Source organism: Polynucleobacter sinensis, from assembly GCF_001595985.1.
GTDB classification, from domain to species: Bacteria; Pseudomonadota; Gammaproteobacteria; order Burkholderiales; family Burkholderiaceae; genus Polynucleobacter; species Polynucleobacter sinensis.
This window is the reverse complement of the sequence record NZ_LOJJ01000018.1, coordinates 1-115343: the sequence shown is the minus strand read 5'-3', so window position 1 is coordinate 115343 and position 115343 is coordinate 1. Positions and strand designations below refer to the sequence as shown.

General features: G+C 43.5%; 118 protein-coding genes and 3 pseudogenes (1 of these 121 running past the window's edge). 39 read left to right on the top strand and 82 right to left on the bottom strand.

What is annotated here, in order from left to right:
• The 4 genes from AOB49_RS10490 to AOB49_RS10475 all read left to right on the top strand — a co-directional run.
• A protein-coding gene (locus AOB49_RS10490; RefSeq protein WP_062310857.1) for a sensor histidine kinase crosses the window boundary here: on the top strand, positions 1 to 1075 show its 3' portion. The gene continues 353 nt to the left of window position 1, outside the view; only the last 1075 of its 1428 coding nucleotides appear in the window; its start codon lies beyond the left edge, outside the window; its stop codon occupies positions 1073 to 1075.
• A 115-nt stretch (positions 1076 to 1190) separates the two neighbouring features.
• Entirely contained in the window at positions 1191 to 2006 is an 816-nt protein-coding gene (locus tag AOB49_RS10485) for a hypothetical protein (protein WP_216634738.1), read from the top strand.
• A 37-nt stretch (positions 2007 to 2043) separates the two neighbouring features.
• Positions 2044 to 2412, top strand: a complete 369-nt coding sequence (locus AOB49_RS10480; RefSeq protein WP_062310855.1) for a Rap1a/Tai family immunity protein — start codon at positions 2044 to 2046, stop codon at positions 2410 to 2412.
• A 49-nt stretch (positions 2413 to 2461) separates the two neighbouring features.
• On the top strand, positions 2462 to 2749 hold the full coding sequence (locus AOB49_RS10475) for a membrane lipoprotein lipid attachment site-containing protein (RefSeq protein ID WP_062310853.1): 288 nt from the start codon (positions 2462 to 2464) through the stop codon (positions 2747 to 2749).
• Between the two features lie 83 nt (positions 2750 to 2832).
• Here AOB49_RS10475 and AOB49_RS10470 read toward each other — a convergent pair whose 3' ends face one another.
• The 6 genes from AOB49_RS10470 to AOB49_RS10445 all read right to left on the bottom strand — a co-directional run bounded on the left by AOB49_RS10470 (position 2833) and on the right by AOB49_RS10445 (position 6851).
• Positions 2833 to 3483, bottom strand: coding sequence for a cupin domain-containing protein (locus AOB49_RS10470; protein WP_062310851.1), 651 nt, complete (start codon positions 3481 to 3483; stop codon positions 2833 to 2835).
• Positions 3484 to 3503: 20 nt separating this feature from the next.
• A complete protein-coding gene (locus AOB49_RS10465) occupies positions 3504 to 4202 on the bottom strand; it encodes a molybdate ABC transporter substrate-binding protein (protein ID WP_062310849.1) in 699 nt (232 codons plus the stop codon).
• 38 nt (positions 4203 to 4240) lie between these two features.
• Entirely contained in the window at positions 4241 to 5200 is a 960-nt protein-coding gene (locus AOB49_RS10460; RefSeq protein ID WP_062310847.1) for a tripartite tricarboxylate transporter substrate binding protein, read from the bottom strand.
• A 138-nt stretch (positions 5201 to 5338) separates the two neighbouring features.
• Complete coding sequence (locus AOB49_RS10455) at positions 5339 to 5887, bottom strand: DUF3833 domain-containing protein (protein WP_062310845.1); 549 nt, start codon at positions 5885 to 5887, stop codon at positions 5339 to 5341.
• On the bottom strand, positions 5884 to 6441 hold the full coding sequence (locus AOB49_RS10450; RefSeq protein ID WP_062310843.1) for a chalcone isomerase family protein: 558 nt from the start codon (positions 6439 to 6441) through the stop codon (positions 5884 to 5886). Before AOB49_RS10450 ends, AOB49_RS10455 begins: the two co-directional genes overlap by 4 nt.
• Positions 6438 to 6851, bottom strand: a complete 414-nt coding sequence (locus AOB49_RS10445) for a thiol-disulfide oxidoreductase DCC family protein (protein WP_062311322.1) — start codon at positions 6849 to 6851, stop codon at positions 6438 to 6440. The genes AOB49_RS10450 and AOB49_RS10445 overlap by 4 nt, the downstream gene beginning before the upstream one ends.
• A gap of 19 nt (positions 6852 to 6870) precedes the next feature.
• Here AOB49_RS10445 and AOB49_RS10440 point away from each other — a divergent pair, with 19 nt between their 5' ends.
• A complete protein-coding gene (locus AOB49_RS10440; protein WP_245640671.1) occupies positions 6871 to 7608 on the top strand; it encodes an SDR family NAD(P)-dependent oxidoreductase in 738 nt (245 codons plus the stop codon).
• Between the two features lie 18 nt (positions 7609 to 7626).
• Here the strand turns inward: AOB49_RS10440 and AOB49_RS11940 are convergent, their stop codons facing one another.
• Genes AOB49_RS11940 through AOB49_RS10430 form a run of 3 tightly spaced genes read right to left on the bottom strand, consistent with a single transcriptional unit; the run spans position 7627 to position 9598 of the window.
• Positions 7627 to 7785 carry a DUF2256 domain-containing protein gene (locus tag AOB49_RS11940; RefSeq protein ID WP_082784151.1) on the bottom strand — a complete coding sequence of 53 codons (159 nt, stop codon included), beginning with the start codon at positions 7783 to 7785 and terminating at the stop codon, positions 7627 to 7629.
• An 8-nt stretch (positions 7786 to 7793) separates the two neighbouring features.
• Positions 7794 to 9329, bottom strand: coding sequence for a cryptochrome/photolyase family protein (locus AOB49_RS10435; RefSeq protein ID WP_062310840.1), 1536 nt, complete (start codon positions 9327 to 9329; stop codon positions 7794 to 7796).
• On the bottom strand, positions 9326 to 9598 hold the full coding sequence (locus AOB49_RS10430) for a TIGR03643 family protein (protein ID WP_062310838.1): 273 nt from the start codon (positions 9596 to 9598) through the stop codon (positions 9326 to 9328). Before AOB49_RS10430 ends, AOB49_RS10435 begins: the two co-directional genes overlap by 4 nt.
• 93 nt (positions 9599 to 9691) lie before the next feature.
• Here AOB49_RS10430 and AOB49_RS10425 point away from each other — a divergent pair, with 93 nt between their 5' ends.
• The gene (locus tag AOB49_RS10425; RefSeq protein WP_062310836.1) at positions 9692 to 10033 is read left to right on the top strand and encodes an HNH endonuclease; all 342 of its coding nucleotides are present in this window, start codon (positions 9692 to 9694) and stop codon (positions 10031 to 10033) included.
• A 108-nt stretch (positions 10034 to 10141) separates the two neighbouring features.
• On the opposite strand, the gene AOB49_RS10420 is transcribed toward AOB49_RS10425, so the two are convergent.
• The 3 genes from AOB49_RS10420 to AOB49_RS10410 are packed head-to-tail and all read right to left on the bottom strand — an operon-like array spanning position 10142 to position 13513.
• Positions 10142 to 11845 (bottom strand): amidohydrolase, encoded by a 1704-nt coding sequence (locus AOB49_RS10420; protein WP_062310834.1) that lies wholly within the window; start codon positions 11843 to 11845, stop codon positions 10142 to 10144.
• Between the two features lie 23 nt (positions 11846 to 11868).
• Positions 11869 to 12702 (bottom strand): transporter, encoded by an 834-nt coding sequence (locus AOB49_RS10415; protein WP_172793431.1) that lies wholly within the window; start codon positions 12700 to 12702, stop codon positions 11869 to 11871.
• Between the two features lie 19 nt (positions 12703 to 12721).
• Positions 12722 to 13513 carry a hypothetical protein gene (locus AOB49_RS10410; protein WP_062310830.1) on the bottom strand — a complete coding sequence of 264 codons (792 nt, stop codon included), beginning with the start codon at positions 13511 to 13513 and terminating at the stop codon, positions 12722 to 12724.
• Positions 13514 to 13828: 315 nt separating this feature from the next.
• Here AOB49_RS10410 and AOB49_RS10405 point away from each other — a divergent pair, with 315 nt between their 5' ends.
• The 4 genes from AOB49_RS10405 (at position 13829) to AOB49_RS10390 (ending at position 17744) form a co-directional block, all read left to right on the top strand.
• Positions 13829 to 15559 carry an amidohydrolase gene (locus tag AOB49_RS10405; protein ID WP_062310829.1) on the top strand — a complete coding sequence of 577 codons (1731 nt, stop codon included), beginning with the start codon at positions 13829 to 13831 and terminating at the stop codon, positions 15557 to 15559.
• Between the two features lie 164 nt (positions 15560 to 15723).
• The gene (locus AOB49_RS10400; protein ID WP_062310827.1) at positions 15724 to 15936 is read left to right on the top strand and encodes a hypothetical protein; all 213 of its coding nucleotides are present in this window, start codon (positions 15724 to 15726) and stop codon (positions 15934 to 15936) included.
• Between the two features lie 93 nt (positions 15937 to 16029).
• Positions 16030 to 16500: a VOC family protein gene (locus AOB49_RS10395; RefSeq protein ID WP_062310825.1), complete on the top strand. Its 471-nt coding sequence runs from the start codon at positions 16030 to 16032 to the stop codon at positions 16498 to 16500.
• A gap of 2 nt (positions 16501 to 16502) precedes the next feature.
• Positions 16503 to 17744, top strand: a complete 1242-nt coding sequence (locus AOB49_RS10390) for an FAD binding domain-containing protein (protein WP_062310823.1) — start codon at positions 16503 to 16505, stop codon at positions 17742 to 17744.
• Between the two features lie 14 nt (positions 17745 to 17758).
• Here the strand turns inward: AOB49_RS10390 and AOB49_RS10385 are convergent, their stop codons facing one another.
• From AOB49_RS10385 to AOB49_RS10370, 4 genes are all read right to left on the bottom strand, one after another.
• On the bottom strand, positions 17759 to 18931 hold the full coding sequence (locus tag AOB49_RS10385; RefSeq protein ID WP_062310821.1) for an alpha/beta hydrolase family protein: 1173 nt from the start codon (positions 18929 to 18931) through the stop codon (positions 17759 to 17761).
• Positions 18932 to 19005: 74 nt separating this feature from the next.
• Positions 19006 to 19293 carry a cupin domain-containing protein gene (locus AOB49_RS10380; RefSeq protein WP_062310819.1) on the bottom strand — a complete coding sequence of 96 codons (288 nt, stop codon included), beginning with the start codon at positions 19291 to 19293 and terminating at the stop codon, positions 19006 to 19008.
• 39 nt (positions 19294 to 19332) lie between these two features.
• Positions 19333 to 20319, bottom strand: a complete 987-nt coding sequence (locus AOB49_RS10375; RefSeq protein WP_082784150.1) for a Bug family tripartite tricarboxylate transporter substrate binding protein — start codon at positions 20317 to 20319, stop codon at positions 19333 to 19335.
• 23 nt (positions 20320 to 20342) lie between these two features.
• Positions 20343 to 22088 carry a CocE/NonD family hydrolase gene (locus AOB49_RS10370; RefSeq protein WP_062310815.1) on the bottom strand — a complete coding sequence of 582 codons (1746 nt, stop codon included), beginning with the start codon at positions 22086 to 22088 and terminating at the stop codon, positions 20343 to 20345.
• Between the two features lie 133 nt (positions 22089 to 22221).
• Here AOB49_RS10370 and AOB49_RS10365 point away from each other — a divergent pair, with 133 nt between their 5' ends.
• The 6 genes from AOB49_RS10365 to AOB49_RS10340 all read left to right on the top strand — a co-directional run bounded on the left by AOB49_RS10365 (position 22222) and on the right by AOB49_RS10340 (position 27722).
• Entirely contained in the window at positions 22222 to 22875 is a 654-nt protein-coding gene (locus AOB49_RS10365) for a flavin reductase family protein (RefSeq protein ID WP_062310813.1), read from the top strand.
• Between the two features lie 231 nt (positions 22876 to 23106).
• Positions 23107 to 24354 (top strand): ABC transporter substrate-binding protein, encoded by a 1248-nt coding sequence (locus AOB49_RS10360; protein ID WP_062310811.1) that lies wholly within the window; start codon positions 23107 to 23109, stop codon positions 24352 to 24354.
• A 56-nt stretch (positions 24355 to 24410) separates the two neighbouring features.
• Positions 24411 to 25187: an ABC transporter ATP-binding protein gene (locus AOB49_RS10355; protein WP_062310808.1), complete on the top strand. Its 777-nt coding sequence runs from the start codon at positions 24411 to 24413 to the stop codon at positions 25185 to 25187.
• Positions 25180 to 25872: an ABC transporter ATP-binding protein gene (locus tag AOB49_RS10350; RefSeq protein WP_062310806.1), complete on the top strand. Its 693-nt coding sequence runs from the start codon at positions 25180 to 25182 to the stop codon at positions 25870 to 25872. The genes AOB49_RS10355 and AOB49_RS10350 overlap by 8 nt, the downstream gene beginning before the upstream one ends.
• Before the next feature lie 9 nt (positions 25873 to 25881).
• Positions 25882 to 26856 (top strand): branched-chain amino acid ABC transporter permease, encoded by a 975-nt coding sequence (locus AOB49_RS10345; RefSeq protein WP_062310805.1) that lies wholly within the window; start codon positions 25882 to 25884, stop codon positions 26854 to 26856.
• Positions 26856 to 27722 (top strand): branched-chain amino acid ABC transporter permease, encoded by an 867-nt coding sequence (locus AOB49_RS10340; protein WP_062310803.1) that lies wholly within the window; start codon positions 26856 to 26858, stop codon positions 27720 to 27722. The genes AOB49_RS10345 and AOB49_RS10340 overlap by 1 nt, the downstream gene beginning before the upstream one ends.
• A gap of 11 nt (positions 27723 to 27733) precedes the next feature.
• On the opposite strand, the gene AOB49_RS10335 is transcribed toward AOB49_RS10340, so the two are convergent.
• Both AOB49_RS10335 and AOB49_RS10330 read right to left on the bottom strand, forming a co-directional pair.
• A complete protein-coding gene (locus AOB49_RS10335; protein ID WP_062310801.1) occupies positions 27734 to 28222 on the bottom strand; it encodes a VOC family protein in 489 nt (162 codons plus the stop codon).
• 26 nt (positions 28223 to 28248) lie between these two features.
• Entirely contained in the window at positions 28249 to 29136 is an 888-nt protein-coding gene (locus tag AOB49_RS10330; RefSeq protein ID WP_062310799.1) for a polysaccharide deacetylase family protein, read from the bottom strand.
• Between the two features lie 83 nt (positions 29137 to 29219).
• Between AOB49_RS10330 and AOB49_RS10325 the strand changes: the two genes are divergently transcribed.
• Positions 29220 to 30440, top strand: a complete 1221-nt coding sequence (locus AOB49_RS10325) for an amidase (RefSeq protein WP_082784149.1) — start codon at positions 29220 to 29222, stop codon at positions 30438 to 30440.
• A gap of 48 nt (positions 30441 to 30488) precedes the next feature.
• Here the strand turns inward: AOB49_RS10325 and AOB49_RS10320 are convergent, their stop codons facing one another.
• From AOB49_RS10320 to AOB49_RS10275, 10 genes are all read right to left on the bottom strand, one after another.
• Complete coding sequence (locus AOB49_RS10320) at positions 30489 to 31361, bottom strand: fumarylacetoacetate hydrolase family protein (RefSeq protein ID WP_062310797.1); 873 nt, start codon at positions 31359 to 31361, stop codon at positions 30489 to 30491.
• 66 nt (positions 31362 to 31427) lie between these two features.
• Positions 31428 to 32426, bottom strand: coding sequence for a tripartite tricarboxylate transporter substrate binding protein (locus tag AOB49_RS10315; protein ID WP_062310795.1), 999 nt, complete (start codon positions 32424 to 32426; stop codon positions 31428 to 31430).
• A 35-nt stretch (positions 32427 to 32461) separates the two neighbouring features.
• Positions 32462 to 32812, bottom strand: a complete 351-nt coding sequence (locus AOB49_RS10310; protein ID WP_062310793.1) for a cupin domain-containing protein — start codon at positions 32810 to 32812, stop codon at positions 32462 to 32464.
• A gap of 26 nt (positions 32813 to 32838) precedes the next feature.
• On the bottom strand, positions 32839 to 33837 hold the full coding sequence (locus AOB49_RS10305) for a quinone oxidoreductase family protein (protein WP_062310791.1): 999 nt from the start codon (positions 33835 to 33837) through the stop codon (positions 32839 to 32841).
• Positions 33838 to 33869: 32 nt separating this feature from the next.
• Positions 33870 to 34631: an SDR family NAD(P)-dependent oxidoreductase gene (locus tag AOB49_RS10300; RefSeq protein WP_062310789.1), complete on the bottom strand. Its 762-nt coding sequence runs from the start codon at positions 34629 to 34631 to the stop codon at positions 33870 to 33872.
• A 7-nt stretch (positions 34632 to 34638) separates the two neighbouring features.
• Positions 34639 to 35505 (bottom strand): dioxygenase family protein, encoded by an 867-nt coding sequence (locus AOB49_RS10295; protein ID WP_062310787.1) that lies wholly within the window; start codon positions 35503 to 35505, stop codon positions 34639 to 34641.
• A gap of 93 nt (positions 35506 to 35598) precedes the next feature.
• Positions 35599 to 36762 (bottom strand): enolase C-terminal domain-like protein, encoded by a 1164-nt coding sequence (locus AOB49_RS10290; RefSeq protein ID WP_062310785.1) that lies wholly within the window; start codon positions 36760 to 36762, stop codon positions 35599 to 35601.
• Positions 36763 to 36781: 19 nt separating this feature from the next.
• Positions 36782 to 37756: a Bug family tripartite tricarboxylate transporter substrate binding protein gene (locus AOB49_RS10285; protein WP_062310783.1), complete on the bottom strand. Its 975-nt coding sequence runs from the start codon at positions 37754 to 37756 to the stop codon at positions 36782 to 36784.
• A gap of 8 nt (positions 37757 to 37764) precedes the next feature.
• Positions 37765 to 38337, bottom strand: coding sequence for a cupin domain-containing protein (locus AOB49_RS10280; protein ID WP_062310781.1), 573 nt, complete (start codon positions 38335 to 38337; stop codon positions 37765 to 37767).
• Between the two features lie 9 nt (positions 38338 to 38346).
• On the bottom strand, positions 38347 to 39231 hold the full coding sequence (locus AOB49_RS10275) for a BKACE family enzyme (RefSeq protein WP_062310779.1): 885 nt from the start codon (positions 39229 to 39231) through the stop codon (positions 38347 to 38349).
• A 44-nt stretch (positions 39232 to 39275) separates the two neighbouring features.
• Here AOB49_RS10275 and AOB49_RS10270 point away from each other — a divergent pair, with 44 nt between their 5' ends.
• Positions 39276 to 39935 carry a TetR/AcrR family transcriptional regulator gene (locus tag AOB49_RS10270; RefSeq protein WP_062310777.1) on the top strand — a complete coding sequence of 220 codons (660 nt, stop codon included), beginning with the start codon at positions 39276 to 39278 and terminating at the stop codon, positions 39933 to 39935.
• Here the strand turns inward: AOB49_RS10270 and AOB49_RS10265 are convergent.
• From AOB49_RS10265 to AOB49_RS10255, 3 genes are all read right to left on the bottom strand, one after another.
• Positions 39922 to 40917 carry a Bug family tripartite tricarboxylate transporter substrate binding protein gene (locus AOB49_RS10265; RefSeq protein ID WP_062310774.1) on the bottom strand — a complete coding sequence of 332 codons (996 nt, stop codon included), beginning with the start codon at positions 40915 to 40917 and terminating at the stop codon, positions 39922 to 39924. The genes AOB49_RS10270 and AOB49_RS10265 overlap by 14 nt on opposite strands.
• Positions 40918 to 40975: 58 nt before the next feature.
• Positions 40976 to 41941: a cyclase family protein gene (locus tag AOB49_RS10260; RefSeq protein WP_062310772.1), complete on the bottom strand. Its 966-nt coding sequence runs from the start codon at positions 41939 to 41941 to the stop codon at positions 40976 to 40978.
• Between the two features lie 162 nt (positions 41942 to 42103).
• Positions 42104 to 43003 carry a LysR family transcriptional regulator gene (locus AOB49_RS10255; protein ID WP_062310770.1) on the bottom strand — a complete coding sequence of 300 codons (900 nt, stop codon included), beginning with the start codon at positions 43001 to 43003 and terminating at the stop codon, positions 42104 to 42106.
• A gap of 126 nt (positions 43004 to 43129) precedes the next feature.
• Between AOB49_RS10255 and AOB49_RS10250 the strand changes: the two genes are divergently transcribed.
• From AOB49_RS10250 to AOB49_RS10225, 6 genes are all read left to right on the top strand, one after another.
• The gene (locus AOB49_RS10250; protein WP_062310768.1) at positions 43130 to 44098 is read left to right on the top strand and encodes a Bug family tripartite tricarboxylate transporter substrate binding protein; all 969 of its coding nucleotides are present in this window, start codon (positions 43130 to 43132) and stop codon (positions 44096 to 44098) included.
• Positions 44099 to 45223 (top strand): TRAP transporter substrate-binding protein, encoded by a 1125-nt coding sequence (locus AOB49_RS10245; protein ID WP_062310766.1) that lies wholly within the window; start codon positions 44099 to 44101, stop codon positions 45221 to 45223. It begins immediately after the preceding gene.
• Positions 45224 to 45230: 7 nt separating this feature from the next.
• On the top strand, positions 45231 to 46115 hold the full coding sequence (locus tag AOB49_RS10240; protein ID WP_062310765.1) for an NAD(P)-dependent oxidoreductase: 885 nt from the start codon (positions 45231 to 45233) through the stop codon (positions 46113 to 46115).
• The gene (locus tag AOB49_RS10235; protein ID WP_062310763.1) at positions 46112 to 47218 is read left to right on the top strand and encodes a mandelate racemase/muconate lactonizing enzyme family protein; all 1107 of its coding nucleotides are present in this window, start codon (positions 46112 to 46114) and stop codon (positions 47216 to 47218) included. The genes AOB49_RS10240 and AOB49_RS10235 overlap by 4 nt, the downstream gene beginning before the upstream one ends.
• A 20-nt stretch (positions 47219 to 47238) precedes the next feature.
• On the top strand, positions 47239 to 48219 hold the full coding sequence (locus AOB49_RS10230; RefSeq protein WP_062310761.1) for a Gfo/Idh/MocA family protein: 981 nt from the start codon (positions 47239 to 47241) through the stop codon (positions 48217 to 48219).
• Between the two features lie 191 nt (positions 48220 to 48410).
• Entirely contained in the window at positions 48411 to 49391 is a 981-nt protein-coding gene (locus AOB49_RS10225) for a Bug family tripartite tricarboxylate transporter substrate binding protein (RefSeq protein ID WP_172793430.1), read from the top strand.
• 70 nt (positions 49392 to 49461) lie between these two features.
• Here AOB49_RS10225 and AOB49_RS10220 read toward each other — a convergent pair whose 3' ends face one another.
• From AOB49_RS10220 to AOB49_RS10180, 9 genes are all read right to left on the bottom strand, one after another.
• Positions 49462 to 50448, bottom strand: a complete 987-nt coding sequence (locus AOB49_RS10220; protein WP_062310757.1) for a Bug family tripartite tricarboxylate transporter substrate binding protein — start codon at positions 50446 to 50448, stop codon at positions 49462 to 49464.
• 68 nt (positions 50449 to 50516) lie between these two features.
• Positions 50517 to 51515: a Bug family tripartite tricarboxylate transporter substrate binding protein gene (locus AOB49_RS10215; RefSeq protein ID WP_062310755.1), complete on the bottom strand. Its 999-nt coding sequence runs from the start codon at positions 51513 to 51515 to the stop codon at positions 50517 to 50519.
• A gap of 29 nt (positions 51516 to 51544) precedes the next feature.
• Positions 51545 to 52657: a Gfo/Idh/MocA family protein gene (locus AOB49_RS10210; protein ID WP_062310754.1), complete on the bottom strand. Its 1113-nt coding sequence runs from the start codon at positions 52655 to 52657 to the stop codon at positions 51545 to 51547.
• Between the two features lie 2 nt (positions 52658 to 52659).
• A complete protein-coding gene (locus AOB49_RS10205; RefSeq protein WP_062310752.1) occupies positions 52660 to 53724 on the bottom strand; it encodes a Gfo/Idh/MocA family protein in 1065 nt (354 codons plus the stop codon).
• A 35-nt stretch (positions 53725 to 53759) separates the two neighbouring features.
• Entirely contained in the window at positions 53760 to 54854 is a 1095-nt protein-coding gene (locus AOB49_RS10200; RefSeq protein ID WP_245640670.1) for an LLM class flavin-dependent oxidoreductase, read from the bottom strand.
• Positions 54855 to 54901: 47 nt separating this feature from the next.
• Positions 54902 to 55402 (bottom strand): flavin reductase family protein, encoded by a 501-nt coding sequence (locus tag AOB49_RS10195; RefSeq protein ID WP_062310748.1) that lies wholly within the window; start codon positions 55400 to 55402, stop codon positions 54902 to 54904.
• A 120-nt stretch (positions 55403 to 55522) separates the two neighbouring features.
• Positions 55523 to 56212 (bottom strand): TetR/AcrR family transcriptional regulator, encoded by a 690-nt coding sequence (locus AOB49_RS10190; RefSeq protein ID WP_062310746.1) that lies wholly within the window; start codon positions 56210 to 56212, stop codon positions 55523 to 55525.
• A 3-nt stretch (positions 56213 to 56215) separates the two neighbouring features.
• Entirely contained in the window at positions 56216 to 57241 is a 1026-nt protein-coding gene (locus AOB49_RS10185; RefSeq protein ID WP_062310745.1) for a Gfo/Idh/MocA family protein, read from the bottom strand.
• Positions 57242 to 57279: 38 nt separating this feature from the next.
• Positions 57280 to 58098 carry an alpha/beta fold hydrolase gene (locus tag AOB49_RS10180; RefSeq protein WP_062310743.1) on the bottom strand — a complete coding sequence of 273 codons (819 nt, stop codon included), beginning with the start codon at positions 58096 to 58098 and terminating at the stop codon, positions 57280 to 57282.
• Between the two features lie 205 nt (positions 58099 to 58303).
• Here AOB49_RS10180 and AOB49_RS10175 point away from each other — a divergent pair, with 205 nt between their 5' ends.
• Positions 58304 to 59065 carry a substrate-binding domain-containing protein gene (locus tag AOB49_RS10175; protein ID WP_062310741.1) on the top strand — a complete coding sequence of 254 codons (762 nt, stop codon included), beginning with the start codon at positions 58304 to 58306 and terminating at the stop codon, positions 59063 to 59065.
• A gap of 32 nt (positions 59066 to 59097) precedes the next feature.
• Here the strand turns inward: AOB49_RS10175 and AOB49_RS10170 are convergent, their stop codons facing one another.
• Complete coding sequence (locus AOB49_RS10170) at positions 59098 to 60489, bottom strand: DHA2 family efflux MFS transporter permease subunit (RefSeq protein ID WP_062310739.1); 1392 nt, start codon at positions 60487 to 60489, stop codon at positions 59098 to 59100.
• Positions 60490 to 60668: 179 nt separating this feature from the next.
• On the opposite strand from AOB49_RS10170, the gene AOB49_RS10165 reads away from it, so the two are divergent.
• On the top strand, positions 60669 to 61904 hold the full coding sequence (locus AOB49_RS10165) for an amidohydrolase family protein (protein WP_062310737.1): 1236 nt from the start codon (positions 60669 to 60671) through the stop codon (positions 61902 to 61904).
• Positions 61905 to 61929: 25 nt separating this feature from the next.
• Here the strand turns inward: AOB49_RS10165 and AOB49_RS10160 are convergent, their stop codons facing one another.
• Together AOB49_RS10160 and AOB49_RS10155 are read right to left on the bottom strand one after the other, a co-directional pair.
• Positions 61930 to 62919 carry a Bug family tripartite tricarboxylate transporter substrate binding protein gene (locus AOB49_RS10160; protein ID WP_062310735.1) on the bottom strand — a complete coding sequence of 330 codons (990 nt, stop codon included), beginning with the start codon at positions 62917 to 62919 and terminating at the stop codon, positions 61930 to 61932.
• Between the two features lie 149 nt (positions 62920 to 63068).
• Entirely contained in the window at positions 63069 to 63959 is an 891-nt protein-coding gene (locus AOB49_RS10155) for an NAD(P)-dependent oxidoreductase (RefSeq protein ID WP_082784147.1), read from the bottom strand.
• Between the two features lie 197 nt (positions 63960 to 64156).
• Here AOB49_RS10155 and AOB49_RS10150 point away from each other — a divergent pair, with 197 nt between their 5' ends.
• Positions 64157 to 65086: an NAD(P)-dependent oxidoreductase gene (locus AOB49_RS10150; protein ID WP_062310731.1), complete on the top strand. Its 930-nt coding sequence runs from the start codon at positions 64157 to 64159 to the stop codon at positions 65084 to 65086.
• A 53-nt stretch (positions 65087 to 65139) separates the two neighbouring features.
• On the opposite strand, the gene AOB49_RS10145 is transcribed toward AOB49_RS10150, so the two are convergent.
• Positions 65140 to 65595: a GlcG/HbpS family heme-binding protein gene (locus AOB49_RS10145; protein WP_062310730.1), complete on the bottom strand. Its 456-nt coding sequence runs from the start codon at positions 65593 to 65595 to the stop codon at positions 65140 to 65142.
• A 659-nt stretch (positions 65596 to 66254) separates the two neighbouring features.
• On the opposite strand from AOB49_RS10145, the gene AOB49_RS10140 reads away from it, so the two are divergent.
• The gene (locus tag AOB49_RS10140) at positions 66255 to 67199 is read left to right on the top strand and encodes a Bug family tripartite tricarboxylate transporter substrate binding protein (protein WP_245640682.1); all 945 of its coding nucleotides are present in this window, start codon (positions 66255 to 66257) and stop codon (positions 67197 to 67199) included.
• A gap of 72 nt (positions 67200 to 67271) precedes the next feature.
• On the opposite strand, the gene AOB49_RS10135 is transcribed toward AOB49_RS10140, so the two are convergent.
• The 3 genes from AOB49_RS10135 to AOB49_RS10125 form a co-directional block, all read right to left on the bottom strand.
• The gene (locus tag AOB49_RS10135) at positions 67272 to 68930 is read right to left on the bottom strand and encodes a thiamine pyrophosphate-binding protein (RefSeq protein WP_062310726.1); all 1659 of its coding nucleotides are present in this window, start codon (positions 68928 to 68930) and stop codon (positions 67272 to 67274) included.
• Between the two features lie 123 nt (positions 68931 to 69053).
• The gene (locus tag AOB49_RS10130; RefSeq protein WP_062310724.1) at positions 69054 to 69572 is read right to left on the bottom strand and encodes a carboxymuconolactone decarboxylase family protein; all 519 of its coding nucleotides are present in this window, start codon (positions 69570 to 69572) and stop codon (positions 69054 to 69056) included.
• A 133-nt stretch (positions 69573 to 69705) separates the two neighbouring features.
• Positions 69706 to 71010 (bottom strand): lipase family protein, encoded by a 1305-nt coding sequence (locus AOB49_RS10125; protein WP_062310723.1) that lies wholly within the window; start codon positions 71008 to 71010, stop codon positions 69706 to 69708.
• A gap of 374 nt (positions 71011 to 71384) precedes the next feature.
• On the opposite strand from AOB49_RS10125, the gene AOB49_RS10120 reads away from it, so the two are divergent.
• The gene (locus AOB49_RS10120) at positions 71385 to 72209 is read left to right on the top strand and encodes a bestrophin-like domain (RefSeq protein ID WP_172793429.1); all 825 of its coding nucleotides are present in this window, start codon (positions 71385 to 71387) and stop codon (positions 72207 to 72209) included.
• 378 nt (positions 72210 to 72587) lie between these two features.
• Here the strand turns inward: AOB49_RS10120 and AOB49_RS10115 are convergent, their stop codons facing one another.
• Genes AOB49_RS10115 through AOB49_RS10100 form a run of 4 tightly spaced genes read right to left on the bottom strand, consistent with a single transcriptional unit; the run spans position 72588 to position 75357 of the window.
• On the bottom strand, positions 72588 to 73091 hold the full coding sequence (locus AOB49_RS10115; RefSeq protein ID WP_062310720.1) for a hypothetical protein: 504 nt from the start codon (positions 73089 to 73091) through the stop codon (positions 72588 to 72590).
• A 43-nt stretch (positions 73092 to 73134) separates the two neighbouring features.
• A complete protein-coding gene (locus AOB49_RS10110) occupies positions 73135 to 73662 on the bottom strand; it encodes a hypothetical protein (protein WP_156471413.1) in 528 nt (175 codons plus the stop codon).
• 10 nt (positions 73663 to 73672) lie between these two features.
• On the bottom strand, positions 73673 to 74473 hold the full coding sequence (locus AOB49_RS10105) for an ATP-binding protein (RefSeq protein WP_062310717.1): 801 nt from the start codon (positions 74471 to 74473) through the stop codon (positions 73673 to 73675).
• Positions 74474 to 74493: 20 nt separating this feature from the next.
• Positions 74494 to 75357 (bottom strand): hypothetical protein, encoded by an 864-nt coding sequence (locus tag AOB49_RS10100; protein WP_062310715.1) that lies wholly within the window; start codon positions 75355 to 75357, stop codon positions 74494 to 74496.
• Between the two features lie 110 nt (positions 75358 to 75467).
• On the opposite strand from AOB49_RS10100, the gene AOB49_RS10095 reads away from it, so the two are divergent.
• Entirely contained in the window at positions 75468 to 76421 is a 954-nt protein-coding gene (locus AOB49_RS10095; RefSeq protein WP_062310713.1) for a hypothetical protein, read from the top strand.
• On the opposite strand, the gene AOB49_RS10090 is transcribed toward AOB49_RS10095, so the two are convergent.
• From AOB49_RS10090 to AOB49_RS10080, 3 genes are all read right to left on the bottom strand, one after another.
• On the bottom strand, positions 76414 to 76986 hold the full coding sequence (locus AOB49_RS10090; RefSeq protein ID WP_062310712.1) for a tyrosine-type recombinase/integrase: 573 nt from the start codon (positions 76984 to 76986) through the stop codon (positions 76414 to 76416). The genes AOB49_RS10095 and AOB49_RS10090 overlap by 8 nt on opposite strands.
• A gap of 215 nt (positions 76987 to 77201) precedes the next feature.
• Positions 77202 to 77537, bottom strand: coding sequence for a hypothetical protein (locus tag AOB49_RS10085; RefSeq protein ID WP_062310710.1), 336 nt, complete (start codon positions 77535 to 77537; stop codon positions 77202 to 77204).
• 385 nt (positions 77538 to 77922) lie between these two features.
• Complete coding sequence (locus tag AOB49_RS10080; RefSeq protein ID WP_062310709.1) at positions 77923 to 78201, bottom strand: hypothetical protein; 279 nt, start codon at positions 78199 to 78201, stop codon at positions 77923 to 77925.
• 155 nt (positions 78202 to 78356) lie between these two features.
• Here AOB49_RS10080 and AOB49_RS10075 point away from each other — a divergent pair, with 155 nt between their 5' ends.
• The 3 genes from AOB49_RS10075 to AOB49_RS10065 all read left to right on the top strand — a co-directional run bounded on the left by AOB49_RS10075 (position 78357) and on the right by AOB49_RS10065 (position 80180).
• Positions 78357 to 78800, top strand: a complete 444-nt coding sequence (locus tag AOB49_RS10075; RefSeq protein ID WP_062310707.1) for a DUF6641 family protein — start codon at positions 78357 to 78359, stop codon at positions 78798 to 78800.
• A gap of 229 nt (positions 78801 to 79029) precedes the next feature.
• Positions 79030 to 79374 carry a hypothetical protein gene (locus AOB49_RS10070; protein WP_062310705.1) on the top strand — a complete coding sequence of 115 codons (345 nt, stop codon included), beginning with the start codon at positions 79030 to 79032 and terminating at the stop codon, positions 79372 to 79374.
• A 149-nt stretch (positions 79375 to 79523) separates the two neighbouring features.
• The gene (locus AOB49_RS10065) at positions 79524 to 80180 is read left to right on the top strand and encodes a putative quorum-sensing-regulated virulence factor (protein ID WP_062310703.1); all 657 of its coding nucleotides are present in this window, start codon (positions 79524 to 79526) and stop codon (positions 80178 to 80180) included.
• 404 nt (positions 80181 to 80584) lie between these two features.
• Here the strand turns inward: AOB49_RS10065 and AOB49_RS10060 are convergent, their stop codons facing one another.
• From AOB49_RS10060 to AOB49_RS10015, 11 genes are read right to left on the bottom strand one after another with little or no spacing between them, the layout of a single operon-like run.
• Positions 80585 to 81547 carry a Bug family tripartite tricarboxylate transporter substrate binding protein gene (locus AOB49_RS10060; RefSeq protein WP_062310701.1) on the bottom strand — a complete coding sequence of 321 codons (963 nt, stop codon included), beginning with the start codon at positions 81545 to 81547 and terminating at the stop codon, positions 80585 to 80587.
• A 6-nt stretch (positions 81548 to 81553) separates the two neighbouring features.
• Positions 81554 to 82411, bottom strand: coding sequence for an HpcH/HpaI aldolase/citrate lyase family protein (locus AOB49_RS10055; RefSeq protein ID WP_062310699.1), 858 nt, complete (start codon positions 82409 to 82411; stop codon positions 81554 to 81556).
• On the bottom strand, positions 82411 to 83592 hold the full coding sequence (locus AOB49_RS10050; protein WP_062310698.1) for a CaiB/BaiF CoA transferase family protein: 1182 nt from the start codon (positions 83590 to 83592) through the stop codon (positions 82411 to 82413). The genes AOB49_RS10055 and AOB49_RS10050 overlap by 1 nt, the downstream gene beginning before the upstream one ends.
• A 46-nt stretch (positions 83593 to 83638) precedes the next feature.
• Complete coding sequence (locus AOB49_RS10045; protein WP_245640668.1) at positions 83639 to 84583, bottom strand: Bug family tripartite tricarboxylate transporter substrate binding protein; 945 nt, start codon at positions 84581 to 84583, stop codon at positions 83639 to 83641.
• 52 nt (positions 84584 to 84635) lie between these two features.
• Positions 84636 to 85028 (bottom strand): VOC family protein, encoded by a 393-nt coding sequence (locus tag AOB49_RS10040; RefSeq protein WP_062310696.1) that lies wholly within the window; start codon positions 85026 to 85028, stop codon positions 84636 to 84638.
• 10 nt (positions 85029 to 85038) lie between these two features.
• A complete protein-coding gene (locus AOB49_RS10035; protein WP_062310695.1) occupies positions 85039 to 86022 on the bottom strand; it encodes a 2-hydroxyacid dehydrogenase in 984 nt (327 codons plus the stop codon).
• A gap of 4 nt (positions 86023 to 86026) precedes the next feature.
• Positions 86027 to 86563, bottom strand: coding sequence for an MOFRL family protein (locus tag AOB49_RS12335; RefSeq protein WP_245640667.1), 537 nt, complete (start codon positions 86561 to 86563; stop codon positions 86027 to 86029).
• Positions 86560 to 87330 carry a glycerate kinase type-2 family protein gene (locus AOB49_RS12330; protein ID WP_245640666.1) on the bottom strand — a complete coding sequence of 257 codons (771 nt, stop codon included), beginning with the start codon at positions 87328 to 87330 and terminating at the stop codon, positions 86560 to 86562. Before AOB49_RS12330 ends, AOB49_RS12335 begins: the two co-directional genes overlap by 4 nt.
• Positions 87331 to 87335: 5 nt before the next feature.
• Entirely contained in the window at positions 87336 to 90140 is a 2805-nt protein-coding gene (gene ppc, locus AOB49_RS10025) for a phosphoenolpyruvate carboxylase (RefSeq protein WP_062310693.1), read from the bottom strand.
• A 19-nt stretch (positions 90141 to 90159) separates the two neighbouring features.
• Positions 90160 to 91095, bottom strand: a complete 936-nt coding sequence (locus AOB49_RS10020; protein WP_062310691.1) for a hydroxymethylglutaryl-CoA lyase — start codon at positions 91093 to 91095, stop codon at positions 90160 to 90162.
• 14 nt (positions 91096 to 91109) lie between these two features.
• Complete coding sequence (locus AOB49_RS10015) at positions 91110 to 92303, bottom strand: CaiB/BaiF CoA transferase family protein (protein WP_062310689.1); 1194 nt, start codon at positions 92301 to 92303, stop codon at positions 91110 to 91112.
• A 111-nt stretch (positions 92304 to 92414) separates the two neighbouring features.
• On the opposite strand from AOB49_RS10015, the gene AOB49_RS10010 reads away from it, so the two are divergent.
• The 4 genes from AOB49_RS10010 (at position 92415) to AOB49_RS09995 (ending at position 96914) form a co-directional block, all read left to right on the top strand.
• Positions 92415 to 93323 (top strand): LysR family transcriptional regulator, encoded by a 909-nt coding sequence (locus AOB49_RS10010; RefSeq protein ID WP_062310687.1) that lies wholly within the window; start codon positions 92415 to 92417, stop codon positions 93321 to 93323.
• Positions 93324 to 93562: 239 nt separating this feature from the next.
• Positions 93563 to 94525, top strand: coding sequence for an SMP-30/gluconolactonase/LRE family protein (locus tag AOB49_RS10005; protein WP_062310686.1), 963 nt, complete (start codon positions 93563 to 93565; stop codon positions 94523 to 94525).
• 35 nt (positions 94526 to 94560) lie between these two features.
• Positions 94561 to 95904 (top strand): MFS transporter, encoded by a 1344-nt coding sequence (locus tag AOB49_RS10000; RefSeq protein WP_082784145.1) that lies wholly within the window; start codon positions 94561 to 94563, stop codon positions 95902 to 95904.
• A gap of 221 nt (positions 95905 to 96125) precedes the next feature.
• On the top strand, positions 96126 to 96914 hold the full coding sequence (locus AOB49_RS09995; RefSeq protein WP_062310682.1) for an N-acyl homoserine lactonase family protein: 789 nt from the start codon (positions 96126 to 96128) through the stop codon (positions 96912 to 96914).
• 303 nt (positions 96915 to 97217) lie between these two features.
• On the opposite strand, the gene AOB49_RS12100 is transcribed toward AOB49_RS09995, so the two are convergent.
• The 4 genes and pseudogenes from AOB49_RS12100 to AOB49_RS09975 form a co-directional block, all read right to left on the bottom strand.
• Positions 97218 to 97679 (bottom strand): hypothetical protein, encoded by a 462-nt coding sequence (locus tag AOB49_RS12100; RefSeq protein ID WP_156471412.1) that lies wholly within the window; start codon positions 97677 to 97679, stop codon positions 97218 to 97220.
• Complete coding sequence (locus tag AOB49_RS09985; protein ID WP_062310678.1) at positions 97651 to 97881, bottom strand: type 2 periplasmic-binding domain-containing protein; 231 nt, start codon at positions 97879 to 97881, stop codon at positions 97651 to 97653. The genes AOB49_RS12100 and AOB49_RS09985 overlap by 29 nt, the downstream gene beginning before the upstream one ends.
• 14 nt (positions 97882 to 97895) lie before the next feature.
• On the bottom strand, positions 97896 to 100535 hold the full coding sequence (gene mdeB, locus AOB49_RS09980; protein WP_062310675.1) for an alpha-ketoglutarate dehydrogenase: 2640 nt from the start codon (positions 100533 to 100535) through the stop codon (positions 97896 to 97898).
• Between the two features lie 34 nt (positions 100536 to 100569).
• Positions 100570 to 101472: pseudogene (locus AOB49_RS09975) on the bottom strand (2-oxo acid dehydrogenase subunit E2); the annotation flags it as partial.
• A 213-nt stretch (positions 101473 to 101685) separates the two neighbouring features.
• Between AOB49_RS09975 and AOB49_RS09970 the strand changes: the two are divergent.
• A complete protein-coding gene (locus AOB49_RS09970) occupies positions 101686 to 102150 on the top strand; it encodes an Lrp/AsnC family transcriptional regulator (protein WP_062310669.1) in 465 nt (154 codons plus the stop codon).
• A gap of 407 nt (positions 102151 to 102557) precedes the next feature.
• Here AOB49_RS09970 and AOB49_RS09965 read toward each other — a convergent pair.
• The 11 genes and pseudogenes from AOB49_RS09965 to AOB49_RS09915 all read right to left on the bottom strand — a co-directional run.
• Positions 102558 to 103307: pseudogene (locus tag AOB49_RS09965) on the bottom strand (IS30 family transposase); the annotation flags it as partial.
• A 264-nt stretch (positions 103308 to 103571) separates the two neighbouring features.
• Complete coding sequence (locus AOB49_RS09960; protein ID WP_062310666.1) at positions 103572 to 104501, bottom strand: branched-chain amino acid ABC transporter permease; 930 nt, start codon at positions 104499 to 104501, stop codon at positions 103572 to 103574.
• Positions 104502 to 105422: a branched-chain amino acid ABC transporter permease gene (locus tag AOB49_RS09955; RefSeq protein ID WP_062310663.1), complete on the bottom strand. Its 921-nt coding sequence runs from the start codon at positions 105420 to 105422 to the stop codon at positions 104502 to 104504.
• Positions 105423 to 105440: 18 nt separating this feature from the next.
• Positions 105441 to 106145, bottom strand: coding sequence for an ABC transporter ATP-binding protein (locus tag AOB49_RS09950; protein ID WP_062310660.1), 705 nt, complete (start codon positions 106143 to 106145; stop codon positions 105441 to 105443).
• Positions 106142 to 106900 (bottom strand): ABC transporter ATP-binding protein, encoded by a 759-nt coding sequence (locus AOB49_RS09945; RefSeq protein WP_062310657.1) that lies wholly within the window; start codon positions 106898 to 106900, stop codon positions 106142 to 106144. Before AOB49_RS09945 ends, AOB49_RS09950 begins: the two co-directional genes overlap by 4 nt.
• Positions 106901 to 108265 carry an amidase gene (locus tag AOB49_RS09940; RefSeq protein WP_062310654.1) on the bottom strand — a complete coding sequence of 455 codons (1365 nt, stop codon included), beginning with the start codon at positions 108263 to 108265 and terminating at the stop codon, positions 106901 to 106903.
• Positions 108266 to 108273: 8 nt separating this feature from the next.
• A complete protein-coding gene (locus AOB49_RS09935; protein WP_062310651.1) occupies positions 108274 to 108660 on the bottom strand; it encodes a cupin domain-containing protein in 387 nt (128 codons plus the stop codon).
• 17 nt (positions 108661 to 108677) lie between these two features.
• Positions 108678 to 109352 carry a DUF2848 domain-containing protein gene (locus AOB49_RS09930; RefSeq protein WP_062311317.1) on the bottom strand — a complete coding sequence of 225 codons (675 nt, stop codon included), beginning with the start codon at positions 109350 to 109352 and terminating at the stop codon, positions 108678 to 108680.
• A 17-nt stretch (positions 109353 to 109369) separates the two neighbouring features.
• Positions 109370 to 109915, bottom strand: a complete 546-nt coding sequence (locus AOB49_RS09925; RefSeq protein WP_062310648.1) for a flavin reductase family protein — start codon at positions 109913 to 109915, stop codon at positions 109370 to 109372.
• A 24-nt stretch (positions 109916 to 109939) separates the two neighbouring features.
• Positions 109940 to 111421, bottom strand: a complete 1482-nt coding sequence (locus AOB49_RS09920; RefSeq protein ID WP_062310645.1) for a 4-hydroxyphenylacetate 3-hydroxylase family protein — start codon at positions 111419 to 111421, stop codon at positions 109940 to 109942.
• Between the two features lie 25 nt (positions 111422 to 111446).
• Positions 111447 to 112670 carry an ABC transporter substrate-binding protein gene (locus AOB49_RS09915; protein WP_062310642.1) on the bottom strand — a complete coding sequence of 408 codons (1224 nt, stop codon included), beginning with the start codon at positions 112668 to 112670 and terminating at the stop codon, positions 111447 to 111449.
• A gap of 109 nt (positions 112671 to 112779) precedes the next feature.
• On the opposite strand from AOB49_RS09915, the gene AOB49_RS09910 reads away from it, so the two are divergent.
• Positions 112780 to 113376 (top strand): MarR family winged helix-turn-helix transcriptional regulator, encoded by a 597-nt coding sequence (locus AOB49_RS09910; protein WP_156471411.1) that lies wholly within the window; start codon positions 112780 to 112782, stop codon positions 113374 to 113376.
• A 436-nt stretch (positions 113377 to 113812) separates the two neighbouring features.
• Here the strand turns inward: AOB49_RS09910 and AOB49_RS09905 are convergent, their stop codons facing one another.
• Both AOB49_RS09905 and AOB49_RS12095 read right to left on the bottom strand, forming a co-directional pair.
• Entirely contained in the window at positions 113813 to 115084 is a 1272-nt protein-coding gene (locus AOB49_RS09905) for a sensor domain-containing protein (RefSeq protein ID WP_062310637.1), read from the bottom strand.
• A 140-nt stretch (positions 115085 to 115224) separates the two neighbouring features.
• Positions 115225 to 115343: pseudogene (locus AOB49_RS12095) on the bottom strand (IS30 family transposase); the annotation flags it as partial.

Sequence of the window (115343 nt, the reverse complement as noted above, 5' to 3'; positions counted from 1 at the left end):
AGGGCAAGTTACCTCTGAAATTTCGGCCCTATCCACTTTCATGTTTGGTATTGCTAATATATTTTGCGTATATCAAGCAAGAAAAACTGCTAAAGAATTCTCCAACAGAATCTTCTTTAACTTTTTGGCAATCGTCTTTGCGCTAGCAAGTTTTCTGTACTTCATGAGAGTAATCAACGTCTTCTCTGGCTATAGCGGATTCACCTTTGACCTCAAAACATATAACTTAGTCATTTGGTTTGCTCTATCACTCCTCAACTCCATTCGGAACTTAACTTATATTGTTTTAAGACTCCATTTAGGGTTTAGCGAGCACAGTAGACTCAATAATATGAATTTGCGACTCTCTAATGCACTAGATGAGCGCAACGAAATGATTATGTCATTGCAAAAACTCAATCGACATGCTTCCGTTAACGCTTTAGCCTCAACCATCTCTCACGAAATCAATCAACCTCTAGCTGCAACTCGGCTCAATGCGCAATTTGCAGAGATGAAGCTTCAATCAGATCCGAGCGATACAGTCATATTAAAAGAGATCATAAAAAATATATTGGATGACATTAATAGAGCCTCAAATATTGTCAAAAATTTATCAAGGCTTGCATCAAATAAGAGAAATTACTCATCAAAAGTGAGCCTACTTGAATCCATTAATGAAGTCATCGAAATATCCAAAAGTAAATTACGAGCTTCAAAAATAGATTTAGAGCTCAATTTAGTCACAGATTACCAAATTCAAATCAATATGAGTGAATGGCAGCAGGTGCTTATTAACTTGCTCAATAATGCCGTGGAAGCCTTAGATGAGAGCAGTATCGAACGGAAAAAAATTACGATTTCTATAGCCAGAGAGTTAGATTCAATCACAATATCCATTCAAGATAATGGGCATGGAATTAGAGATGGGCAAGAGTCTAAAATTTTCGAACTACTAGTTAGCAATAAAGAGGCAGGCTCTGGAATTGGATTATGGCTATCTAAAAATATTATGAATCGATTTGGCGGAGATATTGTGGCCAAAAATAGCCCTAGCGGTGGCGCATGCTTCACCATCACGGTACCAGCTGCATAAAGCTCTGTAGAATGTGAGGGATACCCTCTAAACCCAAAACCGCAACCGCAGTGCATCTTCCAAAAAATATGTTCATTGCAGTAAATACCAAGAGTCAGCTTCAATATTGCAGATCATGAATCTCAAGCTATTGATTGCATTCACATCGCTCTTATTGGTGAGTACATTTTCATGGGCCAATGAAAATGAAGATAAATTTTCAAGCTACTTTCAAAATGTATCTGGCGAGTATTCCAGAGACCATATTTTAGAATTTTGGGGCTACCATGACTCAGATGGCGCTCAAAACTATCTAGACACCATTCGACTTCGCTACTATCAGCCTTTAGATTTCGAGCAATTTAAGGGCACTCTTCGATTAGATACTGCTTATGTAGCGCCTTATGGCCCAAGTACGGCCAATAGCTCTCCAGGTCAATATAGCGCCGGAAATACTATGCTCACTTTTTGGGGCAATCATCCCAATTTTCTTCCAAGCTGGGGTGCTAATTTGGGAGCTCGAGTTGTCTTTCCATTTGGCAACCATGGTCAATGGGCCATCGGACCTCAAGTTGGAGCTAGCTTTAGGCCTAGCGGAGAAAACCCATTAAAAATATCCGACTTCTCACCACTAGCCAGATATATGTATGGATTCGATCCCAAGAATAATTCCATGCAAATAAACCCAAACCAACCGCCCCTTATCAGAAATCTACAACTTTTCCCCACATTAGGGTTTCAACTATCACCCAGCACACAATTGCGCCTTTGGGATGAGAACGGCATAGTCTATAACTCTGCAGGTGGGGGATGGTTTGTACCCCTAGATGGCATGGTTACTCACCGTTTAACAAAGAACCTCCTGTTTGCCGTTGGCGCCAGCAAGCAGGTAATTCAAACTTACAACCAATATAACTGGTCTGTTTACGGCAAGATCTCTCTTAATTTTTAGTATCATCAATCTACCGAGCCCCCTCCAAGGAAAACCTATGAAAACACACATTTCTTTACTCGCTGCGAGCGTACTTCTCACCGCCTCAGTTGGCGCCTATGCTGCAGAAAAAATTCCCGTCTTGAGCACAAAGGAGCTTGTGGATGTATGCAAATTTCCTTCAAGCCCAGAGTCACGTAGTTTTTGTATAGGCTACACAACGGCAATTTATGACACTTATCTGGCTACGCGCCACCCACAACGTGCAAAACCTTATATCTGTGTAAAACAGCCCGCACCAAAACGTGACGAAGTCATTGCAGATTATGTTCAGTTCGCCCAATCCACTCCGCAGTTAAGCAATGAACCAGCATCAGGTACGGTATTGGGATTCTTAGCCATGCGCTTTCCTTGTGGAAAAAAATAATTACATCATTTAGACGCTTCTATCTAAACCAACATTAGGATCACCTCATATGAAAAAAATTATCACTATTACTGTTGCCACCATAGCAATTGCAGGCTGCTCCAACATGAGCAATACCGAGCAACGTACTTTATCTGGCGCCGGCATTGGTGCGGCGGCTGGCGCAGTAGGCACCGCCATTTTCCACGGCAATCCCATTTGGGGCGCAGTGGGTGGTGCGGCTGTTGGTGCGGCCTCTGGTTATGCTTATGATGCATATAAGAAAAATCAAGCTGCGGAATATAACGCCGGCTACAACGCTGGAAAAAATAATCAGCCAGCTAAAGCACCAAATTAATTAGACTTTAATTACTTGCTCCAAATAAAAATACCAACCCACAGGTTGGTATTTTTATTTCTACCTAACAACAATTTCGACATCTATAAAAGATGGCCTGTCTTTACAAATATGGTGCAGCCTTCCTTGCTAAATGGTTGATGCAAGCTCATATGAGGACTTCGGATCCAGGATCCCGCTGGATAGCGTCCATGCTCGTCTTCAAACACCCCATCAATCACAAAAATTTCCTCGCCGCCGTAATGCCTATGTGGATTAAAGTAAGTTTGAGGAGCCCATCGCACCAGGGTAGAACCTGAGCCTTGCCTCATGAGGGGCATAACTGTCAATCCTGGAACCATACCCTGAAACCACTCTGCAGAGTTAGTGTCAACCACCTCTCGCTCAATCTGGTCAGAGCCAAGATGCCTTAACTTTACAAAAAGTGTGCAACCTGACTTACTAAATGGAGCATGCGTTGACCCTGGCGGATTCATAATATAAGTACCAGCTGGGTAATCACCCGTCTCATCACTGAACGTACCATCTAGAACAAATATTTCCTCTCCATACTCATGCACATGGGCATGAAACCGAGAGCCTGGTTGATAGCGAACCACAGAGGTAGCTTTGGCAAGCTCATCACCGATACGCTCTAGCATGCGCCTCTCTACCCCAGACTCGGGGCTGGAAATCCAAGGCAAATCATGGTGACTGGTTACGACTCGCTGACTATAGTCAGAATGAATGTTCATCTATCTTGCCTTGAACCAACTCAATTCAGCTCAAATCCAATTTTCTGACGCAAGGTGGCTGCACTTTCTCCCACAAGCATCTTCGCAAAATCAAAGGCCAGCTGAGGATTTTGAGCTGCAGAACAAACCCCCAAGCAATAGTCAGTAGCCAATTCAAATTCTTTTGGAAGCATTCCAATCAACTGAACACCAGGGGTAATATTAATTTCAGTCACTTGGGTGCTTCCAATCAATCCTGATTCGGAGGATGCGGCCATTGCAGCCATTGCAGTTGCGCCATTTGGAAAAATTCGCAACTCCTTCTCCTTAACCTTCTCAAGACCTAATTGTTTTAAGACGTTATAAACGTGAATACCTGCGGTTGCTTTTTCTGGATCCGGAAAATAAATTCCGTGTGCTTGACTAAATGCATTGAACAACTCCTCCCGAGTCGCAATTTTAGGAACTGGGTCCCCAGTCTTTATCGCCACTCCAGTACGAACAATACCCAAAGAAGCTAATGAATCCTCGATTACCTGACCCCCCTTCATTAACCCCTCCACCATAGCTCTAGTTAATATCACTAGATCACATGGCTCACCCGCCAACAGGAGATCGCGCATTGCACCAACGGCGCTAAAGTTAGCGTGTATCTGGCAAGAATACTTTTTCTCAAACTCCCCCTGAAGCCCCTGCACAACGCCAGCAGCGGCGCCTCCACTTAAAATCGATAATTTCATACTATGCTTTCAAAATAATATTTACACCAAAATATCAGTTACTGCGCTTTGATGCCGGCAGTTTTAACAATATTTGCCCACTTCTGAATATCCGCATTCAAGTAAGCAGTAAATTGACTAGGGTTCATGATTAGCGCTGTGGCACCCTGCTTAGCCCACAACTCTTGCACCTCTGGATTACGCTGAATTTTGACTATGGCTTTATTCAGTGAGTCAACTATATCCTTAGGAGTTCCAGCAGGCGCCATGATCCCTAACCAAATTGATGTTTCAAATTTAGGAACACCAGATTCAGCAATGGTGGGGACGTTTGGCAAAATCGTTGAGCGTGTTAAACCCGTAGTCCCCATTGCCCGAACTTGATTTGATTTGACATATTCCGACATCGTTGTGACGGCATCAAACATCATATTTACTTGACCGCCCAAAACATCCGTTCTAGCGCCCGAACTTCCTTTATAGGGTACATGTAAGATTTTGACGCCTGCCATCGAATTAAAAAGTTCGCCAGCAAAATGGTAAGGGGTGCCAGTGCCAGAAGAAGCGTAGGTCAATGCATTTGGATTCGCTTTAGCATATTGAATCAACTCCCCTAAATTCTTGTAAGGAAGCGATGGGTTGATGACGAGCACTAAGTCTGAGTAATTGATCGGTGCAACCGCAACAAAGTCACGCATTAAATTAAACGGCTTATTCTCAACAAGGGATTCATTTACCGTCTGAGTATTGGACATCATCAATAGGGTGTATCCATCAGGAGCTGACTTTGCGACAAAGTCGGTTCCAATAATGGAACCTGCGCCTGGTTTGTTTTCTACAACAAATGGCGATTTAAATTCATCCCCAAGGCGTTGCGCAATAAAGCGTGCGTAGTTGTCAGCTGGGCCACCAGCTGCAAACGGCACAATAATTTTGACAGGCTTATTGGGGTAAGTTTGAGCAAGACAGGGTAAGGCAATTGCAAGGAAAAGAAATATTGCTGACTTTATAAATTTCATTTACGTCTCCAATTTTCACTGGGTCTCTTGGCTAAGAACCCTATTTTTATTAACTTCTAGCCCTCAATGTATCACGATCATTTTGAAGTTGTTTACACCCCTTTTTGATCAGCCTAGGAAGCGCAGAACCTCTATAAGCTAGCGCTTATAAAAGCTGAGAGTGACCTCACCTAGGTGAATACCAAACTTACTCATATCAGCCTTATTGAGCATTACTTTTGGAGAAACCAAGTACATCCAATCATCAAACTGGACGTTGTAGACGGTACCATCTACTGGTAGCGCTAGGGTATAGGACCAATTTAGCGCATTCCCTGCTGATGTACCATTTGCCTCACCCACCACATCATCCGCTCTCCCTATGTACTTGCCAGGGGAGACCTCTGTGATCGTCCAAACGCGCTTTTGCTTAGTACCATCAGAGTAATCAAAGCTTTCGTCCAAGGTACCAACCTTTTTGCCGTCAACAAGCTTCCAATTTGCTTGGATCAAAACGGTAAAGCGCTTAACCACCGAACCACTTCGATCAGTAAAAATTCCATACGCGTCAATTGTTCCTGAAAAATATTCACTAAGATCCAAGATAGGCTTCTCATTTGCATATTGACTTAACTGAGGCCCAGAGCAGCCCAGCAAAAAGGATGCGCAAAACGTAAAAGCAATGAATTTACCGATGAGATTTCTCATTGATTACAAGTCTCCTGAAAAAGTGGTGGCGGACAACTTTGTCCCAACAATTGCTCACGCAATTTAGGCGCGCTAGTTTTAGGATCTAGCCAAATTCCAAAAAACGCCTTTGGAAATTCGGCGCCTGAAATTTGGGCTAATGGCTTTCCTTCAAAGTAGAAAGTGGTTCCTTGCTTAGGCGCATAAATTGCAGTTAAATTCTGACCAGGTTCAACATTGGGCAGAAATGTCGCTAATTGCTTCCCCCAGTTTTGCGCCTGCGCCTCTGGAACTCCTAATTTCCTCATCTCCTCCACCGAGCGATCCGCAATAGCGGTACCGCTAAAGGATTTTCGATAACGTAAATCTAGGGCAAACTCCGTTGAATTCATATTGGAGGCTCGATAGAAAGCAGCATCATAAATATGAAATCCCCACCACGTTAATTTACCGCTACCCTGAAGCTTTGCTGTATTAAGGGCCGTATCAATGTATGCCAACTCCCGCGCAAATCCTGTGGAACTGAACAATGAAATAGATGCACAAAGCCACATGAAAAAGAATGTCGTTTTCATAATGCACTCCTCCCGCTTCCTCTATTGACTAAACGCAATGCCATCGGACCTAAAGCACGTGAAATAGCATGGCGATTTCTTGCAAATATCGTATAAGAAAACTGCACTAGTGGTTTAAGCATCTTCCTGGAAAAAAGCCAAGCTAGAAAAGGTAGGTTTGCCCTCCGATACGCCTCAGGAAATACTGCAGCGCCACTAATTAATACCCCATCAGCATACTGACCATACATGGCAGCCAAGGCCTGCTCACAAGATACTCCGGTTGCTAATGGGTCATAGAAATCCGAATTGATATCAATGAAATCAAGCAGTCCGGCTTGATTGCGCCCGGAAAGAAACAATATCTCCGCCTGGCACAAGGGACATGCGCCATCGTAAAACAAGGTTAATTTTTGAAGTTCTAAAGCCATCAAGCAAGTGTAAGACTTATTGAATAAACTGTTTGGAAGCACACCAACTTTGAAATCCACCTTGACCCTACTTCCAAGCCCTTTTCGCGCATTAGTCATAGGCTCTTCTGGCACTATTGGGGCAGCTTTTGTGGAACTCCTAAGCAATGACCCTGCGTGTGCAGGGGTTGTTGGGGTTCACCGCCACTCAGATCCAAGTCTTGATTATCAATATTCAGATTCAATCGAGGCCTGCGCGACCGCACTTGCCTCTCAGGGGCCGTTTCAATTCATTATCAACACAGTTGGGGTGCTGCATTCAGATAGCTGGATGCCTGAGAAGCGGTTAGAAGACTTAAATGCTGAGCAACTCTCAGAGCTCATGAAAATCAATACTATTGGTCCAGCCTTAACCATTCGTCACTTCTCAAAACTTCTCGACCCCAAAAGCAGCATCATGGTAACCCTCTCGGCCAAAGTGGGTAGCATTGAAGACAATCGACTTGGTGGTTGGTACAGCTACAGAGCATCTAAAGCCGCACTCAACATGATCATTAAAACCGCATCAATTGAGTTTGCCCGGACAAAATCCAACACAGCCTTAATCGCCATGCACCCAGGAACCGTTAACTCAAGGCTGTCAAAACCATTTCGAGGCGAACAAATTGGTAGACCCGCCAGTGTCGCAGCATCCGATATGTGGCGAGTCATTCAGAATCTAAAGTCAGAGGACTCAGGTAGCTTTCTAAGTTACTCAGGCGAAAATTTACCCTGGTGAAGGTCTAGTTAAACCCCATCAATTTGACTTAGAGCCCTTCTTTCGACATGCATCAGAGCAATATTTGACCGAATCCCAATTCTTGGCCCAAGACCTTCTCCAAACCATTTCTCGGTGACAAGCTACACAAATCTTGCTCGGCAAAAAACTTTTGTTACCTTTAAATGATGTTCCCATAAGCAACCCTAGAGATCATCCAAGTGGTTCAAAATATGCTGAGCATGTAGAACAATCGATGCCTGGTCTTCTTCGCTAATTCGCTTTAAGTTTGCTGTCATCAAACGGGTGCGAGGGCTTGCCTCAAACTGATCACGATGCTTAATGAGGAAATTCCAATAGAGATTTGTTACTGGGCAAGCCCTCTCGCCAAAGCGAATGTCAGGCTTATATTGGCACGCTTCACAGTAATTACTCATGCGCTTAATGTAGGCGCCGCTAGCAATGTATGGCTTACTAGTAAACCGTCCGCCATTAGCAAATAAAGCCATGCCCGCTGTGTTAGGAAGCTCCACCCACTCAATAGCGTCTACATAAATCGCCAAATACCAATCACACACCTCTGCCGGCAAAATTTCCGCAAGCAGTGCGAAGTTACCAGTAACCATCAACCTTTGAATGTGATGGGCATAGCCATACTGTAGAGTTTGACCAATAGCATCGGCCATGCAAGCCATTTGAGTTTGACCAGACCAGTACCACTTTGGCAATGATCTTTGATGATCGTAATAATTATCCTGAGCCATCTTTGGCATATCCAAGTAATACATACCTCTCACAAACTCTCGCCAACCCAAGATTTGACGTATAAATCCTTCGATCGTCGATAAATCTAGAGAGTATTTTTTCCAGGCAAGTAAAGCTGCGGCTATCACTTCACGAGGATTGAGCAACTTCAAATTAAGAGAGCTTGAGAGAATGGAATGCCAACCAAACGGAGTATCAGTCCACATTGCATCCTGAAAAATGCCAAAGTTTCTTAAGCGATATTCGACAAAGTAATGAAGCCCCTCCAGGGCCTCCTTACGTGTTACGGGCCAAGCAAACCTGTCTAATGACCCTGGGTGATTGGCATAAGCCTTCTGAACAAACGCAATCACCTCCTGCGTAATGGCATCGGGAGTAAATTCAACCGGCGCCTCAATTATTCCAGGCCCCTTTTTAGAATAAGGTTTGCGATTATCCTGATCAAAATTCCATTGCCCACCTTCAGGATTACCTTCAGCGTCTACTAAAATATGATGTCTTTTGCGCATCAAGCGATAAAAATATTCCAACCGTAGCTCTTTTTTATCTGCAACCCAATCGATAAACTCTGAGTGCGAACAAAAGAAATGATTATCTTCACGCATATCAAGCTCAATCTGCAACTCGCTTGCTAAGAGTTCAATTTGCTGCCTTAAGCGCCACTCCCCAGGCTCTGTACAAACTAAATGAGTAATGCCGCCTTTTCGGATCTCCTCCCTCAAAGATTCCACTATCGACAGCAGCGAATGCTCGATATAAATCACCGGATAGCCAAGGGCTTTTAAAGACTGCGAAAAATGCCTCATCGCGGATAAAAAAAGAGCAATTTTGGCTTTATGCGACCAAACGTGCTGAGCCTCGGGCGCCGATTCAATCATGATGACTTGATCGGTCTTAAAGTTAAAGTCTTTAAGAGTTGCGCTTTCTAGGTCTAGCTGATCGCCTAGCACCAAGACAAGTCTTTTGGGCACGCTCATTTATGCTTATATTGGGTTGGGCAATAAGCACGATCAACTAACTTGCTACGCAAGGCAACATGCTTAGTTACCCTTCCAGTCACCCGCTTACGCCATAACTCAAAGGAGCCACGCTTGAGCTCATGCCGCATTAATTGAATTACCTGAGATTCTGAGAGGCCAAACGATTTTTCGATCGCATCAAAGGGGGTTCGATCCTCCCAAGCCATTTCAATCAAGCGGGATATATCTGAAGCCGAGAGCAGTTTTGGGGAGAATTTTGACACCATGCAAGTTTAAGACTTTTTTACTAAACTGGTGCTAGCCCATTCATTGGGAAATGCATTTTTGACCAAGAGCGAGTATTTGAGTTTAAGCATCCCATGATTGGAAAAATTCGTCAGAAGCTCATTTCACTTGAGCCTAGTCTCCATTCAAAAATCCCAGACACAATCTGCCCTATCTGTGAACGCCCCATTCCAGAGGCACAAAAGGATGCGCATCACTTAATTCCTAAATCCAAAGGTGGAAAAACAACCGAATACCTTCACCGCATCTGTCATAGACAAATACACGCCCTCTTTAGTGAAAATGAGCTAGCTCGCGAATTCAATAACGCGTCGCACCTCAAGGAACATCCCGAGATGGCTAAATTTATCGCTTGGGTCAGAACTAAACCCCATCATTTTTATGAGAAGGTTCGAAAAAGCACGCGCTTGAAATAATAAATCCACGAAGCGGCCTGAGATTAAGGGCAAAAAAACACCAACCGAGGGGCTGGTGTTTTTAATGAGGAATCCACCCTCAAAAGAGAAGGCGGAGAAAACGGCATATTACAAAATCTGCTTTTTGCCATCTACCCAAGTCTCTTTCACCTTAATATTACGAATTTCCGCTGGGGGAGTCTTGCGTGGGTTCTTTTCGAGAATCACCAAGTCGGCTTGCTTACCAACTTCAAGGCTGCCAACAATATTGTCGGCAAAAATTTGATAGGCGGCATCAATGGTGACAGCACGAATAGCATCATCAACAGAAACGGATTGATCGGGCCCCAACACCTTTTGTGGAGGCAGTTGCCATAAACGCGTTACCTCTTCGCTAATGTAATTTAGAGGTCCAACATTAGAAACTGGGGTGTCGCTATGAAGCGTAAACTTTGCACCAGCGCGTTTAAAGTCGCCCGCAGGGTCAATACGCTTTGCGCGCTCTGGTCCAATAATATGATCATTAAAGGCAGCACCCCAATAATCTACGTGGCCAATAGTAAAACTTGGTACCACCCCCAACTGAACAGCCTTTTTCACCTGAGACTCATTATTCACCGTGAAATGCTCAATACGCAAACGACGCTCTTGCGGCTTAGGGTTGCCCGCCAACAGCTTGGAGTAACTACCAAGAGCCTGATCAATGGCCTTATCACCATTGGAGTGTGTAGAAATTTGCCAGCCTTGATCAAAGTAAGACTTCATGGAGGCATAAATATCAGCATCTTTGAAATTCAGAGCACCGGTCCACTTTGAATTTTTTGGATAGGTATAAGGATCTTTCAAAGCCGCAGTCAAACCTTGAGTTGAGCCATCAGAAATATATTTGATGCCAATGAAACGCAATTGGTCATCACCTTCATTGGGCTTAATGGCGTTATATCCAGCAGGTAAAGTTTCGCTGAATAAGTAACCGCGAACTCTAATAGGAGATTGATTCTTTGCAAAAATCGCCTTATAGATTGCAACTTCCTTATCAACGCCAAAATTACCGCCAACACTCATATCCGAGGCAGTTGTCACTCCTGTCGACGCAATTTTCTTCATTGTTCCCTGAATGGCGCCAAACAATTGGGCTTCAGTTGGATTGGGCATCTTTGCCATAAATGGCAAATAAGAAGGTGGCTCTACTAACTTACCAGTAAGCCTGCCTTTAGCATCCTTAACGAAAATACCGCCACCTGGGGGATTAGGCGTCTTATCAGTCACTCCCGCAAGCTCTAAAGCTTTATGATTCACATAGCCAATATGGCCAGATTGATTAACGATGAAAATGGGAACATCTTTAGATACCTGATCTAAATCGTCCGCAGTTAACTCTGCCATAAAAGGGCTTGTGCGCGACGGATCCACACCAAATCCAAACAGCCAACCTCCCTGTGGAATTGTTTTGAGGTGTGCCTTCATCTTTGCAATCAAGGTCGCCTTCGTGTCATAGGGCAATGTAAAGTTACTCAGGTTCAAACCCAAGCCCTCAAATACTGAAGTCACAATAATGTGGACATGTGGCTCTACGAAACCAGGCATTAGAGTCTGACCTTGCAGATCAATCACTTTGGTGGTGGCAGCCTGCCAATCTTTAGTCACAGCATCTTTTGAACCAACAGCTACGATCTTGCCGTTCTGAACTGCAAGCGCCTGAACTTCTTCGTTCTTCGCATTCACAGTAACAATAGGGCCGCCATAAAAAATAGTATCAGCATTGCCTTTGGCAAAAGTTATCGCGCACTGGGCCATTAATAATGTGGCCAGTAATTTTGGTGTGAATTTCATATCAATTCCTTAGTGAAAATGGATTACTTCAGAATGACTACAGTAGCTGTCGCACGAGCGCCCCAGCCCGAAGGTCCGCCAGGGGTATTGCTTACGTAATACATGGGGCCCGCACCAAAAGAAACGGGCACCCCATCAAACTCTACTAATTTAGAAACGCCAACATAGAGAGGGTTTGAAGTGCGGCGTGCGTCGTAGTTATAGAGTGCTTGCATATTGGCGGTATAGGTCCAGGCATCTTTATTGGTGTATGCCACGAATGGCTGACCATATAGATTATTTTGCGTACCGAATGCTGGATTACCGCCCATGCTCCATGACTGATAACCCAATAAACCGTAAGTCCAAGGACCGCTACGATTTAAAACAACGCCTGTGACACCTGCACCCGTTTGTTGTGAGCCGAACTTACCGCTATTACCAGAAGGTGATTGCGCATAAGGACCAACACCCCAAATCCAAGAAGAATTGGTATTGGGCGCATAAAAAGATTCAATAGTGACACTAGCAACTCCATATCCTGAGTAACCATTGACATTCACCTCCCTGGCACCAGCAACGATGGGACGAACAATAAAAGTATCACCACCACTTAAGTTAAATGGCATCACGGGCTGAAACAGGAGTGTTTGCATTGATCCCGCTTGGTTAAACCCGGTCCCACGACTAAATTGATACTGGAGCGGCACAGAAATCATATTGGCAATCGGATTAGCCAATTTCTTAGCAATATCCTGCGGAGTTTCTGCCGGCTGGGTAGCAGGGTTAGAACTAGCTGCAGTACTCTGAGCAAAGACCAGGGCGGGCAAATAACTAGACAACAGTAGGAGAAAAACCCATCTTGAAACTTTGCTCATATACATAATAAGGTCCTACTTAAAATTTAAATGTAACGGCAACTTGCGGCCCGAGCATGGTCGTCTTTTGCAAAACGCCGCCATCTTTCATGTCGTAATACAAGGCACGATATGTTAAGGAAGCATCAATCAATTGATTGAATGTTTTCCCGATGCCGGCCATTGCTTGCCAAGTTAAGTTTGTAGTGCCGCCCCCACTACCAATATCTGCATAGAAAGGCAAATACCAAGTCGAGTCTGCAATGCGATAGCGACCTTTTGCTCCAACAATTGGATCAACTGTAGAACTGGTCTTGGCGATTGAGGCCTTGTAAGGAGTGCCTACCACGTTTACATTGACAGTCGCTGTAGCGTAAATTGCGCGCACACCAAGCAAGGCATCGACATACGCATCTTTATTATTAAGAACGGTATAAGTAGCAAGGCCAGTTAAGATTGTTTGTTGCAAGGTAACCTTATCGCCGAGAGTAGCAGTACCGCCCTGAACTGGAATTGCACCTGATTTTTGCAATGTGGCCGAGACTATATCTCCCATCAGACCCCATTGACCCTTGTGCGCTTCAGCCGAAATCATGCCGCCCGACTTCAGATTATTAACCACATCAGTTGATGTGAAATCAGCCGATTTAGCTAAGCCATTATCTAAACCCAGGGTACCTTTAATACCAGGCGCCCAAAGATAGGGGGTGACCTCGAAACGCCATGCCTCCGAAACTGCGGGGATGGGATTTGATTCATCGGCAGCCTGAGCAAACCCTGCTGATGTCAGCATTACAAATAAGGAAGCAATTACTAAAAAGATATTTTTCATATTAACTAGGGTTATAAATTGGTATAGAGGCTCATTTTATAGTTTTATCAACCCAAATAAGCTATCGCAATCCCCAATAATGCGAAAGCCCCCACCATTGCTGATGGGGGCCTGCCTTTAGAAAACCTAGGATCGGCACTGAATTCAATCCGCGACAGCTTTTTAGGCCTATATAGACAAAAACCGCTCCTTAGAAAAACCATCGCATCGTGATCAAAAAGTAGATACTGTTATCCATGATGAAACTGTGCCAAAGTAGGGGGTAAGATTCAAAGTAAGTTGATCTGCACACTTCCCAAAAAAGAGGTTTATCTCATGACTGGCAAATCAAGAAAAATCACACTACTCATTTCCATGAGCCTATATTCGTGTTTGCTATTTTTTTGTCAGTCAATTTATGCTGGCGAGAAAGCGGATGTCGTTTTCATTAATGGGCAAATTGAAACACTGAACCAACGACAACCCAAAGCGAACGCTGTCGCCGTAAAGAATGAGAAATTCATTGCTATAGGATCTGATCAAAAAATCAAATCCTTTATAGGTCCCGATACCAAAGTAGTTAACCTGAATCAACAATTAGTGGTGCCGGGTTTTGTTGATGCGCATACACATCCAATGGAAACTATTTGGCTTAAAGAGGTTTGGGTCGATGCTCGCTACCCAGGCACGCCATCAGTCAAACAGGCATTGGAAAATATCGCAAAGCGTGTTCAATCAACGCCGCGTGATCAATGGATTTATGTGGCAGGCGTTTCAGCTAGCGAAAATAAGTTCTCCGAAAAACGTCTGCCAAGCAAAGCTGAATTAGATCAAGTGGCGCCAAATAACCCGGTGATCATGGCTAATGGCGCACACATGGCCATTGCCAATAGCGCCGCTCTAGCAAAGATGGGAGTTAAAAAAGGGGTGACAAAACTGCCTCATGGCGCTGGCGTACTCGCCGATAAAAATGGTGAGCCCAATGGCGTCATTACCGACGGCATGGGCGATATTCCAGGTAGCCCTACGCCTCAAGAGATTGCTCGATACTATGCAACTGATATCGCCAAATTCTGGAACTCTTATGGCTTCACCTCAGTAATGGCAATTACTCCAGCGGCAGCCATACCCATCATGCAAAGTGTTTCGCTTAGCACCCCCACTCCCAATATTCGATATACAGCATCGGTTTGGGCTGCCCCAAACGGTGCGGGCATGCCTCAAGACTTAAGTGTTTTTGAGATGCCTGCTAAAGCGAATTCTGCTTACTACCGCTTTGGCGCTATTAAGGCCTGGGTTGATGGTGAAAATGATTGTCGCACCGGCTATATGTATGAGCCCTACGTTGGCGTCATGGATACAGACCCGCCAGGAGGTAGAGGCACTCTGGTGACCGATCAAGCTTTGGCCAATCAATTTTCTAAATTGGCAAATCAAAACAACAAAGTCAGTATGCTGCATTGCTCCGGAGATGCCGCTATAGATATTGGCCTCAATGCTTATGAAGCCCTATCGAAAAATCAACAAACCAATACGATTAAACGTATCGAGCACTTTGGCATGTTTCAACTTAGTCCAGAACAATTAAAAAGAGGGCAAGTACTTAAAAAATCACGCTTTCATTTTTCAACCCAACCAATTTGGCTTTTAGAACTCGTTAATGCGGACTATGAAAATATGGGTGTACAGCGTGCCAAGACTGGCTACCAATTCAAGACCTTAATAAATGCAGGTTTAGAACCCGCAGCCAGCACAGATATGACCGGAATTTATCTGGGAAACATTGATCCCTTCAAGGCGATGTACGCAACGGTGACTCGACAGTCTGATATGGGAATCTTTGAACCCCAAGAGGCTATCTCAGTTCGGGATGCCTTGCGGATGTGGACTATCTGGCCAGCTAAGGCTATTGGCGAAGATCAACAAAAAGGCAGCATTGAAGTTGGCAAATATGCTGACATGACAGTTCTCTCCCAGAATATCTTCCAGATACCCAAAGAAAATCTCAAGGATATAAAGGCTCTCAAAACAATCGTTGGCGGCAGAGAAGTCTATACATCAAACTAATCTGACTTGAGCCCAAGTGGGAGTCAATCTTAAATTTGGGGGAATGATTTCCGTCCCCGAAAAAAAACGATCAATAACTATCCTAAGGTGGGCATTGTTTAATTCAAAAAAACAAAACTAAACGTTATTTCAACCAATAGGGTAAGCTATCATTTACTAAATTAATGGCGCCAAAAGACAAGCTAAAAATGCCTACCGATATCCACAATATCACCCACCTAGCTCAAATCGCTCTAATGTCAGCCTTTCTTTTATCAGGTCGAGCTATTGTGGCTGCTTTATCGACCCATCTAATCAGCACTATCTATATTAGAGAAATCTACTTAGTTCAGAGGTCGCCAGGATTCTTATCGGCCGGCTATTTGCCGCATCCATAAGCGCGCTCAATGCATCTAAATCAGAACATAGGATTAAGGCTATCGAATCAACTGAATACAAGATTTTGTCTTTAACTTCACTACAAATTGATAATGAATACACTCAGCCTAAATCACTTTTCTATCCGAAGTTTGGAGATTGAAAAAACAACGCAATTTTTTACTCAATTACTTGGTTTAACGGTAGGCCCAAGACCTGAATTTCCCTTTCCAGGAGTATGGCTATATAACGGCCCAGAAGATGAGTGGTCAAATGCAGTGCTGCATTTAATTGCTATTGATAAAAACGATCCAAATGGATTAAAGCAATACCTTGGGGAGCGTGACCCTGAAACCCTCAAGGGCTCTGGTGCGGTCGATCACATTGCCTTTTTTGCAACTGGATTAGAAGAAAAATTACAGCAATTGAAAGCACTCAATATTCCCTATCAAGAACGAACAGTTCCAGTGATTAAATTACATCAAATTTTTCTTGTGGACCCTAATGGAATAGTAATTGAGTTGAACTATCCCGCCCATGAAAAAGCAGCATTAGATGCAAAACAACGTGAGCAGCTAAAGTAAATATGTCTAAAATTATCGTTGTCGGCGGCTCCCTTGGTGGCCTATTTGTGGCTAATATTTTGCTACAACAAGGGCATGATGTAACTTTATTGGAGAGGGCTGCGGGATTACTAGATGGGCGAGGTGCAGGCATTGTGACGCATGATGCACTAGCTGATGCACTGCGTGAGGCAGGCATCAAGGTGGATGACTCACTGGGCGTTTTAGTCAAAAAACGTGTCACGCTCGGACCTGATGGTGAACGCGTTGCTGATATAGATCTTCCCCAAACACTTACCTCATGGAGTCGCCTGTATCAGCTGCTTAAAACAAACTTCCCTGAGCAGCGCTATCTTCAGGGAAAACATGTTAATCAAATTACACAAGATGAGCATGCAGTTCATGTGAGCTGCGAGGATGGTAGCAGCTATACCGCCGACATCCTGATTGCCTCCGATGGTATTCGCTCAACAGTCCGCGCCCAACTGGCACCCAACATCAAACCTGAATACGCTGGTTATGTAGCTTGGCGCGGGGTCTGTGACGAAGACTGCCTCTCAAGATTTACTTTAAATACCCTATTTGATTATTTTGGGTTTTGTTTACCCCAGGGCGAGCAAATGCTAGGGTATCCAGTCGCTGGGGCAGGTAATGATTTAAGGCCTGGAAAGCGGCGCTATAACTTTGTTTGGTACAGAGCGGCCCCTGAATCAGACGAGCTGATTGAGCTACTGACAGATGATGACGGCATTTTGCATCCGACTGGCATCCCGCCCTTGAAGGTTTCTTGGAGAAATATCCACAATGTGCGCGAAGCTGCTCGAACCCTTTTAGCACCTCAATTCGCTGAAATTCTGGAAAAAACTGCAACCCCGTTTCTGCAGCCCATCTATGATGTTAGATCTGAGCAAACCGTCTTTGGTAGGGTTGCCCTAATGGGAGATGCCGCCTTTGTTGGACGCCCACATGTTGGGATGGGAGTAACCAAAGCTGGCGATGAAGCAATGGCAATAGCCAAACATATCCATGCCTTAGGCGCCACCCCCAGCGCATTACAAGCCTATAGCAATGAACGTCTTAAGCTGGGACAAGATGTTGTGGCAAGAGCGCAATATTTAGGCCGCTACATGCAATCTCAAGGCAACAAAACCGCTCAAGAACAAGACAGCCTCAAAAGAAGCGCCAATACCGTAATGGCTGAAACAGCGGTGGATATCAGCGCTCTACTGGCAACTGGCAAAGCAGTACCAGAAGAAATGAGTTAGTCCAATATCACCGCTTATGTAAATAATTTACGCTGGTCGATCCCAAATATATCGGCCAACCAGTCAATCATAATCTCCTGCCCTAAGGTTGGATTGTCATGCTGACAATGTTCTGCGCCAGTCTCCTCGGCAGAGGTAAGGCGCAATGTCACATTCACTCCTTTTGATTTCGCATAATCATGAACTAGCTTCACCGTCTCTACGCCCAGCACATCATGCCCGCCATGCAAAACTAGGTATGGACATTGCATATGATCCAACACACCTTCCAGCTTAAATTTCTTTGCCTTGACTACCGCTTCAGCCATATTATCAGAGCCAATTACCCATTTCATATGCCCAGCAAGAGCGTGATTTTCACCACGATCAGCAAATCTTTTTTCTATATCCCAAATAGCGCCATGAGATATACAGGCAGCTAAGCGATGTTCCATTGAACCAGCCCTAGCGGCATAGTAGCCACCCATACTTGAACCGCTGACAGCAATCCGCTTAGGATCTATATCGGTTCGCTTTTCTAGCCAATCAATACATTTACCAACAGGAACTTCATAGTCATATCTAGACACGATACCCTGGCGCCTTAATGCACCACCCTGACCAGGGCCATCTACTAAAAGAACAGAAATGCCACGCTGCACCGCTCCACGTCCAGTCATGAACCATAATTCATCTTTAAATGAATCAAGTCCACCAAAAGAAATTAATACCGGTTGACGATCCCCACCTTTAGGAGACTTAATGAAGTACGCAGGCAATGTCTTACCGTCCTCGTATGGAATTTCCACAACCTCACCAGGCAAATACTTCAACCACTTATGGGACGCATTTTCACATTTTGTAAAAGTAGGAAGCCTTCTTGGGTCATTAGCATCCAACCAAAACTCTGCTGAACGATAGTATTCGGTTGCTCTTAGCCAGCAATTCATTGCGGTTTGAATATGCCCCTGCCTCTCAGCCTCATCTCCCTTTGCATCATTTCTATCGGCAATTTTCAGCCACTCCTCATGCCAACTATTTAAGTCACCGGGAATCATCCTGCTGGCAGCCTGAAAACATTCGCTTACTGCCCCGCCGCCCTCTTGAGTCTCGCCTAGAGTCCGCCTAAACTGATAGGACATAAAAAAATGATCTGGCCAATGATGCCAGCCAAAGGGTTCATATCTTCCAGGTGTTCCAGTATTCATAGAAATTAACTTATATCAAGATATTAAATAGTAGGTAGTACCAGCTCAATTGATAAGACGCACCCAGATTACATTTAAATTTTTGAGAATCGTCTTGCGGCCCAATAGATAGTTCCATTGGGCCCATATTTTTCAGAATGGGGCGTATCTGAATCCATCGTGAAGGTGTCCCCAACCTGTAAGTGTTGCGTTCCCTCGGCGCGAGTAAGCCACATCTCACCCTGCACCACAACTGCGTGGACAGCAAATTCATGCGTATGGGTCTGACTAATGGTATTAGCGGCCCACTCGCGAATAGATACACCCTCGTATCCATCGGCCTTAGTCTTATCCGTAAACTCTTCAAGTGAATATAAAGGCATTTACACTCCGATATTTTTTACAAAGTAGCGTTTACTAAATTAGCGAGGCTCATAACCAATATCTTTAACGAGCTTGCCATATCGCTCATAGTCAGCCCTGAGCACTTTATCAAAATATTCGGGCGGCTCTGAAATCACTTCTAATCCATATGACTTGAGTTGCTCCAGCACTTCGGGAGAATTCATTGCTCGATTAATCTCGACATTCAGCTTATTTACAACGTCCTTATTCATCCCAGCGGGGCCCGAATATCCAAACCAGCCATTCGAAGTCCAGCCTGGGACTGTCTCCGATACTGTTGGAGTATTTGGCCACTCGGATACTTTTGTCTTATTTGAGATTGCTAGCAAACGAATTGCTCCTGAGCGAATATGTGGCGCCGGACCACTGACGCCATCAACAGAAGACATTACCTGACCACCAATCATATCCGTGACAATCTGCGCAGTGCCTTTATAAGGCACGTGTGTAAATGTAATGCCTGCATTTTTAGCGAGACTTTCAAATACAAGATGCGGAAATCCCCCTTCACCATTTGAAGCTACAGTCATCTTCCCAGGATTGGCTTTGGCCCACTCAATCATTTGGGGAAAAGTTTTAAAGGGCGCTTGATTACTCGCTGTGATGACCTGATAGTTTAGGGTGGACAAAGCGATAGGAGTGAAGTCAGTAATGGGATTGTAGGATACATTTTTGTTGGTATGCGGCAGTACCACCATGTTGCCTCCTTGCGATGCAACGATGGTGTATCCGTCAGGCTTAGATTTAGCAACATAATCCATGCCAACTATGCCCGATCCTCCGGGCTTATTCTCAACAACAATCGCTTGACCCAAACGCTCTTGCAGTTTCGGAGCAATCAAACGCGTCATGATGTCGGTAGTGTTACCAGGCGGAAACGGGATAATGATCTTAATCGGTCGATTAGGGAACGATCCAGTTTGAGCGCTAACAAATTGACTAAACAAGCCAATCGACAACGCCAAAACTGTAGCCATTGAATAACTCTTTAAACGATAGTTCATGAAGCCCCCTTACTTTGTCAAACTTATTTTTTCTTTGGAATAACCGGCACCAATAGTCTTGCCTGATGCTTTGGCCCCATATGTAAAGTTACCTTGCCACCAAAAATAGCTGGTGGTCGATCTTGCTCATCGTCATGCGTAAAGGGCCCACAACCTTTCATGGGATGCTTCATATTCGACAGCACAGCGGCGGCATCATCATGCTCATAATCACGACCTCGAATCGAGAGCGCAATACTGTAGCCTTTTGGCACAACAATACAGGTAGGCCAAATTTCTACATCTAACTCATAAATCTCGCCTGGAGTTAATGGCTGCTTTTCATCATGACTGTGCCACGGACGATAGGGTAGGCTTTTCTTCTTATCCAGCTTGCGGTGTGAAGCTCTTAGCCAGCCTTGTGCAATAGGAGTCTTTGGATCAAGCGCCCCATGAAATAAGACCTCTTTTCCCTGAGGATCAAACACACGCACGATTGCAAAAATATCAGCATCTACAGTTGAGGAAGAAATAAACAACTTCAGAGCCATCGGGCCCGTTAATTCAACCTCTTGAGTCTGGGGTGGAAAGGCGAATGTAACGCCATTACCCATCATGTCATATTGAACTTTTGCCTCTTGCTTTAAAGGAAACTGAGAAAATGTTTTCTGACTAGGATCAAGATATAAAGAGGTCCACTGCGTTCTCTTTAGCGGCCACTCATTTTCATAGCGAAGGGTAAATTTTTCTCCAGGGCTTCTCACCAATAGGGATACGGGTGGCGTTTTGTTCCAACCATTTTTTTTGCCTTTAAGATAAAAGTCAAAAAACCGCTTCTGCAAAGCAACGCCATAATCCGTATAGAAAGGCGCCCAATGCGATCCACCATGTACTTCCAACCACTTATTCTTGGATTTTGAGCGCACGAAGCCTTCAAAGTTACCGCGCGTATGGAGTCCTTGACCACCCCAATTTGCGGCACTTAAGACTGGTACGTCTACTTTGTCTAAGTTCGCGGTACGCTCGACATACCAATCAGAGACCATCTCGTTCTCGATAACACGCTTCCAAACATCATCCACATTCTTGCGCAACTCATCATCAGATAAGGTCTCCGGTCCACAGACAGTTTCTCCGGTAATAGCGCTTCTTTTTCCTCTATCACCCACACCATGCTGAACGGTTTTGATTTGCATCTCCAGCCAATTTTTTCTGAAGGAGCAGGCAATTCCACCATGACGGCTTGATTCTCTATAGTTGTCATTCCAGCCCTCCCATACGCAGATAGCAGCTAAATGCTTTGGCTTGCTTGCTGCGGCTCGCCATTGATTGCTTCCGTAATAGGAAATACCGTTCATGCCTACACGCCCGTTACTCCATTTTTGCTTAGCCGCCCATTCAATGCACAAATGAATGTCTCGGGTCTCGCGGGCATTGTTGTGATCCATAAAACCTGGCGATCTTCCCGCACCACGTGAGTCGATCCTAATACATACATAATCATCAGGGACCCATTTCTCCGGATCAACTACCTCCCAATTCTGATATTTGTTACTAGAGCCCCGAAGCACATCAGGATTTTCACGCTCCATAATTTCCCAGGCAGTTTTATAGCCCTCTTGAAAGGCGAGCCCCTTTCCATATGGGCCATAAGACAAAATCACAGGAAATTTACCAGCTCGAATAGGGCGGAAAATATCAGCACGCAGAACAAGACCATCGTCCATCACGATAGGCATATCCCAATCAATACGCATGCCATCCCGAATCTCTGATTTCAGAGCATCCATCTTTGTCTCCTACAAGTTAGTTTTTATTTTGAAAATCAATATATATCTTTTTCAGAGGGTTGCATAGGAAAATATGGTGCTAACCTAATAAACTTTTCAGCCTCAAAATAACCCAACATCAGGAGTCTTGCAGATGGACTTATTGCTAGAAGATTTAAGCACTCAAGAGCGGTATAAGTTTTTATCAGCCGTAGTCATACCAAGGCCCGTAGCGCTTGTCACCAGCAAAGATCACAGTGGTTTATGCAATGCCGCACCCTTTAGTTTTTTTAATGTTTTCTCTGAGGATCCTGCAATTGCAATACTAGGAATCGGGGCAAAGTCTAATGGGGGATCTAAAGATACGCTGCAAAACATAAAGGACACAAAAGAATTCGTGATCAATATGGTCGACTCCTCCATTATTGGTGCAATGCACATTGCCTCTGCTGAAATTCCATCTAATGAGAGTGAAATTGATTACGCTGGCGTTACTTTAGTAGATAGCAAGACGGTTGGTGTTCAAAGAATAGCGGAAGCGCCTGCCTGCTTAGAATGTGAGCTTTTTCAGATTATCGAGTTAACCGAAAGAAGAGCGCTAGTACTTGGAAGGATAAAAGCGATTCATATTAAAGATGAACTCATAGACCCACTCACCAAGCGCATCATTCCTGAAAAATACTCCCCAATCGCTCGCCTCTTTGGCGATCATTACGCTTGGCTAGGCGAGCGCTATACCAAAGCCATACCCAGCATGGAAGATATTCAGCGCCTAGGCTTAAAGGCTGGAGAGATAGAGGCCAATTAAGTTAAGAATGGGCCGATCTCTAAAAAGATCGGCTCGATCTATTGATAAATAGATGCAGCCACGTTTTGATGCAGCTGCAATAAATATTTGTACACCTCCTACTGTGATCCCACTAACGAGGTAGCATTTTTTTGTCAAAACCTAGGGTTTATAAGTACTCATAGATTTTTAGTTATGCATTAATCTTTTTGTGTTGAACCCAATAAATATTCTTAAAAAGATAAGGTGACTATGAACAAATTTCTGTTAAAAACACTCTCGTTAGCGCTCTTTACAGCATTTGCCACAAACACCAGCCTTGCTGCCGACCCTCCCCCTATTAAAGTGGGCATTCTTCTACCCCTAACTGGAACTTTCGCGGCAGTTGCCGAGACCCAAAGAGATGGCGCGCTATTGGCTATTGACGTTATCAATAAACGTGGCGGCTTGAATATGCCAAACGGTAAAGTCAAAGTAGAAGGTGTTGTTGCGGATGATGAGGCCAAGCAAGATGTTGGCGTCCGCCGCTACCGCTATATGGTTGATGAAGGCGTTAAAGGCTTAGGAGGTCAGACTTTTGCCCCTCTAGCCTACGCAATTAATGCTATGGTTCAAAAAAATCCTTTACCCTATTTTCCAGTTTGCGTGATGGCAAAAGAGGCCTTTGAAAAAGGAAAGCTTTCCCCGACTACTTTTGCTACAGCTTATAGCCCATGGACCGTTGGTTATATGGCTGGACAAGCTGCCATCAAAACATTAGGCAAGAAGAAAATTTTCTTCTTAGCACGCGCCGATAGTTTTGGCTGGGACATTCGCGATGGCGTGTATGCCGCAGCTAAAGAATATGGTGCAGAGATTGTGGGCTACGATGAATTATCACTAGGCACAGCCGACTACACCACCGTACTACAAAAGGTTAAAGCCGCTAAGCCTGATGTATTCATTGCCTCACAATTTGCTGCAGATGCTGTTGCGCTTCTTAAGCAAGCCAATCAAATGGGCTTGAATAAAGAAATGACTATTTTTAATGCATTTATTACCAATACTGTTGCTAAAGGCTTGCCACCCGAGGCTTTAGAGGGTGTCTATGCAATGCACTATTTCTACTACGACTTAGATAATTTCCCAGATAAGGAAGTGGCTAAGAGTGCAAAGGAATTTACCAATCTCTATCGCGCTAAGTATGGACGTCCACCAGATGCCTATGCTGCCATTGCCTACATCGCCTATTTAGAAATGTTCCGTGGTTTTGAGCTATCCAAGTCCTTCGACCCTATCAAATCATCTGCCGCAATTCAGGCGAATGGTGGTGCATTTAATACAAATGTTAAAGGTCCAGCACTTTGGAGAGAAGATCATGCGGCCGAATATAAATATGCAGCCTTCCTAGTTAAAGGTAAAGGCGCCAAAGAACAAAAAAATGAATGGGATTTATTTTCAGTGATTGGTTCTGCTGGCGGAAATCAAGTAATGCCTTCGCTAAAGTCTTTGGGTTACTAATACCTCAATACAATCCCCCGTCTTAATCGGCGGGGGATTTTTATATATAAAACCGCATGAGTAATGTGATATTGCAAACGCAAGGCGTTACGAAACGCTTTGGAAATCTCGTGGCTGTCAATAACGTTGACTTTACCGTCAATGAATTTGAGGTAGTCGGAATTCTGGGGTCAAATGGGGCTGGAAAGACTACCTTTTTCAATTTGTTAACAGGCCTCTTCTTTCCGGATGAGGGAACCATCACTTATCGTGGAGCTGACATCACAAAGATGTCCGCTCAGGATAGGGTTGCAGAGGGCTTAACCAGAACCTTCCAGCTCACCTCTACTTTTGATAACTTAAGCGTTACCGATAATCTTCTGTTGGTGTATTTTCGCAAAAATCATGCATCCTCAATCAAGGACTTATTGCTCACTACTCGTAAATCACACTATCAAAATCCTAAAATTCTAGACACCCTCAAAACCTTTGATTTAGAAAATGTTAAAGATCGTCTAGTGCAGCACCTTAGTCTTGGCGAAAAACGTCGTTTAGAAATTGCAATGGCGGTGCTAGCGGAACCAAAAGTATTACTGCTAGACGAACCTCTTGCAGGATTAGCTGAATCAGAAATCAAAGGTGTGCTTGATGTTTTACGCCAGCATATCGGCAAGCAAACCATTATCTTGGTTGAACACAAGATTTCTCACATTGAAAATTTTGTTGAGCGCCTTATCGTAATGCATGAAGGCCGCGTAATTGCTGAAGGTGGTTACGAGGAATGCCTCAATCATCCAGAAGTCAGAAAGAGTTATTGGCAGATTGAGTCCGAGGGGGATACTGGCAATGCATAAGCCGACCACTTTAGAGGTAGTAGGGTTAAATACAGCCTATGGAGAATCCAAAGTTCTCTTTGACGTTAACCTAAAGCTGCACGCAAATGAAATCGTTTCTTGCGTTGGGCGGAATGGGTCTGGCAAAACCACCCTACTTAAATCAATTTCAGGCTTTTTACATCCCACCTCCGGAGAAGTGAAAACGCCTGACCATCAGCTCATCGGCATGAGACCCTATCAGATTGCGCAACATGGTGTCAAATACGTGCCTCAAGATAAAAAGGTTTTTTCTGATCTAACTGTTCGTGAGAATTTAGAGTTAGGCAGCTATGCCAGCGGTGATTACAACTGGGATCCAGTATTCGATTACTTCCCAAAATTAAAAATACTCATTGATCGCAAAGCGGGATTCTTAAGTGGTGGCGAAAGGCAAATGCTTATGATTGGCCGCGCAATATTAGGCGCTCCAAAAGTATTACTGATTGATGAGCCTACAGAAGGTTTGGCGCCCAGCATTGTTAGCCATCTACGTCATGTCTTTAAGGACCTCAGTCAACGCGCCTCATTAATTATTGTCGAGCAAAATTTACCACTCGTATGCGCAATCTCCAACCGTGTTTATGCCATCCGAGAAGGTCAAGTCGTTGCGGAACTTAAGACTCCCGATGAAATTAACCCAAGTAACTGTGAGCAATATCTCTAGGATCAATCAATGTTAGACACATGGCGCTGGTGGCGCGGAATACTTATCGCATTCGGGCTGGTAGCATTTAGTCGCTTATTTGTTCCACTGCCATTCTTAAATGAAGTCCTTATTTTTTCTATCTACACGATAGGCTGCAACTTCTTACTCGGTAGAGTTGGCTTTATTTCATTTGGTCAACCCGCCTACTTAGCAATAGGCGCGTATGGAACAGCTTTTTATTTATTTTACTTTGGTACCAACCCGTATATTGGCATCTTGGTTGGAGTAGTAAGTGGATTTATTTTCGCAACGCTTGTAGCGCCCATGTTTGTGAGGCTACGGAGCGATTACTTCGCACTAGTCAATTTAGCCCTTGCTGTCATCATTTTTTACATGATGCAAAAGGTATTTGCCGATATCACCAAAGGTGATAATGGCTTATGGTTCCTGGCAAGGATCGCATCAACGCCAATACTAGATCTCACGAAACCAAGCGACTTTTTTATCTTTAGTCTGCTAATAGCAATCGCACTTTGGGCCTTCTACAAATATATCGATAGCACTATTTTTGGCGCTTGCTGCTTAGCTACCAAAATCAATGAGACTAAGCTGCAATTCTTAGGCTACAGCAACTTCCGCATTCGTTTAATTGCTTTTGTTATCGCCAATACCAGCACAGCGCTAGCGGGATCTCTATACGCCGTCTACCTAGGATCGGTAAGCCCAGAAATTACCAGTCCAGCACGAACCGCCGATCCAGTAGTGGTAACCATTCTAGGGGGTGTTGGCAGCCTATTTGGGCCTTTAGTTGGCACAATCGCCTACACCGGCCTAAGGGACGTCATCAGCAAACTCATTGGCAACTGGGAATTCTTTATCGGCGTTATTTTGGTATTGATTATGCTAACCAACTCAAGCGGACTCTATGGCGGCGCTGAATCCATCATTAAAAAATGGATCGCAAAATGGAAATCTCCAACTCACAATCAGGATATTAAATAATGGATGGGCAATTACTTATATCTGGGATTATCTTTGGCTTTAGCCTGGCTAGTATTTATTTTCTAATTTCCATTGGCTTATCCCTTTGTTTTGGTCTGATGCGAATCATCAGCCTTGATCAACTCCTCTACTACTCATTTGGCGCCTATATTACCTACACAGTCACCACTGTGACGGGAAGTTTTTGGCTGGGAGTTGCTTGTGGCGTTATTGTTGGCGGACTATTGGCATTTTTTGTTGAACGCGTAATCTTTCGCAGAATCTATGAACGCGAGCTAACCTTTAGCATGATTACTTCTTTTGGAGTCCTACTAGGCGGTATTGGCTTAATCAAATTTATTTGGGGAGTTGTACCAAGACCCGTAAAAACACCCTTTACTGATCAAATGATGCTGCTTGGCACAGAGGTTCCAGCGTATCGCCTCCTTGTCATTTTGATCGCAGCCTTAGTCTACTTAGGAATCTGGGTATTTTTAAACAAAACCATTATTGGCAAGGCGATTAGGGCTGGTATTGAGGACATGGACCACGTAGAAGGTCTTGGGATTAATGTCACAAGTCTATTCACAATAACGTTTGTACTAGCTGCTAGCCTTTCGGCACTGGGTGGAGCGCTTTATGCCCCTCTCATTATTGTTGAGCCAAATATGGGGTTAGAAGTGCTGGCCTTTGCCTTCATGGTGGTCATTATTGGAGGTCTTGGAAGCATTAAAGGTACGATGGTTTCATCGATTATTGTTGGCCAAGTTGTTTCTATTGGCTCGCTAATTTACGCCCCCCTAGCGATCATGGCGCCATTTGCCATGATGCTAGTCATTCTATTGATTAAACCTACTGGATTATTTGGCGGAAAACTCAGCAAGTAAGCTAAGTAAACTTACTTGCTTGCTCCAGTATCGGTCCAAGTAGGCACCCTTCCTGAGCGCGCCGCTTCTTCCGCTGAAAAATTTAACTCGACCTTGATCCCATTGATTGGCTCACGCATAAATAGCTGATACAAGTTCGAGTTATGCGCTTTGCGCTCATTAAACTCTACGCCGTTTTTATTAAGTCGCTCAACAAACTCATTAATGCCCTCGCAGTTAAAGCAGACATGGTCAATCCGTCCGCTTCCCATGGCACCTGCAGCTGAATAATCTTGATCGCCACGATCACTAGGGGTCTTCAAATAGGTATCTTGATGCTCGGAAAACTTAGCCTTCCCAATATGGACTACATCTTGATCACCAATATAGAGCCAATAAACCGGAAAGCCAAAATCAGGATGATCGCCACTACGGAAGCCTAAATTTGTACAGAACCAATCTCTCGTTCCCTCAGGGTCGTGAGTCAGTATTAGGATATGTTCCATAAACTTAAGGCCCATAGCGTGATTCCTTTCAGTAATGAAAATTAATTATTGGGGGCCGGCACTTGAGCGCGATACCAATCAGAAATCCACTCACCCGTCTTAATTAAGACGCCTTCTTTTTTCTGAATATGGTCTAGCAATTTTTCAAAATAACCAATGCGATGGGGTGCACCAGTAATATAGGGATGCACACTTAATGCCATAACTCGCGGGATCGTAGCGCTCTCAGACCAGAGGCGCTCAAACTGCTCAACACCACGCGATAACATTTCTTCTCCACGATTGCTTTGCAACAACATCATTGGAATGTCATTCAATTCAACGGTATATGGTACTGATAGCACAGGCTTAGGCTTTGCGTTAATCCAAACAGGCTGATCATCTAAAACCCAATCAGCCACATACTCAATCCCAGCTTTAGATAAGCAATCAATCGTCGCATCATTTTCGGTCAAACCAGGACTTTCCCAGCCGACGGGAGCTTTACCGCTAAAACGCTTAATCGCATCAACCGTCTGCTCGACTGCCTCCAGCTGATTGGGAATCTTATGCATTGGTCCTTGAATATAACCATGCCCCATCATCTCCCATCCTTTATTTAAGCCTGCCTCAGCAACCCTTGGATAAGATGTACAAACAATCCCATTAGTAGCCAATGTTGGAATAATATTGCGCTGATTCAGCGCATCGAAGATGCGCCAAAAACCTACGCGCATTCCATATTCGTGCCAAGCCCAATTGGGAAGATCGGGCTGCAGAGGCTGCCCCATTGGTGGAGACAGGACGGTTCTTGGCATAGGGTTTTCCATCGACCAATGCTCAATATTAACGATTAGCCAAACAACCATTCGCGCAGAGTCTGGCAAGATCAATTTTGGTCTGTCGACAATCGCAGAAAAAGGCACTCGAGCACTAAGCAGGTCATTCATATGTTTGTCCCCTAATATGGTTTAATAAAACCGAATATTTTTTATTAGCACAATCTTAACCCTCGACCCCTTGAATGTAAACCGTGGAAATACAAAGCCAATCTAATATTTTTGAGCTAGATACAGTAGCTGCATTTTGTCGGCATGCACCAGTCAATATTCCCGCCAGTCAGGAAGGTCCCTTGAGTGGACTATCTTATGGACTCAAGGATATATATGATGTCGCCGGCATTCCTACAGCTTTTGGTAGTCCGGCATGGCTTAAATCCCATCCGATTCCAACAGTAAGCGCCGCATTTATTGAAACACTCTCAAATGCCGGTGCAAGTCTACTTGGCAAGACGCATACCGATGAGCTTACTTACAGCATTTTGGGGATGAATGCGCATTACGGTACTCCCATTAATAGCGCCTCACCCGAGCGCGTTCCTGGTGGCTCCTCAAGCGGCTCAGCCGCTGCAGTTGCAGCCGGTCTAGTCGATTTTGCAATTGGCTCAGACACTGGCGGCTCAGTACGTGCTCCAGCAAGCTTCTGCGGAATCTATGGCATCAGAACATCCCATGGTCGCATATCGCTTGCACATGCTCGACCTCTCGCAAAAAGCTTTGATTCGCTAGGTTGGTTTGCAAAAGATCCAGATATTTTGATCAAAGTTGGTGAAACTTTACTTGGAGAAAGCGCCTCAAATCTTCGTAAAAAGCCGAAGTACTACCTATTAAAAGAGACCTTTCAATTAGTTCCCGATACTATTGCAGCATGCTTAAAGAAAAAGATCTTGACTCTTTTTTCAAAAGAATCAGTGGGGGAGGTATCCATTTCTCCAGAGACTCTAGCGCAGTGGGCTGAAACTTTTCGCATTGTTCAAGCCTCAGAAATCTGGAAAGAGCATGGTCAATGGGCGGAGCAACATCTCACTGAATTTGGCCCTGGCATCAAAGAACGGTTCGAGATTGCAAAATCGTTGAATCCCCAGGTCATTGCAGTAGCGCAGGCAGAGAAAAACCGCATCGAAAAATATCTTAGAGATCTACTCAACAGTTTGAGCGATGAAAACACTGAGGCCATTCTTATCCTACCTAGCACAGGATGTGTAGCCCCCTTACTTACATCAACTGCCGCTGAATTAGAGCAAGTCAGAAAGCAATTATTTCAACTGCTTTGCATTGCGGGTCTTGGCGGCTTACCTCAGGTAAGTTTGCCGATCTCCCAATATGAGGGGGCGCCACTTGGCCTATCCTTGATTGCGAATACTCAACAAGATTTGTTCTTGTTGAGTATTGCAAAGGGGCTCTCTATTAAATAGTCGAGCGCAGCAAGGGACTAAAGATAAAAATCTTAGTCCGTCTTACTATTACGCTTGATCCTCAATTGAATTTCTTAAGATACCGATATTCTCGATTTCAATTTCACAAATATCGCCAGGCTTCATGAATACTGGTGGCGTTCTTGCATAACCCACTCCTGCAGGCGTTCCAGTAATTACCACATCACCTGGCTCTAAAGTCATGCATTCAGTAATCAATACAATAGTCTCAGCAACATCCCATAAAAAATCTTTGGTGTTAGCATTTTGCATAACCGACCCATTCAAGCGGGATTGAATTTGAAGACCATGCGCGCCCTTAGGTAACTCATCTGGCGTGACCAACCATGGCCCAAATCCACCAGTTTGATCAAAGTTTTTACCAATCGTCCATTGGGTGGTCTTGCGCTGATAATCCCTTAAGCTGCCATCGTTAAAAATGCTGTAGCCCGCTATGCAGTCAAGCGCATTTTCTCTAGTTAAATTGCGGACTCTCTTACCCACAACAAATGCCAGCTCAGCTTCGTAATCTAATTTATCCGATACCTTCGGCCTAATAAGAGGAGCGCCATGGGGAGCGAGCGAGCTAGGGACTCGCATAAAAAAACTTGGGTATTCCGGGCGTGCGTTTCCACCCTCTTTTGCATGATCTGCATAATTCAGACCCATGCAGACAATCTTGCTTGGGCGATCAATTAAAACATCAAACTCAACCTCTGAAAGATTCTTAATAACAGCCTTGGGGCTAGAGAGAGCATTCTTAGCTTTACTAAACTGCGGATCAATTGCAATCAGGCTATATAAATCCGCTGGTATGCTCGGATCTGTAGCACATAAATCAACAAACTCGTTCGAATCTTTCTTGCAAAGTACGCCAATGCTTTTTTTATTATTTTGATCGCGATAACTAAATAGTCTCATAACATCTTTCTAAGTTATTATTTTTGAAATTCAAGGGGTTGAATAGCAGGATAAGGCAGCTCTTAACTAGTTAACCGTCATTTTGGACTCCTTGACCAAAATAGCCGAAGACTCCATCTCCGCCCGTACCATTTGATCAAATTTTTGAGGGCTCATTAATATAGGCTCCGCCCCAAGTTTATTGATCTGCGCAACTATTTGCGGCTCTTTCATAATCTTAATAATGCCTTCATTCATCTGATCAATAATTTTGCTCGGGGTTTTTGAGGGCGCAAAAACTCCCACCCAGAATGTATATGCAGAATTAGGTATACCGGCCTCTATAGTGGTTGGCACATTAGGAAGAACGGGAGACCGCTTCTCAGTTCCAACAGCCAGGGCCTGCAACTTACCATCCTTGATTAATGGTAGTGCTGAGACAATGGGAGAAAAGAACCAATCCACCCTTCCTGCAATGGTATCCGTAATAGCATCTGGCGTTCCCTTGTATGGAATATGGTTTGCATTAATTTTTGCGGCTAATTTAAATTTCTCTGCATTCATGTGAGTAGCGGAACCATTACCCGCTGAGGCATAGTTTTTAGTACCAGGAGCAGCCTGGACTTTACCAATTAAGTCTTTAACCGACGTATAACCAGAATCCGTTGAAGTTACCATGACATTAGGTAATTCGACCAATGAGGTGACTCCAGAAAAATCCCTCAAAGTATCGTAAGGAAGATTGTTGTATAGCGATGGGTTTACTACATGACCCGATGATGTAATTAAAAATGTATAGCCATTGGGCTCTGCTTTAGCGACGATAGCGGCGCCAATAGTTCCGCCAGCACCTGGTTTATTTTCCACAAAGATTGATGTTTCAAGCGTCTCTGCCAAACGATTGGCTATGAGTCGCGCGATAACGTCAGTCCCACTGCCAGGAGTAAAGGGCACAACAAATTTAATCGTTTTTGCTTTTGGCCAAGGAACCTGCGCATAGACAGGACCGGCACTTGATACTAAAAGCGCAAGGAAAAAGGCAAGGTATTGAATGGGGGTTTTAAAAGCGCTCTGTAACTGTCTCATGATTAAGATTCTTTATATTGAATTTATAAGAGGATTTAAGGGGACGCCATTACTAAAACTACTTTTGCAACTTGATTGCTGAGATTTTTTAACTGTCTTTTTTCGCCAATTAAAAAAACACAAGAATCATTTGGGCCTAGAACAGCCTCTGAAATCTGACCATCCAGTGCTTCACAAAAAACTGTTATCTCACCTTCAACAACGAAATAAATTTTTTCCACATTCGAGCCATCAAAGCCAGTTTGGCCACCTGGTTCAAATACACTCATCCCCATCCACATCTGATGGCATGGGCTAGCCTCCTTACCCTGTAGACGAAAACAAGTCATGTCATCATGATTGGGGGCTTGATAAGTTTTAGCCTCGTTAAATCTCGTAATGTGCATCTATTTTCCCTGCGAATTATCAAAACCTAGAACTTAAATACCACCCTGTCTTGCGCACCGGCTAAAACAAGTTTGTATGCCTCAAGAGCATTATCAAGATTAAAAACACGATCAACCTTAAAAGGTTTTAGTTTTCCAGACTCAAATCCCGCTCGCAATAGATTGAGCAGCTTGGTAGAGTCAATGCAATCTAACGCTAAGGTATCAATACCAACAAAGGTATGCATACCACGATAGAAGGTAAAGATATCAAATGGAACTGCACGGTCTTGTGTTGCGATAAATATCTGCGTTCCACCCTTAGCGAGTGATTTATTGGCGGCCTCAAAGTAGGCACTTCCTACGGTGTTGTAGACGATATCCGCACCTTTTCCATTGCTGAATAGTAAGATTTTTTGTGCGATTTCATCTGGTTGTAATTCTTTTGCATTCACTACATGCACAGGGGTGCTAGAAAAAGAGATGTATTGCTCCGATCGCTGTATGGCAATCACATTTGCTCCATACATTGCAGCTATTTGCACTGCAGCTTGACCAACCTTACCGTTTGCACCCATTACCGCCACTGTTTGCCCTGGTTTTGGTAAACCACTTCGACGAAAACCTTCATAAGCTGTGACAAAAGGTACCCCTACTGAACCCGCCTCTTCAAAACTTAAATTACTCGGCTTTTCATGCAAAGCTAATATAGGCAAGACTAGCCAACCGGCGTGAGAGCCATCGCGTGTAATTCCAACATCACCCCCTGAGCCCCAAACCTCTTTTCCTATCCAATCGGAGGGGCCATCAACAACTACACCAGAAAAATCTCGTCCTGGAGTGCGAGGAAAAATCGCCTTTGGCATGATGCCAAGTGCAGCCTTAACATCACTCGGGTTAACTCCTGCGCTATAAACCCGCACCAAAGCTTCACCACTCTTTAATACTGGCTTTTGCTGCGCCTCAATAGTGGGAGCCAAATCATCAATCGATGAAACCTTGGCGTGTAGGCGCATGGCGCGTAATTCTTGCTTGCTACTTGTCATAATGCTTTAACCATATTCCAGTCTATCTGCAATTAAAGATGGCGGCCCCCATCAACCACAATCCGCGTTCCTGTTGAAAAACGCAATCGGGTGGCACAAGCTTCAATTGCAGAAGCAACATCATCGGGAGTACCAATGCGCTTTAATGGGGTTGTTGCTGCTGTTTTTTCATTAAAGTCACCTCCGCGCCCCGGTACGAATGCAGAATCAACTACGCCTGGCGAAACACACAACACTCGTACTGATGGTGCAAGTACTTTTGCCAATGACTCACTCACAATATCGAGACTCGCCTTTGCGGCAACATAAGCGAGATTGCTGCCAACCCCAGTAAACCCAGCGATTGAGGAAACGTTCACAATCAAGCCATCACCACTGGCTTTAAGTAGGGCCTGAAAAGCGCGAATAGAAGCAAACACGCCGCGAAAATTTGCCTTCAGGATCTCATCAATTAAATCATCAGTGAGGTCGTCTAAATTGGCTGCAGGTACAGGCTTGGTAAACCCCGCGCTATTTACCAAAATATCGCATCTTCCCAGGCGACTTTCCACCTCTTTGGCCGCGGCAATTAATGTTTGAGAATCAGTAATAGATGCATTTAAGCAAAAATGCTTTCCAGGTGGCAGCTGACTAATTTGATCCTTGCCTTTTTCCAAGGCATTTCGACCAATTAAGACACAAGTTGCCCCCAATTTAGCCAAACGCTTTGCGGTAGCAAAACCAACGGCGCCAGTGCCGCCAATAATGACCGCAACCTTATTACTTAATTCGTCTACAGATTGAAATGTACTCATAAAACTCCTAGGGAATGGGCGGGGCTGGAAATACCATCTCACCAGCCTGTAATACAAAAGAATGGTTCAGCTTACAAATACCAGTTTTATCATCGGTAAGATATTCACCTACCAACTGTCGAGAAACGCCGAATACTGGATCACTTTCGAGGTTTTCATCTGATGAATCAAAAACCTGTGTTATTAAAACTTTATAGCCTGGCTTAGAAATCATGAAATGAATGTGGGCCGGACGATTAGGATGTCGCTTTTGTGCGCGTAATAATTCACCGCAAGGCCCATTTGTTGGAACGGGGTAGCCAGCAGGACGAATGGTTCTAAAGAAAAATTCTCCATTCTCATTTGTTTTGAATCTACCACGCAAGTTCATATCCGCTTGCAGCCGGTCTTGATTCTCATAAAAGCCACTTGGCGAGGAGTGCCAAACGTCGACGATTGCAGAAGCGATCGGTTTTTTAAATTCATCCAGAATTAGTCCATGAACCTCCATGGGCTGACCACCTAAGTCAACCCTAGAAATACTTTCCCCCCAATTACAAAGCGGCGCATTTTTGCGCCAAAAAGGACCCAATAGTGCAGCGTATGATCCGCCGTCAACATCCATATTATTTATTGTGGAGACCAAAGAAGAGATTCCCAAAATATCAGCCACAAGCACTACTTCATTGGTATTTTTCCCTGTAGCTTGACCTATGCCAACAATAAATTGCAACGCCCTCTCAAACTCTGACTCTGTTAGTTGATTCTCCAGAACAAACTCATGCAAGTGTTCAGTTAATGAGCTTATTAAAGTTTTTAGTCGCTGATTTTCAGTGCTTTGCATTGCAGCAAGAGCAATGTCCAAAATAGATTCCGGACTTGTGATGAGCGCCATGTTTAAATCCTAGAAATTTCTCAAAAAGTATATGCCAACAACTGATCATTCGCCATTTCAATAAGCTATCAAGGCGCTACCAAAAAGATGGCGCTAAATAATCTTCCTCATCACATCGTAGAGGGCATTTTGCCCCTCAAAACCAATCCCAGGTCTCTCGGATAGATTAATTTTTCCATTGCTCACACGAGAGTCATCCGCAAACCCAGCAAAGACCCCAAACGTGCCTGGATAGGCCTCGCATCCGCCCAAACCAAATCCAGCAACAATTGCCAAAGTCATCAAATTTCCTCCGTGAGGAAAAATGGAATGGCGCCCCCAGCCACGGTCCTCAAGCATTTTCACTGTTCGACTAAATTGCACAATCCCATAGGACTGAGGAACATCAATTTGAATAATATCGCGATCCTTGCGCAAACCACCGAAGTGAACCAAATTACGAATATCTTGCGTTGAAAACAGATTCTCGCCAGTGCCAATAGGTGATGAATAGACATCTGCAATCTCCGCTAGCAAAGCAAAGTCTAAGGGATCTGTGGGTTCTTCAAACCAGCGCAACTGATATGGCTGTAACGCTTTGGCATAAGCGAGAGCACGCTCTGGAGACAAACCTGCATTAGCATCCACGGCGAGATTCTGACCTCCACCAACCACTTTTAGAGAAGCTTCTAAGCGCGCGATATCCTCCTCCATCGAAGCACCACCAACCTTGATTTTCATGGTGGTGTAGCCCTCGTCGAGTCGACCTCTAATCTCATCCAATAACTCTGGAATACCTTTATTTGGAGCATACCAACCACCACCCACGTAACAAGGAATCTCTTTTTGCACTTTGCCACCAGAAAAACGATTAGCTAGTGACACATGCAATGGAAGATCTTCAATTTTTGCAACAGCATCCCAAATGGCTACCTCAATAGTTCCAATTGCCACTGATCTTTCTGTATGCCCACCCGGCTTTTCTCGTTGCATCATGCAAGCCAATATTTTTTCGGGGTCTAAATTATTACCGGCTTCATTTAAGAGCGTTTCAGGCGCTGCCTTCATGATGCGCGGAATCAAGCGATCTCGCATTTGCGCACCACATGCGTAACGCCCGGTGGAGTTAAAGGCAAACCCAACTACTGGCTTACCATCGCGAATCACATCCGTCATCACTGCGACTACTGATGTAGTCATCTCACTAAAATCAAAGACCGCATTCCGGATACTTGAATTTAGAGGTACTGCAATTTCTCGAATGTCTGTGATTCTCACAATCTACCTTTATCAATACCTAATCAATGCGAATATTTGCAAATTTAATCACTTGAGCCCACTTTGGAATTTCAGTGCTTAAGATTTTTTCGTAACGTGCGCCCGTTGCAAAAGAAGGATCAATACCTAGAGCTACTAGACGTTGGTTTACATCTGGGCGTTTCACGGCATCATTTACAGCTTTCATCAGTTTTTCAGCAACATCGCCAGGAATTCCAGTAGGCGCCATCATTCCCCAATACCCAATGACAGTAGCCTGTGCCAGTCCCAGCTCAGAAAGAGTCGGGACACTAGGTAATGCAGGCGACCTGGTTTCCCCTGTCACAGCCAAGGCAATCAATTGACCAGACTTAATGTATTGCGCCACTGGTCCAATACTACTAAACATCATTGGAACCTGGCCTCCCAACAAATCTACTACAGCCGGGCCAGTACCTTTATATGGGACGTGCACAATGTCTACACGAGCCACTTGTTTAAATAACTCCCCAGCCAAATGCGTCATGGTTCCATTTCCACCAGAGGCATAGTTCAAGGTGCCCGGCTTACTCTTAGCCAATGTGATTAGTGCTTTTAGGTCACGAACTGGTAATGCTGAGTTCACCACAATGACTGAGGCTGCGGTTCCAACAAGGGCTACAGGCTGAAGATCTTTTAATGTATCGTACGGCAAACTCGAAAATAAACTAGGGTTACTGATAAGCGCCTGATCTGCCATCAAAAGCGTATAACCATCAGCCGGGGATTTAGCAACTAAATCTGTCGCAATTGAACTCCCTCCCCCGCCGCGATTTTCAACCACTACTTGCTTGCCCAATATATCTGATAATTGCGGCGCTAAAGTTCGTGCAACCCCGTCGGTTAATCCACCAGGGGCATAGCCAACCATTAATCGAATCGCTTTTTCTGGATAGCCTTGGGCGCTAACAATATGCGTCGACCCTAAAAATATGAGGGCGCATATCCAAAATGCTTTTCGTAATAATGAATTCATGGGCTACCTTAAAAGTGTTTTTTAATTTCGGGATCAAACTTCCCATCAATCAACACAAAGAGCATTTTGCAAGGCTTACCTGATCGATTACTCCAGGCATGATTTGTCCCTCTCTCTACCAAAAAATCGCCCTGCTTCATGAGGCGCTCCTCTTTATCTAGCACAAGGTAAATTTCCCCCTCTAGCACCACCGCATAATCAACCGTTTCTGTGCGATGCATCAGGGGGTGCTTGCCTGCCTGATAGGTTGAGGCCTTATTGGTGCCCATTGCTCCAAATGCATCTTTGGCATCATCTCCAGCTAGTTTTTGCAGCCACTCACCCTCAGGTCCAAATTCAATAATTCGAACAACGGTGCCATTTTTAGATGGCTCCAACTGCAAGGGACGAGAAGTCGTGTCAGAAGCATTATCAATTGGCACCGGCATAGCATCGGTATGCCATAGATCGGTTAAGTAAAAACCAACTCTTTTAGGGTTGGTATGCACAGAAGGTGCAGGTCCATCGTGCGTAACGATAGCCTGACCTTCTGCATCATGGCCAGTAACAATACGGCGAACATAGCCTTTTGGATGATCCATCAGAACCCCTTAAGCATTAGTTTTCTTTAGTCCAAGCATGGCGCGGGCTTCATTAGATGAAGCCAATTCACCACCCATGTCCTTCACAATACGGTGCGCACGTTCCACTAACTGGGCATTACTCTCGCAAAGCACGCCCTTTTCGAGATAAATGTTGTCCTCCATGCCTACTCGAATATGACCGCCATACAGCCAAGCTTGCGCAACAATCGGAAACTCTGCGCGACTAATTCCAAAAGCCGCCCACTTAGCACCTGCTGGTAATTGATCACGCATATAGAGCAAAGTTGCTGGATCAGTATTTAAGCCATATTTCACACCCATCACAAAGGTATACAAACCGGGGCCTTCAAGCGTTCCATCCTTAATTAAGTCTTTAGCCAAATTAAGATCTCCTGTATCAAAAATCTCTAATTCAGGCATCACTCCAGCGTCTCGGATGACTTTTGCCATCTTACGCACATTGCTCGGTGTATTCATCACGACGTCAGGGCCAGAATTCATCGTATTTAAATCCAACGAGCAAATATCGGGCCTCAGTTTTGCTACATGCTCTACTCGCTTTAAGGGATCACATAGGGTGGTGCCAGGCGCGAATAATTTAGGATCCCCCTCGGTTGGCACATACCTACCGCCAGGCCCAGTAGTTAAATTAATAATGAGCTCTTTATTCTGCTTTTGTATTAACTGAATTACCTCGGCATAATGATCTATTTCCATGGATGGCTTGCCGGTATCTGGATGACGCACATGAATATGCACCACTGCCGCCCCCGCATCAGCGGCGCCCAAGCAAGAATCAGCAATTTGCTGTGGCGTTATAGGAAGATAAGGGGTCATCTCTGGTTTTGTTAAATTACCTGTAACTGCACAAGTCAAAATTGTTTTGCTCATCGCGTTTCCTCTTGTTAAAGTGATTTGAAATTAATTAAAAAATAATGATTAAAAAAGTACGTCCTCATTCAAGCAATACAACCGCTACGCGTTTGCTCGACATTGCAGAAGTGTTGTTTTCTGAACATGGCTATGCAATGACTACCGTGCGAGATATCGCAACCCGCGCCAAAGTGAATCAAGCATTGATTAACTACCACTTTCAAAATAAAAAGGGGTTGTTTAATGCCGTTTTTGAAAGGCGCGCCAGTATTATTCTTGCGGAGCGCAATTTTCTTTTGAGTGAAGCCAAGCAAAAGGCGAAAAACAAATCTATTCCATTGCGTGATTTGATATACGCATTTATTTACCCCCCACTGCGTATGGCAAGCGAGGATAAAGGCGGAAAAAGTTTTGTGAAGTTGCAAGCTCGACTTCATAACGAACCCAAAAGTATTGAAAACGCATTGCGATCCAAGCTATATGACGCAACTAGCTTGCGCTTCATGGAGGAGTTAAAAATTACACTCCCGAAATTAAGTGAAGAATCCATCGCTTGGCGCTTGATCTTTGTTATGGGTCTATATTTATATGTGGCTTCGAATACTGGGCGTATTGAAGTAATCTCAAAAGGTCGTTGTAAAGGCGGAAACCTCGCGCAAGCTATCCCTGAAATTCTGGATTTTTGCGAACAAGGCTTCCTTGCACCACCTACTCAACCTTAGCACCCACCTCTTTCACAATTTTTTCCCAGCGAGTAACTTCTTCGTTCATATATGTATTGGCCTGCTGAACCGTACCGCTCATAACAACTAGCCCAGCTTTATCCATCTGCTCTCTTACATCGGGTAATTCCAAGACAAAGTTGACGGCTCTATTCATTTTTTGAACGATGTCATTTGGCGTTTTAATTGGCGCCATCATGGCTGACCACGTGTAATCCTTGATTTGCGGATAACCCAATTCAACTAATGTGGGAACTTCAGGTAAGTTTGGAGAGCGCTTATCGCTTGAAATAGCCAAAATTCGAACCTTGCCTTGCTTGGAGAACTGATAAACACCAGCAACCGCTGTACAGGCAATTGGCGTTTCACCACCAACGACTGCCATTGAAGCAGGTCCCGCCCCTTTATAGGGGATGTGATTAATATCCGCTTTCCATTGAACTTTGAATAAATTTTCACAGGTCAAATGCGGAGTTGTTCCATATCCCGGGCTTGAGTATGACAACTTATTCTTGCTTGCATACTCCCTCAACTCTGCTAAGTTTTTGACTGGCACAGACTCATTCACGCTAATAACATTGGCTTGGGTTGAGATAAATGCCACAGTCGTAAAGTTTTTTCCTGGACTGTAGCCGGCTGCTGAACCATACAGGGCGGGATTAACTGCAAAGGCTGCAGAGTTCACTAAAAAGGTATAGCCATCAGGAGCGGCATTAGCAACCATTTGCGCAGCAACGTTTCCTCCTGCACCCGCTTTATTTTCAATAAACACCGATTGCTTCAATATCTCTGCAAGCTTAGGGGCAATGATGCGGGCGGACATGTCAGTTGGACCGCCAGGTGGAAAACCCACTACTAACTTAATCGACTTATCAGGATAGGCAGCTGAGGCCGTACCTGCTAACAGACTGACGCCTGCTAATAGACTAAGCTGAATTAGCTTCTTTAAAGTACTTTGAATATTACAAGTGGAATGATGCATCCTACCCCCTCGATTTTTGGTATGTAAATGAGACTGTTTAGTGCAAACTTAATTGCGCTTATTTAATTGCCAAAGGATTGGTTGGCGAACCAACTGCCCCAGTAATTGGAATCGCAGGAGCAACAAACATAAACTCATAGATGCCATCTGCAGCACAGTCATCAGCAATATCTTTCACATAGAAGATTTCACCCATGGTCATGCCCATAATTGGAATGGTGATCCAGTGCCATGGCTGGTTAATTCCCGCCTCAGATTCATTCGGGCGAACCTCGCATCCCCAGGTATCACTAGCCAATGCCGCCAACTCGGTACGCTGAATCCATTCAAGAGTTTCAAAAGCAAATCCTGGGGCATCGCCACCAGGATATCCATCCCAGCTTCCCGATTTAATTTTCTCTTCCATTTGACCGGTGCGCACAATGATGTAATCACCGCGCTTAATTTCAATTCCCTGCTTCTTGGCAGTGTCGTCCAAGTCCTTACAGGTAATTCCATATCCATCAGGCAAGCAGTCCATGCCTTTAGCTCTTGCTACATCCAGCAGAATCCCTCGGCCAACCATCTTTGCCTTAGTTTTCTCGATGCCGCATTTTGCTGCGCCAGCTGAAGAAACTTCACGACAATCATAGCCGTTGTACATGTAGTTTTCATAGAAAACGTGGCCCAAGCCATCCCATTGGGTACCGCATTGAAGCGGCATTACAACCATGTCATCTGCGGCTCGGATGCCCCGCTTATCCAATACACCAGCATAAGCATCTGTTCCAGTACGAAGCATGGTGTGGACTGGATTGATGCGCCCCATTGATGGGTACTTTGTTTTAGCACCTTGAGGACCGCTACTATCGAAATTGAGAGCCAACGAAATAACCTTACCCTTACGCACCAATTGTGCTGCCGCAACAATATCCTCCGGGCTAGTGAAATTCAGGGTACCTATCTCATCATCAGGACCCCATTTGCCCCAGTTTTTATATTTTTCAGAAGCTGCAGTCAAATCAGCGCGAGTAATTTTTTTCATTGTCTCCATTGCCTTATACAAATATTATTAAACACTTGTTTAAATTATCAGTGAAAACGCAACATGTCAATAGCTCAAATCAATACTCTTCAATTTCAGGAAATTTTGTCGTTCAAGTAGCCAATGGATTAGCTAGAAGTTTCAACTTGCTAACGTTCAATCTCATGGGGCGGCATACCTACCCATTTGCGTCTTTACTGCCGCTTTCACGATTCTTGACACCTCCCTAACGGCGGGGAGATGGGCGTTATCAGTTCTTGAGGCAAGCACCAAATCTCTACGTAAATCTTTCATTTCAATCGTAATTGCCTGTAGCTCATCGCCATTTAACTCCACATGAAATGCACTAGCAGGGGCAATCGTAATAGCTTTGCCCGCCTTAACCAAGCTACGAATGGTGTCAATCGACTCTATCTCCGCAATGACATTTAATGAAGATTTTTTGCTTGCTTTAGCCTTCAGGGTCAATGCCAACATTCCGGGAGTCAGAATAAGCGGCAATTGATCTAACTCATCCATCGTCATCGGACTTTGCCTGGGAAGTATTCCAGCAATACCAATCAGGCAAAGCGGCTCTGAAATCAATGGCGTCAAGTGAAGTTTATATGATGGCAATGGGTTGGTAAGGATAGCGATATCCAAAAGTCCAGTTAACAAAAAGTCATTTAACCGAATACTTCGACCCTCCATAAGCCGCATATGAATTCCGGGAAATTCTTGTAGGGTGTCAGACACAACCTTTGGCATCAGTATCGAGGATATGGTTGGGCTAGCGCCGAATACGATTGATCCTTTAGGCTTTGAACGAAGTCCTGAAATCTCATGTTTTGCCTGAGCCACCTCACTCACAATGCGATTGGCGTACTCCAACAACTCCCTACCAGATGCCGTCAACTGCACGCCTCTTGCCAATCGATTAAATAGAATAGTGTTGAGCTCACTCTCTAACTGCTTAATATGGCGAGTCAATGCAGGTTGAGCGATCCCCAATTTCAGAGCTGCCGCTGAAATATTGCCAAGTTCCGCAATGGCAACAAAGTAATTAATGCTTCTTAACTCCATAATTCAGAGGCCTCCATCTGATCCATATCAATTTGTTATATCTTAAGCCACAAAAAAGGTATTTGTGAATATTTCAGCTTTGCACTTAAATTGAGTCATAAAAAAATAATAGAAGTGGAGGAGACAATGTCTAAGATATTGACACTGGCCATGATGGCATTTGCTATTCATGGCGCGGCTTGGGGTCAGGGGGCGAATAATTACCCAACTCGCCCCATTACTGTGATTGTTCCGATGTCAGCCGGAGGTACGGCCGATCTGCTAGCGCGTAATCTCGCTCCTTTACTGACAGAAAAGCTTGGTCAAAGCGTAGTTGTAGATAATCGAGTCGGCGCAAACGGTGCAATTGGAGAAGAGATATTTTCAAGGGCTAAGCCAGATGGCTATACCCTGATGATCGAATCCACCTCTATTGCAACAAATCCCTGGATGAGCACCTTAAGCTACGATCCTAGAAAAGCATTCATACCCACGATCCAAATTGCGGCAGTCCCCCTAGTTCTTGTCGTAAACAATAATGTAAACGCACAAACTGCTAAAGAGTTTATTGCCTTAGCGAAAGAGAAGCCTGGAAAAATGAACTATGCCTCGTGGGGCAATGGAAGTATTGGCCAGTTTGCAGGAGAAATTTTTAAAATTTCCACGAAAACGGACATAGCTCACGTGCCTTACAAATCAACCGCACAAGCCCTCAGCGATACCCTGGCTGGCCAAGTAGATGCTATGTTCCCCACTTTGCCCCTAGTATTGCAACAATTGGGAGCAGGCAAAATTGGGGCTCTAGCACTAGCCTCAGCAACACGATCTCCTCTCGCACCCAATATTCCAACAATGGCCGAGGTTGGCGTTCCCGGTGTTGAAGTGGAAACATGGTTTGGAATCTTTTTACCGACAGGCACTCCAGAAAGCATTGTTAATAAAATTAATCAAACCACTCAAGCTATTTTGAATACCCCTAGCTTCAGGGCGAATCTAGAAAAACAGGGGTTTAGAGTAATTGGTGGAAGCCAAGCTGATTTCAACAAATACTATCTTGCCGAAATCACCCGCTATGGGAACATCGTCAAAGAAGCTAACCTCAAAGCGAATGACTAAATGAATCCACTACAAATCGGCGCAAATGATAGCGTTGAAGATCTTATCTCCAAGACTGCATCCGCAAGGAAATGGCTTGATACCACAGGAGAAGACCTGACTGTTAAGGCAGATGCAATTACATTAAGAGTAAGTGCCCATATCCCTGGAAACTCGCCAGCTGTCAAAGATGTATTTGAGCCAGCATTTAAACGCTTACAAATAATGACCAAAGGCGCAATTCAAGTCGAGGGTTACTGGGGTGGCAGTCTACATAAAGAGCGTGAGGGAATTGATGCGCTAATTAATAATGTGACTGACATGTGCCCCGTATACTCAGCATGGGATGCCAAGATATTTCCAGCCGCACAGAGCCTTAGCTTACCCTTTATATTTCCAAGTGCCGAGGTTGCTACCGCAGTCTCGGAGGCTCTTTATCACGACTACTTCAAAAAAGATTTTGAATCTAATCAAATCTTAATGGGTCGCCTAGTTGCCACCAGCGAATATAACCTCTTTAGTCGTGAGCCAATGAATTGTCTTGATGATTTAATTGGTAAGAAAATAGCCTGTAGTGACGGCATGGAGTTCGATATATATCAAACACTCGGTGCTATCCCCGTCGGCTGCAGCACCCCAGAGGCTAAGAAAAAATTTGCTAATAAGGAAGTTGATGCCGTATCTATATCAGATAGCGCGGCACATACAGCGGGAATCTTTCAAGATGCCCGCTATAGAACTTCTGCAAATTTAGTACGAGTGAATCTAGAATATGGACTCTCACATCATTTTTGGAACAAACTTTCTCCAGATTTGAAAATAATTGTGAATCAATGGTTAAGAGCATTAGCGCAAGCCGGAGCACAATTATTTTATGGTCTAGCAGGCGCTAGAGCTCGAGTGGCTTTTAAAGAAGCGGGTATGCAATTTATCGACATCAATCAAGAAGAAATTGAGCGTTGGAACCATAAATTGGCTGGTGTACAAGATCAATACTCTAATAAGATGAAGGCTCTAGGCTACCCCTCTGACGAAATGATTCACGCAATCGAAGGGTCAACTAAACACTTTAGCCAATACTCTGCGGATGAGCTATTCGAAAATGCCCTTAATCACCCGCTCACGAATATTACGCCCCTAGGATAATTTAATCATGCGGGAAAAAACAGTTGGCATTATCGGGCTTGGCTTAATGGGGCAAGCCTTCTCAACAAGATTGCAGCGTAATGGCTTTATCACTCTCGGTTATGACATAAACGATGAACGTTGCAACGAGTTTGGCAGAGAAAAGGTGCTTGCATCACCCATTCAACTAGCTGAAAAAACCGACACTCTTATCCTTTGCCTGTTTGACGCTAAACAAGTTCATGATGCTCTACTTGGCCAGAGCGGCTTACTTTTAACGCCGCGCGATACACCCCTGAATATTATCTGTACCAGCACTTGTGAACCAGAGGCAATTCGTGACATCGCTGATGCCTGCACAAATTATCCAGTTCGATTTATTGAAATGCCCATTTCCGGGACAAGCAAACAAGTAGCGAATGGAGACTGCCTTGGCCTCACTGGTGGGGATGAAGCAATCATCAACGATCTATCATCCATCCTAGATGCAATGTGTAAAAAAAGGATGCATGTTGGTGACATTGGTAGCGCCAGCAAAGCCAAACTAGCTATCAACCTAGTTTTAGGCCTCCATCGAGCCGCCCTTGCGGAGGGTCTAGTATTTGGCAGTCGAATTGGATTAGATCCAGATATCCTTTTAAATCTATTTCAAAATTCAGCTGCGGCATCCAGTGTTATGAGTATTAAAGGCCCTCTAATGACTAAGCGAAAATATGATGAGCCTCAAAGTCGTGTTGATCAAAGTCTAAAGGACTTTGGTCTGATTCAAAAACTCGCAACACAAACCAATCAGCCACTTCCTCTAGCAACTCAATATATAGAATTGCTGCAATCCTGTCTTGAACAGGGTGAGGGAAAACAGGATAACGCAATCATATTTGAGGCCATTCGGCGTCGTGGGAGCTCCAATTGAAATCAACTGCCATTCGCTATGCGACAGCTTTTTCCCTAAAAATCCCTCTCATCAAGCCAATGCTAATGGCCGGGGTACATATTACCCATGCAGAAACATTCATTGTCCGGCTAGAGACCCATCAAGGCATCGTTGGGTGGGGTGAAAATACAGCAGCCCCCAGCCATGGCGGCCAAACTCTTGAACAGATGGAACATGCGTTTCATCAAGATATTCATACCCTGCTAATTGGTCAGGACTCACGTTGTTTAGCAGGCATTACCAACTTAATTGCTCAAAAGTTTCCAACGGGAAGTGGAGCGGTTGCTGCAATTGATATGGCTTTATATGATCTTCTAGGCAAGGAACTGGGAGTTGATTCTTGCACTTTAATGGGTGGAAGACAAAGAGACGAAATACCTCCGCTATGGCTAATTGGAACCAAGTCAGTAGAAGCGGATATTGCCGAAACCGAGAAATGTCTTGCTCTTGGCTATCGTTTTTTTAAGCTTAAGCTTGGCGTGAAATCGGTCGAAGAAGATATTCAATCGCTGGTGGGCATGCGCAAGATCTTAGGCCCTGAAATCCAAATTTGCGCAGATGCCAATATGGGCTACAGTACCGAGCAAGCTGTTACCTTTTTACAAGGCTGCAGGGATGCAAACGTTGCCTTTTTAGAGCAACCGCTTGCGAAGGAAAATATTGCAGGACTTAAGCACATCTGCGATCTCAAACTTGCGCCCATTGGACTCGATGAGTCCATCACTAGTAGCGCAGATATGATTAAGGCCAAAGAGTATGGGGTTTCCGGCGTTTCACTCAAGACGCTTAAATTGGGCGGGATTAGTGGCGTCATCCGAAGTGCGGCAGTATGCAATGCAATGGAACTGCAGATTAATCTTGCAGGCAAGATTGCAGAGACATCCATTGCATCTGCGGCAGTTTTGCAACTCAGTGCCGCGTTAAATGGTGTGAATTGGGGTGTTAGCCCGAGTCACTTGTATTTGGCTGAAGATATCGTAGATAAGCCCATTCAACCCGTTAATGGCATGTACTCGATCCCTAATGCTCCCGGCCTCGGAATAGAGGTGAATGAAGATCAATTGAAACGTTTTCACGCGTAATTTTTAGCAAGGGCAAGTATATGGTCAATGTCGCTTTAATTGGATTTGGATGGTGGGGGAAAAATTTAGCGAAAGCGATGGAGGGAGAGCACTCCAAACTACGACTCGCCATGATTGTGACCAAAGAACCTTCTGAAGCGTCTGAATACTGCCAATCTAATCATATTATTTTGAGCAATGAATTCGATGACGCCTTATCCAATCCTCAGATTCAAGCAATTGTTTTGGCTACACCCCATTCAATGCATTCAGATCAAATTGTGGCCGCGGCAAAAGCAGGTAAGCATGTATTTTGCGAGAAGCCATTAGCACTGACATATGAGGATGCTGTCAAAGCCATCAGAGCATGTGAAGAAAATAATGTCAGGCTTGCGGTAGGACAAAATAAGCGATTTTGGCCATCAATGGCCAAACTCCGAGAAGTAGTCGCTAGTGGAACCCTGGGTACCTTAATGCATATTGAGGGCCACTACAGTAATGAACATTCGACAAAGTTCTTCTCTGAATGGCGCGATAAACCGAGTGAATCACCTGCTGGCGGATTGACCGGGACAGGTATTCATATTATTGACGCCATGGTCAACTTAGCAGGAAAGGCAAGCCAAGTGTCTGCCCACGTTGCTAGCTTTAGGTCGGGCAAAGATCCACGAGATGCCACCTCAGTCAATGTCGAGTTTGAAAATGGGGTGAGTGCGTATTTCGCGATGGTTAGGGCTACACCAATCTTTTGGCGCATACATGCATTTGGAGATGCGGGTTCTGTAGAGGCTATTGGCGAGACTGAATGCATTGTGCGTAGAAATGGAAGCTTAGTCGATCGCTTCACCTATCTAGCCATTGACTCTATTAAGGCGGAGCTAGATGCATTTGCAATTTCCATTACATCAAATGGTGAAATACCCTACCCAATCAGCACAAAAGAAATGGGCGAAACAATCAATCTATTTGAAGCAATTGTGCAGTCGGTTAATACGCAGTCTAGAGTTAAGGTACACCCCTGAAAGCATCTTGTCATCAAACCTTAGCTCCATTAACTGCATTAGGATTTCCAGGCAAAAATTCTGAAAACACCTAGAGCATTTTCAAGAAAATTATGCTAAAAAATGAATCAACTCAGAGAGTGTTAGCAAGCATTTATTCAATTTATACGGTATTTATAAAAAACAAAATTCAAACCCATTCGGAGACAATCATGCAATCGAAGCTTAGCTTTTACGCCATTAGAAGGACACTAGTAGCGATACTTTTCTTGCCATTAGTTGCGATCGCTCAAGGCTATCCAAATCATGCAATGAAAATTATTGCCCCCTTTCCGCCGGGTGGAACCAGTGATCTTTTGAGCCGGATTATTGCCCAGAAACTTGGAGATTCTTTGGGTCAAAGTATTATTGTTGAAAATAAACCCGGTGCAAATGGCACTATTGGCCTGGAAGCAGCAGCCAAAGCCCCTCCTGATGGTTACACATTACTACTCTCTACCAGCAGCATCATTCTAAATAATCAGTTTTTATATAAAAAACTCAGCTATGACTGGTATAAAGACTTTGCGCCTATCTCCATGGTTGGCATTGCAGGTCAGGTTCTAGTTGTAAATCCAAACTCACCCGCAAAATCAGTCAGTGAACTTGTGGCACTGGCAAAAGCCAAACCTGGTGAAATTAATTACGGCGCCGGTGCAAAAGGCAATACAGCACATCTAGCCGCCGAAAAGTTTGCATCTGCAGCCGGTATAGATATCACCCACATTCCATACAAAGGAAATGGCCAGGCAACTGCGGCACTGGTCGCAGGCGAAGTACAGCTAGTTTTTTCGGATATGGCGCCTGCGCTTCCATTTATCAATACAAAAAAATTAGTGCCATTAGCCGTTACAACTTCGCAACGCTCTGCCTCCCTGCCTGATGTCCCCACAATGGTGGAGCTTGGATACCCGAATTTTGAGTCTGTTGTTTGGTGGACTCTGGTAACCCAAAAAGGCGTTCCTGAGCCAATCATTCAAAAGTTAAACGCCTCTCTTGAAAAAATTATGAGCTCAACTGATGTAAAAGATAGCTTCCAAAAATTAGGCGTAACCCCTCTTTTCAGCACGCCTAGTAAAGTGAATGAAATCGCCAGGAAAGATTCCTTAGCGGCAGGAGAGCAAATTAAAAAGCTGAATATTCCAAAAGAATGAGGTCATCCATAACATTCCAACAAAAAAACACCAACCTCGAGTTGGTGTTTTTTTATTCCTATAAAACTACTCAGTCAATTTTAATTCCAGAGTCTTTTACTACTTTTGCAAACTTACTAAATTCAGTTTTAACAAGTGCACTAAATTCCGCCGGCGTGCTTCCTATAGGGTCCGCACCCTCACGAAGAAAGCGATCACGAATTTCGGGCTGCCTAATAGCTCGCGCCGTTTCCTTATAAAGCTGCTCTATGATCTGCGGCGGAGTATTGGCAGCAACGAACATGCCAAACCAAGTATTAATATCGTAACCAGATAATCCAGCTTCGGCTAAGGTCGGTATATCTTTTGCAGCCAAGGAGCGCCCAATCGTAGTTACTGCCATGGCTTTAAGACGCCCCTCTTTAACCAAAGGCAGGGCATTAACAATAGGAATAAATGCAACCTCGACCTCACCAGCAACAACGGCATTTAATGCTGGACCGGCACCCTTGTAGGGCACGTGAACCATTCCCGCACCAGTTGCTGAATTAAACATCTCACCAGCCAAATGACTTCCGGCACCATTCCCCGAGGTTGAATAATTCAACTTCCCAGGATTGGCTTTAGCGTATGCAAGGAATTCTTTAACGTTATTTACAGGAACTTTCGAGTTAACCACTAATACGAATGGCATTTGCGCTACCTGTGTTACTGGCGCAAGATCTTTTAAGGTATCGTAATTTAAACTTTTGTAAAGATGGGGGGCAATCACGGTACTAGTTGATTGAGCCATCAATACCGCGTAACCATTCGGGGGAGATTTTGCAACAAACTCAGCTGCGATAGTACCGGAAGCGCCTGATTTATTTTCAACCACAATGCTTTGCCCTAAATACTCACCAAGCTGATTGCTGATGGTGCGTGTAATAAAGTCGGCTCCTCCACCAGCAGAGGCGGGAACAATAATCTTAATTGGCCTATTGGGGTATGGTTGCGCACTCGCTACATTGTGAATACATACCAAACTTAACAATATCCCAATAAAAACAAATACTTTTCTTAATAAATTGAATTTCATACATTACCTCAAAGTAACTACGATGGTTTTTATCGCAAAAGAATGTTTGCAAAGCAATTCTCAAGCACTTAATCTGGAGATGCCCCTGAATCCTTCACCACTACCGCCCATTTTTTAAGCTCACCTTCCACAAATAGTTTGGCATCTGCAGGCGACTTACTTACAGTAATATTTGCGCCACCATTGATAATCCTCTCGACAACATCTGGCATAGCTAAAACTTTGGTAATTGAATCAAAAAGTTTGTTAGTGATGGCGACCGGCGTACCTACCGGCACCATAATCATTTGCCATGATCCAGTTTTAAATTCTGGATAACCTAATTCCATCAAAGTAGGAACATTTGGTAAGCCAGGCTGCCTCGTAAGACCAGTGACTGCATAACTTTTCATCTTATTAGCAATCATGAATTGCTTGACAGAGGGTAGCGTATTAAACATTACCTGTGTTTCGCCGCCAATTAATCCGATCGCCGCAGGACCACCGCCACCCTTGTAGGGCACATGCGTCATTTTTGTCCCAGTCATCTTCATCAATACTTCCATCTCCAGACGATTAGCGCTACCACCTCCAGGAGTTGCAAAATTAAACTTGTCTGGATTTGCACGCAAATACACAATCAACTGAGAAACGTTATTGGGTGGGAAATCATTGTTTCCTACCAATGCACTCGGGACATCTGCAACCTGAGTTACGGGAATAAAATCTCTGAGTGGATTGATATTGAGATTTGGAAATAATGCTGGATTAATTGCAATAGTTCCAATATTTCCCAGAAAGATAGTGTAACCATCAGGAGCAGCTTTAGCGGCCGCCTCCATACCAATATTGCCAGCAGCCCCCGTCCGATTATCAACAATCACTTGTTGACCCAAGACTTCGCTCAGCTTAACGCTAAGAATTCTGCCGATAAAATCCGATGCTCCTCCAGGGGCAAACGGAATGATCATCTTTACTGGCTTGTTAGGGTAAGTAGCTGGCTGTGCAAATACTGTAAGACTTTGCAAGGAGCCTAGAGTGAGAACCAAACAAGTTGCGGATACTCTAAAAACAAATTTGAGGAACATAGGTAATTCCTTATGAGTAAATTGAGATCTTAGTAAATATCGTCACTAGGCTCTATTGGCAATGAAATGGGCTTTTTCAATCTTGCAGATAGATCGAATGCCTTTGTTAGCATTAAATTGCGATGCGCCTCTGCTGCCGTAGCAGCCGGGGTAGGCAAGCCTAACGCCACACGATTTAGCCAAGACTCTGTCTCTTCTCTCATTGGACCCCGAAGCTCTCCCAAAGCCATATCACCTGGAGGATAGCTGCCCATGAAATCAACACGTCGCGCCGAGTCTGGAGCATAGCCCTCGCCCTGAGATTTACTCGTTGCAAGAACAATGTCACGATGAGTATCATCGATCGTCAATACACCCTCGGTTCCAACGATGCCAACATCTAAGCTGTAGACCGCTCCTGGCCAAACCACTGGCAACGCCCAAGAAATAGTCGATTGATAAATGGTTCCATCGGAAAAGGTAATGACTCCGGATGTTGCATCAATCCCCTTCCACTCTGGACCTAGAGCCTTATCAATGGATCGAGCATAAATTTCTACTGGAGTTTTACCCTCCATCATCCACATTACAATATCGAGAGCATGCGTTCCAGATATCACCATCGGTGAAATTTTTTCAGGATGATCAGTGCGCTTATAGTTATCAATTGCTACCAATCGATTCATAAAAGCACGAGATGAGACCAGTGTGACGTCACCTAGTTGACCTGTGCTCACCTTCTCTTTTGCTGCCAACCAGCGACGACGAAATCTTTGGGTATAACCAACAACCGCATCTACCCCGGCTGCCTGTATAGCCGCTAACACTCTCGCCGAATCCCCTAGGTCCGTGGCTAAAGGTTTTTCGATCATTAATGAATGCTTACGCTCTGCCGCCAATAAAATCGGGTCAACATGCAAATGCTCATCGGTTGAAATAATGGTTGCATTAACCTCGGGCCTATTTAATAACTCACGGTAATCCGTGGTTACAAAATCCGCCTTTAGCTTTTCAGCTATCAGCTTAGCGCGCTCTGGGTTCTTCTCAGCAATTCCAATCCAACCAACCTGAGCATGACGAGCAGCCACCTCTCCACGGAACAATCCAACGCGACCCGCTCCAACAATAGCTAGACCTATATTTTTTGCTTGTCTATCTCTCATGTTTAGCCTGCAACTACTTTCAACTTCTCTTCAGGAAGCGGCAAATAGACAGGCTCACCAGTCTCCGCAGACAGATCTGCTGCCATGTACACTTCCATTACAGTTCGAGCTTGCTCTCCGGTAACTAAGACTGGTCGATCCAGTGCAATAGCCTCAATAAAGTAAATAGTTTCTGCCGCCATTGGGCCAGCAAATACATGGTCAACCTTTTCGCCAGGCATTGTGGACATTGGGAGCTGCATCCCTTTTTCCATGGTGTTGATCACTACATCTTTGTGACTATCATCCACCATCACTGCACCATCAGTACCAATAAACTCAATCCAAGTTGTTGAGAAGTTTGGATAGCCCAACGGCAAACTCCAACCACCACCAACAACAAATGAAAGCCCGTTATCCATGGTGACAGTAATCCACTGAGAATCCGGAACATCCGCGCCAGTAGACTCGCGCATAGCGCCATAGTTCACTTGTGAATAAATTTTCACAGGCTTTGCGGGCTCCAAACACCAAAATACGAAATCTAAATCATGTGTTGACTCCATCGCCGCTGGAGATAACTTGACGCGACCACTAATTTTTTTACCAAGACTGCGGGTGATATGTCGACTAACCAAAACACTCACAGGTCGACCAATCGTGCCATTTGCAATGGCTTTCTTAACATAAGCAAACTTTGGATTAAATCGCTGTGAATACCCAATCGTAAACTTCAAATTAGATTTCTTGGCCAATGCAATTAACTCATCCGCTTCTGCGAGTTCCAAGGCAATTGGCTTTTCCATGAATACATGTTTTCCAGCCAAAAGCGCATCTCTGGCCATCGGATAGTGCGTCGTTTCTGGAGTTGCAGAAATAATCACCGCATCTATGTCTTTAATTTTTAGAATATCGCGGTAGTCTGTGGAAGCCGTTTTAGCGCCAACCAAATCCGCCATTTCCTTGAGGCGCAGTTCATTTGTCTCGGCAATATGAATGTCCTTAATTAAGGAGCTGCCTCGCGCTGTTTCTGCACGAATACCACCACACCAGCCTGTACCGATAATTCCAAGGTTGATCTGTTTCATTTTATTGTCTCCTCCAGTTATTTTGATTTTTATGCTTATGCCTTGATTGCAGCATTCACTCTAGGCATCACTTCTGTAGCAAATAATTCCATTGAACGACGTGCCAACTTTGGATCCATCCAATCATGGCAAGCATAGAGCAGGTTACCAAAGTCACCAACCACATCTCTGAACGCCAAAATCTGATCAACTACTGAATCCACTGTACCCGCAAGCACAAGTCGCTTAGTCACAAAATCAGCTGTGATTTCTGAATCGGGTGTGTTTTGATCTAATTTAAATAGATTGCCACGCCCACCACCACCCACCAGCTTGCGAACCAATTGTTTAAAGTAGAAATGATATGGACCACCCTCTTCTAATGCATAGCGTCTTGCTGTTGCCTCATCATCCGCCACAAAAATACTTTTAGCAACACGCCATTCATCAGGATGAGCCACAGCTCCGACAGCTTCGCGGCCTTCAACATACTTAGGCCAATGTGTTTTAACCCACTCCGGAAGTAGGAATGGAGCGGATATCGGCTGCCACCCTCGCTTAGCCATCTCCGTCACCCCTTTAGAAAATGGAGCAACCGCAGTACCCACAATTAATGGATGTGGTTTTTGGAAGGGCTTCATGATGAAACCTTGCCCAATTTCTGGAGCCATTGTTTTTTCAACTGAGATATTCCAATAGTCGCCTTTAATGTTGTACGGAGGCTCTGACTCCCATATCTTTAAAACGGTATTAATTCCCTCAACAAACATCGCATTTCTATCTTTGTCCAGATTTCCAAAAACCTCAGCATCAGACATCAAACCACCAGGGCTGATACCCATAATAAATCTGCCTTGCAGCAAGTGATCCATCATGGCAGCCTGAGCGGCGATGTTTGCTGGATGGGAGTTAGGCACATTAATCGTGCCCGTGCCTAGCTTAATATTTTTTGTTTGATGAATCAGCGTTGCCAAAAAAATCATCGAGGAGGTAATTGTCTCAGCGGCATCCGTTACATGCTCACCAACATATGCTTCGGAGAAACCCAACTGATCGGCCAAGATAATGGCATCTTGATCCTCCTTCAGGGTTTCAACAATATTTCTTCCTGGTGGATGCAAAGGCATCATAAAAGTACTGTATTTCATCATCTCTCCGATTGATTTACTTTTTTAAATATTTCATTGCACTTGCTATTTCAAACCTCAATAGCTTTTGCATATGCTCCATTACAAAAGAGGAGCGTATCTTTTTTTAGGTAGGAATAGCGCACAATTTTTCCTAAAAATAGAATGTGATCACCAACCTCTTGCGCACTTAATGTTTCACATTCGATATTGGCTGCGCAACCATGAATCACGGGCAGGCCGCCAAGTCCTGCGCTATGCTCTACTCCAGCAAACCGATCATCCGATGGTTTTGCAAACTGATTGGATAAGTGGAGCTGATCCACGCCCAACACATTAATCACGAAACGACCCGATTCCTGGAAAACTGAAAGATTTCGAGATTGTTTGCCAAGACTCCATAAAACAATTGGGGGATCCAGCGATACAGAACTAAACGAATTAGCCGTTAAACCAATCCGCTCTCCAGAATTGGCGACCGTTGTCACAACCGTGACACCCGTTCCAAAGCAACCCAAAACATTTCTGAGCTCTCTTGAGTCAAACTTATCGCCACAAACTTCAATGCTCATATTCCATCCCCGCCCGTTGATAAATCAACTGAATTAAGTAATCACTTGATCACTTTATAAGTGATCATTTGATCTATATCAATAAGGGAAAACCCTATTAATCCGAGGCGAACAACTGAATTAAGGCTTGGAGCGCCTTATCAGATCAGGGATCATCTCCTTAGCACCAGCCAGAAATGCGGTAATCGTCTGATCAATAATTTCATCGATATCTAGAGTTAGAGGTGCATTAAAGACCCATAGGCGCTGCCCCAGATAAAACACTCGAGCATTAATACCCCAAATGAGTTCTACCTCCTCCTCTGTCAAGGGGGCAATATCAAAACCCGGCAAACCAAGCTCTAAGCGCAACTCTTTAGCAATTGGCTCTAGGACTCTGCTGCGCAGAAAATCAAGATATCGAGCATTAATGTTTTCACCCCTTAAGCCAGAAAACATAAAAATGCGCACCCAATCATAAGTCAGCGCAACGCGAGCGTAGTCCTTATAGAAACGCAATAACCTGGCCTGCAGTGGGACAGTTCGGTCCGTAATAATGGATTCCCAGTATGGATTCCACCTACCAACATAAACCTCTTGATAAACGCGCTCAATTAAAGCGGCCTTCGATGGAAAATAGCGAAATATTAATGATTGAGTAACGCCCAGTCGCCGGGCAAGCTCGCGAGTGTCGCCATCAAATCCGACTTCGGCAAAAAAGGCAACTGCTGCCTGCGCAATTTCTCGATCACGATCTTCACGCCTTAACCTTCTCCTGGGAAGAGGAGTTGAGGATGCGGGTAGCGATTTTTTATTAGCGGCCGTAGACATACATTAGGTAATAGAGGAGACTTTCTCGATTAGACCACTCTCGGCTGATTTCATAATAGATTCGAGCGCAGCGACATTTGCCAACATCTCATCCGTCGTCACAGGGTAAGGGCTGATACCAAGCACACCCTTTGCAAAGGCCTCTAAGTTAGATCGCACTGTTGGGTGAGGGTCATTAAAGTATGTCACCTTTTCCTTCCCACTAAAAACCATACTAATATCCCAGCCAGTTGGATTTTCCGGATGAGTCCTATCACGCACCTCTACCCAACCCTTTGAGCCATAAACGGTAAATCGACCATCAAATGGCGTAGCTAGAATGGCGCTAATCAATGCAGTTGGACCGCCTTTAAAGCCCAACATGATTGCAAGAGAGTCCCCATTAGCAAAATTACTTGCCAATGTATTTAATCTCGCCAAGACAGATTCTGCTGGCCCTAATATTGCAATGGCCAAATCGACCAAATGAATACCTGTCGCAGATAATGGACCGCATGGAGCTAGCTCCTTAGAAAGGCGCCAATTGTCTGGAGGCAAAGCAAAGAATTTATCCTGACTGAAGTTCCCTTCAATTTGTAATATCGTACCCAACTCACCGTCAGCAATCCTCTTACGCAAATCCATGATTGCAGGTTCAAATCGCCTTTCATGGCCAATGCCCAAAAGCACTCCAGCAGCCTTACAAGCAGAGACGGCAGCAATGGCATCATCAAGCGTTAAACATAATGGCTTTTCACAAAATACATGCTTTCCAGCTTTTGCTGCAGCAGCGATCTGTGCCGAATGTAACTTATGAGGCGTACATAAAATCACTGCATCTACATTGGGATTAGATACGGCATCCTCATATAAATCAGAAACTTGAAAATTCGTTTTTTCGCCTAGCGCTTTTGCGGCATCTCGTGCCAGAGCCTCTTGCTCAACAACCATCTCTACTTTGACGAACTTGCTCTCCTGTAGGGTGGCGACAATAGTCTTTCCCCACCAGCCATAACCAATCACTGCGACACGAAGTTGTTTCTGACTCATATTTCCAATCTCCTAATATTCTATTTTTATTAATAATCTCACTTCAGAAACTTCAATACGGCATCTGTGAATTCAGATTCACGCTCAATATTTGAAATATGGGCAGCATCTAGTTGCAAATATTGACTACCTTTAATGGAGGCCTGCACTGCAGGGAATTCACTAACAGGCGCTGCCAAATCTGAAGAACCCGCAATCAAAAGAACTGGGCACTGGATTTCATTCATAAAAAGACGGGCATCATAATCTCTAACCGCTTTAGCACACGCAATAAAGCCATCTGCAGATGTTCCCGCAATCATTTGGCGCACCTTTTGGTCGATCTCGGGATTAGACTTCCGAAACCCCTCAGACAGCCAGCGATCTGCAGTCCCATCGAGAATTGCATTAATACCATTCTTTGCCACGGCCTCAATACGCTGATTCCATTGTTCTTTGGTGGCATCAATCTGGAATGGCCGAAAATTTGCCGCTACTAATGAGGTGACCCGCTCTGGATTCTTGGCTGCAAGATATAGACCTAACATTGCACCCAGAGATAAGCCAAGAAAAGAAAATTTCTGGATATTCAAATAGTCCAACAACCCTAATAAATCCTGGCGTAAATCTTCTATATTGGCTTCATTGCCCTGAGCGGGTGTGTCTGCATGACCCCGATAGCTATAACGCAAGATCTGATAATGCTGCGACAGAGCCTTTACTTGGGCATCCCACATTTGAGGGGCGGCAGCCAAAGAATTTGCCAGCACCAATACCGGCGCCCCTAATTTACCTTCAAAAATAAATGCTGTTTGCGTTTTTACTTGCATTTCAATTACCTTTTCTTTAGGGATGTCATCATCGCGCAGTGTTTGCAACGGCCTTATTATTCCATTAAATTGATCAGTTGATCACTTATATGTTAGCAAAGATAAAGCAATCAGGGCTTGATTGATTCCAAGATAGGGCAAAGAAAAGGACCGCTCAAGCCCCCAGTTTGATGTAATAGGATAAAAATCACACTTTTCGGAATGGGTAGACTATCTTAATCAATCAATTCTTTTTCTACGGAGTAATCGATCAATGAAATTTAAAGCAAAACATCTTCCGCTATGGTGTGCATTCTGCGCCCTCTTAATTCCGTTATTGACAAATGCTGCCGAACTCAAAATCATGAGCGCCGGTGCAGTTGAACCGGGAGTTGAGATAGCAATTCATCAATTTGAGAAGAGCACGGGGAATAAAGTAACAATTCAATTTGGTACTGGACCTCAGTTAAGAGAGCGCTTAGCCTCGAATCAAGTATTCGATATATTAATAGCGCCAAATGCTTTAATAAATGAACAGCTAAAGCAGGGAAGGCTTCAGACAGGTATCAGCACATATATCGGAAAAGTTGGCGCAGGCATCACAGTCAGGGCAGAGGTTCCTAAGCCAGATATCCAAAATGTAGACGACTTAAAAAAATACCTACTAGCAGCTGATAGGATTATCTATAACAAGGCCTCTACTGGGATTTATCTAGATAAGCTCTTTACTCAACTTGGAGTAATGGATGCCATTCAATCAAAGGTAATCCGCTATGACAATGGTGAGTCTGTATTGATGCATATCATTCGGGGTAGTGGAAATGAAATCGGGTTTGGGGCAATAACGGAAATAAAATTATTTGAACCCAAGGGTTTGCAGTTTGTCGGCCCACTACCGTCGAATGTGCAAAATTACACCAGTTATGACGCAGGGATTGTAGCCACATCAATCAATGTAGAAATAGCAAAAAATTTTTTAATGCAGATGCAAGATTCACGATTAAATGGCCAGTTACAGCGTGTCGGAATTGAGTAAATCATTTATAAGACATGGCAACTAAAAACCGCCTAACCCTTCCTGATACCATCGCCGGCATTGTTAGGAAGCTGCAATAAGCAAAGCAACCCCACAGCACTAATGAGGGCAATAAATACCAAACTCATACGAAAATCTGCCAAGCTCAATACCGTTGCTTGCGCATCGCGAAGATTATGCGCAATAACCAAGCCCAAGGAAGCCAAGGCCACCCCAAGAGTATTTCCCAGCTGCATCGAGGTACTAGTAATGGCAGATGCTGAGCTAATCTGATTGGGTAAAAGATCTGCAAAGCCGATAGTATTAATAGAGGTGAATTGCATTGACCTAAAAATACCATTCAAAAACAAGATCAATAAGATGATTGGCAGTGACATGCTCGAATCAATAAATATACAACTGACTATAGAAAGCACCGACAAGACCCCATTTACTAACATCACTCGCTTAAAGCCATAGCGATGCAATATCGGAGAGGTGACGGCCTTCATGGCTAAATTCCCAATAAAAATACTCAACACCATTAGCCCCGCTACAAACGGATCCATGCCAAACACTAACTGAAACAATAAAGGCATCAAAAAGGGCACTGCAGTTAAAGTCGCTCTAAAGATGATGCCGGCTTTAATGCTCACAGCAAAACTCGGAATGTCTAATAGATTTAAATCTACCAATGGATAGGCACATCTTCGCATATGGCGGTAAGCAAGATAAGCGCATACTCCGCAAATTACCATCGTAGCAAGAACAAGCCAAAAATGCTCTTCAAGACGATGGGATAGCTCGAGGCCCCATATGAGGGTTGCTAGAGTCAATCCGCTAAAAACAAATCCAAAATAATCAAACGGCTTTTGCGCAATCTCTTGCCCGGGATCCAATAGTGAAAGGCTCATGTAAATACCAACAAGGCCTAGCGGAACATTAATAAAAAATATCCAATGCCAACTCGCATAGGTAGTAATGAACCCTCCAACAGCTGGACCAACCACGGGAGCAATTAAACCAGGCCAGGTAATTAATGCTATGGCGCGTATTACCCCCTCTTTCGGAGTTCGTTGCAATACCAAAGATCGACCAACTGGCACCATAAGGGCACCCCCAACCCCCTGCAGTACTCGAGCAAATATGAACATCGAAAGCGAATCACTTAAGCCACAAAGGATTGATGCTGCAGTAAAAATTCCTATTGCCAGAGTAAATATACGACGCGCACCAAATCGATCGGAAAACCATCCGCTGACAGGTATCAAAACAGCCAATGTTAATAAATAGCTTGTCATACCCGAAGCTACATCAACCGCACTAACACCAAAGTCTCTGGCCATCGATGGTAACGATGTCGTAATGACAGTGCCATCCAAATTCTCCATGAAGAAGGTGGCTGCCACTAAATAAATTACGAGATCAATATTTTTCGATTTCATTTTGAGGTAATCATAAAGCGTAAAGCAATGAGCGATACCCTCTAATGAAAACCATCATACCGAAGAATTGCATAGCAATTTCTCCGGAATATGCCCCATAATGATGCTGTTCGCCACCCGCACATTAGGGTTGCACTAAAAAATCTAAATCAATATTCATTCTTATGTGAGGGGAAGCCATGTTTTTTACTTGTAGCCCATTTTGCAGTGATCCAGCGCATCAACACGCAGCCGACAATTTCTACAATGCAACAGCTCAGGAGAGCTTAGCCGACAGCACTATTGCTGCGCTGCAAAGAGGTTCGAAATCGAATGTCCGCAAATCTACGAAAAAAACGAGTCAAGCTTCGGTAAAAAAAGAGGTTAAACCAAACGACAAGACCCGAATCATCAGCAAGGATCGTAAAGGCAAATTAAAGGTCGTTGATATCCACTGCCACTACCTCAACCCTGAAGTTGCCAAAAAAACTGAGTACTTGAATGCAGCGCAATACGATACTTCAATTATTTTTGCTAACGACTTAACGCGCCAAACGAATGTCAAACAAATGGCCGATAGGGCCTCAAAGCTTACTGGCATCACCGAACGAATTCGTGATATGGACAAAATGGGTGTTGATATTCAAGCAGTTTGCCCAGCCCCATTTCAGTATTTTTATTTCACTGAGCCAGATTTAGGGGCTAGCATCGCTAGAGAAGTCAATGAAGGTATAGCCAAGATCGTAGCCGATCACCCAGACCGCTTCGTTGGCCTCGGTTCAGTACCTCTTCAGAACGCCGACTTGGCAGTACGAGAACTGGAATATGCCGTCAAAAAACTGGGCTTACGTGGAGTAGAGATTAATACCAACGTCAACGGCATGAACTTGACAGATCCAAGGCTGAAGCTTGATAAATTTTTTGCCAAAGCCAATGAACTTGGGGTTGTGATTTTTATGCACCCAATTGGCACAACCCAAGCTGATCGCCTTGTAAATCACTACTTTAATAATGTGATTGGCAACCCCTTAGATACAACCCTGGCAGTAAGCCACCTGATTTTTGATGGCGTCATTGCCAAGAATCCAAAAATTAAATTTATCGCAGCGCATGGTGGTGGATACCTAGCTCACTATTGGGCACGGATGGATCATGCTTGGCGAGCACGTCCTGATTGTAGGACTGTGATCAAATCCAAACCTTCTAACTATTTGAAGAAAATCTACTTTGATACCATTACGTTCGACCCAACTATGCTGAGACATCTAATTGATGTATATGGCGCGGACCATATTTTATTGGGAACGGATTACCCTTATGACATGGGTGAGGTTGACCCTCTTGGATTAATCAACTCAGTCAAAAAGCTCTCAAAGGAAGATCGTCAAAAAATCCAGGGACTCAACGCAATGAAGTTACTAAAAATTAAAGCCTGACCCACCTGAGTGGGTCAGATTTAAATTAGTCCGCCTTAATTTTGTTTTCGCTAATTAATTTGGCATAACGGCTATTCTCTGATGCTAAATAAGTCTTAAATTCATCAGGAGTAGTCGCTTGTGCTTGCACACCCATTGCGGCAAAGCGCTCTTTAATTTCAGGATCACTCATTACCTTTACCAAAGAGGTGTAGTACTTCTCTTGAATGTCTTTTGGAGTTCCAGCCGGCAAATAAACCCCCCACCAAGTTAAAGCAACGAAGCCAGGCAAGCCCCCTTCTGAAAAGGTAGGGACCCCAGGAACTAAAGATGTTCTAGATCCACTTGTAATAGCCAAGGGGCGTAATTTTCCGGACCTAATATGTTCAGCTGCAGGTAACGCATCGGAAACAATAAAATCAATTTGTCCAGCCATAAGATCAATCAAGGCTAAACCACCCCCTTTATAAGGAACATGGGTCATTTGCACACCAGACTGACGCATGATCATTTCGGTGGCGATGTGAGACATGCTACCAGGACCACTAGTTCCAAAATTGAGCGCATTAGGCTTCGCTTTTGCAGCATCTAGTAAGTCTTGCAAGCTTTTATATGGAGAATTTGCAGGCACAACCAAAACATTGGGGCCAGACGCCGTCAAAGAAATAGGCGAGAAATCTTTTTCCATGTTGTAGCTAACCTTGCTCATGAGCGGATTAACCAAAGCAGGGCCAAAATTTCCCAGAACAAATGTATAGCCATCTGGGGCTTGTCGCGCAGCATATTCCATACCAATAGATCCTGCAGCGCCACCCTTGTTTTCAACAATAATTGGCTGACCCCAAAGCTCACCGAGCTTCTTCGCCATGAGTCGACCCATTAAGTCAGAACTTCCCCCGGGTGGATAGGTCACAATTAAGCGCACTGGCTTGGAGGGAAATGTTTGGGCCCAAACGCCTGAAGTGGCAACAGTAAATAAGCCCGCAATGACAATAAAAGAAAACTTCGCTAAATGAGATCGACATCTGGTAATCATAAATTTGCCTCCAGTTAACGCACCCTTCTAATTGAGAGTGCTAAATCTTATTATGCATAAAAAATAGAAATAAACATTGTTGCGATGCGGTATTAGTCAGAAGTAGGCGTCACCACTTAAGTGACGCCTCACCCCTTAACCTAAAAATTTTATTTTTTTGCTATCGCCAACCAAGATGTAACCAATTCAGATCCATCGGAAGCTCCATAGCCGGCAGCCGATGAGCGATCAAAGGAGCTTAAAGCAGCTTGGGCAACTGGTAATGAGTAGCCAAGACTTTTTCCTTCCTCAATCATGGTCTGCAAATCCTTGCGGATGGAATCTATATTAAAAAAAGTTGCTCCAGGCTTTCCACTCTTGAGTGCTGCCGCAATTTTTGGAGCACGCGCTTTCATCACGTTGGGCGCACCAGAAGTATCTGCCAATATGTCCAAGAGTCGCTCCGGATCTATTCCAATGGGCTCTGCAAGCGCAATCGCCTCTGAAAGAGACTCCCAGTAAACCAATAGGGGTAGATTGATTGCCAGCTTTAAACTAGATCCCGATCCAACTGCGCCAACATGCTCAACACGACGGCACATTTGTCGCAATAGCGGAAGAACCTGCTCTACGGATGAAGCTTCGCCACCGACCAAGCCCAACAAGGCACCTTCTTTTGCAGGCATAACTGAACCTCCAACCGGACACTCAACAAACTCACCTCCGGCACTAATCACCTTAGCAGCTAAAGCAATTTGCGTTTCAGGACGTACTGTACTCATCTCAATACAAACTTTGCCCCTCAGACTCGCAGACAAGACTCCATTGGGGCCAGAGTATGCAGCCTCAATTGCCTGAGCATCAGTCAACACAGATAAGATTATTTCAGCCGCTTCAACCACCTGAGCGGGAGAAGCCATTAATGTTGCCCCTAATTCAACTAGGTGAAGGGTCTTTTCTGGCGAGCGATTCCAAATAAAAACATCATGCCCAACATTTATAAGGCGCTCAACAATACCTCCACCAAGCCTTCCAGTACCAATCAGACCTATCTTCATCATATCTCCAAGTTTTGTTTTTATTATCGAGGGTCAATAGCACAACCCCACTTAACAGCGCCACAAATGAATGTCCACTATATCAATTTATGATCAAATAATGCAAAAGCGTCATTCGACATGACAAATAGTCGACCACGGCCCAACAAAATTCCATTAAGCTTTACGCTATTATTCATTTTTTATATAAGAGACAAATCATGGCCACATTAAAGAAAACCACAAGAAAAAAACCGGTTAAACATTCAATCAGCGCGCAAGAAACAGTTGGAGTACTTGGCTTAGGGATTATGGGATCCGCAATTTCAAGCAATCTTCTTAAGGCTGGGTTTGATGTGATTGGATTTGATCCAAACCCCGTCTGCCAAAAAAGATTAGCTAAAGCTGGCGGTAGAGTAGCTAAATCAGCGGCTGAATTAGGTAAGCAAGCCACGTATATTATTTCCTCGCTACCCAGCGCTAACGCTCTCATTGAGAACGCCAAAGCGATTGCTAGCAGCGGTAAAAAAGGGCTTATTGTTGCTGAAGCAAGCACGCTTGACTTAGATGACAAGGCAGCAGCAAAGAAAATTTTGGATGCAAAAGGCATCATTCTTTTAGACTGCCCTCTTTCGGGGACAGGCGCTCAAGCCAAAACAAAAGATCTATCTATCTACTCAAGTGGGCAATCCGCAGCCGTGAAGAAAATGGAACATGTCTTTTCTGGCTTTGCAAAAGCAAATTACTATGTGGGTAGCTTTGGTAATGGCATGAAATTAAAACTCATGGCCAATTTGTTAGTAGCAATTCACAATGTCTCAACAGCGGAAGCAATCTTATTAGGAAAAAATTGGGGCATTGATCCAGCAACGACCGTTAAAGTTTTAGCTGATGGTGCTGGCGGATCTAGAATGTTTAGCGTTCGCGGACCGGTGATGGTCAATGAGAACTGGGATGAAGCTACGATGAAGGTTTCAATCTGGCAAAAAGACATGAAGTTGATTACTGCAGCACTTGCGCAAACCAATACGCCTGCGCCGCTATTTGCCGCATCACAAGCTATCTATAATGCCGCCATGGGCGCAGGTCATGCTGAAAATGACACGGCAGCTGTTTACGATGTTCTACGCAGAATGAGCAAGCTTAAATAAATACGTTAGAAAGGTGAGCCAACAGGCCCACCTTTCTTTTTTTTGCTGCTCGATTAATCTTCTTTGTCGCCATGATCCGCTAGAAGACCAGCACTTTGTATGCCTTTAAGTGCACATATTTCATCATTAACAGAAGTATCGCCACTTACCCCAACAGATCCAATAATTTGACCCTGTTGGTTTTTTACTAATACACCGCCCCTTACTGGCACCATTTGTCCATCTGTCATTGCCTGCAGGGAACTCATAAAATGAGGCACAGCAAGCGCTCTTCGTTCAAGCTCGCGACCCCCAAAACCCATGCCCAAAGTACCAGCAGCCTTACCCCGTGCAATATCAAATCTCAGCAAACTCGTTCCATCATCAGCAAGATAGGCTTTAACAGCCCCACGTACATCCAGCACAACAACTGCGATGGGATGCATACCCATAGACCTTGCGCATTCCAATGTATTTTGAGCAATCGTCAATGCAGATTTAATAGATATTGTTTGAATAGAAATAGTCATAGTGTCCCCATAAGATATTGCAGTAATTTAAATGATAGCTCTGATTAGACTGTAACTCAGAACGTAGCCCTTCATCATTTACGAAGTCGCAATCCACAGGGAGCCCTGCTATCTCAACAACGAAATACAAATTCGAAGAGTTGCACCTATAATCGTTCGGTTTTTTACTCTTAAGCTCGCTATCGCCCCCGGTTTATTAGCTTAATTACCTATCCAGCTGCAAGTGAGGAAGGGTGTTTCGCGGAATGGTTAGGGGCTTCCATTCATTTACAGCATTCTTTTTAACTCTGGCCCTTTTGCTACCAATAGCATCCACTTGGATAGCTTGTCTATTTTCGATTGCAGTGGCAATTCTTACTCAAGTTGGCGTTTAATTCATTGTCAGACTAACCGCAAAATAAAAGTTAAATGGCTTTAATGGTCAAGCGTTGGTAATTTCGACTGAATAACCAAGGGTCTGCACCCATTGCCGGGTTGTGCTTAAATCATGAATATATGCCTATGGACTATGAGCCCACTAAGGTATTGATAAAAATCATCTGAAGAATGATCATAATGAACTGGAGATAATAATGAGCATCAAAGACTCTTTAGGTATTGCCAAACAAATATTTCGATTCGCCGTTCTTGCGATAGCCGTGTTCGCAGGGAGTACGCACATGGTTTTTGGACAGTCTGATTATCCAAATAAACCAATTCGCTTCATCATCCCCTTTCCTGCCGGTGGCGCTACAGATAATATCGCTCGCCCTCTACAAAACGAATTACTCAACACTACAAAATGGAATGTAGTCATTGATAACAAACCTGGCGCCGGTGGAAATATTGGCGCTGAAATTGTTGCTAAATCAACGCCTGATGGATATACCTGGCTCATGGCATCAGTTGGAACTCATGGAATCAATCTTCCCTTGTATACACAGGGAGGCGGCAAACTACCTTTTGACCCAATCAAAGACTTTACACCTATCACGTTGGTGGCAGAGCTTCCAAATGTCTTAGTCGTCAATCCTGCATTTGCTACAAAAAATAAAATTAATACGGTTAAAGATTTAATTGCTTATGCCAAAGCAAACCCCGGAAAAGTGAATATGGCCTCCAGCGGTAATGGGACATCTATTCATATGGCTGGCGAACTCTTTAAATCAATGACCAAAACGTATATGGTTCACCTACCCTATAAAGGTAGCCCTCCTGCGGTAACAGATTTGATGGCCGGGAATGTGGACATCATGTTTGATAACTTACCTTCCTCCATCAACTACATTCGCTCCGGTCGCCTCAAAGCTTTGGCGGTCACTACTGCTAAACGATCACCAGCATTGCCGGACTTACCAACCATTGCTGAAGCCGCGAATCTACCAGGATACGAGGCAACCTCATGGTTTGGCGTAGTTGGGCCAGCTAATATGCCTGCCGAAATTCTAAGTAAAGATAGCTCCGCTCTGATGGCTGCAATCAATAGCCCCTCTGTTCAAGAAAAATATCTTGCCATGGGCGCCCAGCCTGTTGGCAATACCCCTGAACAGTTCTCCAACTTCATTAAAAATGAAATTCTGAAATGGACAAAAGTAGTGAAAGACTCCGGGGCTAAAGTCGATTAATTCAGCAGCTTTAAAAAGCGATCTTCGGCAATAAAAAAGAGGGCAAGCCCTCTTTTTTATTTACGCAATACCCTACTTACCCAACTGAGAGAGCAACTTGCTTGGTGAGATCACCTCTTGATCAAGCACTAATTCAATTAACGCACCATGTTTACTGGCTAATGCTTTTGCAAATGCCGCCGTAAAATCCCCAGTTTTACTCACTCTGTAGCCCGGCATTCCAAAGCTATCGGCAAACTTCACAAAATCTGGATTGGTGAGCTCTGTTGCAATGACGCGCGACTTAAATTCACGCTCTTGATGCATGCGGATGGTGCCAAGCATGTTGTTATTCACCAATAAAATGATAGGGAAGGAACCATATCTAGCTGCAGTTGCCAACTCCTGGCAATTCATCATGAAGTCCCCATCACCACAAACTGCGATAACCACTTTTTCGGAATATTGAATTTTGGCAGCAATCGCCGCAGGTAAGCCATAACCCATAGATCCATTGGCTGGGGCTAATTGCGTTTTATATGGGCCATAAGGATAAAAACGGTGAACCCAAGTGGCAAAATTACCCGCACCGTTTGTCACAATAGAATTGCGTGGAATCGTCTCGCTTAACTCCTTCATGATGTGGGCTAACTGCAAATCCCCGGGAACCGTCACTGGAGCAGAGAATGCAAGATACTCTGAATGCGCCTGAGCCATCGCTTGGCGATCGTATTGCTGCCCCATCTTGATTTCATCTAAGGCTAAACAAAAATTTTCAGGGCTGCAGTTCAGGGCATACTCTGGCCTATAAACGCGCCCCAATTCTTCTGCCCCAGAATGCACATGAATTAACTTTGTATGAGCTTGCGGGGCTGACAAAATAGTGTAACCAGCGGTAGTCATCTCTCCAAGACGCTCGCCAACCACGAGTAGATAATCAGCATTTTTCACTCGCTGCAGTAATGCTGGGTTTGCACCAATACCCAGGTCACCAGCAAAACAAGGATCCAGATTATCAATCACATCCTGGGATCTGAAGCTGGTAGCAACTGGAATAGATTCACGATTTGCCCAAACCTGTAGAGCTTGACAAGCATGGGGAGTCCAATTTCCACCACCAGCAATAATCAATGGATTTTTAGCTTGTGAGAATTCCTTTAGCGCCCGAGAAAATTCCACCCGGTCTAATCCAGGCTGAACAATGTGTGCAGGAGGAACCGGATTTTCTTGCCCACTCATATAAAGCACATCTTCTGGCAGAGCTAAAACTACCGGACCCTTCCTTCCAGCCTGAGCCACATGAAATGCATGAGAAACAAATTCATCAATTCGGTCTACGCGATCAACACTTCCAACCCACTTTGCACATTCAGAAAACATGCGCCGGTAATCAATTTCCTGAAAAGCCTCCCGCTCCACCATGTCTGTACCCACCTGACCAACTAAGAGCACCATTGGTGTTGAATCTTGATAAGCAGTGTGCATTCCAATCATGGCATTTGATGCGCCTGGGCCACGCGTGACCATTACCACTCCGGGCTTACCAGTCAATTTGGCATAGGCCTCTGCCATGTATGCAGCCCCACCCTCTTGTCGGCAAGTAATAAATCGAAACTGAGGATGGTCAACCAAACCATTAAGCAGAGGCAGAAAACTCTCACCCGGGACACCAAAGGCAGTATTAACCCCTTGTCTCACCAAAGAATTTGCCAGAATCTGACCACCATTTAATGAATCGCCTTGTGTCGCCATTATCTCTATACCTTCTCTTCTAATAATGTATGTGTTGTTTAGAAAATTATCACACTAATTCAAAAGCAACCAAGCGAAAACGTTATTTGTGTCGAAGCAGGAAATATCAAGAGCAGAACGATATTAGTGCCCGATATGCAAGGCATTTAGTAAGCGCGAAACCATATTGTATGCAGCAATCGTAGCCACAAGCTCAAGAATCTCTTGATCATTGTATTGCGCTTTGATGGGTTCAAAAATTTCATCTGGCACATGAATATCTAGAGTCATCACGTCAGTTAAATTCAGGACGGAGCTCTCATGGCTGTCAAATAGATTACTAATTGGCCTTTGCTTAAGAGCCACAATTTTCTCATTACTCAGACCGGCCTTAATCGCATGAGGCACATGAGCATCGTATTCATACTGAGCGCGATTGAGGACAGCAACTCGCAAAATAATCATTTCACGTATTGCTGGTGATAATGAATTTCGATTACGAATAGCTGTTAGCAAAGCTTCCCAGCCCTGGGCAATTTCAGGGGCGTTTAATAGAATTTGGTACAGCGGTGAGATACGCCCTCGCTCTAATAAAATCTTTTCCTCTATCAAGGCCAATTCAGCTTTGGTGCCAGGAATTACCGGGGCTATACGTGTACTCATTTCTACTCCTAATCGCAGCGTGCAGACATGTCGCCATCAAAAATCATTTCGATCGCAAACCCTATTTTTTACTTTATCGCATGAACTATAAGAAAATCACAGGCGCTCAATCATCTTGAGCATGGATTTCAAGCTAATTCACCGGGCATCCATTGGACAGCGGATTTCCTGCCACTCGATCTTTCACCCAAGCCAAATAAAACGGCTTAGATGATCCAGGAGTGGTGAAGTGAGATTGCTCACCAGGCAACTGCATTCTGCCAACATTGCCGCCTAACTTACAAATTTGCTCTTGATAAAGCTTATGCATCATTGGTGGAACAGCAGTATCTTTTGATCCAAAGTAGATCTGAACAGGCGCAACAGGTTTTACCACTGGAACACCGCCCTTTTGCATTGCTTGCGTCCAAGCGACCGTATTAGCGGGGGCTTGCTTTAACAAGGTTGCAAAACTTGAGCCATAGTTAAAGTTGAATGTATCACTAGCTGCATGCATACATTTATTGCTATAGATCTCATTAGCAACTTTTACACCCTCATCGGTAAAGACCTCAGATAACTTTAGATTAGGAAAGGCAGCTTGGGTTCCCCAGTAATACATTGTTGCGTGCGTGAAATTAAAGACGTTATCCAAAAACATCTTTTGTAAACCCTGGAAGTATTTATCCGCAGCAGCCTGATCAAGCTTGCCTGTTGGCGCAAGAATAGAAATATCTTGGGGCGCCAAGGCAACAAAGCCAATAATATCGAGATTATCAGCTGCCGTGCCTGTTTGTTTAATGTATTCAGGCATACCTGCTAAAGCAATTGCCGCTCCACCACCTTGAGACCAACCATAAACCAAGGTTTTCTTATTGGCGCCGGTTTCTTTCATGGAGACTGCAGCACGGGCAGCATTGAGCGTATCCATGCCATTGGTTGCTGCAACACCATATTGATGTCTACCTCCACCACCTAAACCTTGATAATCAGTTGCAACCAATACATACCCTTCTTTAATGAACTCTTCTACAGCGGGAATGCCGTAATCCGTCCAAGAGTTACCGCCCACTAAAAAATACTCATTTAAAGGAGCGGCAGGATTAATGACTTGAGATGGTCCACAGTTTTGAGCTGAGCCTGTTGTCCCATGCGCCCAAGTCATCACAGGCCGACCACCTGTAGGAGCGGGTCCTATTGGCGCTACCACCAAACCGGTAGAAATCGTCTTGCGTCCTGATATATCTGAAGAGATATAAGCGATCCTCCAAGCCTGCGCACCTTTTACAGATGTTGCAATTGGCTCTTGCTTAATGACCTGACCCAATTTACCCTCAGGCGTCATCTTCATCACCGCAGCATAAAAAGGCTGCACTGGTGGATCAGCGTACACAACAGAAGAAAGAACGCTCAAAATAGCGCTAAATATCCAAACTGAAGCTGAGGCAAATGTTTTCATAATTAATAGGGTTAAGTTAAGGTTCAAGGTCAATAATAATCATTAGCTTAACAACACTCACTAATAATCTATAAAAGAAGTGCCCAAAAGACAAAACTCCCATCATTTCTGATGAGGGACTGTTTATCTGGTGGACTCACCAGGACTGGAATCCCGGACCAAAGAATGGCGAGAGCGGACATCCAAACAAAACTGTCATACTTTTAAGAGATTTCGCCCTCTACTTATCGGGATGTAACGTTTTTTATAGTAGCCAACAGATTTTTTAAAAACTGTCCCGTAACAAATAAATTATTGGATATCCTGTTTTATTGAAAAAATATAAATCCTTTTTAGACTAATATTTGATGGCCCCACCAGCAAAGGATCAAGGCATGTTTCTTATCAACTTTCTCTATACCTACAACCTCAATATTCCAACATGGCTATTTTGCATCCTAGCTGTAGCACTATCGGTATTGTTGGGATCCTTAGGTCTCGTGATATTCAGAAAAATTTTTCCTACCTCTCTCAATAAAGCCAACAACGATTGCATTAGCCTCTCTCTCAGTACTGTTGGACTATTTAGCTCCGTCTTAATTTCCTTGATTGTTATTAATGTGTGGAGTTTTTATAATGATGTTAATCAAAAGGTGAATGTTGAAGCTCGTAATGTTGAAGATTTTTACCATCTGTCCCAAGCGATGCCAGAGCCCATTAAATCCAAACTTGTCGCTAATGTTAGTCAATACATTGATACAGTAGTAAATGAAGAGTGGCCAGCAATGACGGCAGATCAGGTTGTAAGCAATAAAGGAAGATTAATACTCCTTGATACGAAAAACTTATTGCTCTCATACAAAACCACCGATTTAATGCTCGCCAATACAAAGCAAGCGCTTTATTCAAAAGTTAGCGACTTGTTCGATGCTCGCAGAGATCGACTGATTGCCACTAAGGACCGAGTTCCAGATGTCATTTGGCTAGTGATGTTTCTCTCTGCATTTTTAACTATTACAGTGAGCTACTTATATACAGCTGAGAGCTTTTCAATGCATCTCATATCAACTGGATTTATTACGGCAACCCTATCTGCAAGCCTCTTTTTAATTGTCATTTTTGGACACCCTTTTCAAGGCAACATGCGCATTGAACCTACAGGCTTTATTGAATTTAGAGATCAAAACCTTAAATCCCCGATTGACAAGATCGTAAAGTAAATTTGCTTGTTCCTTACGGCAATGCAAATAAAAATACCAACCCTAAGGTTGGTATTTTTATTTCTGGTGGGCCCACCAGGACTTGAACCTGGGACCAAAGGATTATGAGAGCAGACATCCAAAGAATACCTTTAGGATTTCAAGAGGTTACAGCGCCTGTTTATCGGTGTGTAGCGTTTTGTGTAGTGAAATAACTGAACATATGAGGAATAGTCTCTCACTCTTTGGTTTTGAAAACCAAAGGATTTTTACAGCAACCATTTAGCACTTCATTGCTCCAAAGTGGGTTTAGGGAAGTAATAGGCGTTACTTTAAGTAACGCCAAAAAACCCCCACCATTACTGATGAGGGTTTGTTTTTCAGGTGGACTCGCCAGAACTAGCTTCTAGTCCCGCTTGGAAATGGAAATCCAGGCGCCGTTTTATCCACTTTAACCGGTTCTAATAATTCAACATTATCTTGAATTACTGCACAGGACGATTCATCAACTATGTTGACCTTGAATGGGGCCAAAATTTGAACTCCATCCGACTCCACTTCCCAAGTGTGGTCACCGTCATATAGCCAAGCCTGCCAACCATCGTAATACGCGTCTTCGATCTCAGCCTGCTCTTCCTCATCAATATCATCACTAAACTCAAATGCAGTGGCTATTGCATCATCAAACTCACACCCCCACCCTGTCTCAAGCGCACAATACACATATCTAGCATCTTTGGTGGGCAGATTACATTCCTCAAACTCCAAAAACCCCTGACCAAATCGATAAGTTGTTGAAACATTAAACCAGCTTAGTGTTCCATCTTCGTTTTTTCTAAACATCTCTGCTTCGAATACGGCGCTCTTTTTTTCTAAAGGTAATACTTGGTATAAGTTAGTCATTGTTAATTCCTTTTTATTATTTAATTGTATGTTTAATAAAGCTTTATAGGTAGTAAAACTCAGACGACTTCATTCCCCGAATCCAAGTTTTAACGCTTCTTATTCCAACCTGATAATGTTCTGCAGCAGCTGTAATAGAGGGAAATCTTCCATCGGGGGTCATTACAGGTTTTGGTAAACAACTCCTTCTTGATATCTCGTCCTCAGTCATCTCATTAGCAAATCGAAACTTATCTGCCCGAGTTTTTGTAATCCAATCTTTCATAGCATTGCCTGTTACTGCGTAATGCTGGGCGGCTGCCGTAATAGATGGAAAATGACCTTCCGGGGTAATTACCACCCTAGACCGTCCATTCTTTTCCCCATAGTTCCAATTAACGCGGCGAGTCCCGTCTGCATAACTCGCTTTAACAATTTCACGCATTTTGTGACAATGGTCCTCCCCCCAAGTTACATCGTAGGTATGAGGCATTAAGCTCATCCTCTGTTTATGTTGACTCCAATGCATAAATTCCTCCCAATCAACTTGTTTTTTATTGGCTAAAGTGACTACAAATTTTTCTGCTTGCATAATTTCCTCCTTAAGAAAGATCATCAAGCAGACCATTGTTGGCCATACATTTCCAATTGTCAGGATCAGCCTTCATCAGCTGCGCAAGCTTAACTGCTGTTCTTAAGCTAACTTTATTCAGGCCTTCTAAGTTCTCATAGATGTAATCCAATACTTCATGCTGACTACTTTCACTAAGGTTAAAGTCTTTTAGCAAATTCTTTTTAATCACCATAAAGCAGACTTGCTTGAATAAACTGTCTTTTGTATTGTCAGCAATACAAATTGAAAAGCTGCGGTCCTTTAATGCGTCTAAGTGAGCTGACAGCTTATTTCTGCCACCACCAAAGCCAATATTTGAGATAAGAATCACGCTGCCGCGGAACTCAAAGCTTGTTGGCACCTTTAGAGCCGTTAAAAGTCCGGAAGAACTTTCCCAGTTAATTTTTCTAGCCGGCTTGGTATCCATAGCTGCCTTGAGAATGTTGACACCTTCAATCTTGCTAAGAACTGAATCAATATCATCAAGCACTAGAACGCTACCCTCTTCGCGATGCTGATAAAGACTTACATACAAACTCAAAGTTGTCATATGCCCAGCTACAACCTTATGTTTAGCCTTGGCATACTGCTTCAAATAGGATTCAACTGAATAGGTTTTTCCTACACCTGGAGGACCATTTAATATCAAACTTCTAATACTTCCAGCACTAATTTTTTGAATATAGGACTCTGCACTTGCGTAGCGACCTTCTAAATCTGCAAAGTTGTCGATGCCGTATTTTCTTACATCTGTAGCAATAGATTTATTTTGAATTGTTTCTGTGTACATTTTGTTATTCCTCTGAATGATTAAATGGAAGTTGTTGAATAGTTCAATGGATTGGATTTCTTGTTTCTTCTTAAGCGATTTAATAAGTTGAGAGTATGTTTACGCATCGACTTCTGATGGAAACGCTCTACATCTACTTTGGCTTTTGCAAAATTCGAAGTTAGGCTCTCCGTTAATTCCTGCATAACTTCTTTCTGTAAGTCTTTAGATAATGGCAATTGCGCAAGCACAAAGTAACGGCCATTTTTTTCGGAACATACAAAAAAATTCAGCGGCTCAGGAGTTGGCAAGTCATTAGATGACTTTGAAACCGTAAAGCTTGTGTAGGGACTTTCTTTGCGAGCCTCTAAGTAGTTGTCACGTAATTGAGACTTTTCTGCAGAAAGATCACCCAAAGACTCTTCACTATTTGCAATCGCAGGCAATCCAACTGTAGGTAACTTAGCAGCCTCTGCACGAATACGCTCTACGCCACCTTTGCGCTCAAGATACTTGGCTAGATACTTTGGGCGTACACCTTCAGACCGAGCTGTTTCAATTGCCCTTGCATACACGTGAGTAGTTTTACGATCTGCACGAGTGATGTAGCGCACCAAGATCCCGGTATCAGTACTGTTATCTTGGGTACGAATACCGTAGTCTTCAAATAGGCTTTTACGCACCATTTGCAATAACTCGCTCTTATCACTAGCGGCATCAAACCGTTCGACTAATTCGTATATCTTGGTTAGTAGTTCATATAGGGCTAAACGGCCAGCCACAATATATCGGTCGTTAAATTGCTCATGCTCACGTGCTAGGTCATTAGCTTGGCCAATCAAACTCTTGCTAATAACCAAGCCAGTTGCACCCTCATTTACAGCCATTACTGTTGCTTTTGTCATTTGCTTCTCCTTGCTAAACATAGCGAATTTGCTATGAATTGAGTTTAGGATGTATTAACTGTTTTGTTGATTGATTTATAAATCTATGAATTAAGTGCTAATATATTTTTATGAAAAAAGAGATAAATTCATCAATTCCAGGGCGCACGATGTCCGACTGGTCCACCAAAGGCATTCAGGGCTATGTGATGCTAATGTTGGAATTTTTGCGAATTAGCCCAAGCTATGCGTTGGCTAAAAAGATACGGGGAAGCAAGCTTAGTGAAAGCAAGATTAAGCAGCTAATCATCGAGCTATATTCAAAAGAAAGACGAGAGCCTCTTTCAAAGACAGAAATAAGCCAAGCCCTTGTCGACTTTAATCAGGTATTAGAGACTTACGACCTCTTTGGGGATGTTTCCAAAATACCATTTAAAGAATGGTGGCTAAAGCGCGGCGTAGATATCTACGGCTCACCACACAACAAGCCAAAAGTTTGCCAAATCGCCCGCATTGAAAAAGATGAGGCATTTGAGCCTCACTTCAATAAAAATTTAGAGCAGTATCTTGGAAAGATTAGATTTACCGAAGGTAACCCAACCAGCTTAGTTTTGGGTGTGCCGCTAGGTATGCCTAAAAGCCATCTCTTGAGACAGATATCAAAGCTTATAGACTTGGCTGAGATTCCACTACCCCCAAAATCCCAAAGAGCCAGCAGACCGCTTGCAGCCAAAAGACTTAGGTCAGAACCATTATTCATTCAATTAAGAACAATTATGTATAGGGCTCGACTGCCAGAGGCCCAGCTGTGGAAGATAGGTATTCACGCCAAAGTAAGCCCAAAACATAGCAAAGTATTAAATCTGGAGCTTAAGAAAAAGACTGCAGCCTCATCCCAGCCTAAAGAGCATATGGCCATGCTCACCAGTCGAGCACTTTTAAAAGCCAAATACGTTGCAGAAAATGCCGCTAGAGGAATCTACCCTAGCTCGAAGAAGGTATTAATACCCCACTATGATTTCAACGAGTTATATGAACGAATGCGCCTATATAGGCCAGAGCTAAGAGCCCGAAAACCTAAATGAGCTCTACCGCCCTACGCTTCATATCATCATTCACATCTATATAAGCCTGTGTTGTGCTGATGTTTTTATGCCCAGCTAAGCTCATCAATACCCTCACGCCAATTCCTTTACTAGCTAAATTGGTAATAAAGCTTCTTCGTCCGCTATGGCTTGTAGCGCCTTCGATTTGACACTGCCTATAAATAGCATTCATATGCTGAGTGAGAGTATTCGCTGTAAACCCTCTTCTTGGGAATTTCTGAGTCGGAAAGAATGTCCACTGGATATCCCTGGTTTTTAAGGTGTCAGCGTAGCACTTTAGTTCAGCGCGTAATTTCTCATTAATGAATACTGTGCGAGCAACTGCCCCCTTGGTCTGCTCTGCGCTCAAACGAATCTCGCTTTTAACGTCGTTATTGGCGTCTAAAACGTCGCACATACGCAGCGCAGCAACTTCACCCACTCTGAGCCCAGCCCAGTGAGTTAATAAGAACATAGCGCGATTACGCAGTGCGTGCTTTGAACCCTTAACAAAATCGAGTACTAACTCCAATTCCTCAGATTTAAATGTCTTTGCTTGTGGCATATAGATAGCTCCTAAAACACATATTTACTTATCTATAAGCATATTTTCTGATGTGTCAGTTGGACAAGCGGGAGTGTCAAAATGCCACAGATTGCTAGACTTGTTGAGATTCAAGGGGTTACAAGCTGAACTAATGATTTCAGCAATTTTGTGTAGTTTTTTATCTTATGGAATTTCCATAGAAATCTCTGGTACAAATGGCGAAAAGCTGGCTTTTAATCAACCTTCTGTGAGCTTTTCCACCTTTCATTAATCGAATAAATTTCTCTCCCTAAATCTTCGGGGTCATCTACATAGTTTGAAATATCTTCGCACTCATGAAGCTCTTGATTTTCAATGTCATAGAAAACCCATAGCTGTAAAGGCCTTCCTTCGTAATTAATAGTAAAGATGATATTTTTAACATCTAAATTACCTTCTCCATCTTCATTATCTGGATCGGTAATTTGTACAGAAATTTCATCATAATTATTGCCAGCAATCACAAAATCATTTACCCACTGCTCTGCAATTTCTTCATCCCAAATCATTTCGTAATCGATTTCACTCATTTAAATTTCCTTTTAAAAGAATTAACACTAAAGGCGAACTACTTTCGCCTGTGATATCGCTCGCGCTCATCACACTTATTTCGTTCTATATTACATAAGAATCATGATTGGGCAACAGATTCTTTTGTCATACGACGGCTATAGCACTATAAAAGTACTATGGCCGCCGCTACGTGTAGATTGGTACTAAGTATTCCCCAGCAACACGACTCTAAAAGAATTTATTGGGGACAGATGTATTAAAACCCCAAACCCTAAATACAGGGAATTCTGCGGCCTACTTGTAGTGCATAACCTTTAGAGCAGTTATGCCAAGTGCGGGCTCATTAGCCGACGTATTACAACCCGCGTTTTTGCCATTTAAGGTGGGCTAACCTTACTACCTCTACTTTTGCCTATGTAATTGCCTGCGTATCTTTTTGGATAAATTCAATACTTGATACATGTGCCTTTGTGTTGATTTGCGATTAAACGCCTCTAGTAACGTAATGTGCTCTTTTAGCAATAGATGCATATGCTGCGCCAATAAATGCCTTGCTGCTGCCTGTGCGCGAATGAAATTAGCATCTAAATTTGGGTTAAAAAATGTACTTGGGTTATACCCATTTGCCTTTAGCCAAGAATCTCTTAGCTTCATATCTTTAATTGTTTGATAACTTTGCATAAAGATATTTAGCAATACCAATGAAACGCTAAAGATTTTTTATTTCTTTATGGATTTCAATGGCTTACAAGGCCTATTTTCCGGCCTTTTTCGGTAGGAATTTCTCATCCCTGAAGTTACTGTAGTAGTTAAGCAAACAGTAAAAGGAGAAAGAAATGTCAGTACTAGCAGAATTACAGCTCACTACCAGCAAGAGAGCTATTAAGGTTAGTCCTATCGTTGCAAGACGCAGAAAGTTAGCTTCAAAATTACACGAACAACTAGAGCTATGCGAAGCTAAGAAAAACGGTCAAATATACGCACCTAAAAAATTACGCACCTATGTAAACAAGCAAACTGGTGAGCGTATGACTGTGGAAGCGATTAAGCGCATTAAGGAATGGCATTGGACCGCTTCAGATGGATTAATTCATTTATCAGTCAAATATGGCTCCAAAGTTTTACCTCTGGCAGCGGATGGAAGCAATGCCATCGTTTGCGCAAATACCGATGCACTCATAGAGACCTTAAAGACACTCAAATTAGCCGTACTAGATGGTGAGCTAGATACAGCTATTACTGAAGTAAGCAATTTCACCAAATCTAGCTTTGCCAAATGACCTTTTTAATACTAATCACTTTATTGGGAGAATTAAATGAATACTTATGAAGCCTATGTTCGCATTGAATGCAATGGGATGGTTGTTAAAACCTGTGTAAATGCCGAGAGCACACAACAAGCTTACTTTTTACTGCAAGGTCAATATGGGCAAAACAACATAGTGCACCTGCCTTCGGAAGTAAGGTAGCGTAAATGGATTGGGATAAATATATGAATAGGAGGCTATCGTGCTCATATCTGAAATTATTAATCCCAATCTGAGAGCAAAACCCAGAACCAAAGCTACTCATAAAAATAAGGCCCCCATCAAGGGCCCTTATGCACCCCCTCCTAAGCCCCTGCCAAAACCAAAGCCCTTAAAGCTAACGCCGCTTCAAATAAAACAGAAGCGTCAAAGTAATTTACAGGCCTATGCAAAGGCAGTTCAAAGCACTCTGAAAAATACACCCCCCTATTCCAGCACTAGACCACCGCCAGCTCAGCACCTTAGTGCCCCGGGCAACTTGAATCAGAATCGAGATGACCACGAGAAAGAGGCTTTCCTAAAGCAGCTTCGCGGAGAGATCCCTTGAGAACCGCTCTAATGACTCAAAATCGAGGTCTGATTATCGGAATTTATTCCTTCTCTCATCTGATAGACAGGCTATGCGAGCCGTAATACCAATACTTTCTAAGCGTTACTTAAAGTAACGCTTGTACCTTAATAGGCTATATTTACTAAATGACTAAAACCATTATTTTTGATACCGAAGCTACAGGCATTAAAGAACCCGTATTAATTGAAGCTGCTTGGGTAGAGCTGGAGTCTATTGAACCTTTTGTTGTTACTAATCCTTTTGTACAGCGCTATAACCCTGGTAAACCCATTACTCTTGGCGCACTAGCCACCCATCACATCATGGATGAAGAACTGGTTGATTGCCCACCAGCATCTAGCTTTACCCTACCCGGACACGTGGACTACATCATTGGACATAACGTGGACTTTGACTGGGAAGTCATTGGTAAACCTGAAGTTAAACGCATATGTACATTAGCTTTAGCTCGCGAGCTATGGCCTGATTTAGATAGCCATAATCAAAGCGCCCTGATGTACTACTTAGAGCGCGATACAGCACGTGAACAATTGCGTAATGCGCATTCAGCAATTGCCGATGTAGGTATATGCGCTGTTATCTTGGATCGTATTTGCCAAGAATTAGGCATAAAGACTATTGAAGATTTATATGCTGAATCTGAAAAAGCCAGAACTCCAACTACGATGCCATTTGGAAAACATAAAGGCTTGCTATTAGCTGATGTGCCTAGTGACTATAAACAGTGGTTACTGACCCAAGGGGATATAGATCCCTACTTACGGAAGGCTTTGGCAAATTAGACTTCTGCTCTAATCGCATGCTTCTCCTTTAATACCAGCACCACCAAACTAATCATTACCAACCTAAGCCAACCTTATTGTGAGATTTAGGTCGAGTTTAGGTTCTCTGGTTATGAGAGCAGACAACCAAATAAAACCACTAGGATGTCAAGAGGTTACAGCGCCTGTTTATCGGTGTGTAGCGTTTTGTGTGACTAATTAAGCAAGATCGAAAGAATTGCTCTCACACTCTTTGGTTTTTGAAACCAAAGAATATTTGTAGCAACCATTTCATACTTCATTGCTCCAAAGTGGTTTTTGGGTATTGATAGGCGTTACTTAAAGTAACGCTCAAAAAAACCGCCCGAAGGCGGCTAAAGCTAGGGAACTACGAATTTATTTAATCAATATTTCTTGGAACCAAATTAATCAACACTTGCTCCTGATTTTTGAACAATTTTTTTCCAGCTCATTAAATCGGCATTTAGAAGCGCCGCTAATTTATCTGGGCCGCCATTAAGCCTTTGGATGCCAAGAGTATTGTATTTTTCAATAACTTCCTGGCTTGATGTTGCAATCTGAATTTGGCTCGATAATTTATCTATAACGTTTTTAGGAACGCCATTTGCAGCAAAGAAAGCAATCCATAAATCACCTGAGAATTTTGGTATCGCCTCAGAAATTGCAGGGACATTTGGAAGAAATGGTGAACGTTTTGCCGAACTCACACCCAATGCTCTTAATTTTCCTGTTTGTATATATTGAATGCAGGAGGGCAGGCTTGCAAAGGCAATTGGAATCTGACCTCCCAGCAAATCATTTAACGCTGGCGCCACACCTTTATAAGGAACATGTTCCAGATTTCCACCCACTGACTCATTAATCATCTCACCCAATAGGTGGTTTAAAGAACCATTGCCAGCAGAAGCGTAATGGTATGGCGGATCATTTTTCTTTGCCATCGCAATAAATTCTGCTAGGTTTTTTGCTGGAAATGATGGATTCACGACTAAAACATTAGGCACAACCCCGACCAAAGCTATCGGCTGAAAATCTTTAACAGGGTCAAATCCTGGGGATTTATAAAGCCATGGGTTAATTGCTTGCGTACTGCTAATGGTCAGCAGAATCGTGTAACCATCCTTAGGAGCAGCGGCTACATACTGCGTGCCTATATTCCCGCCTGCACCTGGCTTGTTTTCGACAATAAATGGCTGCCCCATTTGTTCCGATAATTTTTGAGAAAGAATCCTTGCAACTGAATCATTTGTACCTCCAGGCGCTTGAGGAACCACAATGGTGACAGGCCTAGTTGGATATGGTTGAGCCGATATATTTAGAACAATAAATAAAGATAACAATAAAAAGAATGTTATTTTTTGTAGCATAGTGAATTATTTAATCCCTAGAGTTTCAAGCGCACGTAGATACACCGGCTTATCAATCATCTTCCCAGCAACTTTTATAGCACCAAGTCCATTAGCCTGAGCCTCTTTGAATCTTTCAACTATTTCCTCGGCTTCTTTAATTTCGCTTTCAGTTGCCGTATAGCAGTCATTCACAGCTTCTAAGAACTTAGGATGGACTATTACCGCACCTCGAAATCCCAATTCACGAGCTTGCTTTAGAACAACCCTAAATTCATCAACTTCCCCAAGATTTGCAATAGATGCAATAAATCCAATTGGCTGAATCCCTGCAGCACGACAAGCCTGGAGAACCATCATACTAGGAACAAATAAAGCTTCTGGAGTTGGTAGTCCACCTACATCTAATGAATAGTCCTCACTCCCTAACATCATTGCAAAGACCCTTGAATCAGCAGCTGCAATTTCATAAAGATTCGGCATAGCAACTGCACTTTCAATCTGAATTAAAAACTTCACCGTTCCTGATTGAAGATTTGAAACCCTTTCAAGGTCGCCAATTAACTGGGAAAGTAATTGCACATCACGCGCATATTCGACCTTAGGCAATACCACAATATCTAGTCCATCTTGTACAGCAGCTCTAAGATCGGTCACCGCCGTATTAAGGTCGCCGTTTATCCTGACCGCAACATGCTTTTTTGCGGCCTTAATTTCTTTAATTGATTCTTTTAATTTCCCCCGAGCGAATTCTTTTCTCTGAGGATGAGTGCCATCCTCTAAATCCAAAATGACTACATCACATGGTTTAGCTATCGCACTTCTCAATAATTTTTCATTGTCAGCAGGGACAAATAAAAATGATCTTAATAATCCCTTGTCCACTAAATTTCTTCCTTATTTTTTTCAATCCACTTTGCGTTGTCCTGCCCTATTGTTGGAGCAGCTCGTCTTATCTTGGGTCTAACCCCATTAATTTTGTAAGGTGGCGCATGAATTAGTATTGAAGGCCCTTCAGGAGTGTCCGCACTTACCAACAAACCCCTATTTTTCATATAGGGATGATCTATCAAATCCGCAACATCGCAAACCTGACCTGCAGTAATGTCTCGCTCTTTGAAAAACTCCAATGCTTCAACCAACGAGAGTTTGTTTATGTGAGTCTGAATTAAGTCATCAAGTGCATCAATATTTTTTAGGCGTGCTTCATGGGAAGAAAAGCGGGAGTCACGTAGACCATCCGGATATCCAATGCCTTCGAATAACCTAACTAATGTACCTTCCATTCCCGCCGAGAGTGCGATCCAACGCCCATCTTTAGTTTTGTAGACATTTCTTGGCGCATGAGTTGGAGATCTGCTTCCAGACCTTGGAGTTACACTACCAGTTAGTTGGTATTCAGCAGCTTGTGGTCCAAGAATCGAGAATAGTGGCTCAAATAATGAAAGGTCCACTTCTTGTACTGTTGGATTTTCTTTTGACCTTTGTTGATTAAGCAATGCCAAAGCAATAGCGGAACCATAAATTCCCGCCACACTATCAGCCATAGCAAATGGAGGCAATACAGGTGGTCGATCATCAAATCCATTCATAGAAGCAAAACCGCTCATTGCCTCAATAAGAGAACCAAACCCACCCCTATCAGAAAATAATCCCGTTTGGCCCCAGCCGGAAATTCTCATAACTATTAATCTAGGATTAATAGATTCTAGAGTTTGAACATCTAACCCCATCTTCTCTAAAGTACCTGGTCGAAAATTTTCAACCATGATGTCAGCATCCTTTAATAACTCTTTTAGCTTTTGAATGCCTTTTGGTTCGCGTAAATTTAGACAGACACTATCCTTATTTCTAGAGTATGCCGACCAATATGTACTTACTCCTTTGCGCTTCCATGAGCGCAATTCATCACCCCTTCCAGGAGTTTCTATTTTTACTACTTGCGCACCCATATCTGCCAATACATGAGTCAAAATATTTCCAGATACAAGTCTTGAAAGATCAATAACTAAGACATTTGATAGTGGCTGTTGATGATCAGTAGATTTTCTTTTATTAGTAGACATCTTTATTCAATCATGGCTAGAAAATTGGTTTTTATTAAAAGCCATGTTATTCAGCACTAATGCTTGCACTCTTAATCACCTTACCCCAGTATTCATATTCTTTTTTGGTAAAGGCAGCCAGCTGAGCTGGAGTCATTTGCTCTACAAAAGTTCCAGAATCTTCAGCTTTATTTTTTATATCTGGTCTAGCAAGAATCTTGTTTACTTCTGAATTTAATTTTTTCACAATCTCTGGCGAAGTACCTATTGGAGCATATAAGGCAAACCAGGAGTCAATGTTGAAGTCTTTAACTCCTTGCTCACTAGCTGTTGCCACGTTTGGCAATGAGGTTAACCTTTTTTGACTTGTAACAGCCAATGCCTTAAGTTTTCCGCCTTTAATCTGACCAATAACAGACGCTGGCGTAGTAATAAATAAGTCAACCTGTCCAGCCATTAGATCCTGAACCGCTGGACCCGCACCCTTGTATGGGATATGAGCCATCTTAATTCCAGTCACCTGCTTTAAAAGCTCTGCGGAAATATGTTGTATGGATCCGCTACCTGAGGATGCGTAATTCAACTTACCTGGATTTGCCTTAGCATATGCAACCAATTCTTTTAAATCATTAACGGGTAAATTAGGGCTAGCAACAACAACCTGGGGGGCCCGAGTCAAGAACGCTACTGGAGCAAAGTCTTTAATAGGATCCCAAGGTAAATTTTTAAACAAATGGGGATTGCCAACTTGGTAACCACTATATGCCACTAGCAATGTATATCCATCAGGCTTGGCAACAGCAACTGCTTGACCACCAATATTCCCCGAGGCACCGCCTTTGTTATCCACGATAACTGGCTGACCCAATGCTTTTGTTAATGGCTCAGACATGAGACGCGCAGTAAAGTCAGTGGTGCCCCCTGCAGAACTGGGAACAATTAAAGTAATTGGCCTACTTGGGTAGCTCTCTTGTGCATATCCATAAATAGACGCCCCTATAAATGAGATCACTGTGAGGCCTTTGATCCATATGGTTTTTTCATTTTGGTCTCCACTTGTATGCTTAAATGAGTTCTGAAATTTCAATGAGATTCAGGTCGGGGTCCCGAACGTAGACTGAATTAATCTTTTGAGTAGCCCCAGTACGCACTACGGGCCCTTCAATAATCGGCCAACCTTCTGCCGTGAGTTTTTCAATGACTTTTGCAAGGGGCCGATCAGCAATAAAACATAAATCTAATGATCCTGGGGTTGGGATGTCTGCTTTTGGCTCGAACTCTTTGCCTTTAATATGCAAATTAATTTTTTGGTTGCCAAACTTAAACGCTTTTCTTTCAACTGGTGGGGTACCACCAATAAAGGATTCAAGCTTCATGCCAAGAACACGAGTGTAGAAATCGACACACTCAACCTCTTTAGCCGTTGTCAGTACTAGGTGATCTAAATGATCAATCATGTTTACTCCTTTAAATTGAATTAATTAAGCTTGGTGGTTTTTTGCCAGATAGTGCGGCTACGACATTCTCGATTGCCAAATCCACCATAGCTCTGCGTGTCTTCTCGGTTGCGCTAGCGATATGGGGAGCGAGAACTACATTACTGCATTTGAGTAACTCCGGATGTACGCTTGGTTCGCCCTCAAAGACATCTAAGCCGGCAGCAAAGATGGTTTTCTGTTGGAGGGCTTTTGCCAAAGCCGCATCATCCACAATCCCGCCCCGAGCAATGTTTATCAAGGTTGCCGTCGGCTTCATCAGAGCAATCTCTTTTGCGCCGATCGTATGATGATTCTCGGGGGTATAGGGTAAAACCAAAACTACGTGATCTGCGGTGCGTAGCAACTCTTCTTTAGAAACATACTTGGCACCACAGGCTTTTTCATCGACATCTGATAGACGGCTACGGTTGTGATAAATCACCTGCATGCCAAATCCTAGTGCACGCTTAGCAATTCCCTGGCCGATGCGGCCCATACCAATAATGCCCACGGTACTGTGGTGCAAATCCATACCAAGCGGGTTATTCACAATCGACCATTTATCCCAATGGCCCGCTCTGACCCAATGCTCTGATTCGGTCATTCTTCTGGCAGTTGCCATCAGTAGGGCAAAACCAAAATCGGCGGTGGTATCGGTCAATACATCTGGGGTATTGGTCGCCATCACGCCAGCAGCGGTAATCGCTGGGATATCAAAGTTGTTATAGCCTACGGAGATATTGGCAACGACTTTTAAATCTGTTGCATTAGCCAAAGCAGCTGCATCAATGCGTTCACTTCCAGCAACTAAAGCCCCTACAACTCCAGCAAGTTCTTTTTGTAACTGCTCAGGGGTAAAAATGACATCGGCCTGATTAGACCGAACCTCAAAGGTTTCTTCCAATTTAGCCAAAGCCTCGGGGAATATCGCTCTAGCGACAAGGATTTTGGGTTTTTGTGTATTCGTATTCATGTATTTAAATAATCAGAATTGCTCTAAAGTCGTTTACATTTGTTCGGGTAGGGCCAGTAACTAAGAGATCTCCGGTAACACTGAAATAGGAGTAAGCATCATTGGCATTTAAATGCGAAGCTAGATCCACACCTGCATCAATTCCTTTACGAATAGTTTCAGGGCTATAGGTGGCGCCAGCATTATCCTCAGAACCATCTATACCATCTGTATCCGCAGCAATTGCGTAGATTCCGTTGGCACCATTAGCGACGTTCGCGAAACTTAATAGGAATTCCGTATTCCTGCCGCCTCGGCCATTACCTTTTACCGTTACTGTTGTCTCCCCACCGCTAAGCAATACAACGGGTTTTTTTAATACTGTGTTCTTTTTGCTAATCCACTTTGCCATTGCGCCAAATACTGCGCCGACTTCCTGTGCCTCTCCTTCAATACAATCAGAGAAAATTTCTGAGCCAATATTCTTACTTAGGGCGAATGCTTTTGCGGCCTCTAGGGACTTTTCCGCGGTCGTTAAGACTACTGGGGATGGAGTAGTCAAAAATATCGAGGCATTTTTTTTGGAGTCTCTAATATTCTTTCTTCAAGACTTCTGCGGATATAGTCTGATATCTCAATTTGGTATTTGCTGATGACCTTTAGCGCATCTGCACAAGTACTTTCATCTGGGGTTGTAGGGCCGCTGGCAATAATAGCCGGGTCATCTCCCGGAATATCTGATATTGCATAGGTCAAGATTTGTGCTGGAGCGCATAATTGCGCCAATCGACCACCCTTGATTTTAGATAAATGTTTTCGTACACAATTAATTTCAAAGATTGAGGCGCCACATTGAAGCAAGGCCTTATTGATTGCTTTTTTCTCTTCCAATGTAACGCCATCGATAGGCATAGTGAGCAATGAGGATCCGCCACCAGAAGCCAAGAAAATTACTAAATCATTAGCACTTAAATTACCAACCATTTCAAGAATACGTTTTGCAGCAATCTCACCCGCCCCATCAGGCACTGGATGCGATGCTTCAATAACCTCGATCTTTTCGCAAGCCAAGCTATGGCCATAGCGGGTAACTACAAGACCACAAATTTTTTCATAATCAGCAGCAGACCAAAACTCTTTAGCGGCCAACTCAAATGATTTAGCCATTGACGCCGCAGCCTTTCCAGCACCAATCACAATGATCTTGCCCGCTTTAGGGCTGGGGAACTGTAGGCCAAGACTTTTGAAGTCAGGCATTGCTGCCTTAACAGCAACCTTATAAAGGTCTCTTAGAAAATCAACTGGCTTTTCTTGAATTTGTTGGTCCATATCGTTTAACCCGTATTCCTTAGGCCAGCAGCAATGCCATTAATGGCGATATGGACTCCTCTTTGTACGCGGTCATCTTGTTTTCCAGAGCGATAGCGTCGCACTAACTCAACCTGCAAGTGATGCAAGGGATCAATATAAGGGAAGCGATTACGTATAGAACGTGCCAAAGCAGGATTATTTGCGAGCCTAACCTTCTCACCTGTAATAGCGTTTAAAGCGCTGACTGTCTTATTCCATTCCGCCTCTATGGCGCCAAAAATTCTCTTACGCAGTTTTACATCAGCGACTAATTCGCTATAGCGTGATGCCAGAGCCAGATCACTCTTTGCTAACACCATATCTATATTAGATAAAAGCGTTCTAAAAAATGGCCACTGCTGATACATTTTTTGTAGCGTTAATAGTGCGGCTTTTTTTTCGGAGGCGCTAGGTCTATTTAGAAATTGCTCAATCGCAGATCCAAATCCGTACCAGCCTGGCAAAGTTAATCGAGACTGCCCCCAACTAAAGCCCCAGGGAATAGCTCTTAAATCTTCAATCTTTTGATTTGCCTTACGACTCGCTGGCCGAGATCCAATATTGAGCTTTGCGATCTCTTTTATTGGGGTTGCATCAAAAAAGTACTCCGCAAATCCTGGGGTTTCATATACCAAACCACGATAAGCATCCATGCTTGACTGGGAAATCTTTGCTGCTGCTGCCAAAAACTCTTTTGTTGCTGGCTTAGTTGGCTTAAGCAGCGTTGCTTCCAGTGTCGCCGCTACTAAGGTTTCTAAATTTCTTCTGCCAATATCCGGATTAGCATATTTAGATCCAATCACCTCTCCCTGCTCGGTCAAGCGTATCTGACCCCGAACAGTACCAGGGGGCTGCGCAAGAATAGCTTCATAACTTGGGCCTCCACCTCGTCCAACAGTGCCTCCCCTACCGTGGAACAAGCGCATTTTTATTCCATGCTCAGTCCCAAGCGGGTCAAATATTTGTACCAAGGCAAGCTCAGCACAATACAGTTCCCAGTTGCTGGTAACGATGCCGCCATCCTTATTGGAGTCCGAATAGCCCAACATAATGTCTTGCTCGGCACCAGACCCTTTAATTAAAGGAAGCACACCTGGAAGAGCATAGTAATCACGCATTATCGGGGCGGCGTTACGCAAATCCTCAATAGTTTCAAATAAAGGGACAACAATTAAATCAGCCACAGGCTTTTTGCCAAGTACGCCAGTCATAAGTCCAACTTCTTTTTGCAATAAAAGTACTTCCAATAAATCGCTAACTGTCTCTGTGTGGCTAATAATGTAGTGACGAATTGCATCAGCACCAAATTGAGAACGAATCTTTTTGGCCATTTCAAATATGGCAATCTCAGATAAAGCAAAATCAGAATACTTTTGACCTACAACACGCAATGGACGTGGATCCTTAAGCAAAGAAAGTAAAAGCTTTTGCTTGGCCTCTTCAGATAGCGCTGAATAATTACTCTCAATACTTGCCGCCTGCAATAATTCAACTAATACTGCCTCATGCATATCAGAGCTTTGACGCAAATCGACTGTCGCCAAATGAAATCCAAAGACCCCTACCGCCCTAATAAGTCCACGCAAACGCTTATTTGCTAATGCTTCTGCATTTTGAGAAATAAGAGAGGCTTCAATCGTTTTCAAGTCAGTCAAAAACTCTTGTGCACTAGCATAGGGATTTTGAGGTGCCACCGCATGACGGGCAGCATCAGTGCCAGTCAATGCTTTTAAAGTGGCTGCCAACCTGGAATACATGCCCGTAAGCGCTCTGCGATAAGGCTCATCTTGGCGATGCTCATTGGTGTCTGGTGAGGCAGCAGCAAGCTCCTGCATCTTTTTAGGAAACTTCAAGAGTAAAGCAGAGACCGATAACTCTCTTCCCAAGTGATGCACTTCAGTTAAATAGTGCCGCAACACCATTTCAGCCTGCCGAGAAACTGCGTACTCTAAAGTCTTAGCGCTGACATTAGGGTTGCCGTCTCGATCCCCGCCAATCCATTGGCCCATTTTGAAAAAGTTTGCAACTGAATATCCGGTTAGAGAATCTTCAAGTTGCGCATATATTTTCGGAATTTCTCTTAAAAATGTCGTCTCATAGTAACTAAGTGCATTTTCAATTTCATCCGCAACAGTTAACTTAGTAAAGCGCAATAGCCTGGTATGCCAAAGTTGAAGCACTCTAACTCGAATTAAATCTTCATTTAATTTAAGCTCTTTTAGTAAGAGCTCATCCTTCGATGGATTGCTTGCTTTAGATGATTCTTTGATTTGATCTCGAGCAGTCAGTAGGTTTGCAATCTCACGCTCTGCCTCCAAAATACTTGTCCTCTGCACCTCTGTTGGATGCGCAGTAAGCACGGGAGAAATTAGGCTATTAGCCAAAGTTTCTGAGATTTTTTTATTACTAACACCTGCCCTTGTTAACTTATTCATTGCAGCAGGGATACTTCCATCCCTAAAACTTCCCTCGCGTTCATGTGCAATTCTTCTGCGAATGTGATGTCTATCTTCAGCCAAATTTGCTAAATGACTAAAGTAAGTAAAGGCTCGAAGCACCTTCATAGCACTTTCACCACTAAGCCCTTTGAGAAGCTTAGTTAATTCTTGATTCGCTTTTTGATTGGCATCTCGGTGAAATGACACCGAGAGCTTTCTAATTTGTTCAACAAGTCCATATACCGCTTTACCCTCTTGCTCGCGGACAATATCTCCCAATATCTTTCCTAGCAGGCGAATATCTTCCAAGAGAGGCTCTTCCCTCACATCAATTGGAGGTTGTTTTTTCATGATTAAGTTCTAGCTTAGATTATTGAGCGCGACGCAATTCGTCGACATAAGCTGGTTCAGGATGCAAAGTAAAGGTGCTTCCTGCCTTAGCTACTTGACCTGGTACTTCATGCCCAACAATTTTTGGCAACTCTTTTGCTAGTAGCAATAGTTTTGGAATATTGATTCCAGTGTCATATCCCATGGCATCTAGCATGTGAATAGCATCTTCACTAGAAATATTTCCGCTTGCTCCTGGAGCATATGGACAGCCGCCTAGACCACCCAAAGATCCATCAAAGCGCACTATGCCAGATTGAACTGCCGCCAAAACATTAGCTAAGCCCATGCCTCGTGTATTGTGAAAATGCAATGTGAGCTGTAATGATGGGAAGCGTTTTTGCAAGGCATCACACATTTTCTTAACTTGGTCTGGGTTAGCCATACCAGTGGTATCGCAAATCGTAAGACCCCTTACGCCTAAATCAGCAAAACGCTGCGCAAATCCTTCCACAACTGTTTGAGGGACTTCACCCTCCATTGGGCAGCCAAAGCAGGTAGACAAGGAGACGTTAATTGGCGTTCTACCGTCAACGTACTTAATCACTTCGGCCAATCCTGCAAAACTTTTTTCACGCCCCATACGCAAATTTGCCAAATTATGGGTTTCTGAAGTGGACATCACCAAGTTGAACTCATCTGCCTTCGATTCAAGGGCACGCTCTGCACCTCGCAGATTTGGCACCAAGACGGTGTACTCAACGCCAGGGACTCGCTTAATACGGCCCATCACCTCTTCAGCATCGCGTAGCATTGGTATTGATTTTGGCGACGTGAAAGAAGTCACTTCAATTTTTGCGAAGCCACAATCACTGAGCTCATCAACTAACTTAATCTTGTCTTCGGTGGGAATAAAATTTGGCTCAATCTGAAAGCCGTCTCTTGTTACAACGTCATTAAAATATAGTCTTGTCATGTTTTTCTCTGTAGTTACTTTGTAAAGGCAATACCGCGCTCTTTCAATGAGGCAACCTGAAATTCACTTAAACCAATCTCTTTTAAGATTTGATCAGTATTCTCACCAATATCAGGAGCAAGTGTCTTAATTGATCCAGGTGTTCGAGACAGCTTTGGAATGACTCCAGGGACATCTAATTTGGTGCCATCTCGCATTTGAATCGTTTGAATATTTTCACGCGCCCGATAGTGCGGATCATTGGCAATATCTGCTACGGTATAAATACGGCCTGCAGGCACAGCAACCGAGTCAAGCAATTCAAGCGCTTTGTCAGTGCTGACTGTCGCTGCCCACACGCCAATAGCTTTATCAAGCTCAGCTACACGCTTCACACGGCCATCATTATTTTCTAGCTCAGAATCATTTCCCAAATCATCACGTCCAATGAGCTTCATTAGGCGCTTAAAGATACTATCGCCGTTACCAGCAATCAAAACATAGCCACCATCAGCGCACTCATAAGCATTGGATGGAGCGATTCCTGGCAATGCACTGCCAGCAGCTTGTCTTACTTCGCCAAATGCACTGTACTCTGGGAGCAAGCTCTCCATGCAGTTAAACACCGCCTCATACAAGGCAATATCAATGATCTGACCCTTGCCACTGTTGTGACGCTCCTGGAGTGCAAGCAAGATACCAATTACGCCATGCAAGGATGCCAAGGTATCGCCAATACTGATACCTACACGAACTGGAACTCTGCCTGGTTCTGCAGTCAGATGACGTAAACCACCCATAGCCTCAGCTACTACGCCAAATCCTGGTTTATCTCTGTAAGGACCAGTCTGGCCGTAACCGCTGATACGCAGAACAATTAACTTTGGGTTAAGCTCGAGTAATTTTTCAGGATCTAGCCCCCAACCCTCTAATGTTCCAGGTCGGAAGTTTTCAATTAATACATCAGCCTCTTTAACTAGAGTGCGAATGATCTCTTGCGCTTCAGCCTGCTTTAAATCTAGCGATAGTGATCTCTTATTTCGTGACTGAACTTGCCACCAAACTGAAGTGCCATCTTTCAATAAGCGCCATTTACGTAAAGCATCCCCAACTTTGGGAGGCTCGATCTTAATAACATCAGCACCAAAATCGGCTAATGTTTTAGCAGCAAATGGGCCTGCGATCAGCTGGCCCATTTCAATCACTTTTAAATTTGCTAATGGCTCCATTACTTCTCCAAAATGTAGTTATTGCAAAGTTACTCCTCAATAATCAGTATGAAAATTGCTATTTGGAGATGCACCCTTCTCAATCTGCGAAGATATAGCTAGAATGAGGCAATGATGCATAAAATTAACCCAGCCAGAGTCGACTTTGTTACCTTAAAGCTATTTTGCGCTATCGCAAAATCTGGAAGCATTACCAAAGGCGCCAAGGAATGTAGTCTTGCCTTATCCGCTGCTAGCCGAAGAATCTCAGATCTTGAAGAAACCGTCGGTATAACATTGCTTGATAGGGCAGCAAGAGGCGTCATTCTCACCCAAGCCGGGTATACCGTAATGCAACATGCCCTACGCCTATTCCAGGGATTTGAACAACTCAGCCATGAATTAGGGGAATACGCGAATGGAATAAAGGGGCATGTTCGTCTTTGGGCCAATATGTCAGCCCTAACAGAAATTCTCCCCGAGGCCTTATCGGACTTTTTAGATGCTCACCCAAATATCCAATTGGATGTTGAGGAGCAATTGAGCGGGGATATCGTTAGGGCAATTTTGGATGAAATAGCCGACATTGGAGTATTCGCTGAAGGCACACCGACTGCTGGACTTGAAACAAAGGTTATTGGACAAGACCAACTTGTTGTCATTTGCAGCAAAGCCCATCCTCTTGCCCAAAGAAAAAGGATTTCATTCGAAGAATGTCTTGATTATCACTTTGTTGGGCTTAATCGCGGTAGCTCATTACTTGAACTAACCTCCAGGCAGGCCGAAAAGCTAGGTAAATCAATGCGGCTAAGAATTCAAGTCAGAAGTTATGATGCTATGTGTCAGATGATTAACGCCAATTTAGGCATCGGTATAGCGCCTCTCAAAGCTTGTGCAGCTCAAATTAAAGTGATGAATCTCACTTCAATTAATCTAGAGGACTCATGGTCAGAAAGAAATCTTTTACTTGCAATTAAAAAAGATATAAAGAAATCCCCTGCATCAATTCTGCTGGCAGAGCATTTAATCAAAAGCACTTAAAGCTGATATCTCCCATTAAAGCCGATATCTCTTTTTAAATAGAGAGCTTTCTTTAAGTCCTATTTTGACCTAGCGATCCTTCGCAAAACAAGAAGAACCATTGCCGCCATAGCAATAGTTCTTCACATAGTTTGTTGTTACGATCTAATCCAATCAAATCAACATAGCTTCAAGCCTTAAGGATCCAAAACATTTGGCGAGTAGCCAAATCATTATTTCCAAAATTAGAGCTTAGACAAATGACCACTATCACATTAGCAGATATTGATTTTTTAGGAACAGGTCTTCAGCGTTGTGAATGCGTTTTAACAACGCGCTCGGGAGATATATTCATGTCTGATAAACGCGGTGGAGTGAGCATTATTCGCTCATCAGGAGCAACTGAACTTCTATTAGCTAAAAATCCTCCTGAAAATTTTTTACCAAATGGAATTGCTCTATTGCCTGACCGCAGTTTTTTAATAGCAAACCTTGGACCTAGCGGCGGTGTCTTCCACCTATCAACCGACGGCACTTTGTCTCCTTACATACTTGAATTTAATGGTAAGCCACTTCCACCAACCAACTTTGTCAGCATTGATAAGGCTGGGAGAACTTGGGTAACCGTCAGCACCAAATTAGTACCAAGAGAACAATCTATGCACAAAGGATATGGAGACGGCTTCATTCTGGTATCGGACGAAAAAGGCGTGCGATTGGTTGCTGATGGACTTGGATTTACAAACGAAGCTGTTATAGATCCCACGAGTAAATGGCTTTACGTTAATGAAACTATTGCACGTTGCACAAGTCGGTTTTTGATACAGCCTGATGGCTCTCTTGGTGAGAGAGAAGTTTATTCTCAATACGGCGCTGGAACATGGCCAGACGGACTCACATTTGATTCCGAAGGAGGTCTATGGATCGTCAGCGTGGTTAGTAATCGAGTAATAAGAACAAGACCAGACGGTCATCAAGAAATTATTCTCGAAGATTCAGACCCCGAGTGGCTTGATGTTTGCGAACAAGCTTTTCAAAACAATACGTTTTCAAGACAGCTTCATTTTGATTCCGGCGGAAAAAGAAAATTAGGAAACATTTCCAGTATTGGTTTTGGGGGAAGTGACTTAAAAACAGTTTATCTAGGGTCACTATTCAATAGCCAACTCGCCAAATTTAAATCTGAAATATCAGGAGCATTACCGGTTCACTGGGATTTTTAAAGCCTTGACTCAATAACCATGCAACAAGGAGACTAATGATGGGACAGCAGTTTGATTCAGCAAATGCTATGCAGTCAGCAATCAATATTAACGAACAAACGGAAGAAAACCGAATTGTTAAGAAGGTTTTAAATGCGTTAATACCGCTAGCTATTATCGGACTGTTTGTATCCTTTATTGATAGGACAAATATTGGTGTGGCGGGGCCTCCAATGTCAGCCGCCCTAGGCCTAACATCCTCCATGTTTGGATTAGCGGCAGGATTATTTTTTATCGGCTACGTAATATTTGAAATACCTTCAAATTTGATGTTACGTCGCTTTGGAGCCAGAATTTGGATTGCGCGAATAATGATGAGCTGGGGCCTAGTGTGTGTTGCCATGGCCTGGGTTAGCGGTCCAAATTCACTTTACACAATGAGATTTATTCTCGGGGTATTTGAAGCTGGATTTTACCCAGGAATACTCTTTTACTTTAGCCTTTTCATTCCAGGGAAACATCTTGCTAGAGCATATTCCCTTTTTCAAATTGGTATACCAATCTCATTAGCACTGGGCAGCGTTTTAACTGCAGCGCTCTTACTTATGGATGGCATTCTTGGATTTAGTGGCTGGCAGTGGGTGTTTATTGTCGAGGGTGGTCTTGCAGTTGTCGTCAGTTTTGTTTGTCTTAAAACTATGGCCAACACACCTGATGACGCAAAATGGCTGACAAAAGATGAGAAGGAAAAACTAAATTCATACCTAAAAGATTCTAAGCAAGAAATTAATGATCCCGCCAATCATGGATTAAGTGCTGTAAAGGCAATTTTCAAGAACCCAAGAGCATGGTACTACTGCATTATTTACATCTTCATGATGATTGGATTTTATTCTGTAACCTATTGGGCGCCACAAATCATCAAACTAAGAATGGGGCTATCTAACGTAGACGCTGGGTTAGTCTCGGCAATTCCTTGGGCAGTGGCAACAGTCGTACTCATTTATGTCTCGAGCTACACATCCCGTTATGGTCGCAAAGGACCCATTCTTGTTGGAGTGTTGGCAATTGCCGGCATTGGAATGCTAATTTCAAGTCTGGCCACCAATAATACGATCGCTCTTGTAGGATTGTGCATGGGGGCATGCATTCAAGCAGCGGTTCCCTTACTTTACAGCTTCCCTGCGCAAGAATTTAGTGGAGCAAAAAGTGCAGTAACCCTTGCATTGATTAATTCTGTTGGCAATATTGGTGGTTTCTTTGGCCCTTATCTGCTTGGAATATTACGTGATGCCACAGGTGCAGACGTCATAGGCCAACTGTTACTATCCTCTAGTTTTTTAATAGCCGCCTTTCTTGCTATTGGCCTTTTGAAAAAGAATCGCCCATTACAGACATAAGTAGGAATTGCTAGACGTAAGCAACTGGCAGCTTTCCAGTTGCTTACCGAAAAATCATGTACCTATTAAATAACCCAATTATGCGTTTTATGCTCGTTTCAAACCTCTTGTGATTAAAAGAATGGTGCTAACTAAGCTGAGTATTAATATTTTTTGCTTATAAAAAAACCTCTATTGAAAACATCATATATTTTAAAAGATATTCACGGAGATCTAGAAAAATGAATAAACCGCTTTGGGAAGCCTATGCCCTAAGATATGCAACAGTCCAAAGACGCAGGCTAGAAAACTTTATTTTTCATGATCTACATGACATGGCAACCAATATGGACTATTACGTTTGGTTCCTGAAAAATGATAAAGAAACGATTTTGATTGACACTGGCTTTAATAAAACAGCAGCAAAGGCTAGAAAAAGAAATCATTTGCGATGCCCTATAGAGTCATTAAATCAAAGCGGCATCAAAGTCGAAGATCTTAGCGATGTAATCATTACCCATGCTCACTATGATCATGCAGGAAATACAGATCTACTTAAAAAAACACGCTTTCATATACAAGAAAGTGAGATGTCTTATGCTACAGGGCCTGATATGAGACATGCTTTTTGTAGACATGCATATGATCCTCATGATATTTGCGAATTAATTTATGCAAATTTCGAAGATCGAGTTAGATTTCACAATGGAGTGTATGAGCTTCGTCCAGGTATTGAAGTTCATTTAGTTGGAGGACATACAAAAGGCCTTCAAATTGTTAGGGTACATACTAAACGAGGCTGGATTGTAATTGCTTCTGATGCTGCACATTATTTAGAAAACTTTAAAAACCACTCTCCCTTCCCTATTGTTTTAAATACCAGCGATATGTTAAGTGGATTTGAATTAATCAAAGATTTAGCGGAATCTCCGGAGCACGTAATTGCTGGACATGATCCTTTAACAATGTCACTCTACAAAAGAACGGGAAAAAGTGATCTAGAAATTGTGTCATTGATAGATCCTTTATAGATTGATTTTAATTAATGTAATGACGTAACAACCCCCAATCATGAAGGCGAATGAATATTTAACTTAAAACAAGGAGATGATAGTAATGAAAGCCAATACTTCCAACTCAACCCTCAAATTTTTTCCTTCTAGAAAGCTTTTTTATCGACACTATCTAGCTTTAGTAAGTTTGACTTTTGCGAGCATTTTCTTAGCAGGATGTGCTCAAAATAATCGATCAACAATGCAAATTTCAGAAGTAGGTAGTATGCATGTTGGGGGCCGCCCGGTTACTTTATCTGGATTACCCGTTCGTGAAATCGTTTACTCAGCAAGTCGTCCTGAGCCATCAAGGATCGAAAAAATTGTAGAATGTGATAGGTGCACTCTGTTTTGAATGTATGCGTACACGTCTGGTACTGAAACTGTATAACCGTCTAGTGAGTCCTCTGCGATACCAGTATGTACGCCATGCACGCCATCCATACCCATAACTATCTTAGCTTTGCTGGCCCGTACCTTGGGTGGTACCACTTTAGGGTATTGATTTAAGTCACCTAATGCCTCAGTGCATTTGATAATCAACTTCGGTGTATCCAGCTTCACGCTATAACGTGTTTGATAGCTGATCTTGTCCCAAATCGCACCAACATTTTTTTTGTATCGGCAGCACCAGTGTGGACTCTTATTCCAGGCATAAAGATTGCGTTTGATATTGGAGCAACCACTAATCCACCCATACCAGAACAATATACGTCTACCTATGGCCTGGACGGTTATCAACAATAAAAGGCTGCTTATAAATTTCAGTTAATTTTTGGGCTAGTGCCCTACCCGTAATATCATTTGCGCCACCAGGTGCTTGGGTAAGAACGAATGTGACCGGTTTACTAGGCCAGTTAACTGAACTTGAAGTTTGTGCACTTGAAATAGTAGAAGTTAAAAGTAGTGCACTTGCAAACAAAATAATAGCTTTTTTTGCTTCCATAACAGTCTCCGTTTTTAGTTTAATAATACATTTTTAGCAACTTTAACAATATTACTTGCGCTTACACCAAAATAATCTCTTAATGCCGAGCGGGTATCACTCCTACCAAATCCATCTGTACCTAAAGTAATATACTTTCTTTCGCTAGGAATATATGCACGAATCATCTCTGGTAAAGCGCAGACATAATCAGTGGCAGCAATAATTGGGCCGTTACTTTCTGATAAAACTTTGCTAATAAATGGTATGACATCATCTGATTGGGCCTTCAAACTTTTCTGTTCTTTTAATTTACCATCTCGAGATAATTCACTCCAGCTGGTCACGCTAAAAATGTCAACATCAATACCATCACTGGCAAGGATATCTGCTGCCTTTAATACCTCAGTCATGATGGCGCCAGAACCGAGCAAACTCACACAAGACTTGCCATCACCACTGGCAGCCTTAATCGCCTTAAATTTATAACAACCCCGAATCACGCCCTCAGCTGCATTCTTAGGTAAATCAGGCTGAGCATAGTTTTCATTCATGAGGGTGATGTAATAGAACAAATCTTTTTGATCCACCAACATGTCACGCATCCCTTGATCGACAATCACCGCTAACTCACCGGCAAAGGCTGGGTCATATGCCTTACAGTTGGGAATGGTTGCAGCAACAAGCTGACTACTGCCATCTTGATGTTGCAAACCCTCACCACCTAATGTTGTTCTACCTGAGGTAGCACCCAATAAAAATCCTCTGGCACGTTGATCGGCTGCAGCCCAAATGGCATCACCAATTCTCTGAAAGCCGAACATGGAGTAGTAGATATAAAAAGGTAGCATTGCAATACCGTGAACGCTATAACTGGTTGCTGCAGCAGTCCAACTGGCAATTGCGCCCGCCTCACTGATGCCCTCTTCCAGGATTTGCCCGTCTAATGCCTCGCGATAACTCAATACAGAACCAATATCTTCTGGTTCATAGCGCTGTCCCACGCTAGAATAAATACCAACCTGTTTAAATAAATTGGCCATACCAAAGGTACGCGCTTCATCCGCAACAATCGGCACTACTCGAGGACCAAGCTCTTTGTCTTTGAGTAAGTTTCCAAGCATCCGTACAAAAGCCATCGTCGTTGACATCTCTTTGTCTTCGGCCTTAATTGCAAACGCTGCATACGAATTGATATCTGGGACATTTAATTTGTCACATTCCGAATAGCGCTTAGGCAATTGCCCACCAAGCTTAGTACGCTGTTCTTTTAGATATTTCAGCTCTTCACTATTTTCATCAGGCCTGAAAAAAGTCAGGCTCGTTGCCTGCTCGTCAGTTAATGGCAAGTTGAAACGGTTGCGATACTCAATTAATGCTTCATCATCTAGCTTCTTCTGGCTATGCGTCGTCATTTTTCCTTGGCCAGCATTGCCCATACCGTAGCCCTTCTTGGTATGCGCCAAGATCACTGTTGGCTGACCAACATGGTTGGCTGCAGCTTGATAAGCCGCATAAATTTTGACTAAATCATGACCGCCTCTTTTCAGTCGATCAATTTGCTCATCGGTCATGCCTTGAGCAAGACGAGCCAATTCTTCATTTTGGCCAAAGAAATTTTTACGATTAAAGCTGCCATCTTTTGCAGCAAAGGTTTGCATTTGACCATCAACGGTTTGAGCAAAGGCTTTTACCAGAGCTCCCGTAGTATCTCTAGCAAAAAGTCCGTCCCAATCGCTACCCCAAACCAATTTAATTACGTTCCAACCAGAGCCCCTAAACAATTTTTCCAACTCATCAATGATTCTGCCGTTACCCCTCACTGGGCCATCTAGGCGTTGTAGGTTGCAATTGACCACCCAAACCAAGTTATCCAGCTTTTCTCTAGAAGCTAATGTCAATGCGCTCATGCTTTCTGGTTCATCCATCTCACCATCACCAAACACACCCCATACTTTTCTAGTTGAGCAGTCCAATAATTTGCGATCACTGAGATAGCGCATAAAGCGTGCGTGATAAATCGAACTGATTGGGCCGATTCCCATGGAGCCTGTTGGGAACTGCCAAAAATCAGGCATTAACCAAGGATGTGGATAACTAGATAAACCTCTTGCACCTGACTCGGGCGCAGTAATCTCACGGCGATAATGCGCAAGATCATTTTCAGTCAGCCTTCCCTCTAAATAGGCTCGAGCATATACGCCTGGAGCACTATGCGGTTGAAAGAAAACTAAGTCTCCACGCTCTTTTGCATCGCCACCCTCGGTCCTTGCGCGGAAAAAATGATTGAACCCAACCTCAAATAAATCTGCAGCGCTGGCATAGCTAGCAATATGACCGCCTAGCTCACCATAGGCTTCATTTGCCTTTGCCACCATCGCTAGCGCATTCCATCTCATCAGCGAAGCTAGCTTTTCTTCGATTGCCAAATCTCCAGGAAATGGAGGTTGCTCATCTACTGGTATTGAATTGATATAAGGCGTGACTAGGTCAGGCACCCAATTAATTTGATTTTTATTAGCAAGCTTTAACAAGCTATCCAAAATAAACTTAGCGCGCGCACTATCGCCCGAGGCCAGTAAATCCATAAACGCCTCGTTCCACTCTGCAGTTTCTGCTGGGTCGGTATCGATATGCTCGAGATTTAAGTATTTTTTAATGTCGGGAGCATTCATAAAAAATTCCTCTGTAACTTTTGATGTTCTAAATTCATAGCATCACCTTACGAAAATCACCCAACAACTGAGTGAGGTAGGTGGTGAAGTGTGTGGCTAAAGCGCCATCAATGACCCGATGATCGGCAGTCATAGACAGTGGGCAAATCAAACGTGGAACAAATTGCGAACCATCCCAGACTGGCTTGATTGCAGACTTGTTCACCGCCAGGATAGCCACTTCAGGCGCATTCACAATCGGGGCACAGTAGGTACCGCCAATACCACCCAATGAAGAGATCGTAAAGGAAGCGCCCTGCATCTGATCTGACTTCAATTTTCCTTCTCGCGCTAGCAAGGCTAACCCGGCAGTCTCCTCGGCAATTTCACGAATCCCTTTTTGATTAACATTACGAATTACTGGCACAACCAGACCGCCTGGAGTATCTACCGCAAAGCCAATATGAAAATACTTTTTCAAAATGAGCTCGTCACCATCGAGCGAGGAGTTAAAGCTTGGGTACTTCTTGAGCGCAGCCACGGCAGCCTTGATTAAGAATGCGAGCAAAGTAATCTTTACTGCATCTTTTTTGTTCTCTTGATTTAATGCTGCACGAAATTCTTCAAGATCAGTAATGTCGGCGTCATCGTGATAAGTTACCGCCGGAATCATGACCCAGTTACGTGCCAGATTAGCGGCTGATACTTTCTGAATGCGGCTTCGTGCTTGGCGCTCTATTTCACCAAACTTAGTAAAGTCGACTTTAGGCCAAGGCAAAAGATCAAATCCTGAAATGCCCTGAGTGCTCTGTGTAGATGTACTCGCTCTTGACAACATGGAGTGTTTAATAAATTGCTGAATGTCTTCTTTGGTGATGCGCCCTCGTTGTCCGCTACCGCTAACCTGCTGAATCTCAACACCAAGCTCGCGAGCATACTTTCTTGTCGAGGGTCCGGCCCAAAATCGAGATCCAGTGCCCGCTTGATCTCTTTCTAGCAAATTCTCAACTCCAGGAAATGCAATCTCAATACCCACAACTCCTCCAGCTATTAAGGGGTGTTTCTATGACTTTATTTTGTTGGATTACAGGCAAAATAGGATGCTAATTAATGGATAAAAATCCTTATTTTCAGCATAATATGCTGGTATATATGTTTTTTAAGGAATTTTATGAAGCTAGATCACATAGATATCAGAATTTTGAACGAACTGCAAAATGACAGCTCACATAGCAATGTGGAGTTAGCGAAACGGGTTCACTTATCCCCATCACCATGCCTCATGCGTGTAAAAGCACTTAAAGACAAGGGTGTGATCAGAAACTATGTTGCACTAGCCGATCCTAAGGTGTTGGGGCTAGGCTTAAACGTCTTTATCTCTATCAGCCTTAAAGAGCAATCCAAAGAAGCACTAGCAGAATTTGAACAACGCATTTCGGAGCACGATGAGGTCATGGAGTGCTACCTGATGACAGGAGATAGTGATTACCTAATTCGTATTGCAGTGGCTGACATGGGTGCGCTAGAGAAATTTATTTTAGAGCAACTAACTCCGATTGCTGGAATCGAAAAAATTCGATCTAGTTTTGCTTTAAAACAGGTACGCTATAAAACTGCCCTTCCACTGCCAAAATAGAAATTACATAACTATAAAACACATAATTTGTAAAAATCGCAATATCAAGCATTTAATCCATCAATTTAATTTGTCGGTTTTCCCGACAAACAAATGTCGCGTTTCCGGATACTCCAACACGACATTGTCGAAACCAATTGATCTTGACCACATTCCAATCGATCCCATAAGACCACCCGCCTACATCACAGTACTTTCAAGACAGGTTTAGACCAATGTCTTGACTACTGTCTATCTACAATCCCACATCTTTTAATCCGTTGGTCGCGAGTTCGAATCTCGCCCGACCCACCAGCATTACTAAGCCTCGCGTCAGCGGGGCTTTTTTATTATGCGCCGGGCTAACTCTGGGCTAACTTTTTCCATCAAGCTACATTAACTGCGATTAAGCATTAGGGTACGGGAAACTTTCCTAGCATTACATAGCGAGTCTGGCGCTCAACGAGAGTAGCGATCTGGCTGTTGACATCCCCATAAAGTAGATCGCCTTCCCAGTGTCCTGGCACTGCTCGATTTTCTGCTTCAGCTGGCCTTTCTCTAATAGAGACTGCATTGGCAATCTTGCCAAGGCCGACATCTTTGAGCATATGATGGCGTGAGCGGCGCATGATCCGCGTGCGTCGTAAGTGCGCCACGAGTTCTTTCTTTAGGGCTCCGCGGGCTTGGATAAAGAGGCTACGACAAATTGTTTCGTGTGACATCTGATAACTTTCGTCATCTGGATACGTTTGCTTTAACCATCCGGCAATCTGTTGTGGCGACCACTGCAAAAGCTGCAACTTGTCTGTCACGATAGTTGCCATGGGCTTATTCAAGACCAGTTTACAAGCCTTAGGGTGAAGTGCGCGATCCCAAGCAGCTCCATCAGCCCCAGCTGATCGGTAGTCTTTAATACCGCCATTGCGTTTTACTTCGCGACTAACCGTAGAAGGCGGCCTGCCTAAAAGCTGTGCGATAGAGCGAAGTGATTGCCCAGTTGCCAGGCCACGGGAGATTTCTTCTCTCTCAGCCAAAGTTAACGCAAAAACTGATCGAGTTCGCTGTAGTGGTCTGATGCCACCACTTTCAGCCAAAATACGCTGGATAGAGGAGTGACCCTGATCAAATAATTGCGCTATCTGATGAAGGTTATCGCCTTTTTGCCACCGCTCCCACATTAAAGCCTTCTGGATGGCCGTGTAATAGATTCGAGACGTTGTTTCATGAGCAACACCTTGCGCTTACGCAGTTACTAGTGTGTTGCATCGATCGGTTGAAATCAAGACCCATAAAAGGCAATGAAGAAAAACTTAAGTGAAATCAAAAGGTGTCTTAAGCTTTCTTATCGGCCAATATACGTGATACTTTGATTCATGGTGACCATGTAGGTTCCCTTAGTTTCGTTTTAGAGTTTGGGGCGCCCTATTAAGAACAATCTTAAATCAATTTTTGTTTTTGAAGATATGGATAATTTCGCCAACAACGCCACGACGGAAAGCCAGAACACAGATAACGAAAATAAAGCCTGTGGCAATTGTGCTCCAAGAGCCAATATTAGCCAGATAGTTTTGTAGGCCAACAACAATACCGGCACCAACCACTGGACCAAGAATCGTACCCATGCCGCCAAGCAATGTCATCAACACCACTTCACCAGACATATGCCAATGAACATCAGTCAATGTAGTCAATTGGAAAACCAATGTCTTCAAAGAGCCGGCTAAGCCAGCAAGCGCAGCTGAAAGAACAAAAGAAATTAACTTGAAGCGATCAACATCGTATCCAAGAGAAATGGCGCGCGGTTCATTTTCACGAATAGCCTTTAAGACTTGACCGAAAGGGGAGTGAACGGTGCGCACAATTAATGCGAAACCCAACAAGAAAATTGCCAGCACAAAGTAATACATGCTCACATCATCTTTTAAATCAATTAAACCCAACAGCATTCCACGTGGCACACCTTGAATACCATCTTCGCCACCAGTGAAGGGGAGTTGAACAGCTAAGAAGTAAACCATCTGTGAGAGCGCAAGCGTCACCATCGCAAAATAAATACCTTGTCGACGAATAGCCAAGGAGCCAATCAGAAAACCCAGGATGCCAGAGCCCAAAACACCCAACACAATTCCAAACTCAGGAGACAGGCCAGCCTCTTTACAAAGATAGGCAGTGATGTAAGCAGAGGTTCCAAAGAATGCTGCGTGCCCAAAAGATAGAAGTCCCGTGAAGCCCAACAACAAATTAAAGGCGCAAGCGAAGAGAGCGAAACACAAGACCTTCATTGCAAAGACTAAATAAATAAAATCTTGGAACGGAAGCAATGCGGCAATTAAAACCAGAATGCCATAAAGCAGTTTTGTTTTTGAGTTCACTTACTTCTCCCGGCCGAAAAGTCCAGCAGGACGAATGAGCAATACGATTGCCATGATCACAAAAATAACAACGCCCGATGCTTCTGGGTAAAACACTTTAGTTAAACCCTCAACCAAGCCAAGGGCGAGGCCAGTCAAAATGGAGCCCATGATCGAGCCCATGCCGCCGATAACTACAACAGCAAAAACCACAATAATGAGATTTGAACCCATTAATGGGTTTACCTGAAAAATTGGTGCAGCTAAAACACCAGCAAAGCCGGCAAGACCAACGCCATATGCATAGGCCAAAGAAATCATTAGCGGAACATTAATACCAAACGCCTGAAGCAGTTTTGGGTTTTCTGTACCAGCACGAAGATAGGCGCCCAACTTGGTTCTTTCAATCACATACCAGGTTGAGAAACAAACCACCAAAGAAATCACAACCACCCACAAACGGTACTTCGGCAAAATAATGCCGATCGACTCTAAAGGGATGGCGCCTTGCAATAACTCGGGAGCTGGGTAGCTCTCGCCAGAGATGCCATACCAATGACGGAACATACCTTCAATAATTAAAGCCAAACCAAAGGTAAGCAGCAAACCATAAAGATGATCCAAGTGGTAGAGGCGCCGAAGCATCGTTCGCTCCAGTATTAAGCCAAAACCAGCCATTACCAAAGGCACTAGAATTAAAGCAAACCAGTAATTGATGGAGAACTCAGGAAATCCAAGCCATTGCCCGATCTGAGTGAGTCCAATCCAAGCAACAAAGGCGCCCATGGTGTACTGAGCGCCATGCGAAAAATTAATGATGTTGAGTAGGCCAAAAATAATGGCCAGACCCAAACTCAAAATGGCGTAGAACGAGCCATTAATAAGCCCCACCAAGAGCTGAGCAACCAGCCCTTGTGGGGTAATTCCAAGAAGTTCAAACATAGGATAGGTTATTCAAAATTAAACACCAAGATACTCATTTAACAAGCTTGCTTTTTCGGTAAGCTCATTTTGATTCACAACCTCAACTACATTCCCGTGCTCAACCACATAATGACGGTCTGCCAAGGGTGCAGCAAAGCGGAAGTTTTGCTCCACCAAAACGATAGTGAAACCTTTATTGCGCAAACTAGTAACTACCTCGCCCAGCTTTTGAACAATGACTGGGGCTAAACCTTCGGTAATTTCATCTAATAACAGGAGTTTTGCACCCGTCCTGAGAATACGTGCCATTGCGAGCATTTGCTGCTCACCGCCAGACAATCGAGTGCCCGGACTGTTGCGCCGCTCGTAGAGATTGGGAAACATTTCATATATCTCATCCAAACCCATGCCGCCAGGGGCAATTTCTGGCAACAGCATTAAATTCTCTTCAGCACTCAGACTGGCAAAAATACCGCGCTCTTCTGGACAAAAACCGACGCCTAGACGCGCAATTCGGTAGGTTGGCATGGAAATGGTTTCAGCACCATAAACCTCTACTGAGCCAGTTCTTTTGCTGGTTAAACCTAAGATGGTTTTCAGAATGGTGCTCCGGCCCGCACCATTTCTACCTAAAAGAGTAACAACCTCACCATCGCGGACAGCAAAGTTAACGCCATGCAGAATATGGGACTCCCCATACCAAGACTCTAGGTTTTTAACCTCTAAGGCCATGGTGCTCATATAGTGTCACCCCCATGACTCCCCATATAGGCCTCAACTACCAGTGGGTTATTGGAAACCTCGTGATATGAGCCCTCAGCTAAAACGGAGCCGCGTTGTAATACGGTGATTCGATCTGCAATGGAGGAAACCACCTTCATATTGTGTTCCACCATCAAAATGGTGCGGCCCTTGGCTACACGATCTATAAGCTCTGTAACACGCTCCACATCTTCATGGCCCATGCCCTGTGTTGGCTCATCCAATAACATCAACTCAGGCTCCATGGCCATTGTGGTGGCAATTTCCAGAGCCCTTTTGCGCCCATAAGCTAGGTTTAGGGTTTCTTCGTGTGCAAAATCAGCCAGACCAACCTCATACAAGAGCTCTTCAGCACGCTCATTGAGAATATTTAGTGATTCGCCAGACTTCCAAAAAGAGAATTCCGTTCCCAAGCCTCGCTGCAGTGCAACACGAACGTTTTCCAAAACACTCAAGTGCGGAAAAACAGCAGATATTTGAAAGGAGCGCACAACACCCCTGCGAGCAATTTGGGTCGGTTTCTCTTTGGTAATATCAAGACCATTGAACAAAATTTGACCGCTTGTTGGCTCTAGAAATTTTGTTAACAGATTGAAGCAGGTTGTTTTACCGGCACCATTTGGCCCAATCAGGGCGTGAATGGTTCCACGAGTGACATCTAAGTTCACATCACTTACCGCAGAAAAACCTTTAAAGGTTTTTCCAAGACCAATTGTTTTTAATATTGTTTCCATCTATCTTGATGGCCTATCCATAAATTTAGAAAAAATATCCTCAAATAGAGATGCAATTGATAGTAATTTTTCGTCATTACCGCCAGGTGCCACCAACATTAATCCAACAGGTGCGGAATTAAGAGTTTGGCATGGGATAGATATTGCACAGCCATCAAGAAAATTAAAGATTCCCGGATTACGGAGCAATAAACCATTTAGCCGAAAGTATTCATCATCATCGTTTAAATCAATCAACTTTGGTGCGATAACTGGAACAGTTGGCATAATCCAAATATCGTCACTTGCAAACTCATCCTCCCACATAGAAATTAACTTTGCTCGCATGGAGACCGTTTGAATATAAGCGGCCGAAGAAACCTCTCTACCCTTAAGCACTCTAGAAGAAACTCTTGGATCAATTTCCGGCAAAGAAATGGATATAACTTTTTCAAGCCCTGCAAACGCTTCTGCGGATACTATTTTAGGCTGCCCCTGTAAATCAATTACCTGGCTCACTGCATTTGAATCAACTTTATTTGCATGGATGCCCGCTGAAATTAAAATGTCTAAGGCCTCCAAATATGCATGTTCTACATATTCATCCATACCGCTAAGAACAATATTTCTTAGGACTCCCATCCTTATATCTCTAGCCTCTATATTATGATTTATCGCGTAATTTCGACCAGACATAACTACATCAACACGTTGACAACAATCAACGCTTGATGCAATCACACCTATTGAATCCAGGCTGCCCGAGAGGGGTAGAACACCCTCCATGGAATACCTACTAGCCGTGGATTTGTAGCCCACCAACCCACACAATGCTGCCGGTATCCGACAAGAACCCCCAGTATCAGAGCCAAGTGCTACCGACACCATTTCATCAGATACACTTACTGCACCGCCAGAGGTTGAGCCCCCCGGAATTCTTTGAACATCACGCTCAAAGGGGTTCAAGGGAGTTCCAAAATGAGGATTAACTCCCAAGCCAGAGTATGCAAACTCAGTCATATTGGTACGGCCAATCAATATTGATCCGGCCTCACGTAACTTTGCTACAACATGCGCATCCTTGGTTGCAGGGGGATTCGAATGAAGAACTCTTGAGCCAGATCCAGTCACTTGATCTAGCACATCAAATAAGTCTTTAATAGAGATGGTTACACCAGCTAGGGGTCCTACCGGCAAAGATGCGTTCCGCAATATATCTTGAGCATCTGCCGTAGCTAATGCCCCTTTCTCATCAATAGCCAAGAAAGCTTTGGCACCTTGCCCATTAATATCCTGTATTTTATCCAAACAATTTTTTATTAATTGGTGTGTTGATATTTTTCCCGCATTCAACTGCGACTGGATATATGAAATATTAATGGGCATAAGGTGATTTATTTTTCTTCCGGATCGTAATAATGAATCTCAACTAGCATGCAGCCATTAACAGATTTAAATGGGCCATGCGGTGTTTTTGGTGGACGACATGCATAAGTTCCGGGCTGGAACGATGTCCCTCCATTACCGCTCTCATCCACGCCAACAATTAAATCACCAGACAGCAAATAAACCTCTTCCCAATAATCATGTACGAAGGGAGAGGTCGTGTAGACCCCTGGATCAAATCTCAAGTGTCTTGTTCTCGATCCCCGTTTATTTTTTTCATCAAGCTTGCCCGCTAAAATTTGTTGCTGGATACCAGATGGATATCCAGCCGGGACTTCCCACCCCTTAGTCAAATCAATTGTATGAAACTCTTTCCACTCTTTATCTAACGCCATCATTTCTCTCCTAATTATTAATCAACGATTTCTAAATTTGTTGTTTTATATTCATGCTTGATACTTCGATTTAGGATCGGGTCGTAGATTTCAATTTCGAAAATATCTCCACCTCTAATTTCCCCTAAAACGGAGTGTGTTCCACAAAACATTACAGTTCCAAAATCCAACTGACCACCATCCGTATATTTTGAAATCAGATCTTGTGGAGACAGCATCCTTGAAACGGCACCCTCTTGATAGAGAGATTTATTCCCTTGGCGAACCACCCAAGAACGTGTAATTAAGCTATCCCAATGTCCTTCAATATCACTTAGTTTCCAGAGGTGAGATGCGACAGGTTTTGGGCACATTTGCTTTGAAACAGTAACTCCATAAGCCTCAACTTTGCGATCCGTATGATCTGAGCCAAGGCCAATATATAAACCATCAGGCAAAGAAAAAATTACATACTCAACCTCTCCACTGGAATCATTGCCGACGACCTGAAAATCTGCACTGGTAGATAGAAGGCTTTCCGAAACTCTGTAGAAGCAAGGTACAGTTCTAGGTCTAGCAACCCCCAACTCAGCTAACTCCTGAATATGATGCTCTACCGCCTCTATATTTCTGCCTGTCCAACCTGCAATCACCACATTTTTTATATTTACTACTCGGTCTACACCATCTACTGATAAATTTAAATTAACCATTTTTACTTTCAACCCTCTCAAGCCCAACCATGCTCAAAATAGTCAAACCCTCTTAGGTCTTGAAATATATTTTGATTGGCTAGGTTTTTTTTATAAGTCCCAAAACCACCCTTATAAAACAATAAAGGTGGCACATCAATTCCAATATCTAACTTTGTAACTCTGCCCATTAATATGGTGTGATCACCCCCAGGATAGGTGCAGTCTAAGTCGCACTCTAGATATGCCAATGAGCCAGAAATTTTTGCGCACGCATTCTCAGAAATACTAGTATGAATTACCGACCAATCAGCAGCTGATGGCCTTGCAAAATTCATTGCAATGCTTTCTTGATCATTAGCCATTACATTGACAACAAACTTTCTGGAAATATTGAATGCCGAAGTTGAGTTTGATGTATTGGCCATAGAGAATAGTATTAATGGCGGATCCAAAGATACTGATGTAAATGAATTTACAGTTACCCCAATATCTTTTTTTTCCGCATTTAATGTAGTAATTACTGCCACACCTGTTCCATAACTTCCAAGCGCTTGACGGAATTTCTTTGGATCAATATTCATCCATTCTCCTTCAAAATATAAAAATCAAGCAGCAGGCATCAAAATGCCAGGGGCTTCATTTGGCAAGTCATAACTACTCATGAATTGATCAACCATCCCCAAAGCTTTTTGCCAATTGTAATTTCTATATGCATGGCCCCGAGTCACCATATTTGCGCCTGAATAAAACATCTCATACTGAAGATGGCGAGAGCCAAATTCAGAACCAATAGCATCCCAAGCCAATTTAAATAATTTAACTCGCCCATAGCTATCGGTTACAGGTGATTTTTGAGTCTGGTTAATCATTGATAGAATTTCTTGATTTGAGAAGTCTTGCGCAGATGATGGAACCATAATCATTCCGCCACCCGACAACTCTCTGATGCTACTTATGAATTTTGGGTAAAGCTGCTGTGTTAAGACATTTGCAGCATAAAGTCTTGTGCTACTTGGCACAAAATATTCACCTCTTTGTTGACCGCCAACCTCCATTGCCTCGACAAGACCCTCAACCATTGAAACTTCTGCCGCCATTTGCCCCAATGTTTCAACCACGGATGGGAACCCTATAATTCCATTAGTCTCAGCAATTCTACGAGCCACCCCTAATAAAAAACGCATCTTCACCATAAACCTCACCTGGCACTGATAGTTTTGATATACGTGAGCAGGGGTTGCATGCCATTGCGCACTTATCATCTGCACATCCTTATTGACAAACACACGCTCCCAAGGAATCTTAACTTCATCAAAGCATAGGACGGCATCGTTCTCATCAAACCTACTTGACAAAGGGTTGTCAAATGTTGACACACTTGACTGCTCATATGATTTACGAGACAGCATCTTGACCCCCTTGGTATTCAAAGGGATTGCAGCACTAAATGCTAAGTTTTCTTCTCCTGGCTTTAGGGGCTGTATTGTCGAAATAAATACTTCATTGGCCATCGGACATCCAGTGCCAAGCATCTTTGCACCTTTGATTGTTATTCCCTCTGCATCTTCATCAACAATAGAGGCAATTAGGTTTTCAGCTTGAGCGCTAGCATCTTTAGCTTTATCCGCCTGTGGGTTGATGATTACGTAAGTTAAATATATATCGTTATCTCTTGCATATTCATAATAATCAGAAAGTGCGCCGGCGAACTTATCGCCACTCTTCTTAAACACGTCCAGCCCCATATACATGCCACTCAAAGCAGAGCCCACATGATCTGGAGATCTTCCTAAAAAGCCATTTGATAATTCAGCCCATGACTCCAGGGCTCTCCTGCGTTCAATCAGTTCTGGAAGGCTTTTAGGAAGCTGCCACATTCTATTAACGCGATTACCAGTTTTTGGTGACTCAAATGTCATCTTTTCGATGTTCTTTGGATCTGCCTGATAGTCAAATAAAGAGGCTGCGGAGGCAATTGAATTCTTGAATGCAGAGTGATCCGCATGGTTCTTTATAAGGCTTCCATCTAAATAGATTTTTCGTCCATCTTTCAAGCTTTGTATGTGCATTTTCCCATCTTTAACCATTACTTACTCTCCTGTGAATATAGATTTATTTTTTAACTAATGGACATACGCTCTGAGAGAGCGGTAAGAATGCGTCTTTACCTGGAATTACGCTTAGTACTTTGTAATAATCCCAGGGTGACTTGGACTCTTCTGGCGCCTTAACCTCAACCAATAACATGTCGTGAATCATCATTCCATCCTCACGAATTCTTCCATTTTTTGCAAAGAAATCATTAATAGGGGTTTTATGCATCTTTTCTAAAACCGCTTGCGTACCATCTGTACCGGCAGCTTTTACGGCTTGTAAATAATGCATTGTTGATGAATAAACACCAGCCTGCGCCATGGTTGGCATGCGCTTATGTTTTTCAAAGAATCTTCGAGACCATTTGCGAGTGTCATCGTTTAGATCCCAATAGAATCCGGTAGTCAGAATCATGCCCTTAGCTTTTTGTAATCCCATTGCATGAATATCTGTAATGAATACATGCAACCCTGCTAACGTTTGCTTTCCATTTTTGCCTATTCCAAATTCTGCAGCTTGATTTACCGCCCTAATGGTGTCTCCACCGGCATTTGCAAGGCCAATTACTTTCGCATTAGATGCTTGAGCCTGCAAGAGATAGCCTGACATATCTGATGTATTGGTTGGATGCTTAACCTCACCCAATACTTGTCCACCTCTAGCCTTAACCGCTCCCGCAGCATCCTTCACAAGTGACGAGCCAAGCGCATAATCAACCGTAATAAAATACCAACTATCTTTACCGCGCTTCATTAATGCATTTACTGTATTAGTTGCCAATGAGTAAGTATCGTAGACATAATGAACTGTATTTGGAGAACAATTTTCATTGGTAAGCCTTGTTGTTCCACCCCCCGAAACTAAGACAATCTTATTTTTTTGTCGTGCTATTTCGGCTACAGATAACGCAACTCCCGAAGGTAATAAATCAACAATTACACTTACCTTGTCTGCGTCATACCATTCACGCGCCTTATTCGCCGCAACATCAGGCTTGTTTTGATGATCTGCTGAAATTAACTGAATTGGCTTGCCCAATACATTACCCCCAAAATCATCAATTGCCATTTGCGCAGCAATTACGGATCCAGGTCCACCAATATCTGAGAATAAGGATGACATATCAGTCATTACGCCTATCTTTACCGGCCCCATTGACGTCTGAGCGTGAGTGCCACTACAAAACATAGCCATATAAATTGATAGCAAACCAATCTTGGATTTTTTCGTAACAAGTTTCATCTGAGGCTCCTTTAAGATATAAAAAAATACTTAACTTTATTTAGTTAAGTAACTTTACTACTTAAATTTTATCCATATCAAAGAAAATACCTAGGACTTACACCTATTGGTGCATGACCCAATCGTTTTGGTGCATGACCCAATCGTTTTGGTGCATGGCAGTAAAATAATTGTTATGAAAAAAATGCCTAAGCAATTTAAATCCCCGCTATCTATTACAAGAAAGCCATTGCTCGATTCCAAGGGGAAAACTGATAAGCAGTTTAGGCAGCTGATTTATGATTTATCTGTTGCAGGTGCTAAGTTAGAAATTGCTAGGGCTCATTTAGCACGCCAATTGGGAGTAACTTCGCCCCAGTACAATATATTGATGGTTGTAGCCCAGTATCAAAATTCCCTTGGAATTACCATTAGCGACGTAGCAAATCACTTACATGTCACCTTAAGTCATGTGACAACTGAAGCAAAAAAACTGGAAAAAGGGGGGTGGCTATCTACTTTTGTTAACCCAAATGATCGACGGGCAAGAATGCTTCAAATCAACCCTAACGCTACTGAAAAAATAGTAGTACTTGGGCAAAGTCAAAGAATCATAAACGATGATCTCTTCCAAAATATCGGTAAAGCTGAGTTTGATAATATATGCAAAACGCTATCAAAATTGGTTGACGATTTTACGAAAACAATAAAGAAACTTAAACTTTGAGAGCTATAAATCAACCGAGATTTTAACCTCTAAGATAATCTTAACCTTATATTGAGTTGTACACACACCCTCAATCTTGCGCATTAATGCTCAGCAAAAGACTTGAACCTGCTTACTCTCGGTATCTTTTTTTATATAAAACCAATTTCGATATATTGATAAATATCTGATTTCAAGATGACTTATAGGCTGGTCAAAAGGAATCCTAATCGAACCGAAGTTGACTAGTGCATTGAGCTACTTTAAATAAGAAAGGTCAGTTGGTACCATTTTGGCCGAAAGCAGCCACCCCACCATCCCTCACCCATAATCCCGAATCAGCTTTGCCCAAGGGTCATTCGGGTCTTTCACTGGCTCGGGCGGAGCTAGGCGAGTGCTAACGACCCAAAACTGCCACTCATAGACAACCAAGATCCTGCTTGACTTCTTAAGCCAACTAAACGGGGTTTGATTCCCAATCTGCTATCCACTTAGCAATTGCACTAGCTTGCATTGGCTTAGCAATACCAAAACCTTGAGCAATCTGGCAACCCATCTTCAGCAATAGATCGCCGTGCGCTTTAGTCTCTACCCCTTCTGCAACGACGATGATCCCCATTTGTTGGGCAAGATCAATCACACTCTTTATTAAGGCACGATCGCTGGCATCATCCAGAATATCGTTAACAAAACTTCGGTCAATCTTTAAGGTATCTACAGGAAGATTCTTTAGATAGGTTAATGAGGAATAGCCCGTTCCAAAATCATCTAAGGCAAAACTGACACCGAATTCACGACAGGCAATGATTACCCCAATTATTCCGTCTAGATTCTTTATGGCGGTCGTTTCCAACAATTCCAATTGAAAACTTCCATGAGGAAGTTGGGGATAGTGCGCTAGGATCTTTTTCAGTCGTATTGCAAAGCCATCCTGCTCAATGGTTTTGGCATGAATATTGATGCTAATTGGCAGGGCTATACTTAGCTTTTGCCAAACCTCACCTTGCCTTAATGCCTTATGAATAATCCACCAATCAAATTCAATGGAAAAAGAGTGCTCTTCAAATGAAGGTAAAAAGGCGCTGGGCAAGAGTAATCCCCGCTGAGGATGCTGCCATCGCACTAGGGCTTCTACGCCAAGTACTCGCCCAGTTTGTAGGTCTACTTTAGGCTGGTAATACAGCTCAAATTCTCCATCCGCTAAAGCCAACCGCAGTACTTGATCTGCTTTTTCCCGCTCTTCAAACTGAATAAATTGCTGATTGATAAGAGCAAGCTCTACGCCACGATCAATCGCAAGTTGCTCTGCATTCTTTCGGGCGGTAATCTCGCGAATCACCCAAATGGTTGCTCTCTTGCCATTAATTCGCTCTTCCAAGGCAACACATCGGCTCTCAAAGAAATAATCCTTTCCATCTAAACCGACTAATGGATACTCCATGGAAAGGCATTCGCCACTTTGCAAAGCCTTTTGTAAAAATGTATGAAAAGATTGAGCAACTTCTTTAGGAAAGATGTTGTCAAATGTTTCTCCAATGATTTTTAAGCTGGAAGGGAAAAAGAGTTTGAGATAGTCAGAATCATTGGTTTCAATATATCGACCATCCTCATCGATGATGAAGATGAGATCTAAGATAGCCCGATTTAAGGCGTTATTTCTTAACTCTGCTTTGCTGGGTTCAGTGTCCGATAAATAGCCAGACAGATTTTTTATCTGATTCTCTTTCACTGCCACCCTTTAAATTGTTTGACTAGCTAGGCCGGGAGGATTAGCAGAATGCTAAGGCAGGTCGAAGTCTTATAGTATCTTACTACTAGATCCATGTTTACACGATCATGAGGCTGCAATGACTCTTACTGGCCTTGGATTCAACCGGTCAACGCAACAGATTGAGCAAAACGTTCTGCCGGTGTTTGATAGTTTAGTGTTTTTCTAGGGCGTTCATTTAGTTTCCTTGCCACTGCATTGAGCTTGGCTTGGGAGTAGT

Excerpts from the sequence above, each read along its gene's own strand:
- AOB49_RS10300 (WP_062310789.1), bottom strand. The coding sequence starts at position 34,631 with ATGAGTACATTTCAATCTGTAGACGAATTAAGTAATAAGGTTGCGGTC.
- AOB49_RS10410 (WP_062310830.1), bottom strand. The coding sequence starts at position 13,513 with ATGAAAAATATCTTTTTAGTAATTGCTTCCTTATTTGTAATGCTGACA.
- AOB49_RS10455 (WP_062310845.1), bottom strand. The coding sequence starts at position 5,887 with ATGAGAAATCTCATCGGTAAATTCATTGCTTTTACGTTTTGCGCATCC.
- AOB49_RS10260 (WP_062310772.1), bottom strand. The coding sequence starts at position 41,941 with ATGAAAAAAATTACTCGCGCTGATTTGACTGCAGCTTCTGAAAAATAT.
- AOB49_RS10435 (WP_062310840.1), bottom strand. The coding sequence starts at position 9,329 with ATGAGCGTGCCCAAAAGACTTGTCTTGGTGCTAGGCGATCAGCTAGAC.
- AOB49_RS10370 (WP_062310815.1), bottom strand. The coding sequence starts at position 22,088 with ATGGATGCTCTGAAATCAGAGATTCGGGATGGCATGCGTATTGATTGG.
- AOB49_RS10010 (WP_062310687.1), top strand. The coding sequence starts at position 92,415 with ATGATGCATAAAATTAACCCAGCCAGAGTCGACTTTGTTACCTTAAAG.
- AOB49_RS09995 (WP_062310682.1), top strand. The coding sequence starts at position 96,126 with ATGAATAAACCGCTTTGGGAAGCCTATGCCCTAAGATATGCAACAGTC.
- AOB49_RS10285 (WP_062310783.1), bottom strand. The coding sequence starts at position 37,756 with ATGAATTCATTATTACGAAAAGCATTTTGGATATGCGCCCTCATATTT.
- AOB49_RS10210 (WP_062310754.1), bottom strand. The coding sequence starts at position 52,657 with ATGAGAGATAGACAAGCAAAAAATATAGGTCTAGCTATTGTTGGAGCG.
- AOB49_RS10310 (WP_062310793.1), bottom strand. The coding sequence starts at position 32,812 with ATGCACATTACGAGATTTAACGAGGCTAAAACTTATCAAGCCCCCAAT.
- AOB49_RS10065 (WP_062310703.1), top strand. The coding sequence starts at position 79,524 with ATGACTAAAACCATTATTTTTGATACCGAAGCTACAGGCATTAAAGAA.
- AOB49_RS10190 (WP_062310746.1), bottom strand. The coding sequence starts at position 56,212 with ATGTCTACGGCCGCTAATAAAAAATCGCTACCCGCATCCTCAACTCCT.
- AOB49_RS10445 (WP_062311322.1), bottom strand. The coding sequence starts at position 6,851 with ATGGCTTTAGAACTTCAAAAATTAACCTTGTTTTACGATGGCGCATGT.
- AOB49_RS10390 (WP_062310823.1), top strand. The coding sequence starts at position 16,503 with ATGTCTAAAATTATCGTTGTCGGCGGCTCCCTTGGTGGCCTATTTGTG.
- AOB49_RS10295 (WP_062310787.1), bottom strand. The coding sequence starts at position 35,505 with ATGGCGCTCATCACAAGTCCGGAATCTATTTTGGACATTGCTCTTGCT.
- AOB49_RS10275 (WP_062310779.1), bottom strand. The coding sequence starts at position 39,231 with ATGAGCAAAACAATTTTGACTTGTGCAGTTACAGGTAATTTAACAAAA.
- AOB49_RS10460 (WP_062310847.1), bottom strand. The coding sequence starts at position 5,200 with ATGAAATTTATAAAGTCAGCAATATTTCTTTTCCTTGCAATTGCCTTA.
- AOB49_RS10200 (WP_245640670.1), bottom strand. The coding sequence starts at position 54,854 with ATGATGAAATACAGTACTTTTATGATGCCTTTGCATCCACCAGGAAGA.
- AOB49_RS09915 (WP_062310642.1), bottom strand. The coding sequence starts at position 112,670 with ATGAAACTTGTTACGAAAAAATCCAAGATTGGTTTGCTATCAATTTAT.
- AOB49_RS10255 (WP_062310770.1), bottom strand. The coding sequence starts at position 43,003 with ATGGAGTTAAGAAGCATTAATTACTTTGTTGCCATTGCGGAACTTGGC.
- AOB49_RS10060 (WP_062310701.1), bottom strand. The coding sequence starts at position 81,547 with ATGCTACAAAAAATAACATTCTTTTTATTGTTATCTTTATTTATTGTT.
- AOB49_RS10280 (WP_062310781.1), bottom strand. The coding sequence starts at position 38,337 with ATGGATCATCCAAAAGGCTATGTTCGCCGTATTGTTACTGGCCATGAT.
- AOB49_RS10125 (WP_062310723.1), bottom strand. The coding sequence starts at position 71,010 with ATGAAAACATTTGCCTCAGCTTCAGTTTGGATATTTAGCGCTATTTTG.
- AOB49_RS10170 (WP_062310739.1), bottom strand. The coding sequence starts at position 60,489 with ATGAAATCGAAAAATATTGATCTCGTAATTTATTTAGTGGCAGCCACC.
- AOB49_RS10115 (WP_062310720.1), bottom strand. The coding sequence starts at position 73,091 with ATGACTAACTTATACCAAGTATTACCTTTAGAAAAAAAGAGCGCCGTA.
- AOB49_RS10340 (WP_062310803.1), top strand. The coding sequence starts at position 26,856 with ATGGATGGGCAATTACTTATATCTGGGATTATCTTTGGCTTTAGCCTG.
- AOB49_RS10375 (WP_082784150.1), bottom strand. The coding sequence starts at position 20,319 with ATGAACTATCGTTTAAAGAGTTATTCAATGGCTACAGTTTTGGCGTTG.
- AOB49_RS11940 (WP_082784151.1), bottom strand. The coding sequence starts at position 7,785 with ATGGGAACATCATTTAAAGGTAACAAAAGTTTTTTGCCGAGCAAGATT.
- AOB49_RS10405 (WP_062310829.1), top strand. The coding sequence starts at position 13,829 with ATGACTGGCAAATCAAGAAAAATCACACTACTCATTTCCATGAGCCTA.
- AOB49_RS10380 (WP_062310819.1), bottom strand. The coding sequence starts at position 19,293 with ATGCCTTTATATTCACTTGAAGAGTTTACGGATAAGACTAAGGCCGAT.
- ppc (WP_062310693.1), bottom strand. The coding sequence starts at position 90,140 with ATGAAAAAACAACCTCCAATTGATGTGAGGGAAGAGCCTCTCTTGGAA.
- AOB49_RS10450 (WP_062310843.1), bottom strand. The coding sequence starts at position 6,441 with ATGAAAACGACATTCTTTTTCATGTGGCTTTGTGCATCTATTTCATTG.
- AOB49_RS10430 (WP_062310838.1), bottom strand. The coding sequence starts at position 9,598 with ATGGTGTCAAAATTCTCCCCAAAACTGCTCTCGGCTTCAGATATATCC.
- AOB49_RS09930 (WP_062311317.1), bottom strand. The coding sequence starts at position 109,352 with ATGGTTAATTTAAATTTATCAGTAGATGGTGTAGACCGAGTAGTAAAT.
- AOB49_RS10120 (WP_172793429.1), top strand. The coding sequence starts at position 71,385 with ATGTTTCTTATCAACTTTCTCTATACCTACAACCTCAATATTCCAACA.
- AOB49_RS09935 (WP_062310651.1), bottom strand. The coding sequence starts at position 108,660 with ATGGCGTTAGATAAAGAGTGGAAAGAGTTTCATACAATTGATTTGACT.
- AOB49_RS10050 (WP_062310698.1), bottom strand. The coding sequence starts at position 83,592 with ATGTCTACTAATAAAAGAAAATCTACTGATCATCAACAGCCACTATCA.
- AOB49_RS10480 (WP_062310855.1), top strand. The coding sequence starts at position 2,044 with ATGAAAACACACATTTCTTTACTCGCTGCGAGCGTACTTCTCACCGCC.
- AOB49_RS10475 (WP_062310853.1), top strand. The coding sequence starts at position 2,462 with ATGAAAAAAATTATCACTATTACTGTTGCCACCATAGCAATTGCAGGC.
- AOB49_RS10265 (WP_062310774.1), bottom strand. The coding sequence starts at position 40,917 with ATGCATCATTCCACTTGTAATATTCAAAGTACTTTAAAGAAGCTAATT.
- AOB49_RS10015 (WP_062310689.1), bottom strand. The coding sequence starts at position 92,303 with ATGGAGCCATTAGCAAATTTAAAAGTGATTGAAATGGGCCAGCTGATC.
- AOB49_RS10085 (WP_062310710.1), bottom strand. The coding sequence starts at position 77,537 with ATGAGTGAAATCGATTACGAAATGATTTGGGATGAAGAAATTGCAGAG.
- AOB49_RS10425 (WP_062310836.1), top strand. The coding sequence starts at position 9,692 with ATGATTGGAAAAATTCGTCAGAAGCTCATTTCACTTGAGCCTAGTCTC.
- AOB49_RS10395 (WP_062310825.1), top strand. The coding sequence starts at position 16,030 with ATGAATACACTCAGCCTAAATCACTTTTCTATCCGAAGTTTGGAGATT.
- AOB49_RS10005 (WP_062310686.1), top strand. The coding sequence starts at position 93,563 with ATGACCACTATCACATTAGCAGATATTGATTTTTTAGGAACAGGTCTT.
- AOB49_RS10335 (WP_062310801.1), bottom strand. The coding sequence starts at position 28,222 with ATGGGCCTTAAGTTTATGGAACATATCCTAATACTGACTCACGACCCT.
- AOB49_RS10420 (WP_062310834.1), bottom strand. The coding sequence starts at position 11,845 with ATGAAATTCACACCAAAATTACTGGCCACATTATTAATGGCCCAGTGC.
- AOB49_RS10020 (WP_062310691.1), bottom strand. The coding sequence starts at position 91,095 with ATGACAAGACTATATTTTAATGACGTTGTAACAAGAGACGGCTTTCAG.
- AOB49_RS10320 (WP_062310797.1), bottom strand. The coding sequence starts at position 31,361 with ATGAGACTATTTAGTTATCGCGATCAAAATAATAAAAAAAGCATTGGC.
- AOB49_RS10305 (WP_062310791.1), bottom strand. The coding sequence starts at position 33,837 with ATGACAAGTAGCAAGCAAGAATTACGCGCCATGCGCCTACACGCCAAG.
- AOB49_RS10245 (WP_062310766.1), top strand. The coding sequence starts at position 44,099 with ATGAATCCACTACAAATCGGCGCAAATGATAGCGTTGAAGATCTTATC.
- AOB49_RS10090 (WP_062310712.1), bottom strand. The coding sequence starts at position 76,986 with ATGCCACAAGCAAAGACATTTAAATCTGAGGAATTGGAGTTAGTACTC.
- AOB49_RS10415 (WP_172793431.1), bottom strand. The coding sequence starts at position 12,702 with ATGAGCAAAGTTTCAAGATGGGTTTTTCTCCTACTGTTGTCTAGTTAT.
- AOB49_RS10385 (WP_062310821.1), bottom strand. The coding sequence starts at position 18,931 with ATGAATACTGGAACACCTGGAAGATATGAACCCTTTGGCTGGCATCAT.
- AOB49_RS09955 (WP_062310663.1), bottom strand. The coding sequence starts at position 105,422 with ATGTTTGAACTTCTTGGAATTACCCCACAAGGGCTGGTTGCTCAGCTC.
- AOB49_RS10240 (WP_062310765.1), top strand. The coding sequence starts at position 45,231 with ATGCGGGAAAAAACAGTTGGCATTATCGGGCTTGGCTTAATGGGGCAA.
- AOB49_RS10110 (WP_156471413.1), bottom strand. The coding sequence starts at position 73,662 with ATGCAAGCAGAAAAATTTGTAGTCACTTTAGCCAATAAAAAACAAGTT.
- AOB49_RS10355 (WP_062310808.1), top strand. The coding sequence starts at position 24,411 with ATGAGTAATGTGATATTGCAAACGCAAGGCGTTACGAAACGCTTTGGA.
- AOB49_RS10465 (WP_062310849.1), bottom strand. The coding sequence starts at position 4,202 with ATGAAATTATCGATTTTAAGTGGAGGCGCCGCTGCTGGCGTTGTGCAG.
- AOB49_RS10205 (WP_062310752.1), bottom strand. The coding sequence starts at position 53,724 with ATGAAACAGATCAACCTTGGAATTATCGGTACAGGCTGGTGTGGTGGT.
- AOB49_RS10040 (WP_062310696.1), bottom strand. The coding sequence starts at position 85,028 with ATGATTGATCATTTAGATCACCTAGTACTGACAACGGCTAAAGAGGTT.
- AOB49_RS10145 (WP_062310730.1), bottom strand. The coding sequence starts at position 65,595 with ATGACTATTTCTATTCAAACAATATCTATTAAATCTGCATTGACGATT.
- AOB49_RS10165 (WP_062310737.1), top strand. The coding sequence starts at position 60,669 with ATGTTTTTTACTTGTAGCCCATTTTGCAGTGATCCAGCGCATCAACAC.
- AOB49_RS10100 (WP_062310715.1), bottom strand. The coding sequence starts at position 75,357 with ATGACAAAAGCAACAGTAATGGCTGTAAATGAGGGTGCAACTGGCTTG.
- AOB49_RS09920 (WP_062310645.1), bottom strand. The coding sequence starts at position 111,421 with ATGGTTAAAGATGGGAAAATGCACATACAAAGCTTGAAAGATGGACGA.
- AOB49_RS10155 (WP_082784147.1), bottom strand. The coding sequence starts at position 63,959 with ATGATGAAGATAGGTCTGATTGGTACTGGAAGGCTTGGTGGAGGTATT.
- AOB49_RS10350 (WP_062310806.1), top strand. The coding sequence starts at position 25,180 with ATGCATAAGCCGACCACTTTAGAGGTAGTAGGGTTAAATACAGCCTAT.
- AOB49_RS10270 (WP_062310777.1), top strand. The coding sequence starts at position 39,276 with ATGATTAAAAAAGTACGTCCTCATTCAAGCAATACAACCGCTACGCGT.
- AOB49_RS10470 (WP_062310851.1), bottom strand. The coding sequence starts at position 3,483 with ATGAACATTCATTCTGACTATAGTCAGCGAGTCGTAACCAGTCACCAT.
- AOB49_RS10175 (WP_062310741.1), top strand. The coding sequence starts at position 58,304 with ATGAAATTTAAAGCAAAACATCTTCCGCTATGGTGTGCATTCTGCGCC.
- AOB49_RS10315 (WP_062310795.1), bottom strand. The coding sequence starts at position 32,426 with ATGAGACAGTTACAGAGCGCTTTTAAAACCCCCATTCAATACCTTGCC.
- AOB49_RS10250 (WP_062310768.1), top strand. The coding sequence starts at position 43,130 with ATGTCTAAGATATTGACACTGGCCATGATGGCATTTGCTATTCATGGC.
- AOB49_RS10035 (WP_062310695.1), bottom strand. The coding sequence starts at position 86,022 with ATGAATACGAATACACAAAAACCCAAAATCCTTGTCGCTAGAGCGATA.
- AOB49_RS09940 (WP_062310654.1), bottom strand. The coding sequence starts at position 108,265 with ATGCCCATTAATATTTCATATATCCAGTCGCAGTTGAATGCGGGAAAA.
- AOB49_RS10360 (WP_062310811.1), top strand. The coding sequence starts at position 23,107 with ATGAACAAATTTCTGTTAAAAACACTCTCGTTAGCGCTCTTTACAGCA.
- AOB49_RS10195 (WP_062310748.1), bottom strand. The coding sequence starts at position 55,402 with ATGAGCATTGAAGTTTGTGGCGATAAGTTTGACTCAAGAGAGCTCAGA.
- AOB49_RS10075 (WP_062310707.1), top strand. The coding sequence starts at position 78,357 with ATGTCAGTACTAGCAGAATTACAGCTCACTACCAGCAAGAGAGCTATT.
- AOB49_RS09970 (WP_062310669.1), top strand. The coding sequence starts at position 101,686 with ATGAAGCTAGATCACATAGATATCAGAATTTTGAACGAACTGCAAAAT.
- AOB49_RS10000 (WP_082784145.1), top strand. The coding sequence starts at position 94,561 with ATGATGGGACAGCAGTTTGATTCAGCAAATGCTATGCAGTCAGCAATC.
- AOB49_RS09945 (WP_062310657.1), bottom strand. The coding sequence starts at position 106,900 with ATGGAAACAATATTAAAAACAATTGGTCTTGGAAAAACCTTTAAAGGT.
- AOB49_RS12330 (WP_245640666.1), bottom strand. The coding sequence starts at position 87,330 with ATGGACCAACAAATTCAAGAAAAGCCAGTTGATTTTCTAAGAGACCTT.
- AOB49_RS10095 (WP_062310713.1), top strand. The coding sequence starts at position 75,468 with ATGAAAAAAGAGATAAATTCATCAATTCCAGGGCGCACGATGTCCGAC.
- AOB49_RS10330 (WP_062310799.1), bottom strand. The coding sequence starts at position 29,136 with ATGAATGACCTGCTTAGTGCTCGAGTGCCTTTTTCTGCGATTGTCGAC.
- AOB49_RS10230 (WP_062310761.1), top strand. The coding sequence starts at position 47,239 with ATGGTCAATGTCGCTTTAATTGGATTTGGATGGTGGGGGAAAAATTTA.
- AOB49_RS10345 (WP_062310805.1), top strand. The coding sequence starts at position 25,882 with ATGTTAGACACATGGCGCTGGTGGCGCGGAATACTTATCGCATTCGGG.
- AOB49_RS10485 (WP_216634738.1), top strand. The coding sequence starts at position 1,191 with ATGAATCTCAAGCTATTGATTGCATTCACATCGCTCTTATTGGTGAGT.
- AOB49_RS10140 (WP_245640682.1), top strand. The coding sequence starts at position 66,255 with ATGGTTTTTGGACAGTCTGATTATCCAAATAAACCAATTCGCTTCATC.
- AOB49_RS10185 (WP_062310745.1), bottom strand. The coding sequence starts at position 57,241 with ATGAGTCAGAAACAACTTCGTGTCGCAGTGATTGGTTATGGCTGGTGG.
- AOB49_RS10130 (WP_062310724.1), bottom strand. The coding sequence starts at position 69,572 with ATGAGTACACGTATAGCCCCGGTAATTCCTGGCACCAAAGCTGAATTG.
- AOB49_RS10160 (WP_062310735.1), bottom strand. The coding sequence starts at position 62,919 with ATGATTACCAGATGTCGATCTCATTTAGCGAAGTTTTCTTTTATTGTC.
- AOB49_RS09925 (WP_062310648.1), bottom strand. The coding sequence starts at position 109,915 with ATGAATATTGATCCAAAGAAATTCCGTCAAGCGCTTGGAAGTTATGGA.
- AOB49_RS09950 (WP_062310660.1), bottom strand. The coding sequence starts at position 106,145 with ATGAGCACCATGGCCTTAGAGGTTAAAAACCTAGAGTCTTGGTATGGG.
- AOB49_RS10080 (WP_062310709.1), bottom strand. The coding sequence starts at position 78,201 with ATGCAAAGTTATCAAACAATTAAAGATATGAAGCTAAGAGATTCTTGG.
- AOB49_RS10225 (WP_172793430.1), top strand. The coding sequence starts at position 48,411 with ATGCAATCGAAGCTTAGCTTTTACGCCATTAGAAGGACACTAGTAGCG.
- AOB49_RS10215 (WP_062310755.1), bottom strand. The coding sequence starts at position 51,515 with ATGTTCCTCAAATTTGTTTTTAGAGTATCCGCAACTTGTTTGGTTCTC.
- AOB49_RS10220 (WP_062310757.1), bottom strand. The coding sequence starts at position 50,448 with ATGAAATTCAATTTATTAAGAAAAGTATTTGTTTTTATTGGGATATTG.
- AOB49_RS10150 (WP_062310731.1), top strand. The coding sequence starts at position 64,157 with ATGGCCACATTAAAGAAAACCACAAGAAAAAAACCGGTTAAACATTCA.
- AOB49_RS10400 (WP_062310827.1), top strand. The coding sequence starts at position 15,724 with ATGGCGCCAAAAGACAAGCTAAAAATGCCTACCGATATCCACAATATC.
- AOB49_RS10105 (WP_062310717.1), bottom strand. The coding sequence starts at position 74,473 with ATGTACACAGAAACAATTCAAAATAAATCTATTGCTACAGATGTAAGA.
- AOB49_RS10135 (WP_062310726.1), bottom strand. The coding sequence starts at position 68,930 with ATGGCGACACAAGGCGATTCATTAAATGGTGGTCAGATTCTGGCAAAT.
- AOB49_RS10365 (WP_062310813.1), top strand. The coding sequence starts at position 22,222 with ATGGACTTATTGCTAGAAGATTTAAGCACTCAAGAGCGGTATAAGTTT.
- mdeB (WP_062310675.1), bottom strand. The coding sequence starts at position 100,535 with ATGAATGCTCCCGACATTAAAAAATACTTAAATCTCGAGCATATCGAT.
- AOB49_RS09985 (WP_062310678.1), bottom strand. The coding sequence starts at position 97,881 with ATGGAAGCAAAAAAAGCTATTATTTTGTTTGCAAGTGCACTACTTTTA.